Annotated in this window: 84 protein-coding genes (1 of these 84 cut by a window edge); 56 read left to right on the top strand and 28 right to left on the bottom strand. The window is 65.3% G+C overall.

The features are described 5' to 3' along the window. Positions 1 to 67: 67 nt before the first annotated feature. The 6 genes from AC0MRV_RS01160 to AC0MRV_RS01135 all read left to right on the top strand — a co-directional run bounded on the left by AC0MRV_RS01160 (position 68) and on the right by AC0MRV_RS01135 (position 7,478). Positions 68 to 1,441: a hypothetical protein gene (locus AC0MRV_RS01160; RefSeq protein ID WP_472762584.1), complete on the top strand. Its 1,374-nt coding sequence runs from the start codon at positions 68 to 70 to the stop codon at positions 1,439 to 1,441. 146 nt (positions 1,442 to 1,587) lie between these two features. After that, positions 1,588 to 2,943: a hypothetical protein gene (locus tag AC0MRV_RS01155; protein WP_472762583.1), complete on the top strand. Its 1,356-nt coding sequence runs from the start codon at positions 1,588 to 1,590 to the stop codon at positions 2,941 to 2,943. A 90-nt stretch (positions 2,944 to 3,033) separates the two neighbouring features. Beyond that, on the top strand, positions 3,034 to 4,455 hold the full coding sequence (locus AC0MRV_RS01150) for a hypothetical protein (RefSeq protein ID WP_472762582.1): 1,422 nt from the start codon (positions 3,034 to 3,036) through the stop codon (positions 4,453 to 4,455). Further along, positions 4,455 to 5,744 carry a hypothetical protein gene (locus AC0MRV_RS01145; protein ID WP_472762581.1) on the top strand — a complete coding sequence of 430 codons (1,290 nt, stop codon included), beginning with the start codon at positions 4,455 to 4,457 and terminating at the stop codon, positions 5,742 to 5,744. The genes AC0MRV_RS01150 and AC0MRV_RS01145 overlap by 1 nt, the downstream gene beginning before the upstream one ends. Before the next feature lie 80 nt (positions 5,745 to 5,824). Further along, a complete protein-coding gene (locus AC0MRV_RS01140) occupies positions 5,825 to 6,598 on the top strand; it encodes a ThuA domain-containing protein (RefSeq protein WP_472762580.1) in 774 nt (257 codons plus the stop codon). A 64-nt stretch (positions 6,599 to 6,662) separates the two neighbouring features. Beyond that, complete coding sequence (locus AC0MRV_RS01135; protein WP_472762579.1) at positions 6,663 to 7,478, top strand: GNAT family N-acetyltransferase; 816 nt, start codon at positions 6,663 to 6,665, stop codon at positions 7,476 to 7,478. 154 nt (positions 7,479 to 7,632) lie between these two features. On the opposite strand, the gene AC0MRV_RS01130 is transcribed toward AC0MRV_RS01135, so the two are convergent. From AC0MRV_RS01130 to AC0MRV_RS01120, 3 genes are all read right to left on the bottom strand, one after another. Beyond that, positions 7,633 to 8,391, bottom strand: coding sequence for a sugar phosphate isomerase/epimerase family protein (locus AC0MRV_RS01130; protein ID WP_472762578.1), 759 nt, complete (start codon positions 8,389 to 8,391; stop codon positions 7,633 to 7,635). Positions 8,392 to 8,507: 116 nt separating this feature from the next. Beyond that, positions 8,508 to 11,636, bottom strand: a complete 3,129-nt coding sequence (locus tag AC0MRV_RS01125) for a matrixin family metalloprotease (RefSeq protein WP_472762577.1) — start codon at positions 11,634 to 11,636, stop codon at positions 8,508 to 8,510. After that, positions 11,620 to 12,237 (bottom strand): hypothetical protein, encoded by a 618-nt coding sequence (locus tag AC0MRV_RS01120; protein WP_472762576.1) that lies wholly within the window; start codon positions 12,235 to 12,237, stop codon positions 11,620 to 11,622. Before AC0MRV_RS01120 ends, AC0MRV_RS01125 begins: the two co-directional genes overlap by 17 nt. 133 nt (positions 12,238 to 12,370) lie before the next feature. Here AC0MRV_RS01120 and AC0MRV_RS01115 point away from each other — a divergent pair, with 133 nt between their 5' ends. Beyond that, a complete protein-coding gene (locus AC0MRV_RS01115) occupies positions 12,371 to 14,980 on the top strand; it encodes an immunoglobulin domain-containing family protein (RefSeq protein WP_472762575.1) in 2,610 nt (869 codons plus the stop codon). 101 nt (positions 14,981 to 15,081) lie between these two features. Further along, a complete protein-coding gene (locus tag AC0MRV_RS01110; protein WP_472762574.1) occupies positions 15,082 to 15,648 on the top strand; it encodes a hypothetical protein in 567 nt (188 codons plus the stop codon). A 15-nt stretch (positions 15,649 to 15,663) separates the two neighbouring features. Here AC0MRV_RS01110 and AC0MRV_RS01105 read toward each other — a convergent pair whose 3' ends face one another. The 4 genes from AC0MRV_RS01105 to AC0MRV_RS01090 all read right to left on the bottom strand — a co-directional run bounded on the left by AC0MRV_RS01105 (position 15,664) and on the right by AC0MRV_RS01090 (position 20,060). Then, positions 15,664 to 16,335, bottom strand: coding sequence for a 3'-5' exonuclease (locus AC0MRV_RS01105; RefSeq protein ID WP_472762573.1), 672 nt, complete (start codon positions 16,333 to 16,335; stop codon positions 15,664 to 15,666). Beyond that, positions 16,328 to 18,274, bottom strand: coding sequence for a DUF294 nucleotidyltransferase-like domain-containing protein (locus AC0MRV_RS01100; RefSeq protein WP_472762572.1), 1,947 nt, complete (start codon positions 18,272 to 18,274; stop codon positions 16,328 to 16,330). Before AC0MRV_RS01100 ends, AC0MRV_RS01105 begins: the two co-directional genes overlap by 8 nt. A 72-nt stretch (positions 18,275 to 18,346) precedes the next feature. Beyond that, positions 18,347 to 18,970 carry a hypothetical protein gene (locus tag AC0MRV_RS01095; protein ID WP_472762571.1) on the bottom strand — a complete coding sequence of 208 codons (624 nt, stop codon included), beginning with the start codon at positions 18,968 to 18,970 and terminating at the stop codon, positions 18,347 to 18,349. A 52-nt stretch (positions 18,971 to 19,022) separates the two neighbouring features. Then, complete coding sequence (locus tag AC0MRV_RS01090) at positions 19,023 to 20,060, bottom strand: methyltransferase (RefSeq protein WP_472762570.1); 1,038 nt, start codon at positions 20,058 to 20,060, stop codon at positions 19,023 to 19,025. A gap of 89 nt (positions 20,061 to 20,149) precedes the next feature. Here AC0MRV_RS01090 and AC0MRV_RS01085 point away from each other — a divergent pair, with 89 nt between their 5' ends. Further along, positions 20,150 to 21,022 (top strand): MYG1 family protein, encoded by an 873-nt coding sequence (locus AC0MRV_RS01085; protein ID WP_472762569.1) that lies wholly within the window; start codon positions 20,150 to 20,152, stop codon positions 21,020 to 21,022. A 96-nt stretch (positions 21,023 to 21,118) separates the two neighbouring features. Here the strand turns inward: AC0MRV_RS01085 and AC0MRV_RS01080 are convergent, their stop codons facing one another. Together AC0MRV_RS01080 and AC0MRV_RS01075 are read right to left on the bottom strand one after the other, a co-directional pair. Beyond that, positions 21,119 to 21,784: a hypothetical protein gene (locus AC0MRV_RS01080; protein WP_472762568.1), complete on the bottom strand. Its 666-nt coding sequence runs from the start codon at positions 21,782 to 21,784 to the stop codon at positions 21,119 to 21,121. Between the two features lie 203 nt (positions 21,785 to 21,987). Next, on the bottom strand, positions 21,988 to 22,248 hold the full coding sequence (locus tag AC0MRV_RS01075; RefSeq protein WP_472762567.1) for a hypothetical protein: 261 nt from the start codon (positions 22,246 to 22,248) through the stop codon (positions 21,988 to 21,990). Positions 22,249 to 22,387: 139 nt separating this feature from the next. Between AC0MRV_RS01075 and pyk the strand changes: the two genes are divergently transcribed. After that, positions 22,388 to 23,824 (top strand): pyruvate kinase, encoded by a 1,437-nt coding sequence (gene pyk, locus AC0MRV_RS01070; protein ID WP_472762566.1) that lies wholly within the window; start codon positions 22,388 to 22,390, stop codon positions 23,822 to 23,824. A 36-nt stretch (positions 23,825 to 23,860) separates the two neighbouring features. On the opposite strand, the gene AC0MRV_RS01065 is transcribed toward pyk, so the two are convergent. Beyond that, positions 23,861 to 24,298, bottom strand: a complete 438-nt coding sequence (locus AC0MRV_RS01065; RefSeq protein WP_472762565.1) for a type II toxin-antitoxin system VapC family toxin — start codon at positions 24,296 to 24,298, stop codon at positions 23,861 to 23,863. Then, on the bottom strand, positions 24,291 to 24,548 hold the full coding sequence (locus AC0MRV_RS01060; protein ID WP_472762564.1) for a type II toxin-antitoxin system Phd/YefM family antitoxin: 258 nt from the start codon (positions 24,546 to 24,548) through the stop codon (positions 24,291 to 24,293). The genes AC0MRV_RS01065 and AC0MRV_RS01060 overlap by 8 nt, the downstream gene beginning before the upstream one ends. A 148-nt stretch (positions 24,549 to 24,696) precedes the next feature. Between AC0MRV_RS01060 and AC0MRV_RS01055 the strand changes: the two genes are divergently transcribed. The 3 genes from AC0MRV_RS01055 to AC0MRV_RS01045 are packed head-to-tail and all read left to right on the top strand — an operon-like array spanning position 24,697 to position 26,625. Next, positions 24,697 to 25,668, top strand: a complete 972-nt coding sequence (locus AC0MRV_RS01055) for a glycoside hydrolase family 5 protein (protein ID WP_472762563.1) — start codon at positions 24,697 to 24,699, stop codon at positions 25,666 to 25,668. Positions 25,669 to 25,716: 48 nt separating this feature from the next. Next, positions 25,717 to 26,076 (top strand): putative quinol monooxygenase, encoded by a 360-nt coding sequence (locus AC0MRV_RS01050; protein ID WP_472762562.1) that lies wholly within the window; start codon positions 25,717 to 25,719, stop codon positions 26,074 to 26,076. A gap of 3 nt (positions 26,077 to 26,079) precedes the next feature. Then, positions 26,080 to 26,625, top strand: coding sequence for an HD domain-containing protein (locus tag AC0MRV_RS01045; RefSeq protein ID WP_472762561.1), 546 nt, complete (start codon positions 26,080 to 26,082; stop codon positions 26,623 to 26,625). 55 nt (positions 26,626 to 26,680) lie between these two features. Here AC0MRV_RS01045 and AC0MRV_RS01040 read toward each other — a convergent pair whose 3' ends face one another. Continuing rightward, positions 26,681 to 27,112: a hypothetical protein gene (locus tag AC0MRV_RS01040; protein WP_472762560.1), complete on the bottom strand. Its 432-nt coding sequence runs from the start codon at positions 27,110 to 27,112 to the stop codon at positions 26,681 to 26,683. 180 nt (positions 27,113 to 27,292) lie between these two features. Here AC0MRV_RS01040 and AC0MRV_RS01035 point away from each other — a divergent pair, with 180 nt between their 5' ends. Further along, a complete protein-coding gene (locus tag AC0MRV_RS01035) occupies positions 27,293 to 29,395 on the top strand; it encodes a glycoside hydrolase family 3 N-terminal domain-containing protein (protein WP_472762559.1) in 2,103 nt (700 codons plus the stop codon). A gap of 73 nt (positions 29,396 to 29,468) precedes the next feature. Here AC0MRV_RS01035 and AC0MRV_RS01030 read toward each other — a convergent pair whose 3' ends face one another. Continuing rightward, on the bottom strand, positions 29,469 to 30,368 hold the full coding sequence (locus tag AC0MRV_RS01030; protein ID WP_472762558.1) for a LysR family transcriptional regulator: 900 nt from the start codon (positions 30,366 to 30,368) through the stop codon (positions 29,469 to 29,471). A 140-nt stretch (positions 30,369 to 30,508) separates the two neighbouring features. On the opposite strand from AC0MRV_RS01030, the gene AC0MRV_RS01025 reads away from it, so the two are divergent. Further along, a complete protein-coding gene (locus tag AC0MRV_RS01025; protein WP_472762557.1) occupies positions 30,509 to 31,258 on the top strand; it encodes a fatty acid desaturase CarF family protein in 750 nt (249 codons plus the stop codon). Positions 31,259 to 31,356: 98 nt separating this feature from the next. After that, positions 31,357 to 34,245 (top strand): glycosyl hydrolase 115 family protein, encoded by a 2,889-nt coding sequence (locus AC0MRV_RS01020; RefSeq protein ID WP_472762556.1) that lies wholly within the window; start codon positions 31,357 to 31,359, stop codon positions 34,243 to 34,245. A gap of 265 nt (positions 34,246 to 34,510) precedes the next feature. On the opposite strand, the gene AC0MRV_RS01015 is transcribed toward AC0MRV_RS01020, so the two are convergent. After that, on the bottom strand, positions 34,511 to 36,064 hold the full coding sequence (locus AC0MRV_RS01015; protein WP_472762555.1) for a sulfatase family protein: 1,554 nt from the start codon (positions 36,062 to 36,064) through the stop codon (positions 34,511 to 34,513). Positions 36,065 to 36,195: 131 nt separating this feature from the next. Here AC0MRV_RS01015 and AC0MRV_RS01010 point away from each other — a divergent pair, with 131 nt between their 5' ends. The 3 genes from AC0MRV_RS01010 (at position 36,196) to AC0MRV_RS01000 (ending at position 40,450) form a co-directional block, all read left to right on the top strand. After that, positions 36,196 to 37,227, top strand: coding sequence for a LacI family DNA-binding transcriptional regulator (locus AC0MRV_RS01010; RefSeq protein WP_472762554.1), 1,032 nt, complete (start codon positions 36,196 to 36,198; stop codon positions 37,225 to 37,227). 253 nt (positions 37,228 to 37,480) lie between these two features. Further along, positions 37,481 to 39,664 (top strand): beta-glucosidase, encoded by a 2,184-nt coding sequence (locus AC0MRV_RS01005; protein WP_472762553.1) that lies wholly within the window; start codon positions 37,481 to 37,483, stop codon positions 39,662 to 39,664. A gap of 42 nt (positions 39,665 to 39,706) precedes the next feature. After that, positions 39,707 to 40,450: an SIMPL domain-containing protein gene (locus AC0MRV_RS01000; RefSeq protein ID WP_472762552.1), complete on the top strand. Its 744-nt coding sequence runs from the start codon at positions 39,707 to 39,709 to the stop codon at positions 40,448 to 40,450. 95 nt (positions 40,451 to 40,545) lie between these two features. Here AC0MRV_RS01000 and AC0MRV_RS00995 read toward each other — a convergent pair whose 3' ends face one another. Together AC0MRV_RS00995 and AC0MRV_RS00990 are read right to left on the bottom strand one after the other, a co-directional pair. Next, entirely contained in the window at positions 40,546 to 41,934 is a 1,389-nt protein-coding gene (locus AC0MRV_RS00995) for a Gfo/Idh/MocA family protein (protein ID WP_472762551.1), read from the bottom strand. A 44-nt stretch (positions 41,935 to 41,978) separates the two neighbouring features. Continuing rightward, positions 41,979 to 43,043, bottom strand: a complete 1,065-nt coding sequence (locus tag AC0MRV_RS00990; protein WP_472762550.1) for a hypothetical protein — start codon at positions 43,041 to 43,043, stop codon at positions 41,979 to 41,981. 116 nt (positions 43,044 to 43,159) lie between these two features. On the opposite strand from AC0MRV_RS00990, the gene AC0MRV_RS00985 reads away from it, so the two are divergent. The 12 genes from AC0MRV_RS00985 to AC0MRV_RS00930 all read left to right on the top strand — a co-directional run bounded on the left by AC0MRV_RS00985 (position 43,160) and on the right by AC0MRV_RS00930 (position 61,361). Next, positions 43,160 to 45,664, top strand: coding sequence for an MASE1 domain-containing protein (locus tag AC0MRV_RS00985; RefSeq protein ID WP_472762549.1), 2,505 nt, complete (start codon positions 43,160 to 43,162; stop codon positions 45,662 to 45,664). A gap of 153 nt (positions 45,665 to 45,817) precedes the next feature. Then, positions 45,818 to 46,915 carry a mannonate dehydratase gene (locus AC0MRV_RS00980; protein ID WP_472762548.1) on the top strand — a complete coding sequence of 366 codons (1,098 nt, stop codon included), beginning with the start codon at positions 45,818 to 45,820 and terminating at the stop codon, positions 46,913 to 46,915. A 135-nt stretch (positions 46,916 to 47,050) separates the two neighbouring features. After that, positions 47,051 to 48,721: an ASKHA domain-containing protein gene (locus AC0MRV_RS00975; protein ID WP_472762547.1), complete on the top strand. Its 1,671-nt coding sequence runs from the start codon at positions 47,051 to 47,053 to the stop codon at positions 48,719 to 48,721. A gap of 138 nt (positions 48,722 to 48,859) precedes the next feature. Then, on the top strand, positions 48,860 to 50,092 hold the full coding sequence (locus tag AC0MRV_RS00970) for a hypothetical protein (protein WP_472762546.1): 1,233 nt from the start codon (positions 48,860 to 48,862) through the stop codon (positions 50,090 to 50,092). Between the two features lie 121 nt (positions 50,093 to 50,213). Further along, the gene (locus AC0MRV_RS00965) at positions 50,214 to 50,552 is read left to right on the top strand and encodes a hypothetical protein (RefSeq protein WP_472762545.1); all 339 of its coding nucleotides are present in this window, start codon (positions 50,214 to 50,216) and stop codon (positions 50,550 to 50,552) included. Positions 50,553 to 50,678: 126 nt separating this feature from the next. After that, positions 50,679 to 51,734, top strand: coding sequence for a uroporphyrinogen decarboxylase family protein (locus AC0MRV_RS00960; RefSeq protein WP_472762544.1), 1,056 nt, complete (start codon positions 50,679 to 50,681; stop codon positions 51,732 to 51,734). Between the two features lie 177 nt (positions 51,735 to 51,911). Next, positions 51,912 to 52,877 carry a virulence factor gene (locus AC0MRV_RS00955; protein WP_472762543.1) on the top strand — a complete coding sequence of 322 codons (966 nt, stop codon included), beginning with the start codon at positions 51,912 to 51,914 and terminating at the stop codon, positions 52,875 to 52,877. Positions 52,878 to 53,025: 148 nt separating this feature from the next. Next, positions 53,026 to 54,579, top strand: a complete 1,554-nt coding sequence (locus AC0MRV_RS00950) for a methylenetetrahydrofolate reductase C-terminal domain-containing protein (RefSeq protein WP_472762542.1) — start codon at positions 53,026 to 53,028, stop codon at positions 54,577 to 54,579. 139 nt (positions 54,580 to 54,718) lie between these two features. After that, on the top strand, positions 54,719 to 55,666 hold the full coding sequence (locus AC0MRV_RS00945; RefSeq protein WP_472762541.1) for a dihydropteroate synthase: 948 nt from the start codon (positions 54,719 to 54,721) through the stop codon (positions 55,664 to 55,666). Between the two features lie 189 nt (positions 55,667 to 55,855). Continuing rightward, positions 55,856 to 57,136 (top strand): amidohydrolase family protein, encoded by a 1,281-nt coding sequence (locus AC0MRV_RS00940; protein WP_472762540.1) that lies wholly within the window; start codon positions 55,856 to 55,858, stop codon positions 57,134 to 57,136. Positions 57,137 to 57,578: 442 nt separating this feature from the next. Then, on the top strand, positions 57,579 to 60,605 hold the full coding sequence (locus tag AC0MRV_RS00935) for a sensor histidine kinase (protein WP_472762538.1): 3,027 nt from the start codon (positions 57,579 to 57,581) through the stop codon (positions 60,603 to 60,605). A gap of 9 nt (positions 60,606 to 60,614) precedes the next feature. Then, positions 60,615 to 61,361 (top strand): LytR/AlgR family response regulator transcription factor, encoded by a 747-nt coding sequence (locus AC0MRV_RS00930; RefSeq protein WP_472762536.1) that lies wholly within the window; start codon positions 60,615 to 60,617, stop codon positions 61,359 to 61,361. Positions 61,362 to 61,397: 36 nt separating this feature from the next. Here the strand turns inward: AC0MRV_RS00930 and AC0MRV_RS00925 are convergent, their stop codons facing one another. Beyond that, positions 61,398 to 64,127: a TonB-dependent receptor gene (locus AC0MRV_RS00925; RefSeq protein WP_472762535.1), complete on the bottom strand. Its 2,730-nt coding sequence runs from the start codon at positions 64,125 to 64,127 to the stop codon at positions 61,398 to 61,400. A gap of 333 nt (positions 64,128 to 64,460) precedes the next feature. Between AC0MRV_RS00925 and AC0MRV_RS00920 the strand changes: the two genes are divergently transcribed. The 7 genes from AC0MRV_RS00920 to AC0MRV_RS00890 all read left to right on the top strand — a co-directional run bounded on the left by AC0MRV_RS00920 (position 64,461) and on the right by AC0MRV_RS00890 (position 77,005). Further along, positions 64,461 to 68,552: a hypothetical protein gene (locus tag AC0MRV_RS00920; protein WP_472762534.1), complete on the top strand. Its 4,092-nt coding sequence runs from the start codon at positions 64,461 to 64,463 to the stop codon at positions 68,550 to 68,552. Positions 68,553 to 68,637: 85 nt separating this feature from the next. Continuing rightward, positions 68,638 to 69,876 carry an NHLP bacteriocin system secretion protein gene (locus AC0MRV_RS00915; protein ID WP_472762533.1) on the top strand — a complete coding sequence of 413 codons (1,239 nt, stop codon included), beginning with the start codon at positions 68,638 to 68,640 and terminating at the stop codon, positions 69,874 to 69,876. 1 nt (position 69,877) lies between these two features. After that, positions 69,878 to 72,046: an ATP-binding cassette domain-containing protein gene (locus AC0MRV_RS00910; RefSeq protein ID WP_472762532.1), complete on the top strand. Its 2,169-nt coding sequence runs from the start codon at positions 69,878 to 69,880 to the stop codon at positions 72,044 to 72,046. After that, positions 72,043 to 74,976, top strand: a complete 2,934-nt coding sequence (locus tag AC0MRV_RS00905) for an ATP-binding cassette domain-containing protein (protein ID WP_472762531.1) — start codon at positions 72,043 to 72,045, stop codon at positions 74,974 to 74,976. Before AC0MRV_RS00910 ends, AC0MRV_RS00905 begins: the two co-directional genes overlap by 4 nt. Next, entirely contained in the window at positions 74,973 to 76,262 is a 1,290-nt protein-coding gene (locus AC0MRV_RS00900; RefSeq protein WP_472762530.1) for a TolC family protein, read from the top strand. Before AC0MRV_RS00905 ends, AC0MRV_RS00900 begins: the two co-directional genes overlap by 4 nt. 6 nt (positions 76,263 to 76,268) lie before the next feature. Next, positions 76,269 to 76,802: a cyclic nucleotide-binding domain-containing protein gene (locus tag AC0MRV_RS00895; RefSeq protein WP_472762529.1), complete on the top strand. Its 534-nt coding sequence runs from the start codon at positions 76,269 to 76,271 to the stop codon at positions 76,800 to 76,802. A gap of 44 nt (positions 76,803 to 76,846) precedes the next feature. After that, positions 76,847 to 77,005, top strand: coding sequence for a hypothetical protein (locus AC0MRV_RS00890; protein ID WP_472762527.1), 159 nt, complete (start codon positions 76,847 to 76,849; stop codon positions 77,003 to 77,005). Here AC0MRV_RS00890 and AC0MRV_RS00885 read toward each other — a convergent pair whose 3' ends face one another. From AC0MRV_RS00885 to AC0MRV_RS00875, 3 genes are all read right to left on the bottom strand, one after another. Beyond that, positions 77,006 to 77,854, bottom strand: a complete 849-nt coding sequence (locus AC0MRV_RS00885; RefSeq protein WP_472762526.1) for a CvfB family protein — start codon at positions 77,852 to 77,854, stop codon at positions 77,006 to 77,008. It lies immediately after the preceding gene. 523 nt (positions 77,855 to 78,377) lie between these two features. Then, a complete protein-coding gene (locus AC0MRV_RS00880) occupies positions 78,378 to 79,052 on the bottom strand; it encodes a spermidine synthase (RefSeq protein WP_472762525.1) in 675 nt (224 codons plus the stop codon). After that, positions 79,049 to 80,140, bottom strand: a complete 1,092-nt coding sequence (locus AC0MRV_RS00875) for a methyltransferase domain-containing protein (protein ID WP_472762524.1) — start codon at positions 80,138 to 80,140, stop codon at positions 79,049 to 79,051. Before AC0MRV_RS00875 ends, AC0MRV_RS00880 begins: the two co-directional genes overlap by 4 nt. Positions 80,141 to 80,464: 324 nt before the next feature. Here AC0MRV_RS00875 and AC0MRV_RS00870 point away from each other — a divergent pair, with 324 nt between their 5' ends. Beyond that, on the top strand, positions 80,465 to 81,811 hold the full coding sequence (locus AC0MRV_RS00870; RefSeq protein WP_472762523.1) for a hypothetical protein: 1,347 nt from the start codon (positions 80,465 to 80,467) through the stop codon (positions 81,809 to 81,811). Between the two features lie 24 nt (positions 81,812 to 81,835). Here the strand turns inward: AC0MRV_RS00870 and AC0MRV_RS00865 are convergent, their stop codons facing one another. Then, on the bottom strand, positions 81,836 to 82,252 hold the full coding sequence (locus AC0MRV_RS00865) for a hypothetical protein (protein ID WP_472762522.1): 417 nt from the start codon (positions 82,250 to 82,252) through the stop codon (positions 81,836 to 81,838). Here AC0MRV_RS00865 and AC0MRV_RS00860 point away from each other — a divergent pair. The 3 genes from AC0MRV_RS00860 (at position 82,251) to AC0MRV_RS00850 (ending at position 85,063) form a co-directional block, all read left to right on the top strand. Beyond that, the gene (locus tag AC0MRV_RS00860; RefSeq protein ID WP_472762521.1) at positions 82,251 to 83,762 is read left to right on the top strand and encodes a sialate O-acetylesterase; all 1,512 of its coding nucleotides are present in this window, start codon (positions 82,251 to 82,253) and stop codon (positions 83,760 to 83,762) included. The two genes, AC0MRV_RS00865 and AC0MRV_RS00860, sit on opposite strands and share 2 nt — an antisense overlap. Before the next feature lie 511 nt (positions 83,763 to 84,273). Further along, positions 84,274 to 84,564 carry a hypothetical protein gene (locus AC0MRV_RS00855; protein ID WP_472762520.1) on the top strand — a complete coding sequence of 97 codons (291 nt, stop codon included), beginning with the start codon at positions 84,274 to 84,276 and terminating at the stop codon, positions 84,562 to 84,564. Positions 84,565 to 84,634: 70 nt separating this feature from the next. After that, positions 84,635 to 85,063 carry a tetratricopeptide repeat protein gene (locus tag AC0MRV_RS00850; protein ID WP_472762519.1) on the top strand — a complete coding sequence of 143 codons (429 nt, stop codon included), beginning with the start codon at positions 84,635 to 84,637 and terminating at the stop codon, positions 85,061 to 85,063. A 320-nt stretch (positions 85,064 to 85,383) separates the two neighbouring features. Here the strand turns inward: AC0MRV_RS00850 and AC0MRV_RS00845 are convergent, their stop codons facing one another. Further along, the gene (locus tag AC0MRV_RS00845) at positions 85,384 to 85,998 is read right to left on the bottom strand and encodes an IS91 family transposase (RefSeq protein WP_472762518.1); all 615 of its coding nucleotides are present in this window, start codon (positions 85,996 to 85,998) and stop codon (positions 85,384 to 85,386) included. Positions 85,999 to 86,198: 200 nt separating this feature from the next. On the opposite strand from AC0MRV_RS00845, the gene AC0MRV_RS00840 reads away from it, so the two are divergent. Next, the gene (locus AC0MRV_RS00840; RefSeq protein WP_472762517.1) at positions 86,199 to 86,570 is read left to right on the top strand and encodes a VOC family protein; all 372 of its coding nucleotides are present in this window, start codon (positions 86,199 to 86,201) and stop codon (positions 86,568 to 86,570) included. Positions 86,571 to 86,577: 7 nt separating this feature from the next. Here the strand turns inward: AC0MRV_RS00840 and AC0MRV_RS00835 are convergent, their stop codons facing one another. Continuing rightward, positions 86,578 to 87,528: an SMP-30/gluconolactonase/LRE family protein gene (locus AC0MRV_RS00835; RefSeq protein ID WP_472762516.1), complete on the bottom strand. Its 951-nt coding sequence runs from the start codon at positions 87,526 to 87,528 to the stop codon at positions 86,578 to 86,580. A 161-nt stretch (positions 87,529 to 87,689) separates the two neighbouring features. Continuing rightward, positions 87,690 to 88,604, bottom strand: a complete 915-nt coding sequence (locus AC0MRV_RS00830; protein WP_472762515.1) for an alpha/beta hydrolase — start codon at positions 88,602 to 88,604, stop codon at positions 87,690 to 87,692. Between the two features lie 131 nt (positions 88,605 to 88,735). Here AC0MRV_RS00830 and AC0MRV_RS00825 point away from each other — a divergent pair, with 131 nt between their 5' ends. After that, positions 88,736 to 90,280, top strand: coding sequence for a carboxylesterase/lipase family protein (locus AC0MRV_RS00825; RefSeq protein ID WP_472762514.1), 1,545 nt, complete (start codon positions 88,736 to 88,738; stop codon positions 90,278 to 90,280). Here the strand turns inward: AC0MRV_RS00825 and AC0MRV_RS00820 are convergent. Beyond that, positions 90,277 to 91,515, bottom strand: a complete 1,239-nt coding sequence (locus AC0MRV_RS00820) for an amidohydrolase family protein (protein WP_472762513.1) — start codon at positions 91,513 to 91,515, stop codon at positions 90,277 to 90,279. The genes AC0MRV_RS00825 and AC0MRV_RS00820 overlap by 4 nt on opposite strands. Positions 91,516 to 91,636: 121 nt before the next feature. Between AC0MRV_RS00820 and AC0MRV_RS00815 the strand changes: the two genes are divergently transcribed. From AC0MRV_RS00815 to AC0MRV_RS00800, 4 genes are all read left to right on the top strand, one after another. Then, positions 91,637 to 92,386 (top strand): SDR family oxidoreductase, encoded by a 750-nt coding sequence (locus AC0MRV_RS00815; protein WP_472762512.1) that lies wholly within the window; start codon positions 91,637 to 91,639, stop codon positions 92,384 to 92,386. Positions 92,387 to 92,410: 24 nt separating this feature from the next. Further along, a complete protein-coding gene (locus AC0MRV_RS00810) occupies positions 92,411 to 93,832 on the top strand; it encodes a glucuronyl esterase domain-containing protein (RefSeq protein ID WP_472762511.1) in 1,422 nt (473 codons plus the stop codon). 160 nt (positions 93,833 to 93,992) lie between these two features. Beyond that, a complete protein-coding gene (locus AC0MRV_RS00805) occupies positions 93,993 to 94,325 on the top strand; it encodes a PadR family transcriptional regulator (protein WP_472762510.1) in 333 nt (110 codons plus the stop codon). A 13-nt stretch (positions 94,326 to 94,338) separates the two neighbouring features. Further along, on the top strand, positions 94,339 to 97,077 hold the full coding sequence (locus tag AC0MRV_RS00800; protein WP_472762509.1) for an ADOP family duplicated permease: 2,739 nt from the start codon (positions 94,339 to 94,341) through the stop codon (positions 97,075 to 97,077). A 97-nt stretch (positions 97,078 to 97,174) separates the two neighbouring features. Here AC0MRV_RS00800 and AC0MRV_RS00795 read toward each other — a convergent pair whose 3' ends face one another. Together AC0MRV_RS00795 and AC0MRV_RS00790 are read right to left on the bottom strand one after the other, a co-directional pair. Then, positions 97,175 to 99,070 carry a HEAT repeat domain-containing protein gene (locus tag AC0MRV_RS00795; protein WP_472762508.1) on the bottom strand — a complete coding sequence of 632 codons (1,896 nt, stop codon included), beginning with the start codon at positions 99,068 to 99,070 and terminating at the stop codon, positions 97,175 to 97,177. Positions 99,071 to 99,090: 20 nt separating this feature from the next. Then, positions 99,091 to 100,386, bottom strand: a complete 1,296-nt coding sequence (locus tag AC0MRV_RS00790; RefSeq protein ID WP_472762507.1) for a Gfo/Idh/MocA family protein — start codon at positions 100,384 to 100,386, stop codon at positions 99,091 to 99,093. Positions 100,387 to 100,701: 315 nt separating this feature from the next. On the opposite strand from AC0MRV_RS00790, the gene AC0MRV_RS00785 reads away from it, so the two are divergent. The 7 genes from AC0MRV_RS00785 (at position 100,702) to AC0MRV_RS00755 (ending at position 112,027) form a co-directional block, all read left to right on the top strand. Further along, on the top strand, positions 100,702 to 101,139 hold the full coding sequence (locus AC0MRV_RS00785) for a hypothetical protein (RefSeq protein WP_472762506.1): 438 nt from the start codon (positions 100,702 to 100,704) through the stop codon (positions 101,137 to 101,139). A gap of 60 nt (positions 101,140 to 101,199) precedes the next feature. Beyond that, entirely contained in the window at positions 101,200 to 102,114 is a 915-nt protein-coding gene (locus tag AC0MRV_RS00780) for a homocysteine S-methyltransferase family protein (RefSeq protein WP_472762505.1), read from the top strand. Between the two features lie 167 nt (positions 102,115 to 102,281). Next, on the top strand, positions 102,282 to 103,061 hold the full coding sequence (locus AC0MRV_RS00775) for an SDR family NAD(P)-dependent oxidoreductase (protein ID WP_472762504.1): 780 nt from the start codon (positions 102,282 to 102,284) through the stop codon (positions 103,059 to 103,061). A gap of 132 nt (positions 103,062 to 103,193) precedes the next feature. Continuing rightward, positions 103,194 to 104,126, top strand: coding sequence for a DUF6807 family protein (locus AC0MRV_RS00770; protein ID WP_472762503.1), 933 nt, complete (start codon positions 103,194 to 103,196; stop codon positions 104,124 to 104,126). A 152-nt stretch (positions 104,127 to 104,278) separates the two neighbouring features. Further along, complete coding sequence (locus AC0MRV_RS00765) at positions 104,279 to 105,862, top strand: TolB family protein (RefSeq protein WP_472762502.1); 1,584 nt, start codon at positions 104,279 to 104,281, stop codon at positions 105,860 to 105,862. Between the two features lie 169 nt (positions 105,863 to 106,031). Then, positions 106,032 to 109,478, top strand: a complete 3,447-nt coding sequence (locus tag AC0MRV_RS00760; RefSeq protein ID WP_472762501.1) for a TIR domain-containing protein — start codon at positions 106,032 to 106,034, stop codon at positions 109,476 to 109,478. A 173-nt stretch (positions 109,479 to 109,651) separates the two neighbouring features. Beyond that, entirely contained in the window at positions 109,652 to 112,027 is a 2,376-nt protein-coding gene (locus AC0MRV_RS00755; protein ID WP_472762500.1) for a TIR domain-containing protein, read from the top strand. 97 nt (positions 112,028 to 112,124) lie between these two features. Here AC0MRV_RS00755 and AC0MRV_RS00750 read toward each other — a convergent pair whose 3' ends face one another. Then, a complete protein-coding gene (locus tag AC0MRV_RS00750) occupies positions 112,125 to 113,618 on the bottom strand; it encodes a hypothetical protein (protein WP_472762499.1) in 1,494 nt (497 codons plus the stop codon). Positions 113,619 to 113,827: 209 nt separating this feature from the next. Here AC0MRV_RS00750 and AC0MRV_RS00745 point away from each other — a divergent pair, with 209 nt between their 5' ends. Continuing rightward, positions 113,828 to 115,343, top strand: partial view of a cache domain-containing protein gene (locus AC0MRV_RS00745; RefSeq protein WP_472762498.1) — the 5' portion only. 23 nt of this gene lie beyond the right edge of the window; only the first 1,516 of its 1,539 coding nucleotides appear in the window; the start codon lies at positions 113,828 to 113,830; its stop codon lies beyond the right edge, outside the window.

Genomic DNA, 115,343 nt, shown 5'->3' with positions numbered 1-115,343 from the left:
GCGGCCCGGTTCCGGACGCGGCGCGGGGGGTGGTTTTGCGCGCAGCAGACCACCGATCCCTGAATCCATGACACTTCGCCTGCCTTCTCTGCTGTCAGCCGTCCTGTTGACCTCTGCTTGGCTCACCGCCGAAGCAACGAACCCCGCCAAACCCTACCGTCTCTTTGTCGGGGTCGACCTCTCCGTCAAAACCGACGACGGCACCCGCCGCCCCGTCCGCACCATCGAGCCCAGCCACATCGTCCTCGCCGAGCCCGAGCGCCCCACCCTGTCGCTGCGCGAAGCGCCTCCCTTCAGCTGGGAGCACAAGACCAAGGTGAGCCGCGCCCCCATCGCCATCACCGACTTCCAGCAGCATCGCACCTTCACCCTGCGCAACGATCAGAAGCTGCAATACCTGGCCACGCAGAACAACATGGCGATCTACCAGCAGGAAAAGACCGACGCGGCGCGCCTTGCCGCCGCCCAGGCCCGTTTCACCGAACAAATCGCCCGGGCCAGCTACGTGGCCGCGGAACGGGACAAACAATCCCGTGCCGGCCTCGAAGGGGGACCGCCCGAGGGCTACCAGGCCGGTGGCCGCGATGGTCTGGATTTCGCCAACGTGGCCAGCAACGTGCCCGAAGCCGAGGCCGCAATGGCCGACCAGTTCCTTGAGACCCAGATGTCGACCAACGACCCCACCTTCCTCGATCGCGCCCAGGGCGTGGACTCGGCGGCCGGGGCCGATGTCATGGAACTGTCGTTCAACGTTTCCTCCCCCGACCCCATTGCCAACGCCTACGTTGTGATCATGGGCGCCATCGCTCAGGGCGAGGAAGAGGGTGTCGTCGCCTTCCACCAACCCATCGGGGCGATCGGTCCCCAACCGCGTAAAATCAAGGTGCGCAAAACCGGCTTCCAGCCCGGCTTCGTCATCAAAGAGGTGAAACTCCACCTCTACGCCTACGGCAAGGAACTCGCCACCAACCTCTCGGAACGCGCGGTCGGCATGACCCGTGAAGAGGCGCGGGAATTTCTGCTTCTCTCCCATATCGCCGACCACGCGGTCGAGTCCCTGCCGCCCTCCCCGGTCTGGACGCTCGCCCCGACAGCCTTGCTGGCCGCCAAGTCCGCTCAGGACTTCGACTATCCCGTCGTCGCCAACATCGACGCCGACGGCAGCATCATCAGTATCCACAATTCGGACACTGCGGCGCGCGCCTACCTGGCCGACATCCACAACGCCGGCGACCTGCGCGCCAAGGCCACGCCCGGCCAGTCCCTTTCCGCATCGGTGCGCGTCAGCACCGACGGCCAAGAGATCACCTTCAACCACGCCGACCACCTGCCCGAACGCGTGATCGACGCGCTGCGCGACATGGTCTTTCTGCCCGCGCTCGACGTCGGCACCCCCGTTGCGGCCACCACCCGCATCAACCTGGCCGACTTTTTTCACTGATTTCCCGCCCCCTGAGCCATCAGGCGGACACAAACAGGGAACCCGGCCCGGCCCGTCGGAGTCATTGCCCCGCGAGGAAGGTTGCCGCGCGGCCCATCGTCGTTTGAGCTGCGCGCACGCTTTTCCAGTCACCCCGGTTGCCCCCTATGACCGCTTCCCGCCGCCCCCTCGCTCTGCTCGCCTGCCTGCTCGCCGTCGCCTCCGCGACCTTGGCTCAGGCGCCCGCCAAACCCTACCGCCTCTTCATCGGCGTGGACCTGAAGATCAAGGACGGCGAAAACCGCTACCGCCCGGTCGACAGCCTGAAGGCCAACGAAGTCATCCTCGCCGAACCGGACCTGCCGACCGTCCGCCTCCGCGACGCCGGTCCGTTCAGCTGGGAACATCGCACCAAGGTGAGCCGCGCCCCCCTTACCATCACCGATTTCGAACAGCACAAGGTCTTCTCCCTGCGCAACGACAAGGCCATTCAATACATGGCCACGCAGAACAACATGGCCATCTACGCCCAGGAGCGCGCCGACTACCAGCGCATGGAGGCCGGCGAAGCTTCCCGCATGGTCGCCCATGCCGCGGCCAATCGCCACGGGGTTGATGTCGCCATCGCCAACGGTGTCCTCGTCACTCAACTCACCATCGACGCCGCCGATGCCTGGGTCGCGGACGCCAACGCCGTCTACGAAGAAGCCTTCGATGCCATGATCGAGCAACAGGAAGCGTCCAGCGCCATGATCGGCAACACCGCCATGCTGGACGAAGCCCTCGACGCGACCAGCGAGGGCGGCGAAGACATCCTCGCCCTCGCCTTCACCCTCTCTTCCGCCGAACCCATCGCCAACGCCTACGTCGTCGTCATGGGCGCCGTCACTCAGGGTGAAGAGAAGGGCGTCATCACCTTCCACCAAGCCATCGGCGCGATCGGCCCGGAACCCCGCCGCATCAAGATTCGCCAGACTGGTTTTCAGCCCGGCTTCACCATCGAAGAGGTGAAACTCCACGTCTACGCCCACGGCAAGGAGCTCGCCACCAATCTCTCCGAACGCGCCGTGCCCCTCTCGCGTGACGAAGCCCGCGAGTTCCTGCTCCTTTCCCACATCGCCGACCATGCGGTCGATTCCGTCGAACCCACGCCCGTGTGGACGCTCGTCCCGCCCGCCCTGCTCGCCGCCAAGTCGGCCCAAAGCTTCGACTACCCCGTGGTCGCGAACATCGACGCCGACGGCAGCGTGATCAGCCTGCACGAAACCGAGGCCGACGCCCGCGCCTACCTCGCCCAGATTCACGATGCCGCCGACCTGCGGTCCAAGGCCACCCCCGGCAAGTCCCTCGCTTCCTCCGTCCGCATCGCGACCGACGACCATGCCATGCAACTGGACCAAACCGGTCGCATTCCGGCGCCCGTCGTCACCGCGATGCGCGAGATGGTTTTCCTGCCCGCCCTCGATGTCGGCACGCCCGCGCCCGGCACGATCCGCGTCAACCTCGCCGACTTCTTCCGCTAAGCGCAGCGCGGTTGGCCACTCGCCACGCGGCGGACGCACTTGCCAAGTTAAGCCTCGCGGACCGGCCGCCGCTTTTGCTTTTCTGCGGCCATGCCCCGCCCCGTTTCACGCCCGGCTTCGTCCCGCGTGCTGCTCACCTCGTTGCTGCTTGCAGCCGCGTCCACCCTCTGCGCTCAAACCGACACCAAGTCATACCGCCTGTTTGTCGGCGTCGACCTGCTGGTGCCGGAACAAGCCGGGGCCAAGCCGCTTGCCCCCCGACCCGTCGCTTCGCTGCGACCGCACGCGGTCGTGCTCGATGACGCGACCCACTCCGTGCTGCCGCTGCGCGAGGTGCCGACCTTCAGCTGGGAACGCACGCCCAAAGTCAGCCGCGCGCCCATCACCATCAGCAACCTCGAGTCCGAGCGCACCCACACCATCCAAAATGATCCGGCGATGCAGTGGATGGCCTCGCAGAACAACATGACCGCCTACGCGCAGGAACGACACGCCTACCTGCAGATGGAAGCCGCCGTCGCCGAACGCACCAGCGCCGTCACCGGACGCAACAACCAGATCTACGCCGCCAACGAGCGCCTCGCCGGCCGCCAACTCTCCGGCAACGCCTCCGGCCCCCAGGGCCAGGGGCAGGCGGGCATCACCCAGCTCGCCACCTCCGCCGAAGCCGATGAAGCTTGGGCCGCATTCAACGCCAACACCGACGGTCTGGACGCCGCGCTCGACAACACCGTCTTCGCCCACAAAATTCAGGGCGCCACCGCCGAGGACGGCCAGGCCACCGTCCTCGAACTCGCCTTCGACCTCACCTCCGCCGAGCCGGTGGCCGACGCCTATGTGGTCATCATGGGCTTGGTCGAACAACCCTCCGCCGAAGGCGAGGGCACCGTCGTCTTCCACCAAAACATCGGCGCCATCGGCCCCGAAACCCGCCGCATCAAGATCCGCAAAGTGGGTTTCGAACCCGGGTTCAAGATCCGCAACGTCGTTGTGCACGTCTTCACCCACGGCCGCGAGCTCGGCACCAACCTCTCCGAGAAGAGCGTCGCGCTCACTCGCGATGAAGCCCGCGAGTTTCTCCTGCTTTCCCATATCTCCCAGCACGCCATCGACAGCCTCAGCCCCACCCCGGTTTGGGAACTCGCCCCCTCCAACCTGCTCGCCGCCACCAACCCCGCCACCTTTGACCACCCGGTGGTCGTAAGCGTCGACGCCGATGGCTCGGTCATCAGCATCCACCAATCCGAGGCCGACGCCCGCGCCTTTCTGGCCGAAATTCAGGACGCCGCCGATCTGCGCTCCAAATCGACGCCGACCGCCAAATCCGGCAACTCCCTGTCCAACTCCGTGCGCATCGTCGACCAGGACGCCGGCGTTCGCCTCGACCAAACCGGGCGCCTGCCCGCGCCGGTCGTCGCGGCGATGCGCGAATTGATTTTCCTACCCGCGCTCGACCTGGGCACCCCGGTGCCCGGCATCGCCCGCATCAACCTCGCGGACTTCTTCCGCTGATGCGCTGCCCCTTTCCCGGCTCGGCCTTGATCGCGCGGATTCGCCCCCTGATTCCGACGCTCCTGGCCCTCACGACGGCGACCGCATCGCTGCCCGCGCAGCAGGTCAGCAATCATCGCGTCTTTGTCGGCATCGATCTCTTCGTCCCCACGGCGGACGGCCCCCTGCCGGTGCTCGGTTTCGAGGGCGATCGCGCTCGTCTCGCCGGTTCGCCCCCAGACTACCGCGATATCGCCAAGATCCCGGCCTTCGGCTGGACGCACCGCCCCAAGGTGGGACGACTGCCGGTGATCATTCGCGACCTGGAAACGCGCTACGAGAGCACCGTGCAGGCCGACGCCACCCAGCGTCGCCTGCGCGAGATGAATCAGGTTTTTGAATACGCCGCCGAACGCGCCGGCCGCTCCATGCAATCCGGCGTCAACCTCTTCGCCCCCCCCAGCGAGGACGATCTCGACCGCCAGCGCCAACTCACCCATGCGGCCCACGCCGAGTTCGACTCCGCCCTGTCCGCGCCCGCGGCTCGCGTGCACCACGGCCCCTTCCTGACCGCCGAGAACGTGCTCGAGCCCGCCGATGCCGCCGACAACGATGTGCTGACTTTTAGCTTCGACCTGGTCGCGCCGCGACCCGTCACCGACGCCCACCTCATCGTGATGGCGCACCTGAAGACCGCTGGCGAACCGGGCGTCGCGGTGTTCCACCAGGCCATCGGTCCCATCGACGCCGAACCCCGCCGCATCAAGGTGCGCCAGACCGGATTCCGTCCCGGGTTCGAGCTCACCGCGCTGAAACTCCACCTCTTTGCCCACGGCCAGGAGCTGCCCACCAACCTCTCCGAGCGCACGTCCTTCTTCACCGCCGACGAGGCCCACCGCTTTCTCCTGCTCGCTCACATCGCCGATCATCCCCACGGCCAACTCCCGCCCCAGCCGGTTTGGTCGCTGGCTCCCGCCAGCCTCTTCTCCTCCGTCACCCCGGAAATTTTCGATCAGACCCTCGCGGTCAACGTGGATGCCGACGGCCACCTGCTCAGTATCCATCGCTCGGAGACCGATGCGCAGGCGCTCCTCAAGTCGATTCCCGCGGCGGCGGATCTGCGCACAAAATCCGGCGGCGCCCAGCCGGGACAGCCGATCCCGGTTGCCCCCGATGTCTCTGAGTCGGCGGACGAACTGCCCCCCCTGCTCATCGCCGCTCTGCGCGAGCTGGTCTTCCTGCCCGCCCTGCGCGACGGCGAGCCCGTCATCGGCACCACCACGATCAACCTCGCCGATTTTTTCCGTTGAGCCACCTGCCTAACGTATAATGCCGCCCGCCGCGTTCTCGGCTGGGCATGACCGCCGAATCCGCTAAGCCTGAATCCTCCATGAAACTCCGCTCCCTGCTTTCCGCCCTCACCCTTTCCACTGCGCTCGCGGTCTCCGCCGGCGCCGCCCAGTTCAAGGCCCTGCTCATCACCAACACCGACGGCTGGCATCACGACTCCATCGGCGCCGCCGTGCCGGCCATGCAGGACCTCGCCAAGCTCCACGACTTCGAGTTGGTCTGGCCCAACATGCTCGGCATGGTCCTCAACGACCGTTACCTCGCCGACGTCAAGGTCATCATCTTCGCCCTCACCACCGGTGACATCCTCACCGACGAGCAGCAGGCCGCCGTCGAGAAATTCGTCCAGAACGGCGGCGGCATCGTGGGCATTCACGCCGGCGGCGCCGACACCGAGTATGAGTGGGAATGGTGGACGAAGGCCTTCGGCCACATGTTCCACATCCACCCCGCCGTGCAGACTGCCACCGTCGAAGTGCTCGAGCCCAACTTCCCCGGCATGGACCGCTTCGCCAAGCGCTTCCTCTTCACCGAGGAATGGTATGAATTCGACGCCCCTCGCAGCGACGCCCTGCAATACCTGCTCGCCGTCGACGAGGACACCTACGACATCCGCGCCAACTGGGGCGCCAAGCAGTCCAAGGGCATGGGCGACCTCCACCCGCTGTCCTGGTTCCATGAATACGACGGCGGCCGCGTCTTCTACAGCGCCTTCGGCCACCTGCCCGCCACCTGGAACGAGGACCGCTTCCTCCACCACGTCTACGGCGGCATCTACTGGGCCGCCACCGGCAAAGGCTTCCGCGCCGAATAAGCCCACCCACAGCCACCATCCCCAAGCGCCGCCCAACCCGCGGCGCTTTTTCATTTTCACGCGCATGCCCGCCAACTTTCGATCGGCTCAGGAAATCGGACTCCCCGAAACCGCCGCGCTGCTCAACCGCGGTTTCGCCGACTACTTGGTGCCGCTGCAGTTCACCGCCGATTCCCTGTCGGCGATGGCCCGGTCCGACCAGATCGACTTCGCGGCCAGCCGCGTGATCCACGACGGCGACCAGGCCGCAGGTGTCGCCCTCATCGCCCGGCGTGGCTCCACCTGCCGCCTCGCCGGCATGGCTCTGACACCGGAAGCGCGCGGTCACGGACTAGGCCGCGCCCTGCTCGAGCAAACCCTCGTCGATGCCCACAAGCGCGGCGACACCACGATGGTCCTCGAGGTCATCAACCAAAACGAAACCGCGCAAAAACTCTACCGAAGCGCCGGGTTCGAACCCATTCGCCAGCTCCTCAGTTTCGAGCGCGGCGCGACCCACGACAGCGATCCTGGTCCGACGACCAACGTGGACCTCAACGACTTCACTGCGGCCGCCCGGGCGGAAGAGGCAAGCGATCTCCCGTGGCAAATCTCTGCTGCGACACTCACCAACGTCGACCCCGCCCGGCACAGTGTCGTCCAGGTCGACGGCCTGTCGGTGCTGGTCGCTCATGTCGGTGAAGACCTCAACGCCGTGCGCGGTCTCGTCGGCGCCGACCGCGAAGGCGCATCCACCGCCCTGCGACAGGTGCTTTCAATGTGGCCCCAACACCGCTGGCGCGTCCCCGCGCTGTTCCCGGAAACCTGGTCACCCTGTTTCCTCGACGCGGGCTTCACGCCCGGCGACCTCTCGCAAACCCAAATGGTGAAACGCCTCTGACACTTCGCTGGGTCGGCTCGCCACCCTCACCGCTGTAGCCGGGGTCGGTGACCCCGGTCCGGCTGCCTCTTCGCACGCATCGCCCGTGCTACCCCCTCTCCGCTGAACCGGGCTCAGCGAGCCCGGCACCAGCATCCACCACGCACGCTGCCACTTACTCCGCGAAATGCGCGTCGAAGAAGGCCTTTGCGGCCTTCACGAATTCGGTCGGATCGTTGTGAAACTCCGGGCTGTCGGTCTCGATCGCCATCACGCCCGACCAGTTCTTCTCTTTGATCGCGTCGATGAGACCGGCGTAGTTGGCGTTGCCGAGGCCGATGAAGGTGTCCTTCGGGCGACCCGGCGCATCCTCCATATCGAGCCGCTTGTCCTTGAGGTGCATGTCGTAAACCCGGTCGCCATAGTTGCGGAAGATCGTCTCCGCATCAAAGCCCGCGGCGGTCACCCAACCGATGTCCATGCACACGCCGATCCGGTGGTCACGCTCGGCGAGCACATGCTTCACCGTGGCGGGATTGCCGTAGACGGTGCCGGTGCCGTGGTTGTGCACGGCGAGCTTGATGTCGTATTCCTTGACCAGTTCCTCGAGCACGTCCCACTGCGCGGGTTCGCGCGGCTCGACCACGATGACCTTCATGTCGAAGAGCTTGGCGAGTTCGAAGAGCTGCCTATTCTCCTCCTTGTCCATGGAGGTGCCGCTCACACCGATCGAGTAGGCGGTGACGCCGTGCTCGGCCAAAAACGCTTTCTGCTCGAGCAGCTTCTCGCGCGGCGCGGAGGGGTCGAGGTGCGCCCGAAACAGTTCCAACTGCGTGATGCCATGCTCCGCCGCGAAAACCACCGCCTCCTCAAAACTCATGTGCCGACACGTCCACGTCTGCAGCCCCAGCTTGGGCGTGGCGGAAAGTGACACAGCGAGAATCGATAGCGCGAAAAACGACAGAACGGAGCGAAGGGGTTTCATAGAGCGTGCAGTCTGCCAACCCCACCTCACCCGCGGCGAGCCCGATTGCATTCCCGCCGGCCGCGTCAGTTATCGGGTGTAAACCCGTCCTCCGTCGCCGCATCGATATGATACGCCCCCGTGCGCGTCGTGCCACTACGGGTGTTGTAGAGTTCGATCACCCGCAGCAGCTCGCTGAGGCTCAGCGCACCGTCGCGGTCGATGTCGGCACTGTGGAATCCGGCCGGGTTCGTTGCTTCGCTGGTGCCGGGCGCATAACCGTCCTCCGTTTCCACGTTTCGGTGATACACGCCCGTTCGCTCCGTGCCCGCCCGCGTGTTGTAGAGTTCGATCACCCGCAACAATTCGCTGAGATCGATCGTGCGATCACCATCGCGGTCGGCACTGTGGCGGCTCGAGCGCAGCAACAGCGGATCGGGCTCGGCCAGCACTTGCACCGGCTGGCCCGTTCGCGTGACTGACACCAGACTCGCGAGCTCCACCGTGCCGGCAAAGGGCTCCGTCGCGCTCAACCGCATCGCCACTGTCACGGCGACCGCCGGGGCCTCGGTCCAGCTCCACTCCGCCAAGGCATCTTCGCCGACGGTCGGCGCCACCGCGGCCGCCGCGCTTTGCGTGACATCACCGGTGACGGTCCACCCCGCCGGCACCAGCGTCTGCCACTGCACCGCCGTCACACCGTCCAACCACTCGGCCCGGCCCGCCAGCAACCAGGAGTCGTTGGCCACACCCTCCCCGATCATCTGCGTGACACCGTGTTGTGCCCGCTCATTCACGCCCGTGGGCAACACCACCACCTCGACCGGAACCGTGCTCACGCTGTCCATGCCGTTGCTGACCGTCACGTAATAGTCGCCGGCATCGGCGAGCGCACCGCTCAGCGTCAACGTCGCCGCGTCCGCTTCGGCGATTTCGGTGCCGTCATGCCACCATTGATACATCAGCGGCGGCGTGCCTGCGACGTCGACCGTCAACGCGATCGGCGCGCCTTCACTGCCGCCGGTCGCGACCGGACTAGCGAAGATCACCGGCGCCGACAGGTCCCGTAACGCGACACTCGTCGCGCGCCCAGTCTCGATCTGCACCACCCGATCGAGTCCCAACGGCACCGCGGTCTCATCGTCGGCGGAACTGCCCCACGCCCGCACCGTCGCATCGTCGAGCAAGGCCACCGAAAAATCCGCGCCCGCCATCACCGCCACCACTGTCCCGAGATCGCCCGGCGCGTCGAGCTGCCCGCCACTGTTGTCGCCCCAACCACTCACCACCCCGCCGGTCGACACCGCCAACGCGTGGTTGGTGCCGGCACTCAGATCCCGCACATCCGACAACGCCGGCACCACGAGCTTCAAATCGTTCGGGTCACCCCACGCCGTGACGGTCCCATCCGCCAACTCCGCCAGCACAAAGTAGGATCCACTCGCCAGGCGCACCACGTTGCTCACCGCCTCCGGCACCGCCAACTCCTGCCCCGACTCGGTCGCGTATCCCCAAATCACCACCTCGCCATCCGCCCGCAACGCGACCGAATAGAACGCCCCGGCGCCGATCGCAATCACGTCACGCAGATCCCACGGCACCAACAACTGGTTGTATTCATTTGAACCCCACGCCACCACCGTGCCGTCCGCCCGCAGCGCCAACGAGTGTCGCTCACCCGCCGCGATCGCCACCACGTCGGTCAAACCTTCCGGCGGCGTCTCTTGGCCAAAGGCCTCCAAACCCGCCGGGCTGCCCCAGCCCAGCACCGTGCCGTCGCGCTGCAGGGCGAGACCATGCGCTCCGCCCAGCTCCACCTGCAGCACCGCTTGGGCAAAGGTCGGCAACGCCCGCTTGCCGTCCGTCGGCGCGCCACCCCACGTCACCACGTCCGTCCCGTCGTAGTCGGGCAGCACATACACGAGCCCGGTGCCGGTGCCACCGCCCGCTTCGGTCACGGTCACCGCATAGGCCCCCGCGTCGGCGTTGCGAAAATTCGGCAGGATCAGCTCGGCGGATGTCGCACCTCCGATCAGGCGGTTGTTCCGACTCCACTGGTAACTCAGCGCGCCGCCAAACTCCGCCGTCGCGTTCACCGCCAGCGTCACCGGTTCACCGCGCTCGCCGACGATACGCGGAGTCGCCACTTCGATCGTGGGACCGGAGTCGGCCAGCAACTCCAGGTTGAATTGCACACCACCTTCGTAGCCGTCCCAGCCATCGACCAAAAAGTGATAGGCGGTCCCGGGTTCGACCCGGAACGAGAGCGTGCTCGTGCGGATGACGCCGGGATCGACATCGTCGTTCTTCGCCACGAGCTCCAGCGCGTCCACCCGGTCCCCCGTGAACGCGCCCATGAAGGTGTCGAAGCGGCTGCCGAGCGTGTTCGCATGCAACAGCCCGCTCGTCGGCGCCGTCCAGGTCCACCACGCCGAGCGACCGCTGGGATAATCGGGATCCAGCAACGGCTCCCCGGGCTCGGCCCCCGCCTGCACCGTTGTGCCGGTCACACTCGCGGTGCCATTCTCGTCGAGCGTCACCCTGATCGCATTCGCAAAATCGTCGTTCACCGGCGGCGAATCGACCGCGCCGTAAAGGTAACGCCCGCCGTCGATGTCGTCGGTCTGCAACGCGTCCACATTGCTCACCGTGCTGTTCATCAGGGCTGTCACGGCCTGCACCGGCGACGCCTGATCCGGGTGATCCAAGCCCAGCACGTGGCCAAACTCATGCAGCGCCACCCGCAACAGGTCGCTGCGCCCGCTTTGCAGGGGGCCCCGGTAGGCGTCCCACGTAAACGCGCTGTTGAACACCACGTCCGATTCCGTGCGGTAGTTGCCATCCCGATACGACAGGGTCACCGCCAGCGTGCCCGGACCAAACACATAAACATCGATCTCCCCCGCCTCGACGATCTCGTTGACGCCATTGCCCGATTGAAATGATCCGACCGCGCCACTCGTCGAGCTGAACTGCACGTTGCCCAGCAGCGTGTTCCACTCCGCCAGGGCCGCTTCGGCGCTGCCATGCTGAGTCGTGCCATCAGCCAGCACCGTGGTGTCGTCCAGGTTGTTGACCATCGGCACCTCACCCCGCGGCCAGGTCACCACATAGATGCCGCTTTCATCGGTGATGAAGACGTAGGCCGGCGCAACCGCCGCGACCACCAGACCCAGCCACAGGCCGACGGCGCCCCGTTTACTTGAGCTGCTCACGGTCTTGACTGATCGGGTTGACCGGCTTCACCGCCCGGATCTGGCGCGCAAACTCCGCCGGGCTCAGCGCCCGCTCCACCTGCGCGGCCCGCGATAACTCCGTCGCCCCCTCCGCCGCATGCAAGGGCTGCGCTACTTCGGCGGTCGCCGTCAGCGGCTCACCGTTGTCCCGCGCCACAAAGGCGCGGCCGGTCGGATCGGTCTCAATCCGGTAACGCCCGTGCATGATGCGGGTGAGCGGCGACACCATGCGGCCGTTGCCCCGCACGAACAGGATGTCCTCGCTGCCCACCACAAAGCGCGGCGCGCCTTCGAGCACCATCTCCTGTTCCCCCACCTTGCCGCCCAGCATGGTCAGCACCAACGGTTCCGGTGGGGTGCCCGCGATCACCTCGAGCACCTCCACTCGCACCTGCGTCACGATCACCCGTGACTCGCCCCGTTGTTGCCAGGCCGATTCGACCGCGGTCACCCGACCCCGCACCACGTAGTCCGACTCCCGCACCAGCTCCTCAAACGACGGCGGCACCACGGTCGTGGCCCGCAGCGACCCGATTGCCATCAGACCCAACATACCGGCCCAAGTCACCCAACGGAGCATTTGAAAAAAGCGCGACACGGGCCCAGCTTGGATCACCGAACGAGCTTCGACAACTCCGCCGTCGGCCTGCGCCCCTCCGACGAAGGGCCCCGCCCCACGCCGGGTTTACCCTTGTTTCGACCCCGTCCCCGTCGTGATCAGCCTCCTCCGCCCCGCCCTCCTGATCTTCCTGCTCACCGGCCTCGTCGCCCGCGCCGAGCGCACCACGTGGCAGATGTCCGGCACCAATTTCACCGTCGAACCCAACTGGAGTTACGGGGCCCTCATCACGGTGCCGCGCGAATTCCCCACCGCACCGCACCCCTTGCGCGGCATCCTGCTCTGGGGCAACGGCGCCGGATCCGACGAGCGCGCCCGCGCCTACGATCTCGAGCTGGTGGAGTTGGCCGAACAACTCGACTTCGCGCTCATGGCCACCGCCCGCTGGGGCAACCTCAGCGACCCCGTGCAGGTCGACACGCTCGAGGACGTGTTCTCCTACCTCGGCGACGCCAGCGACCAACCTTGGCTCACCCACGCCCCCATCCTCCCTCTCGGCATGTCCAACGGCGGCCAAATGTCCTACGGCATCAACGCCCTTTGGCCCGAGCGCACCCTCGCCTTCGCCGCCAACAAGGGCGGCTTCTACAACAACCCACTCCCCTCTGCCGCCGCCCTCGCCACCCCCGGCCTGCTCATCACCGGCGGCGCCGACGAAGCCTACCGCCGCGACGCCATCCTCGAGCTCTTCAACCAAAACCGCCCGCGCGGCGCCCGCTGGGCCTGGGCCGAGGAGGAAGGCGCCGGCCATGCCCTTGTCGACTCGCTCGAATTGATCCTTCCCTTCGCCGCCGAAATGGCCGGGCTCCGCTACCCCCTCGGCACACCGCTCACCGCCACCACCCCGGCGGCGCTCACCCCGGTCGCCCTCGAGTCCGGCTGGCTCGTCGCCCGCGACGAACACCTCACCGGCCTCGCCACCCTCGCACTCTATGCCGACTACGCCGGCGACCCCGCGCTCGCGAGCTGGTTGCCCAGTCGCCGCCTCGCCTACATCTACCGCGCTTTCGCCAGCCACGACAAAGCTTCGCCCACCGCGGTGCTCACCCCTGATTGGCCGACCGTCGAACGCGGCGTCACCCTCACCTACACCATCGCGCCCACCGACCCGACTTGGACCCGCATCGACTACTTCGAGGGCGACACCCTCCTGCGTTCCGTCACGCCCGCCGACACCGACCCCTTCCACGTCGACCTCACGCCGCAGGACCCCGGCTTCGTCGTCCTGCATGCCCTGGTCACCCTGGCCGACGGTCGCCAACGCACCACCATGCCGCGCCGCAAACTCATCGCGCGCGGCCATCGCGACGACAACCCGCCTTCCCACAACCTGCTCGGCGAACGCCACCTCGACACCGGCTCCACCCTCGACCTTTACGGTCAGATGGTCGGCCTCAACACCCAGCCGCCACCCACGGAGATCACGTGGTTGCGCAACGGTCAGGTGCTCCCGGGGCAAAATACCGCCCGGCTTACCCTCACCGACGTCGGACCCGCCGACGCCGGTATCTACGAACTGCATACGCGCACCTTTGACTTCCGCTCATTCAGCGACCCGTTGCACGTCTACGTGAGCGATCCCGAGGTGCCCAGTCTCGGCGCCCTCAGCGGTCCGGCCACCGTGCCACTCGGCGGCCACGCCACCTTCCGGGTCGCCGAGCCCACCGAACGAACCGATCTCAGCTACGAGTGGTCGCTCAACGGCCGCGTGCTGCCCAACGAAACCGGTCCCACGCTGGACATTCCACTCGTGCAGTCGCGCCACGCCGGGACCTACACCGTGCGCGCCCGTATTCGCCAAACCACTTCACCCGCGGCGACCGCCACGCTCGCCGTCGAAGCCCCGCCGATCAGCGGCGGCCGTCTCCTCAATCTCTCCGTGCGCGGACTCCACCGCGGGGGCAACGAGGCCATGATCGTCGGCTTCGTCACCACCGGCGGTGACAAGACTCTGCTCGCCCGCGCCGTCGGTCCGGCGCTCTTCCGCCTCGATTTCCCGGGCACCCTGACGGACCCGGCGCTGCTGTTGCAGCGCCCCCAGACCCCGCCGACGCCGCCGCTCACCCTCGCCGAAAATGACAACTGGGGCGACGCCCCCGATCCCGCCGCGATCGCCAACGCCGCCGCGCGCGTCGGCGCCTTCGCGCTCGATCCGGCCGACGCCGATGCGAGTCTGCTGCGCACCCTGCCCCCGGGCCGCTACTCCGCCGCCACCAGCGGAGCACACGACGGCACGGGCGTGGTCCTGCTCGAGCTCTACGACGCCGATGAAACGCCCGGCGCCGGCCAACTCGTCAACCTGTCCAACCGCGGCTACGTCGCGGGAGAATCCAACGTGCTCGTCGCCGGCTTCGTCGTTGGCGACGAGGGGCCCGTCGACCTGCTCATCCGCGCCGTCGGTCCCGGCCTCGCCCCGCACGGCGTGACCGACTTTTTGCCCTCGCCGCGTTTCACGCTGCACCATCACGTGCCCGTCGCAACGGGCCCTGCTCCCATCCTGCTCGACGCGCTCGGTTGGACCGGGGGCTCCGACGCCGACGACATTCGCGCCGCCGCCGCCGCGGTCGGTGCTTTCCCGTTGCCCGACCAAGGCTTCGACACCGCGACCCTCGTGCGTCTCCAACCCGGTGTCTACAGTGTCGTCGTGCGTGGTTTGCCTTGGGACCAGGGAATCACCCTGCTCGAACTCTACCAACTCCCCTGATCGTCCGGCCCCGGAACCTATCCCTCCGTCGGGAGTCCCATTGGCTCGCGCCGCGACCCGACGCGTTCCGTTCTGGCCTTCACCTTCTACCCCTCCAACGCATGAAAACCAGACATCCGTTCGCCGTCCTCTGTCTCGTGTCGGCCGCCCTCAGCCTCACCGGTTGCAGCAGCCTTTCCACCTCCGAAGTCGTCGCGATCGACGCCTCCCGCGCCTCCCTTCACACCGTGCAACGCGCCGCCAGCGGCATCGCCCTCACGCCGTTGCATGAACCCGCTTCGGCCGAGGCGCCGTCCACGCCGCAGCCCCTCACCTTCTCGCTCCAACCCGGCAACCATCTGGTCATGGCCACGGTCGACCGCGCCATGGCCGCCATCCCTTTGAACCCCTCGGCCGCGGCCCGGGACTTCGAGCTCGCCGTGCAACGCCAGGGCAAGGACTTCCGTTTCATGGTCTGGAATCTCGACGGCGCCGGCCACCGCGTTTCGCTCGCCGCCGATGTCATAACCAAGGCCGGCTCCGGCCGCATCTTCCGCCCACTCGATGGTGACCCGAGCTCCGTATTTCGCACCGGCGAGCCCACGAGCCGCGGCCTGCCGCCGGAACAACGCGTGCCGGGTTCACTCTTCCCGCAGTTCAAGGAGTTCGAACCGATCCAGCCCAACTGATCGACCGGTCGCAGGCTACATGCGTTCTTCCTGCCAGCGCTCGGCCACCGCTCCCAACGTGGTGCGTCCGTGATGCGCCGCCAGGCGCAGCAGTTTCAGAAAGATCTGCGCCGTGATAAAGGCGTCGCCCGACGCCGTGTGGCGGTCGTGCGGCGGCACGTCAAAACGCCGGCACAACCCGTCGAGGGAAAAGTCCCGGAACGGCGGCGCCGAGACCGACGGCGCGACCGCCTCCCCGAACGCCCCGGCATCCTCGAGGTGCAGGGTGAGTTCCATCGTATCCAACCATCGGTTACGCAGTGGGCGGCCCAGGCTGCGCTGACAGGCGCGGTCAATCACCTCGACGTCGAAGCCGATGTGATGGCCCACGATCACGCCATCGCCCAGATAGGCCAGGAAGCGCCGCATCGCTTCGGCTTCGTCCACCCCGTATTTCGCCGCCTCTTCCGCCGTCACCCCGTGCACCAGCACCGCCGAGGTGTTGTGGGTCACTTGGAGCAAGGCCTCAAATTGATCGTCCAACCGGATCTCCCCTTCCGTCACCACGATCGCGCCCATTGTCACGATGCGGTCTTTTTTGGGGTCGAGGCCGGTGGTCTCGCAATCGAGCACGACAAACCGCACGCCTTCAACCGGCGTCTCATCCGGCGGCAAGCCGCCGGTGGCGGAACCCTTCTCCTCAGCCATCGGAGCGAGCCGCGGGGGCGAGGTTGAAATGTTCCTGCGCCGCTTCCATCAGACGGCCCACCGTGCGAAAGATGGCCTTCACGCGCTGCACCTCAAGCGGGGTGAGTTCATCCGGCCGCACCAAGCGGGCGTTGTCGCCCCGCTTCAAACCCACGCGGGTTTGCAGTTTCAACGAGTGATCAAAGGCCTCCGCCGCCTCCGCCAGGATGCCCGCATACTCCGGCAACTGTTCCGCGGTTTTGCGAAAACGGTCCGGCGTGAACGTCGCGTCCTCCAAGCCGAGCTCGAGCGCGAAGACGCGCGCGATGTCCACCAAGGGCGACAGCATGTTCGTCTTGGTGTTGATCGTGTCCCAGACGTCGCCGTGCGCATCGAGCACCGAGTCGCGAAAGACCGTCACCGGCGGCAGGTTCGCCAACGCGTCGTTGGCCAGCAACGGCACAAAACCCGGACACGCCCCGATCTCATCATTGATGGTCTGCCGCAGCGACCGCACCAGACTCCGGTCCCCCGCAATCGCCCGCAAATCAAAGAAGGGCGTCAGGGCCACGATGTTGTTCTCCGCCGGCTGCCGCACCCAGTCGCGGAAGGTCTGACTCCACTGCGAGACCGAGCGACACCACTTGGGGTTGCTCGCCATGCGCCCCCAGGGATCAAGCGGGAAACGACACATCGAAAGCATCGCGCCGACTTCGTTGGCGAGTTCGCTGAACCACAACTTTGCCGGCACATCGAGCCGTCCGCCCGGCGGGTCGGCGTGCACGATGCCGGTGCGCTGGGCGGAACGCAGCAGGCGCTCCTTGCGGCCCTCGGAGTGCAAGGCGATCCACGCCCACGGCAGGTCGGGCTCGGTCAGTTTTTTCTCCCGCAGTTTCTCCCGCGCCAACTCGATGGCCTGGTCGGTCAACATGCGGTCCACCTGCGCGACAAAGTTGGTCAGCCACTCGATCGGCGCCTCACCTTCGATGAAGCGCAGCAACAACTCGTCCGCGCGGTCGCGCAGCCGACGCAGTTCACCGACATCGCGGGCCAGGGGAAACTCCTTGGAGAGAAAGATCGGCACGTTGCCGTGCACCGCCTGCACCGTTTTCTCGCCCAAAATACCCACGACCGGGCTCTGGGTGGTGCCATCCTCGGTGATCACGACGTGGTGCCGCCGGCCCCGCAACATCGTCATGATGACATCGCCCGCCCGGGTGGACGAGGGCAAGGTCACCACCGGCGAGGTCATGATGCGGCTCACCGGCTCGTCCACCGGCACCTCTCCCGTCGCCACTCGGGACGAGAGATCGGCCTCGGTCACGATCCCGATTGGCCGGGTCTCCTCATCGACCACCACCACCGCCTCCTGTAGTCCCGGCGCAAACCGCGACGCCACATCGCGGATGCGCTCGTCCGGCATCGCGATCAACAGCCGGTTGGCCGCGCGCTCCAGCAGGGCCTCGGCATGGGTGAGCCAGTTGGAGGCGCTCTCGTTCAGCTCCACCTGCTCCGCCTGCGTGACCGGCCGTTGCGCCGCGTCCTTGACCGTAAAGTAGGCCGACAAAAAACCGCTCGCGTCGCCGCTGCCCCGACAGATCGCGTGAAACAAGTCCGCCGGCAGCGCGTAGAGGATGCTTTCCTGCGCCACCCGCGCCGTCGCGCGGTAATCCACCTCGGGCTCCTCCCAGTCGAGCCCGACCAGGTCGCCCTCGACCCGCACGTCGATGAGCTCCTCACCCGTCGGAGTGGGGCGATAGAGGTTCACCATCCCGCGTTGAATGATCCACACGAAGCGCCCGCGCACCTGCCCGGTCTCGAACAGGATCTCGTCCGCCTCGTGAAACTTCACCCGGCCGCCGTGGGCCAGATCCAGCAGCTCCGACTCGCTCAAGTATTCGAACGGCGGATACCTTTTGAGAAAGTCGGCGACGCGCAGGGATATGCTGGAGGTTTTCACGGACGGGGCGAAAAGGGGCGGCGATGCAAGGGGGGCGGACGGGGAGCGAACACCCCCGTCCTGAATCGGACCTTAGAACAAATTCTTCAGCTTCTCCACCGCCTGTTCGACTTTCGCGTCGACGCCGTAGGCCTGCAGCACGCCGTTGAGCAGCGTTTTCTGCTGATCGGTCAAACCGCCCGCGCCCGCGATCTGCGCGGCCTGCGAGGCAAGCGACGCGTAGTCGCGACTCTGCAACGCTCTGAGCACCGGCGCGATCTGCGCGGTGTCGAAACCCTGTTTCAGCGCCCAGGCACTCACCAGCTGTTTGCTCGATTCAATCAAGACATCCGCGCCCGGCACCTGTTTGGCATAGGCGGCCAATTGCTGCAGTTTGGCCAGCGCACCCGGTGCGTCGTCCGCCGCCAGCGCCGACTGTAGCGCCGTGATGTCGGCTGCCATCGCGGGGTGGTCGCTGCCGGCCACCGCCGTGAGTTGGGTCAACGCGGTGGCGCTTGTTTGCGCCAGTTGCGCCGCCGAGGTGGCTGCGAGGTCCGGCACCACGACCGGGCCCGGCTCCGGCGAAGCGGTCGCCGCCACGTCTGCCGCCGGCGTAGCGGTGGCAGGTGCCGCCTCAGTCGGTGCCTTGCCGCAGGCCGTCAAAAGCAGGGTGAGGCCGGCGACGACGCAGGTCCGGGAGAGTGCTGAGAGCATCATACCATTCCTATCTGCCAAGAAGCTGCAAATGGCAACCCTGCAACGAGTTCGGCTATACTTCCCGCCGCGCGACGATCACGCTGCGACCGACCGCAGTCAGGTGCACCCCTTCCCAAACAAAACCCGCGTCGCCCAGGTAACGACGCATCTCGCCGAGCGAGTAACATTTGCCGGCCGTGATCATCATCATGAAGGCCGAGAACTCGGCCACGTGCAGGGGACCGGTCTTTTCGGTGTTGATGAAGGCTTGGTGGATCAGCACCCGTCCGCCCTCCGGCAGCGCGGCATAAGACTTCGCGAGCAGATCACGCACCTGCGGCACATCCCAGTCATGCAACACGTGCGAGAGCAGGTGCACGTCGAAGCCGGTGGGCCACCGTTCGGCCAGCATGTCGCCGGCAATGACCTCGACGCGGTCGGTCGCACCACGTTTGGCGATGGCCTCGCGCGCCACCCGGTCAACCGGCGGTTTTTCCAGCACCGCCGCCCGCAGGTGCGGAAACTTCGCTGCCAGCGCGCACGCATAGATGCCCGAGCCACCCGCCACATCGAGCAGCGCGTTGTGCTCGGTGAGGTCGATGCGTTTCGCCATCGCCGGACCGAGCAGCACGCCGCGGCAATCCATCGCCGCCGTGAAGGCCGCCGCAAATTCCGGCCGCTCCATCGCCTTCGCCCACGCTTCGGGATCGGCGCCGCCGCCGAATTGCGCCGGCTTGCCCGTGCGCAGCACCTCGAGCATCGCGAGCGTCGAGGGCCGATCCTTCACGTTGGCAAAATACGGCCCGAGGTTCCACCGTGAGGAGCCCACGAGGTGCTCGCGCGCCCGCAAGGTGAGCAGAAACATGCCGCCGGCATTCGTGGTGAGGCCAACCGCGTTGCACAGGGTCATGAGCACGTCGGCCGGTCGCGGCTGCAGCTCAAACTTCGCGCAGATCGCGCCCAGCGTCGCGGCATTGTCGGCCAGCCACGTGAACAGATCGAGGTGCACGATGGCTGCGGTCAGCAGGTCCATCGCCGCCATGCCGTCACGGTAACGGTAAAGCGGCAGCGGATCGGTCACGGGGTCATGGAGCAGGTCGTCGAGATGCATGGCGGGACGAAGGCGATCAACGACGCGCGCGAAGCGAGACGCAACCCGTTCTCGCCGCGACCGCGCGAAACACTCACAGTGCGCGGCTCATGTTGAACCTTGCTGCCATCCTCACTCACCCGGGTGGTGCCCACAAAGACGAGTTTCTCGCCTGCTGCGTGCTGCTCGCCTCGACCGAAGCCCGGGTCGCGATCACCCGGCGCGAACCCACGCCGGCGGATCTGACCGACCCCACCTTGGCCGTGGTCGATGTCGGTGACGCACACGACCCGGCGCTGCTCAATTTCGACCATCACCAGTTCCCGGCCGATCATCCGCCGGTCTGCGCACTCTCGCTCGTCCTGCAACACCTCGGGCTCTACGAGGACGCCCGCGCCTTCTGCGACTGGTTGGAACCCGCCGAGTGGTTCGATTGCCGCGGACCCAACGCCACCGCCCGCCACCTCGGCGTCCCGCGCGACGCCATCAACCAACTCTACTCGCCTCTCGACGGCACCCTGCTGCGGCGCTTCGCCGCCGCCACCGAACTGTCGCCCGGTGATCCGCTCTGGGAGGTGATGCGCTGGACCGGCGCCGACCTGCTCGACTACCTGCGCGGCCTGCGGGCACGGCTCGATTTCATCGCGCAACACGCCACTGTCTGGTCGCTCGGCGACGCCGGTCCGGCCGTGTTGTTTCTCCCGCGCACCGAGCCGTTGCCCGACGACCCCTCCGGCGGACTCGACCGCTACATCGAAACCGTGCTCAGCGACCGCGCGATCACCGCCACGGTCTCACCCGACCGCCGCGGCACCGGCTACGGGTTGTCGCGGCACCGCGATCACCCGGCCTTCGACTTCACGCGCATTGCCGACGAGCCTGACGTGCACTTCGCCCACGCCCGGGGCTTCGTCGCCAAAACCAGCACCACGGACGAGGCGCGCCTGCGTGAATTGCTGGAACGCGCTCGATCGCCGCTGTAGCCGGGCTCGGTGAGCCCGGTGCGTTTGACGGGCGAGGCAGGCGCTCAACCGGGCTCACCGAGCTTGTGGCGTTCGACGCCACGACCCCGGATTCAACTACTCCGAGACCCGAAAATACCGCCCGCCAAATTTTGCGGTCAGGACGGCCGCGTATTGAGCGAACGCCGCTCCCGTCGACGGCTCCACGCCGGAAATTGAAATCGGAAACTGCACCACATGCAGCCGGATGCGCAGGCCCGCTGCTGCCGACCCGTCAGCAGCCTGACCCAGCTCCAGATTCATCACCGCACCAAAGAGCGCCGCGTTTTTGATAAACAATTCGTCGCCGAGAATCACGATATCCCACGGCTCGCGAAACGAGCCCGACTCGTCAGCCAGAACCTTCAGCGCCCTCACCAAGGCAACGGTCGGATCGGATCCGCTGAAGCCCACCGTCGGTTGCAGAACCTCCACCAGGTTTTGCGGCTCACGTTCACCGGGATGTTTCGGTCGACCCTCCGCCCCGTAGAGCTCCCGCCCCTGGGCATCAAGCACCCAGACTTCTTCCAAGTCCGGTCGGCGCCGAGTGAGGTGCGCGAACACCTCCTCCACCGCAGGCTTGAACGCATCGTTTTCAAACCTCCGCATGCTTCCGGACGTATCGAGGATGACCACCAAGCGCTTGGGCGTCACCGCTAGAACGAGCTCGGCGGCGGCGCTCACCTTGATCGGATCGGTCGGCGCGATTCCTGAAGCCCTGGCCGCCTCAATCACGGAGACCATCCCCGCCCAGTCACCGACGAGAGCTCGGTCGTCTACCCGTGGCGGCGGCGGCGCGACGGTTTCGCACCCCGTAAACCACAGACAGGCCCAAGCGAGGGCGAACCCCAGTCGCTGGTGACGAAAAGCTTGATCTCGCATCGATCGGGACGGCCGCACCCACGGTGCGACCTTGTGTCGAGACGCAGCGTTGGGCCGCGAAACCCTTACGCCCAGCCGCGCTCGCTCAGCGCCGCGGCCAGCGCCGCCTCGTCGAGCTCGCCCTTCACCGCATGCAGGTGATGCACCACGCCCATGCGGTCGTCGGCACCGGCGGTCGAGATGTCGATCATCCAATCCTGCGTGTTGGGGTCGTTGCAGAGCAACTCGTCGGCCCAGGCGATCACTTCGGCGGGGTCGATGTGGCCGCCGGTGAGGCCCTTGATGTAGAGTTCGGCTTGGGTGCGGTGGTTGAGGGAGGAGGACATGGATCGATAACGGTAAAGGTTGAGAAACGTCGCGGAAATCGGGTTGGAGCGCGACACCTGACATAGATACTGCCCAGCGCCAGCCAAAATCCATCTGGTTCGGCTGGCGTCGTTCATGCTTCCAATCGCCCACCCGGCCATGCCTTCCGCCACGTCCACCACTCGCCCCTACCACCACACCAAGATCATCGCCACCCTCGGGCCCGCCACCGAGTCCAAGGAGATGCTCACCCAGCTCATCCTCGCCGGAGTCGACATCCTGCGCCTCAACATGGCGCACGCCACGCACCAGTGGGTCGACGACGCCATGTGGTTCATCCGCGAGGCCTCCACCGAGGTCGATCGCCATGTCGGTGTCATGATGGACGTCAAGGGCCCCGAGATTCGCACCGGCAAGGTGCAGGCCCCCATCGAGCTCAAGACCGGTGACCTCTTTGAGATTCACATCGAATCGACCACCGCCACCGGCGACATCCCGGCGGTCACCACCAACTATCCCGGACTGCCCGCCGACGTGACCGTCGGCACCACCCTGCTCCTCGACAGCGGCCTCATCCGCATGCAGGTCGAATCCAAGGACGCCGAGCGCATTCGCCTCAAGGTCCTCACCCCCGGCACCGTCGGATCCAAACGCCACATCAACCTGCCCGGCGTCTTCGTCAACCTGCCCTGCCTCACCGCCAAGGACGAGAATGACCTCCGCGCGGGCGTGAAGGCGGGCATCGACTTCGTCGCCCTCTCTTTCGTGCGCCAAGGCTCCGACATCGTGCAACTGCGCGCCTTCCTCGATCAACTCGGCTCCAAGGCCAAGATCATCGCCAAGATCGAGGACCAGGCCGGCGTGCGCAACATGGCCGAAATCGTCGCCGAAGCCGATGGCGTCATGGTCGCCCGCGGCGACCTCGGCATCGAGATCGACTACCACCGCCTGCCCCTCGTGCAGACCCAGATGATCGCCGCCTGCCGCGACGCCGGCAAACCCGTCATCATCGCCACCCACCTGCTCGAGACCATGATCTCCTCGCCCATGCCGACCCGCGCCGAGATCTCCGACGTCTCCAACGCGATTCGCGAGCAGGCCGACGCCGTCATGCTCTCCGGCGAAACCACCGTCGGCCAATACCCGCTCGAATCCGTGCAGGTGATGAAGAACATCATCCGCAGCATCGAACCCTCGGTCGACGCGGAGATCAACCGCTCCCTCGTCCTCCACGACCCGAAACCCAAGATGCTGCGCGCCGCCGCCAAGCTCGCGCAAAACCTCGACGACTCCGCCATCGTCGTCTTCACCCGCAGCGGTTTCCTCGCCTACACCCTCGGCGCCCTGCGTCCGCGCGGCGTGCCCATCTTCGCCTTCACCGACGTCGAACACATCTTCCGGCAAATGCTCCTGCCCTGGGGCGTGGAACCCTTCCTCATCGAGTTTCACGAAGACCCGGAGGAAACCATCCGCCAAGCGCTCGAGTTGCTCAAAACCCGCGACTGGATCCTGCCCGGCCGCACCCTCGTCGTCATCACCAACGCCCTCGCCCGCGGCAAGATCATCGACACCCTGCAACTGCGCACGGTGGAGTGAGTTTTCACCGTGGCCGAGGCTTCCAGCGTCGGCGCTTCACCCCAACGGCACGAGCACCTCGAAACCGATTTCGCGTGCCGCCGCTGCTTGGCGCCGGTCGTTCGTCAACAGCCGCTTCACGCCCAGCTCAGCCATCGACGCCAGATGCAGCCTATCCAGCGTGCGGCACGGTTCCTTCGCCTGCGCAATTTGCTCGGAAGCCAAGGACCAGAGCACGCCCCCCAGTGCCTGCGCCTGAAACGGGTCCATGCCGAGAAGATCGCCCATCGCCTGCTGCACTTTGCGCCGGCGCGCCGCGGTGAAAACGCCCCCCGCTTTCCGCGAGGCGACCTGCTGCTCCGCTTCCACCTGCACCAAACTGGAAACCACGACCGCCGACTCTTTCCCAATCAGCTCCGCCACCGCCGCGGACTCTGGCTCCGGAAAGAACAACTTCAACCAGCAGCTCGTATCGATGTAGATCGCCTTACTCATCGCCGCGGTCCTGCGCCAACGCGGCATCCACCCACGGTAGGGTTTCCGTCGTCCCCCAGATCTTCTTCAACCACTGCACCTGGTCTTTCGCGTGAAACTGAGGGCGGCCCCCTTTGGCCGCGTTTTCCAATGGAAGAAGCCGCGCCACCGGCTTGGAATCACGCGTCACCAACAAACCCTCCGAGCCTTTCAATCCACGCTCGATCGCCGGCCACTTCTGCCGCAAATCGCGTATCGAAACCGTTTTCATGCCCGCGATGTGAAACCTGTTTCACACCGAGGTCAATTCCGACCGTGGGACTGACGGATCATGGGGATTCCAGTCCGGCTCAACACTCACCACCGACCCGAGGCCTCGCTTGCCTCAGCCGCCGCGACGATCGCATGATCGCTCCTTCATGCCCCGCCCCGCCCGCGCCCTTTGTTTGTGCGTCGCCCTTGCCGCACTCTCCATCTCCTCGCTCTCCGCCGCCGATAATGTTGCCCGCCACGGCCGTCTCCAGGTCGAGGGTAACCGCATCGTCGGCTCCGTCCACGGCGAGCCTGTGAGCCTCGCCGGCATGAGCCTCTTCTGGAGCCAGTGGATGGGCCAATACTACAACGCCGAAACACTCGCGTGGCTGAAATCCGACTGGAACATCACCATCGTGCGCGCCCCGCTCGGCGTGCACCACGAGGAGGGTTACCTGCAGGACCCGGCGACCGAACGCGCCCGCATCAAGACCGTCGTCGACGCCGCGATCGCCCAGGACCTCTATGTCGTCATCGATTGGCACGATCACCATGCCGAGGACCACGCCGCCGAGGCCGCCGCCTTTTTCGCCGACATGTCCCAAACCTACGGCGATTCCCCCCACGTCATCTACGAAATCTACAACGAACCCCTGCGCGTCTCCTGGGCCAAGACCGTCAAACCCTACGCCGAGACCGTCATCGCCGCCATCCGCGCTCACGACCCGGACAACCTCATCATCGTCGGCACCCCCTTCTGGTCCCAACGCGTCGACGAGGCCGCCGCCGACCCCCTCGCCGATCCCAACGTCGCCTATGCGCTGCACTTCTACGCCGGATCGCACCAAGGTCGGCTCCGCTCCCGGGCCACCAAGGCGCTCCGGGCCGGCATCGCCCTCTTCGTGACCGAATGGGGCACCGTCAACGCCAACGGCGACGGTGCCGTCGATCGCAAGTCCGTCGCCGCCTGGATGAAGTTCCTGCGCCGACACCACATCAGCCACCTCAACTGGTCCGTGTCCAACAAAGCCGAGGGCGCCGCCATCCTGAAACCCGACGTCGCAACCCTCGCGGGTTGGACCGACAACGACCTCACCGACTCCGGTCGCTTCGTCCGCGACCTCATCCGCACCTGGTAGTCGCGCCTTCCCCGCATTCGACAATCAAAACTCAACCATCAAAATCCCATGACCTCCGACACCTGCGTCACCATCGTTCCCTACTTCAAAATCAAGTCCGGCCAACTCGACGCCTTCAAAGCCCACTGCCAGAAATTCGTGGCCCGCACCGAGACCGAGCCCAAGGCGCTCTACTACGGCTTCAGCTTCAACGGCGACGAGGCCCATTGCCGCGAAGGCTACGTCGACGCCGAGGGCCTGCTGCACCATCTGCAAAACGTCGGTGACCTCATCGCGGAAAACGACGCCTTCGCCGACACCGTCCGCCTCGAAGTGCACGGCCCCGCCGCCGAGCTCGCCAAGGTCCGCGCCGCCCTGCCCGATCTCCCGGCCCAGTGGTTCACGCTGGAAGTCGGCTTCCGGAAGTAAGCCATGCCGCTCCCCACCCGCACCGACGCCCAGACCCTGCTCGAACGTCACGTGCAGGACGACTACCAGCGGCACCACGCGCTCATGGTCGCCACCGCGCTCGAGGGCTACGCCGGCCACTTCGACGAGGATGCCGACCTCTGGTATCTCACTGGCCTGCTGCACGATCTCGACTACGAGCTGCACCCCGACGCCCACCCCGGCCCCTCGCTCGCCTGGTTCGCCGAGTGGGACTACCCGGAGGAACTGATCCACGCGGTCGAGGCCCATGCGTATGGCTACAATGGATACTCCACCGAACCCCGCACCCGGCTCGCCGCCGCGCTCCTCGCCTGCGACGAACTCTGCGGCATCTTCTACGCCTACCGGAAACTGAACCCGGTGCCTTACGGCGAGATGAAGGCCAAGTCGCTGCGCAAAAAATTCAAAGAGCCCAGCTTCGCCGCCAAAGTGGATCGTAGCGTCATCGAACGCGGCTGCGCCGCCCTCGGCATCCCCGTCGCCGACCACATCGCGCACGTCGTTACCTTCCTCGCCCCGCTCGGCTGAGACGCACCACCCACCGTGGCGCAAAGCGGGCGCAAGCGCCTCGCCAACACCTCGCTCAGCCCAACAACCGACCCAACGCGTCCTCCCATCCGGCAAAGCGCACCCACTCGCCCGGAAACCCGCGCGCCTCCCGCGCCAACAAACGCTCCCCGCGCAGCAGCGACCAGTCGTTGAGCAGCACCAGCCGCGTGGCCGCCTCAGCGCCCAAGTGCCGCGCCACCCAATCCATGATGCCGGCCGCTGCCAGCGGACTCTCCGCCGGCACCGCCGCAACAAAGCGCACGTCGTGCTTGCCCGCCGCCAGCAGCGCCCGACACGCGTCCAACGCCCCTTCCACCGCATCGCGTTTCGCGTGAATTCCGGGAATCAGTTCCTCCCGGTCCGCATACGCCTCAACCACCTCTTTGGCCACGTAACGCAGCCCCGAAGCCACATCGACCACCACGTCATCCAAACTCACAAATAGCACCGGCGTTACCGAAGTCATACGGTGCGCACTGACAGATTCGCACCTCCGCGACAACTCCCCAGCCGCGCCGTCGGTCAGCTACAACTGTTAGACAGCGTTTCCGATCGCACCTCCGAACGCGTCGATTAGGGTCGCGCTCACCCCGCACCGTCCAACCCCTCCCGCCAACTCCACGGACGGCGAACCTACCCCACCCCCATGCACCCCTTCCAGGATCCCAGCCTGCCCGTCGCCGAACGGATCGAAGACCTGCTCTCGCGCCTCACCCTTGAGGAAAAGGTCAACCAACTCCTCCACGAGAACCGCGCCGTCGAGCGCCTCGGCGTCCCCGAATACAACTGGTGGAACGAGGCCTGTCACGGCATCGGTCGCAACGGCCGCGCCACCATTTTCCCGCAACCCATCGGCATGGGCGCCACCTTCAACCGCGACCTCGTGCGCCACGTCGCCAGCGTCATCTCCGACGAAGCCCAGGCCAAGCACCAGGCCGCCATCGCCGCCGGCCGTCGCGGGCAGTATCAGGGGCTCACGTTCTGGACGCCCAACATCAACATCTTCCGCGATCCGCGTTGGGGCCGCGGCATGGAGACCTTCGGCGAGGATCCCTACCTCATGGGCGAACTCGGCACCGCCGTCGTCGAGGGCCTGCAGGGCGACGATCCGCGTTATCTGAAGGCCGCCGCCTGCGCCAAACACTACGCCGTGCACAGCGGCCCCGAACAGGACCGCCACCACTTCGACGCCCGCCCGTCGCGCAAGGACCTGCGCGAAACCTACCTGCCCGCCTTCAAACGCCTGGTCGAAGCCCAGGTCGAAGCCGTCATGGGCGCCTACAACCGCGTCGACGGCGAACCCGCCTGCGGCTCGCGCCAACTGCTCGGCGACATCCTGCGCGACGAGTGGGGCTTCGCGGGGCACGTCGTCTCCGACTGCTGGGCCATCCGCGATTTCCACGAGCACCACCAGGTCACGAAATCATCGGCCGAATCCGCCGCGCTTGCCCTGAAGGAGGGCTGCGACCTCAACTGCGGCTGCACCTACAACGACCTGCTCACCGCCGTCCACGAGGGCCTCGTCACCGAAGCGGACGTCGACGTATCCGTCCGCCGACTACTGAGCACCAAGTTCCGCCTCGGTCTGCTCGACCCCGTTGGCTCCACCCCGTGGTCCGGCACCTCCATCGACATCGTGGAGAGTCCCGAGCACCGCGACCTCTCCCGTCGCGCCGCCATCGAGTCGATGGTGTTGCTCAAAAACACCGACAACCTGCTGCCGCTGCGGGACGACCCCGACGGCCTCATGGTCTGCGGCCCGCTGGCCGGCGGCATCGGCGCCATCCTCGGCAACTACTACGGCGTGAGCGGCCACCTCGTCACCCTCGCCGAAGGCATCATCGGCCGCGTCGCCGAAGGCGTGCGGGTCGAATATCGCCACGGTTGCCCCATCCAGGGCGACAAGGCCCCGGGCGTGAACTACACCTTCGACACCGCCAAGGGCTGCGAGGTCGTCATCGCCGTGCTCGGCACCGACCACACCCTCGAAGGCGAGGAAGGCGACGCCGTCGCCTCGGCCTCCGGCGGCGACCGCGCCTTCATCGAACTGCCCTCGGCCCAGATCGACTTCGTCAAAGAACTCCGCGCCTCGAGCCGGAAACTGGTCGTCGTGCTCGTCGGCGGCGGCGCCCTCGCCGTGCCCGAGGTGCACGACCTCGCCGACGCCGTGCTCCAAGTCTGGTATCCCGGTTGCGAAGGCGGCACCGCGCTGGCCAACGTGCTCTTCGGCGACGCCGCGCCATCCGGCAAACTCCCCGTCACCGTGCCCCACCGCACCGCCGACCTGCCGCCGTTCGACGACTACCGTATGGCCGGTCGCACCTACCGCTTCGCGCAGACGGAACCGCTCTACCCCTTCGGCTTCGGCCTTTCGTATTCGCTACTTCGTTACAGCGAGTTGGCCGTCACCACCGGTCCCGACGGCAGCGTCACCGCCTCGACCACGCTCACCAACGACGGCGCACGCGAAGCGACCGAAGCGGTGCAATGCTACGTCCAACCGCCACGCGACTGGCCCGACGCCCCGTTGGCCACCCTCGTCGATTTCGCCAAGGTCACCGTCCCGGCTGGCGCCACCTCCACCGTCACCTTCACGCTGCCCCCCGCCGCCTTCCTGCAGGTCGACGCCGAGGGCCGTCACGTGCCGGTCCCCGGCGACTACGGTCTCGTGATCGGTTCCGCCAGCCCCGGCGACCGTGCGGTCGTCCTCGGTGCCCCCATGCCCGCCACGGGCCAGGTCACCCGCTGAGCCCCCACTGTAGCCGGGGTCGCCGACCCCGGTCGTGGCCGCGAGCGTGAACGGGGGAGCCTCCCGCCTCCGCTCACTCGCGATCGTGCACCGCGTCCGGCCATTGCCGGCGCGCGTGTTCCCGCATCTGCTCGACCACCGCCCGCACCAGATCGGTCGCCGGCTTCCGCCACAGGGCGCCCATCGTCAGCGGTGCAAAACCGTCCAACGCAAGTTCGCGCACGCCTTTCACCGCCGGTCGTTGGCCGAGACTCACGTTGAGGCCGATGCCGTCACCGTCCGCCACATAGCGCGAAACCAAGTCGAGCGTGGTCGCTTCGGTCACGTGTTCCCAGGTGACGCCCCGCTGCTTGGACTCCCGCAAGAATCGCTTCACCACCGCCGACTCCGCATCGAGGCAGACCAGGGGCTCTTCGATCCTTTTGCGTTTGAACAGCTCCCGCGCGGTCTTCCACGAACTCCCTTTCGGGACCTGCAGCACCAGCGGCAGCGACGCGAGCCGGGTCATGCCGAGCCCCGCCGGAGCCCGCCCGTGCACCGGGGCGAAGGCGAGATCGGCCTCGCCCGCCCGCAACCACTCCTGCACCTGCGACTGGTAACCCGTCGTGCGCAGGCTGTAACGAGTCTTCGGATACTGTGTCTTCACCACCTTCAACACCGTCGGCAAGTGATCGCGCAACACGATCTCCGCCCCGCATATCCTCACTTCCTGATGCACCAGGCCCGGCAACGCCGCCGCGAGTCCCGGCAGGCCAGCGAAGAAGGGCTGCACGTGCGCATAAACCTTCTCGCCGGCTGGCGTTAGCCGAAAGGGCTGACGCTCAAACAACCGCACCCCCAGCGCCACCTCCAGCTTCGCCACCTGCCCGCTGATCGCGGGTTGCTGCACCCCGTAGGGCATCTGCCGCGACGCCGCGCTGATCCCGCCGTAGGTCGCCACGTAATAGAACAACTCGAGGTGATGCACGTTCATGCGAGGGCCGACGCTGGATGCGGGTATCGATTTTGTCGATAGGCGGCATCAGATTTATCAACTCACGCCCCCAGTCGTATCCGGATATGCTGGGGAGGTCACACCGCCAACCGCGGTTTCACCCAACCTCCCCCGTTCCCATGCACTTGCTTCTCACGCTCACCAGCATCGCTGCTCAGGTCGTGCTCATCGCCATGGTCGCTGATTTTATCGCCGGCCTCGTTCACTGGGCCGAGGATGCCTATTTCACCGCCGACACGCCCGTCATCGGCCCGCTCGTCATCCGTCCCAACATCGTTCACCACCACTTCCCGCGCTATTTCACCACCCTCAGTTGGTGGGAAAGTTCGTGGCTCCTCCTTTCCATCGGTGCCCTTACCCTCGGACTCGCCGCCTGGCTCGGCCTCCTTTCGTGGCAGCTCACGGTCTTCGTGGCCATCAGCGTCAACGCCAACCACGTCCACAAACTCTCGCACCGCACGCGCGCCGAAAACGGCTGGTTGATTTCCAAGCTGCAGGACTGGCGCATCCTCCAGACCCCGCGCCAACACGGCCTGCACCACACGGACCCCAAGAACACCTACTACTGCCCCATCACCAACCTCGTGAACCCCCTGCTCGAGCGCATCGACTTCTGGACCCGCGCCGAAGCGGTCGTCGAACGCCTCACCGGCGCCACCCATCGCCACGACACCGCCGTTCGCGGACAGGGGCCCGGCCCGGACTGGCTGGAAGCCTTTCGCCCGGTGCCCAACCCTCCCGCGAAAACCGCCGCCCCCACTGCCTGCGCCTGCGCCCGTTGCCAGCACGCCGGTTCCGCCACGGCCTGTCCACGCCGCCGTTCTCGTCGCACGCCTCAAGCCCGGGCCACCGCTTCCGCCCAAAATTAGACCGGCAGTCCTTTTTGACTCCGCGACGGCCTTGCGGCTGGATGGAACCTTCGCGCCCCTGCGCGTTCTTCGCGGTATCCCCCCCTTCCCCTCTTCCCATGCGTAAACTCCTCCCCGTTCTAGCTGCGCTGATCGCGCTGAGCGCCGCCCCCGTCGCCTCCGCGCTCAACCACGACAATATCGTTTCGCACGCCGCCGGCACCGATACCTTCCCGCTCGTTGCCAAGGGCAAGGCTGCGACGCTCGTCATCGACGCCGGCGACTTCAAGGGCGTGCGCCATGCCGTGGAGAACTTCCGCGCCGACGTCGAACGTGTCACCGGCCTCGCCCCCACCATCTCCGACAACCCGCTCGCCGGCGGCTGGCGCGTCGTCATCGGCACGCTCGGCCGAAGCAAGATGATCACCCACCTCATCGAGTCCAAACAGCTCGACGCCTCCGCCATCGAGGGCCTGTGGGAGGGCTTCATGATCAAGCGCGTGGGCAACGATCTCGTGGTCGTCGGCTCCGACATGCGCGGCACCATCTACGGCGTCTACGAACTCTCCGAGCAGATCGGCGTCTCGCCGTGGTATTGGTGGGCCGACGTGCCGACCGCCCCGGCCGAGGAACTCCACATCGCCGCCAACCCCGGCATCACCGACGAAGGCCCCGGCGTGCAATACCGCGGCATCTTCCTCAACGACGAGGCCCCCGCCCTCACCGGCTGGGTCTACGAAAAATTCGGCGACTTCGATCATACCTTCTACGTCCACGTCTTCGAGCTGCTGCTGCGCCTCCGCGCCAACTACATCTGGCCCGCCATGTGGCAGCCGCGCGCCTTCTCCGACGACGACCCGCTCAACCCCCAGCTCGCCAACGAATACGGCATCGTCGTCGGCACTTCCCATCACGAGCCCCTCATGCGCGCCCACGCCGAATGGGAAACCTACGGCGACGGCCCCTGGGACTACTCCAAGAACGACGCCATGCTGCGCGAGTTCTGGCGCGGCTCGGTCGAACGCGCCAAACCCTACGAGAGCCTCTACACCATCGGCATGCGCGGCGACGGCGACTCCGCCATGAGCGCCGAGACCAACACCGCCCTGCTCGAACGCATCGTCGCCGACCAACGCCAGATCCTCACCGAGGTGCTCGGTCGCCCCGCCGACCAGGTGCCGCAACTCTGGGCGCTCTACAAGGAAGTGCAGGACTACTACGAGGCCGGCATGCGCGTGCCGGACGACGTCATCCTGCTCTGGTGCGACGACAACTGGGGCAACATTCGCCGCCTGCCCACGCCCGAAGAGATGAACCGCAGCGGCGGCGCCGGCGTGTATTACCATTTCGACTACGTCGGCGGTCCGCGGAACTACAAATGGATGAACGTCACCCCCATCTCGAAAGTGTGGGAGCAGATGCACCTCGCCCACCAGCACCAGGCCAACCGCATCTGGATCGTCAACGTCGGCGACCTCAAGCCGATGGAGTTCCCCATCGAGTTCTTCATGACCATGGCCTGGGACCCCGCCGGCATGACCTACGACGCCATGCGCGATTACACCGCCAAGTGGGCCGCTCGCGAGTTCGGTGCCGAGCACGCCGAGGCCATCGCCACCCTCATCGACGGCTACACCAAACTCAACCGCCACCGCTCGCCCGAAATGTTCACCGGCGACACTTACAGCCTCACGAACTACGACGAAGCCGAGCGCATCCTCACCCGATGGCGCGAGCTCGTCGCCCTCGCCGAAGAGGTCGACGCGGCGCTGCCCGAGTCCGCCCGCGCCGCCTTTTTCCAACTCGTGCTCTACCCGGTCAAAGCCAGCGCCACCGTGCGCGAGGCCCACATTGCCGCCGGTAAGAACAAACTCTACGCCGAGCAGGGCCGCGCCCTCGCCGCCAACGCCGCCGCCGATCACGCCCGCGCCATGTTCGCCCAGGACACCGCGCTCAAGGAGCGCTACCACACCCAGCTCGACGGCAAGTGGAACCACATGATGGCCGAGAAGAAGTTCGGCTACACCTATTGGCAGACGCCGCCCGTCGAGGTCCTGCCCGCCCTCGTCGAAGCCCGCCCGGAATCTGGCGCCCAACCCGGCCTTGCCTGGGACGGCTCACGCTTCGCCACCGGTCGCTGGGGCGTGCCGCCGCCTTCCACCCCCACCCTCGATGTCTACCGCGCCAACACCTCGTGGGTGGAGCTCTTCAACCGCGGCGACACCGCCTTCACCTACACGGTGAAACCCGCCGACCCTTGGCTCCAAGTCAACCCGGCCAGCGGCTCGGTCGAGGCCATGCAGCGTCTCACCGTGAGCGCCGACTGGACCAAGGTTCCGCTCGACGCCCTCGCCACGACCTTCGAGATCGAAACCAGCGCCGGCCCCAAGTTCACCGTCGCGGTGCCACTGCTCAACCCGTCCGACCTGCGCCCCGGTGACTTCAAGGGTCACATCGAGACCAATGGCCACATCGCCATCGAGGCCCCGCACACCAGTCGCATCGTGAATGGCGACAAGGTTTATTGGGACGTGCTCGAAGGCTACGGCCGCACCGTCGGCGCCATCTCCTCCTACCCGGTGCGGGCCGCCAACTCCACCCCCGGCGGCAAGAATCCACATCTTGAATACGACGTGCTCACCACCACGGCCAGCGGCGAGGTGAACCTCGAGCTGCACTTCGCGCCTTCGCTCGACTACCAGAGCGGTGACGGCCTGCAGTTTGCGGTGTCCGTCGACGACGGCGAACCGCAGCTGCTGAAGCTTGGCACTTGGGAAACCATGCAGGCTTGGGAGCAATCCGTCGGCGACGGCGTCCGCAAGGTCATCACCAAGGTCAACCTCGGCGAACCCGGCCGCCACACGCTCAAGTTCTGGCGCGTCACCCCGGGCGTGGTGCTGCAACGCCTCATCCTCGGCAACTCCGCCAGCCCCCGCACCCGCGGTCAGGGCGTGCACCCCAGCTACCTCGGCCCGCCCGAAAGCCCCCGCGGCAACGCGACCAAGTAAGGCCCGGTTCTTATTTTTACAGGAGGAAAGGGAGGGGAACGGAGCCGAGAGGCAGATCGGTTTCTTCACCGAAGGCAACGAAGGGAAACCACGCCGCTCCACCGCACCGGGCTCAACGAGCCCGGCTACAGCAGGCTGAACTGTAGCCGGGGTCGTCGACCTCGGTCCTTCGTTCTCTTCGTTACCTTCTGTAAAACCGTCAGGCTGACGGCTCTCCGTTCCCCTCCGTTCCCTCCTGTAAAACAAAACCGTCCAATCGTGTCGCTCAGTGCGCGTTCGTATTGATCGGTTCGTCGACCACCAGCGGCTTCGGGAAATCGGCCGCCTCTTCGCCGCCGCGTGAGCGGTAGCGTTTGTTCTGGAAGTTGCCGCGCGGGGCGTTGAGCGGGATCTCCATGCCGCCCTTCTCTTCCATCATGGCGTAGAGCTGGGCCTGCATCTGCTTCGCCAGCTCCGCGTATTCAGGATCGTAGCACAGGTTGTGCATCTCGTCCGGATCCGCCTGCAGGTCGTAGAGTTCGTCGGCATCCCACAGGCCGTAGTAGCTGATGAACTTGTAGCGGTCGCCGCGCAGCGCGAACACCGTCGGTGACTGCGGGAAATTGCGCTCCCAGTAGTAGACGTAGAGGAAGTAGTCGCGCCAATCAGGATGCTCGCCGCGCAGCAACGGCACCACACTCGCTCCGTCAAAATGCGCCGGCGGCTTGAGCCCCATCACCTCCATCACGGTCGGCGCGATGTCGATGTTGGCCACCACTTCGTCGACCACCGTGCCGGGCTGAATCAGGCTCGGGCACCACATCAACATCGGCACGCGAATCGAGGCCTCGTAGGCGACGCGCTTGTCGATGAGACCGTGCTCGCCGAACATGAAGCCGTTGTCGCCCATGTAGACGACAAGCGTGTTGTCGGCGACCCCCATGGCTTCAAGCTGATCCATCACGCGGCCGATGCTGTCGTCGACCGAGGTGAGCGTCTCGCCGTAGGCGCGGTAATATTGATCGATGTCGAGTTCGCTGTGGTAGGGGAAGTCGACGCCATGCCAGGAGTTGCGTTGATCGCGCAGCCAGCGTGGCCGCTCCCGGGCCATCTCTGCGGTCAAACGCATCGACGCCGGTCGCTCCCACTCGCGGTCGGCCATCGAGCCGGCATACTTCTCCTCCGGCGTGAAGTTGGCGTGCACGGCCTTGTGCGAGAGGTAGAGGAAGAAGGGTTTCTCGGCCGCGTTCTGTTGTTTCAGCCAGTCGATCGCGTAGTCGGTCAGCTCGCCGGTGATGTAGCCCTGCTGCGGCACGTGTTCGCCGTCGACATTGAGCATGTTGCCATTGGGCAGATATTGACCCTGCCCACGGAAACTCACCCAGCGGTCAAAGCCCGGTTGCGGCTGGTCGCCTTCGCTGCCCATGTGCCACTTGCCAAAGAAGCCCGTCGCGTAACCCGCCTTCTGCAAATACTGCGGAAAGTAGAGCGTGCCGTCCGGAATCGCCCGCTGGTTGTCGATCACGCGATGGCGGAAGGTGTAGAGTCCGGTGAGAATCGACGCCCGGCTCGGCGAACACAGCGAGGTCGTGACCAACGCGTTCTTCAGGTGCGCGCCCTCCGCCGCCAGCCGATCCATGTTCGGAGTTTGCGCCAATGGATGACCCATAAAACTCATCGCATCCCAGCGATGGTCGTCGGACAAAATGAACACGACGTTCATCGGTTTCGCGCCGGGCACCGCTTCGGGTTCCACCGTCGCTGGCACGGGCACCGGCCGGGCCGCCAGCGACAACGCGCCCAACAGGCCACACAAAATCAGGGATCGAGTCTGCATCATCAGGGTAAGGGGTTGCCCCACCTTGCCGCCGACCTGCCTCCGCCGTCCAGCCCCGACCGACGTTCAACTGTTTACTTCCGTGTGGTCTGATTTCAGTTTTCAGCTTTTCAGCTTTCAGCGTTTCCCCCGCCATGACCCTGCGCGACCTTGCCAAACTCGCCGACCTCTCGCCCTCCGCCATCTCCCTGGCGTTGCGCGACAGCCCGCGCATTTCGACCGCGACCAAGGAACGCGTCCGCGCTCTCGCCGCCGAACACGGTTATCAACCCGACGCGCGCATCGTCGACATGATGCGTCACCTGCGCAAACCGCGCACCCAGCGCGAGCACGCCTGCTTCGGCATCATCTCGCTCTACGACCACCAGCGCCCCTGGGAGAAGTCCGTCCACCTCACGCGTATCCATGAAGGCATGACGAAGCGCGCCGCCGAAATTGGCTACCGCCTGGAACCGCTCTGGTTGCGGGCGCCCGGACTCACCGTCCGCCGTTTTGACGAAATTCTCCGCGCCCGCGGCATCGAGGGCCTGCTCTGTTTTGGCGGCCCCAAGGTCGACGAGGACTTCCCCGCCACCCTCGATCGCTACGCCGTGGTGACGGTTGGCTTCAGCATCCGCACCAAACTCCACCGCGTCACCAGCCGCCCCTATCGTGACACCTTCAACGCCTGCGAGCGTCTGCGCGCCCTCGGTTACCGGCGGATCGGACTCGTGCTGAGCGACTACGAGGACCGCCGCACGGAACACTCCCATACCTCCGCCTACCTTGGTTGGTGCGACGCGGTCCAAGGCGGGGCCTCGGCTTTGCCCATCCTGCGCCTCGACGAGATTGAGGCCGGACCCTTTCTGCGTTGGCGCGCCGACCACGAACCCGATGCGGTCGTGGTGGTGCATTCCCCGGCCGCCATCGCCCAATTCAAACTGGTGCTTGATGTGCACGAAATCCGGCGCCCGCAGGACCTCGGCGTCGCCGTGCTCAGTCACATGGTCGAGGGGAGTGGCTTCGCCGGCCTGCAGCAGAATCAGTTTCTCATGGGCGCTTGGGCGGTCGAACTCCTCGCCGCCCGCATCGCCAACCGCGACTTCGGCATCCCCGCCATCCCCCGCGTCGAGATGGTCGAAAGCCAATGGATCGACGGCCCGTCGCTGCAGACTGGAACGGACTAGCTAACCCAGCCCCGTTGGAACGCTCATCCGCGCTCATCCGCGCTCATTTTCGCTGATCTCAATAGCGCCGATCAGCGAGGATTGGCGTTCTGTCCAAAACCAAGTTTCCGCGCAAGTTTCGCAAAACCTGAGGGGTCTTTTCTCTGCCCACCGACCCTCGACCGGACTAGGCTGCAGCCCCTCAGCCTTCGTTCCCTTCTGTAAAAACACCCGGTGCCCCCCGGCTCTGTTCACCTCCGTTCCCTTCTGAAAAATGAAACCCCTGCCCCTCGCCCTGCTTGTCGTCGTGGGCCTCACCGCTCCCCTCGCGACCGCCGCCGAAACCGACTACCCTTTCCGCGATCCCGATCTGCCCACCGAAGCACGCATCGACGACCTTATCGGCCGCCTGACCCTCGACGAAAAGATCGGCATCCTCGGCTTCGCCCGCGGCAACGAACGCCTCGGTATCACCTACACCTCCATCGCCGAGGGTTACCACGGCGTCGCGCAGGGCGGTCCGTCCAACTGGGGCAAACGCAACCCGACGCCCACCACCCAGTTCCCGCAAGCCTACGGCCTCGCCGCCACCTGGGACCCGGCGATCATCGAGCGTGTCGCCGCCAACCAGGCCGAGGAAGCGCGCTACCTTTTTCAAAGCCCCAAATACCATCGCTCCGGCCTTATCGTGATGGCGCCCAACGCCGACCTCGCCCGTGATCCGCGCTGGGGCCGCACTGAGGAGGTCTACGGCGAAGACCCGTTCCTCGCCGGCACCCTCGCCGCCGGTTTTGCCCGCGGTCTGCGCGGTGACGACCCGCGTTACTTCAAGGCCACCAGCCTGCTGAAACACTTCCTCGCCAACAGCAATGAGGACGGTCGCTTTCACACCTCGTCCGATTTCGACGAACGCCTCTGGCGCGAGTATTACGCCAGACCCTTCGAGATCGCCATTCGCGACGGCGGCGCCCGTTCCATGATGCTGGCCTACAACGCCCACAACGGCATCCCCTGCCACGTGCACCCCATGATCCGCGACATCGTCATCGGCGAATGGGGCCTCGACGGCACCATCTGCTCCGATGGCGGCGGCGTCACCCATCTCGTCGACGAACACCACGCCTACCCCGACATGACCGCCGCCTCCGCCGCCGTCATCAACGCCGGCGTCAACCTCTTCCTCGATCGCACCGACTCGATCAAACCCGCCGTCGAACAGGGCCTCGTGACCGAAGCCACCATCGACGAGGTCATCCGCGGCCGCCTGCGCCTCTTCATCGATCTCGGCCTGCTCGATCCGCCGGAGCGCGTGCCGTATTCAGAAATCGGACACGAGACCGACGGCACGCCGGAGCCGTGGGACCGCCCCGCCACGCGCGCCCTCGTGCGCGAGGTCACCGCCAAATCCATCGTGCTCCTGCGCAACGAGGATGACCTGCTCCCGCTCGACCACACCCAGATCAAAACCGTCGCCGTGGTCGGGCCCCGCGCCAACACCACCCTGCTTGACTGGTATTCCGGCACCCCGCCCTACCAGGTTTCCATCCGCGACGGCATCGAAGCCTACGCCCAGCCCACCTCGTTCTTCGAGTCCGCCAAATATGGCGTCACCTGGGCCGGCGACATGAGCGACACCGCGGTCGAGGTCGCCGCCGCCGGCGACGTGGCCGTTGTCTGCCTTGGCAACCACCCCGAGGGCAACGCCGGCTGGGCCGTCGCCACCTCGCCCAGCGACGGCAAAGAGGGCCTCGACCGCCAGTCGATCAACCTCGATCCCGCCCAACTCGCCTTCCTCCAGCGCGTGCGCGCGGTCAACCCCCGCACCATCCTCGTGCTCGTCGCCAACTTCCCCTACGCCATGCCGTGGGCCAGCAAAAATATTCCCGCCATCGTGCAGCTCACCCACGCCTCGCAGGAACAGGGCAACGCGCTCGCCGACGTGCTCTTCGGCGACGTGAACCCCGGCGGCAAAACCGTGCAGACCTGGCCCGCCTCGATCGACGACCTGCCGCCGATGATGGACTACAACATCCGCCATGGCCGCACCTACCAATACGCCACCGCCGAGCCCCTCTACCCCTTCGGCTACGGCCTCAGCTACACCACCTTCGCCCTTTCCGATCTCAAGACCACCGTCGCCAGTGATCACGTCACCGTTACCGTGCAAGTGACCAACACGGGCGACCGCGACGGCGACGAGGTGGTGCAAGTTTACGCCAGCTACCCGGAGTCCGCCGTCGAGCGCCCCAACAAGCAACTCGTCGGCTACGCCCGCACCACCGCTACCGCCGGCGCGACCGTCCCGGTCACGATCGACATCCCCACCCGCGAATTCGCCACCTGGAACGTCGACGCCCATGCCTGGATCCTTGAATCGGCCCCCATTGAGCTCCACGTCGGCACCTCCTCGGCCGAGACTGACCTCGGCCTTCGCGCGAGCGTGACACTGACAAATTGAGCGCGAAACCAAGCGACCCGACCGCTGTCCATGGTCGACACCATGAACGCCCTCCGTCGCTTTTCCACCTTCCTCGCCCTCGCTCTCGTTGTGGGCGGTTCCACCGTCCTGCGCGCGCAGATGGCGCCGGTTGACCCCAACGCGCCGCGCCTCCTCACCGTGAGCGGCCAGGAAACCGTGCGTATTCCCGCCACGCTCGCCGAGCTCTCGATCATCATCGAAGCCCGCGAAAAAACCTCCGCCGCAGCGACTCAAGCCGTGATCGAGCCGTCCAAGGCGGTGCTCGCCTTCCTGCAGCAAAAAGGCGCCGAACGCGTCCAGGCCGGCGCCCTCACCCTCAACCCGATCTACAGCCGCAGCAAAGTCAGCTCGATGTCGGCCAACGGCGAACCGGAGATCACCGGCTACCTCGCGCAATGGAACGCCACCTTCACCGTGCCGGCCGAGCGCGCCGGGGAGTTCGCCGCCGGTGTCGTCGATTCGGGTGCCAACCGCGTGACCCGCTTCGAGTTCACCGCCGATGACGCGGCCATCACCACCGCCCGCCGCGAAGCCCTGCAGGCCGCCACCCGCGAAGCCCGCGACACCGCCGTCGCCGTGCTCTCCACCCTCAACTACGAGCTACGCGAAGTCGTCCGCATCCACGTCAACAGCAATGGCCCCATCCGCCCCATGCAGCGCGGTATGATGATGAGTGCGATGGCCGCCGATAGCAGCGGTCCCGCCGCCACCGAACCCGGCTTCATCGACGTCGACGGCAACGTCACGCTTGAGGTGCGTTACTAAGCGGAACCGGGGTCACCGACCCCGGCTACAGGTTGTTCTGACGCGCCGCGCTGGTGCCGGGGTCGGTGACCCCGGTGCGGTCTGCATCGCGTCGCTCAGTCCGGCAATTTCGCCAGCACCTTGGCCAGCTCGCCCGACGGCCGCCACGCGCCATCGCGCCGCTCCGGTCGGGCAAACGCCGTCGCCCGCGGCGCGTCGATCGCCGCCATCGTGGCGGCGTCCCAGCGGATCTTTTCGCCCGAACGTTCTGCCAGCGCGCCCAACAACACCTGCTCGGTGAGCGCGGCGCCGTATTGGAAATCCGCGCCGCCACTGCGGCCGGCGCGGATGGCGTCGAACCAGTTCTGGAAGTGCCCGCCCTTCACCCGCGGCAACCACTTCGCCGGGCGGTTCGTCATCACCTCCTGCGCCCGCGCCTCGGGGTAAATCTTCGGGCTGCGGCTCACCCGCATGTCGGGAATGAACATCGTCCCCTCCGGCCCGGCGAAAGCCATGCCGTTCTTGGCCCCGGCGATCACCTCGTCCGGCACCTGAGGGATCCCGCTCGGGTGATTCTGCACGTCGCCTTTCCAGCCGTTGCGCCAGTGCACGGTGAGCGGCGGATGGGAGCCGCGGGCGGGAAACTCAAAGCGCACATTGGCCCACTGCGGAATGGTGTATTCAGAAACGCCCGACACCTCCGGCACCACCAGCGACGGAAAGCCGGTGTCCAGCGCGAAGCGCACCGCGTCGAACATGTGCATGCCGATGTCGCAGATCGCCCCGCTGCCGAAGCCCCACCAGTTGCGCCACAGTTGAGGCGCATAGCGGGAACTGTAGGGACGGAACGGGCGGTCCATCAGCCAACGGTCCCAGTCAAGTGTGTCGCGCTCTGGTTCGGGTTCGGCGAGCGTCTCCGACCAGATCGAGATGTTGCGCTGCGTGCGGTCGGTCCAGAGCCACACGTCGGTCACCGGCCCCACCACGCCGCTCTCGATCCACTCGCGCAGCAGCCGCGTGCCTTCCATCGAGTGACCCTGGGTGCCGAGCTGGGTGGACACGCCGGTGTGGGCCGACGCCGCGGCGATGCGCCGGCATTCCCACGGTGTCGTCGCCATGGGTTTTTCCAAATACACATTCAGCCCCGCCTCCATCGCCATCATCGCCAGCGGGTAGTGCGCGTGGTCCGGCACCGTGATGACAACGCCATCCATCTCGCCGGCATGCCGGTCGAGAAACTCTCGCGCATCGCGATAGTGCGGCACGCCGGGATGCGCCGCGTAGGTCTTCGCCGCCCGCTCATCGTCGACGTCGCAGAACGCCACGTAGTGCTGCTCCACCTGCCCCTGAATCGCCGCCTGGGCCCAACCGCCGCAGCCGATGAAGCCCAGCCGCAGTTGATCGGACGGAGCAGCCCGCAGACCACGGGGAAGAAAGACCGTGCCGGCCGCGCCGACTGCCATCGTTTTCAACCAATCACGACGCGAGAAGGGGGTAGTGCTCATCGGTCCGCCACCTTGCGGACCGCGCTCGACCCACGCAACGGCGATCAATCCTCGACGTTCACATCTGGACCACGCAACCGCACCAACAACCACGGCAGCACCCGGTTCAGTCGCAGGTTAAAAAACAACCACACCGCACCGAGAGCCCACAGGCACTGTTGGCCGAGCAGGGTGTAGGACGCGACGATGCGCTGCCGACTCCAGCCCCAGCCGTCGTGCAGCTGATTCATGTCACCGCCTTCTTCCCCCTCCCCGTGGATCATCGATCCCCACGGCACATCCTCGTGGCCGCGCGCAACGTCGTGCCAAAAGCCGAGGGTGTCGAGAAAACCGACCGCGCCCCAGAACAGGAACAGCCAGCGCAGGCCGCCCCAGCGGAACTTCTCCGGCAGATCCAGAAAGAACGCGGCGATCATCAGGGCGTTGAGGTAAAACTCCCCGCCCACCCCCGACCAAGCCTGCCACTGTTCGATCTGCCACTCCTCCACCCGCCAGGTCATCCACCATTGCAACGCGGCCAACGGCGGCGCCAAGAGGACCGGCCAGATGCGCCGCTCGCGCCAGCCCGCGACGAAGAACACGCCCAGCAGGAACAGCACGCCCCCATACACGAAAGGCTCGCGGGTCTCGGAGTAACTGGTCCAACCGAGCGGCAGCGGCAGCGCTTTGTAGCCCGCCATCCAGCTCACCGTGGCGTGGCCGAACTCGTGTATCCAGATTTTGAATGCCTGGAGAAAGAAAGCCAACGGACTGTGGTTGATCCCCAGCGCCAGCAGGGCGACGAGCGGCAAGGCCAGCGCGTTGACCCATGGGTTGTCCCGCCGCGTGAGGTCCCAGGGCGAGGCGGCGGCGTCCGCGCTCCCCGGCTCGGCCCGCCGGGGTGCCCGGACCGCCTCTGTCCGCCGCGTCGCGGCCGCCGCCAACTCGCGCGTCGCCGCATGGGCCTTGAGCGCCTCAAAGGCCGCGCGCGCCGCCGCCTTGGCCGCTTCGTCGTGCGCCTGGGTGGCCGCAAACGAGGCGCGCATCCACGCTCGTTCCAAATCGTGCGCACTCACCTCGGGGGTGACCCCGAGGCGCTGGCAGTGGGCTTGCAGGACGTGCGGATCCATGGCGACGCGGCTTTCAAACACACCAATAGGCGCCCGCACGCAAGCGAGGCGGCACGGCATCGGCATTCGACAGCGAGCCGGAGCCCTCCCATCTTTTCCTCAGCACACCACTGCCTGTGACTGACTCGACGCTCTCTTCGCCGCCGCGCCCCGCTTCGCCGCCGTGGCACGCCACGGCCTGGGCCAGCGGACTGTTTTTCGGTTTCGCCTATTTTCTCGGCGAATCGTTCTCGGGCTACTTCGCGACCTGGAACACCGCGCAAATCTTCTTCTGGTTGCCCGCCGGCGTTTACCTCGGCGCGCTGCTCTGCCGCCCGCCGCGTCACTGGCCCGCGATCATCATCGGCACCTGGCTGGGCGACATGACCTTCAATTTTTTCGGCGACCCGTGGAGCTTCGCCGAAATGTTCATCGCCCATACCGGCAACACCCTGTCCGCCGTGCTCGGGGCGTGGGCGGTGCGACGATGGGTCGGTGTTCGGGTGCGCCTGGAATCGGTGCGAGAGCTCTTCCTCATCATTCTCTTTGGCGGAATTCTCGCGCTGCCGATCTGCGCCACCATCGGCATGTTGATGATGGAGGCGCACGCTCCCTCGGACGATCCGCTGGCGCGCTGGCTCAACTGGTATTGCACCGACCTGCTGGGAATCATCCTGCTGGTCCCCGGCCTGATCGTGTGGCTCAACCGCTCCCACGTTCAGGCCATCGCTTCCCGACCCTCGCGCAAACTGGAGGCGGCACTGCTGGTGAGCAGCCAGGCGGTGGCCCTGATGCTGTCCTTCGCCTTCCGTTGGCCAGTGCAAACCGAGGCGCTCTACGTGGCGTTTCCCTTCGTGATCTGGAGCGCGGTGCGTTTCGGACCACGCGGCGCGACCCTCACCATCTTCGTGACCGCGGTGATGGCGCATTGGTTCAACGCCTTTGGTCTGGGCGCCATCGGCTCCAGCAACCTGAGCTCGACCCAAAAGATCATCGAGATGCTCTTCAGCATCGGCGTCTTCAGCCTCGCCGGTCTCGTGCCCGCGATCACCTTCGAGGCACTCGGTCGCGCCGAGCGCCGCGCCCGCGACAGTGAACAACGCCGCGATGTCGCCGTGCAGGCCTCCTCGGCGGCCCTCTGGGAATGGGATCTGGACCATAACCTCGTCTGGATCTCACCACGCTTTCGGGAGTTGCTCGGTCATCCACCCGAGGAGCTGCGCGAGCCCCCCGACATCATCTGGAGTCAGGTTCACGCCGATGATCGAGCCACGCTCGATCAGGCCTTCGCCAGCCAGGAACAACCCGACGCGGACCCGCTGGATTTTGACCTGCGTTACCCCAGTGCGAATGGCGAATACCACTGGTTCAACCTCCGGGGTTCGGCCCTGCGCAACGTCGCGGGCCGCCACCGGCTCCTCGCCGGGTCGCTCGTCGACGTCAACGACCGCAAGCAACTGGAGGCCCGCGTGCAACAGGCCGACAAGCTCGCGGTCATCGGCCAACTCGCCGGCGGCGTGGCCCACGATTTCAACAACATCCTCGCCGCCATGATCATGAACATCGAGCTGCTCCAGCTCGAGCATCACAGTGGCGAAACCAACCAGTCGCTCACGGAGCTCCACCGCCTTTCCAAACGCGCCGCCCGCCTCACCGAGCAGTTGCTCATGTTTGCCCGCCGCCGTCCGGTCAAACTCACGCCTCTGCACGTGCCCGCCGCCCTCGAGGAACTGGCCCAAATCCTCCGCCGCCTCCTGCCCGAGAACATCGACTTTTCATGGCAAGCCGACGACCAGCTCTGGGTGCAGGCCGACCACGCCATGATCGACCAGGTGGTGCTCAACCTGTGCTTCAACGCCCGGGACGCCATGCCGGAAGGAGGTCGCCTGCAACTCATCGCCGCGGCCGTGAAATTGCCGGCCTCCGGCCCCGCTTCCCCCGCGACCGGCACCGCTGCCAGCACCGCCGGCGGCGAGCGCTCAGGACGCTTTGCCCAACTCCGCATCATCGACAGCGGACTCGGCATGAGCCGCGAGGTGCTCGCCCACGTCTTCGAGCCGTTTTACACCACCAAGGCTCCCGGCAAGGGCACTGGTCTCGGCCTCGCCTCCTCCGACGGCATCGTGCACCAGCACCACGGTTGGATCGATGTCGACAGCACCGAGGGCCAGGGCACGACCTTCTCCGTCTACCTGCCCCTCATCGACGCGCCCACCCAACGCAGCTCCAGCTCAACCAGTCCCTTCAATCCGCCCCCCGGCCGCGAGACCATCCTCTACGTCGAGGACGAAGCCGCCGTTCGCGACGCCACCTGCAACGTCCTGCGCACGCTCGGCTACCAGGTGCTCAGCGCCGAAAACGCCGAAGCCGCGCGCCGCTGTGTCGCCCAACACGACGGCCCCATCGACCTGCTCTTCACCGACACCGTCATGCCGGGCGACACCGACGGACTCGCCCTCGGCCGCGAGCTGCGTCGCGCCGATCCCGCCCTGCGGGTCGTGCTCACCAGCGGCTACAGCCGCCAGGTCGCCGCCGGCTCCCACCTCGAAGACGAGGGCTTCACCTTCCTGGCCAAACCCTTCGACCGCAAGGTGCTGGCCGAGACCTTGCGCCAGGCACTCGACCGCCGGCTCGGCAACTGATCCTGATCCCTCGGCCACCGGACCGGCCATCGGAACCACCCGACGCCCCTTGATCAACAGTTGAGCGCAACAAGCCTAGCTGCCCCGGGCGCTCGGTCTAGGATCCGGTCTCCTCTCCACCCCGAGAGTCCGCCCCTATTCCTCCACCGCACCATGAAACTCGGTCTCGGCCTCTATCGGCATATGCTGACGCGCGAAAACTTTGCCTTCGCGCGGCAAGCCGGCGCGACCCACATCGTCGCGCACCTGGTCGACTATTTCCGGGGCGGCCAGCATGCCCATGCCGAGGACCAACCCACCGGCACCGATAGCGGCTGGGGCCTGGCCGGTGATCCGGATGAGCTCTGGACCGTCGACGAGTTGATTGCCATCCGCCGCGACGTCGAAGCCGCCGGGCTCACGCTCGAGGCGATTGAAAACTTCGACCCCGCGCACTGGCACGACATTCTGCTCGATGGCCCGCTCCGCGACCGTCACGTCGAAAACGTGCGCACCACGATCCGCCGCCTCGGCGAGGCCGGCATCCCGATCATGGGCTACAACTTTTCCCTCGCCGGCGTCGCCGGCCGCACCACCGGCGCCTATGCCCGCGGCGGTGCGCCTTCGGTCGGCATGGAGGGTCCCTACGATCTGCCCATGACCCGCGGTATGGCTTGGAACATGATCGTCGACCCGGCCGCCGACCTGGATGAACCCCTACCCCCCGTCACCCACGAGCAATTGTGGGACCGCCTCCACCGCTTCCTGGACGACGTCCTGCCGGTCGCGGAAGAGGCCGGGGTTAAACTTGCCGCCCACCCCGACGACCCGCCCACCCCCACCGTGCGCGGCACGCCGCGATTGGTCTATCAGCCGTCGATGTATCAGCGCCTCATCGACCTGAACCCCAGCCCCGCCAACACCCTCGAGTTCTGCGTCGGTTCCCTCGCTGAGATGACGGAGGGCGACATCTACGAGGTGGTCGAAACCTACGCCCGCCAACACCGCCTCGGCTACGTTCACCTGCGCAACGTCGTCGGCAAGGTCCCGACCTACAAGGAGTCCTTCATTGACGACGGCGACGTCGATGTCCTCCGCGTCATGCGCATCCTCCACGACTGCGGTTTCGAGGGCGTCGTCATCCCCGACCACGCTCCGCAGATGTCCTGCGCCGCCCCCTGGCACGCCGGCATGGCCTACGCCCTCGGCTTCATGGCCGCCGGCCTCAAAACCCTCACCGGCGCCAACGCCGCCGGAAATCCCAAATCCTAAAACCCCAAATCCCAACCACCACGTTCCAGTGCGTAGCCGGTAGGCGAAGCCATCCGTGTCCATCCGTGGTTAAAAAAACCTCCCTGCCCCACGGCTCCGCTCCCCTCCGTTTCCTCCTGTAGAAAAAAGTTCCCCGTGCCCCGCCTCCTCCTCAACGCCCAGCCCGTCGATGTCGCGCCCGGTTCCGCCGCGACGCTCTTCGACCATGCCGAACAACTCGGCATCCGCGTGCCGACGTCCTGCCGCAAGCAGGGCAAGTGCAAGGAGTGTATCATGGAGATCACTACGGGCGCCGAACACCTCAGCGCCCCCGGTCCCGCCGAGGCTCACCTGACCGCGGGTTTCCGCCTGTCCTGCTGCACCGCGATCAACGCCGACACCCCTGCCGACGCCGAGATCCACGCCCACACCATGCGGCGCGGGACCCTGCGCGTGGAGAACGAGGCCTACGAACTACCCGTCCCTGCCACCGGCTTCTCGCTCGATCCCTGCGTCACGCGCGACGGCGAACGCGTGCTGCTCGACGGCGTGGAGATCGACCGCCGTCCCGTCACCGAACCCGCCCACGGCCTCGCCCTCGACATCGGCACCACCACCGTCGTCCTGCGCCTGCTCAACCTTGAGACCGGCGAACGCGTGGCCACCACCTCTTTCGAAAACCCGCAGCGCTTCGGCGGCTCCGACGTCATGGCGCGCATCGCCTACGACACCGAGGACAAGACCCGCTCCCTCCAGCGCACCCTGCTCGGTTACCTCAACCACGCCATCGCCGAACTGCCCGTGCCCGCCGACTCCATCTACGAGGTCGTCATTGCCGGCAACTCGACCATGCGGGATATGTTCTTCCGGCTCTCCGTCTACACCATCGGCCAGAGCCCCTACCAGTCACTCACCGAGCACGAGATGGCCGCGGGCAAACGTGACTCGACCGTCCTCACCACCACGGCCAAGAAGCTCGGTCTCGACGTCCACCCCGCCGCCCGTCTCTACGGCATGCCCATCATGAGCGGCCACGTCGGCGCCGACACCGCCGCCTGCATGCTCGCGGCCGACATCCAGCACGAGGACCGCCTCGTCGCCATCATGGACATCGGCACCAACACCGAGCTGGTGCTAGGCAACAAGGACCGCGTCGTCGCCGCCTCCTGCCCGGCTGGTCCGGCCTTCGAGGGTGGCCAGATCAGCTGCGGCATGCCCGGCCTGCCTGGCGCCATCGAAAAGGTGGTCATGGACGACGACGAGGACTTCGAGGTCTCCGTCATCGGCGGCGAAACCGAAACCCCGGTCGGCCTCTGCGGCTCCGGCCTCGTCTCCCTCCTCAGCGAACTCGTCCGCGGCGACCGCATGAACCGCCTCGGCCGTTTTGAGTTCGACGAAGAGCCGATCGAGGTCGCGCCCGGCGTCACCTTCTCCGAAGCCGACGTCAACAACCTCGCCCAAGCCAAGGGCGCCAACGTCGCCGGCCTGCAGATCATCTTCGAACACTTCGGCATCAACGCCGACCAACTGGACGTGTTCTACCTCGCCGGCGGCTTTGGCCGGCACCTCGACCTCGAAGCGTCCAAGCGCATCGGTCTCATCCCCGACATCCCCGACGAAAAAATCCGCCGCGTCGGCAACGCCGCCGTCGAAGGCGCCTGCATCGCCCTGCTCTCCAAGACCAAACGCCACGAGCTCGAGCAACTCGTCCGCCGTGTCGAACACTGCCGCCTCGAAACCCACCCCCACTTCTTCGACGTCTTCGTCGAAGGCTGCCAATTCGCCCCCTTCCAATCACCGAACACCAACCCTTCCAACGTCGTTTAACACGGAGGCAACGAAGGAGAGAACCAAGGCAACAGAGCCCCTCCGCCACCTTCGTTCTCTTCGTTCCCTTCCGTAAAAACAGCGTCTGCCTCTCTGCTCCGTTTCCCTCCGTTCCCTCCTGTAGAAAACTCCGTCGCTTTGCCCGCCCTCTCCACAGTTCAGGAGCTCCTGCTCACCGATCTGACCGTCGCCGTGCCGCGCGCCGAATACCACCGGCTGCTCGGTTACCCGCCGGGCCATGAGCCCGACGAGCGTATCCACGCGCTCGCGACGGCGACCGAGGCTTGGTATGCCCAGCACGGTCGCCCCTGGATCTACCTGCGCGAGGCGTCCCTCGACCTGAGCCAAGACCGCCTCGTCATCGACGGCGTCGCCTTCAACTCGCCCAAACTCCGCGCCCACCTCCGCGACAACGGCGCGATGCGTGTCATGCTCGCCGCCGTCGGCGCCGGCGCCGGCATCGCCGACCGTTCGGCCGAACTCTGGCGCGACAGCAAACCCGACGAATATTTCTTCACCGAGGTCTACGGCTCCGCCGTCGTCGAGCACCTCACCGCCACGCTGCACGGCCGCATCTGTGATCTGGCCGAACCGTCCGGCCTCATGGCCATCCCCCACTACAGCCCGGGTTACGCCGGCTGGGACATCAGCGAGCAGAACCGCCTCTTCGACGTGCTCACCGCCCGCCTCGGCACCGCGTTGCCCGAGACCGTGGAGGTTTTGAGCAGCGGTATGATCCGTCCGAAGAAAACCCTGCTCGGCGTCTTCGGCCTCATCGAGCGCACGCCCGCCGCGCTCGCCAATCCCACCCTCACGCCCTGCGAGCGCTGCGCCTTCGAGCCCTGCTCATACCGCCGCGCGCCCTATCTCCACGCCGCCGTCGCCATCGAGGAACCCAAACCCGTCTCGCCGGCCCCGCAATACACCGTGGCCCGCCGCGCCCTCGGCAAGTGGGCTCAGCAACGTCTGCGGCTCGACCACCGCGCCGACGGCACCATCGCCGCCACCTTCCGCTTCGAAGGCAGCACCTGTTCCAACATGGGCCACCCCCTCGCCTTCGACTACCGCGTCACCCTCGCCCCGGCCGCCGACGGTCACCGTATTCTGGATACGACCTGCGAGCCCGCCCCCGGCGACACCGGCCACACCCAGCAGTGCGCTTACCTGCGCGACGCCGAAGGCACCATGGCCCGCATCGCCGAACCGCCGCCCGTCGTCGGCCAGCCCCTCGACGCCATTCTCTCCTGGCAACGCGAAACCCGCCAAAGCGGCTGCTACTGCGACGCCACCTCCCGCGCCCACAAATGGGGCCTCGCGCTCGAAACCCTCCACTACGCGCTGAGCGAGACTCAGCGAAATCCCAAATCCTAATTCCTAAATCCTAACCACCTGGGAGAGCCGATCCCGCGCCTGCGGGATGTCCGCCACCCCTGCCTCTCGGCTCCGTTTCCCTCTGCTCCCTCCTGTAAATCCATTCTTCCCCCCCCCTCTCATGATCAAACTCTGCGATATCGATCCGGCCACTGACGAAAAGTTGCCCGCCAACTTCTCCGACAAATCCGGCGTCGGCGTGCACTACGCCAGCGCCTTCATCAAGCAACTCACCGTCAAGCTCGACGACGGCACCAAGGTCATGTGCAAGCGCAAGGGCCTCAAAATCATGCTGCGCATCAACAAGGCGCAGGGCAGCGGACTCCTCCGCCGCCTCGAGCACGGCCCCGACGTGAAGAACATGCTGCACAAGGCCCTCGAGGAAGCCGCCTCCGAAGCCGGCGCCAGAATCGAGATCCGCGGCAACGAGGTCTACCTCGAGCCCCCCGCCGCAGCCTGACCCTCCAAACCACCTTTGCCACGATTCCGTGCGTAGCCGGTAGGCGAAGCCATCCGTGTCCATCCGTGGTTAAAAACAGTCCCTGCCTCTCCGCCTCCCAACCTCCCTCCCAACCCCTTCCAACCTATGCGCCCTGAACAATGGGAAATCTTTAAGAAAGCCGCCCGCGGCGAACGCCTCGACAACATCCCGATGGCCATGATCATCGATAGCCCGTGGATCCCCGGCTATTGCGGTGTGAAACACATGGACTTCTTCCTCAATCCGCAGGTCTGGTTTGATTGCCACCTGAAGATTCATCAGGAGTTCCCCGACGTCATCTTCATCCCCGGTTGGTGGATGGAATACGGCATGGCCGCCGAACCCTCCGCCCTCGGCGCGAAGATCAAGTTCTGGCAGGACAACACGCCGTCCGAATACCACGGCCTCTTCCGCATCGAGGACGTCGACAAGCTGCACGAATACGAGGTCGAGGCCGACGCCTTCATGGCCCTCACCCTGCACCGCATCCGCATGCAGAAGCAGCAGGTCTTCGACGCCGGTTACATCATGCCGATCGTCACCGCCCGCGGCCCCATGTGCACGGCCGGTTTCGTCCGCAACACCGCCGACTTCATGCTCGATCTGGTCGATAAGCCCGAGCACGCCCACAAGCTCCTCGATCTCTCCACCCGCCTCATCATCGACTGGCTCAAGGCCCAGGCCAAGGCCATCGGCGACGGCGTCGAGGGCATCTTCATCCTCGATGACATCGTCGGCTTCGTGAACGAGGAACATTACCAGGAGTTCTGCCACCCCTACCTCAAGCGCATCTGCGATGCCTTCCCCAAGGACTGGGTGAAGATCTACCACAACGACGCCTCCATCGAGGCCTGCATGGATCACCTGCCCGACGTCGGCTTCAACGTGCTCAACTGGGGCAAACAGACCGACATCGAGGAAGTGAAATTCCGCATCGGCGACGACATGACGCTCATGGGAAACGTGAACCCGCTCGAGGTCGGCGTTCGCGGCACCCCCGAGGAATGCTACGCCGCCACCATGGACGTCCTCAACAAGTCCGAGGGCGAGCGCATCATCCTCTCCGTCGGCGGTGGCACCTCCCCCGGCATGCCCAAGGCCAACATCGAGGCCATGCTCTCCGCCCTCAACGCCTACAACAAAGCCCGCCGCGGCGAGTAAGCCGACAAACCACTCCAACGCAGTCTGACACGGAGGAAACGAAGGAGAAAAACAAAGACAACCAAGCCACTCCACCGCCTTCGTTCTCTTCGTTTCCTTCTGTAAAAATCCTGCCTCGCGGCTCCGTTTCCCTCCGTTCCCTCCTGTAAGAACAAATTCACTACACCGTTTTTCAAAATGCCTGATTACGCACTCATGAACCAACTCCTCTACGAGGGCAACGGACCCGAGGTCGCCAAGATGACCCAGGCCGCCATCGACGAGGGGATCACCGCCCAGGAAGTTCTTTCCGAAGGCCTCATCGCCGGCATGGCCGTCGTCGGCGAAGACTTTAAGCACAACATCCTCTACGTGCCCGAGGTCCTCATCGCCGCCCGCGCCATGAAGGCCGGCATGGCCGTGCTCAAGCCCCTGCTCGCCGGCGACGAGAGCGGTGGCAACTCCTCCAAGGTCGGCACCCTCATGATGGGCACCGTCCGCGGCGACCTGCACGACATCGGCAAAAACCTCGTCTGCATGATGGCCGAAGGCGCGGGTTTCGAGGTCGTCGACATCGGCGTCGACCAGAGTGTCGAAAAATTCATGGCCGCGGCCGACCAGTGCAAACCCGACATCATCGGCATGTCCGCGCTGCTCACCACCACCATGACCTACATGAAGACCGTCATCGACGGCTTCGAGGCCGACGGCCGCGACGTGAAGTTCGCCGTCGGCGGCGCGCCCATCAGCCAGATGTTCGCCGATGAAATCGGCGCCGACGGTTACGGGGCCGATGCCTCCAGCGCGGTCGACCTCTTCCTCCACTTCATGGGCAAGGGCGACGCCCCCACCAACAAATCCGCCGCCGCCGCGCCCGCCGCTCCGGCCACCGATGCCCCCAAGGGCACGCACACCACCTACCAGATCCTCTATTGGCAGGACTTGCCCGCGCAGATCAAAGCCAGCGACGAAGTGACCGAGGTGAAACTTGAGCTCCCGACGCCCTTCATCGAGCGCATCGACGCCGCCGCCCAACGCCTCGGCCTCACCGCCGAGGTCGACTACACCGCCCAGTTCAAATGGGGCGACGAACAGGAACGCGACGGCGACGCCGCGACCGTCGCCGCCGCCGTCCAAGCCGAACTCGAATCCACCGCCGGCTAGGGAATTTTACACAGAGGAAACGAAGGAGAGAACAAAGGTAACAGAGCCCGTCCCCGGGAGCGCCGACCTCCGCGTCGGCCGCCGCCCGCCCCTCGGCTCCGTTTTTCTCCGTTCCCTCCTGTAAAAACCAGCCCTGCCTCTCGGCCCCATGCTGACTCTCCGCCAACGCCTCGCGCAGACCGACCGCTTCCTTCTCGGATGCGAGCTCGTCTCCGTGCGCGGTTCCATGGCCGAGCGCAACGCGGTCAAGACGCGCGGTTTCGCCAACGAGCTCGCCGCGCACGACGGCATCGACTGGGTCAGCATCACCGACAACGCCGGCGGCAACCCGCAGCTCGCGCCCACCGCCCTCGGCAAACCGCTGCTCTACGCCGGCAAGGAGGTCGTCATCCACCTCACCTGCAAGGACCTCAACCGCAACGGCCTCGAGAGCGAGGCCTGGCTGCTGCACAGCGAGGGGTTCAACAACATCCTCGCCATGACCGGCGACTACCCGATCTCGGGCAACGCCGGCACCGCCAAACCCGTCTTCGACATCGATTCGGTCGGCCTCATCACCCTGCTCAGCAAGATGAACGAAGGCCTCGATCCGCATCCGGATCGCAGCGGCAAGGCCCGCCCCAAGTTCGAGCCCACCGCCTTCCTCATCGGCGCCGTCACCAGCAACTTCAAGCTGCGCGAGGGCGAGCTCATGCCGCAATACGCCAAGCTCGCGGCCAAGGTCCGCGCCGGCGCCCACTTTATCATCAACCAGATCGGCTTCGACGCCCGCAAGATGAGCGAGCAGCTCGCCTGGATGCAGCGTAACAGTCTGGCGGATACGCCGATCATCGGCAACGTCTACCTGCTCAACCGCACCGTTGCGCGCATGTTCAACGAAGAGCTCATTCCCGGCGTGGTCGTCTCCGATGAGCTCCGCGAAGTCTGCGAGCGCCAGGGCGCCTCCCCCGACAAGGGCCGCGCCTTCTTCCGCGAACTCGCCGCCAAGCAACTGGCCATTTACCGCGGCCTCGGCTACCGCGGCGGCTACCTCGGCGGCGTGCACAACATGGTCGCCGTGCAGGAGATCCTCGACCTCGAAAAATCCTTCGCGCCCGACGACTGGAAACAGTTCGCCCGCGAGTTCCAATACTCGCGCCCCGGCGAGTTCTTCGCCTACGGCCGCACCGCCGACGGGCTCAGCGACCCGACCACCGCCGGCGAACCCGACCCCCACCCGGTGAAACACGTGACACTGAACTATCACCTGTCGAAGTTCACCCACGCCACGATGTTCACGCCGGGCAAGTTGCTCAACGACCTCGGCACAAAGCTCTGCGCGAAGTCGGCCAACCCGCGCCAGGGCCCCGCCATCATGCGCTGGGCGGAGCACCTCTCCAAAGCCGTCCTGTTCTCCTGCAAAGACTGCGGCGACTGCTCCTTGCCTGAGATCGGCTACCTCTGCCCCGAATCGCAGTGCGCGAAGAACCAGCGCAACGGCCCCTGCGGCGGCACGCGCGGCGGCCGCTGCGAAGTCGACGGTTACGGCGACTGCATCTGGCTGCGCGCCTACGAACGCGCCAAAGCAGACGGCACCGCGGCCGACCTCCTCGCCCACACCCCGGTCATCCAGGACCAATCCCTCCGCGGCACCTCCGCCTGGGCCAACAACTGGCTCCGCCGCGACCACACCTTCACGAAACCACCACCAACCCCTTCATAACGAGTTTTACACAGAGGTAACGAAGGCTGGAACGAAGGAAACAGAGCCACTCCTTCGCTTCGTTCTCTTCGTTTCCTTCTGTGAAGAACAGCCCCTGCCTCCCGGCTCCGTTCACCTCCGTTCCCTCCTGTAAAAGAAAATGCCTGTTCCCCCCCTCAATATCATCGGCGAACTCATCAACAATTCCTACGCCCGGGCCCGCCGCGCGTTCACTGATCGCGACGTCAGCAAATACCAGGAACTCGCCAAGATTCAGTCCGAGCTCGGCGCCGCCTACCTCACGGTCAACCTCGACGGCACCCAGCGCATCTCGGTCCGTGCCGAGGAGATGCTCGAGTTCCTGCCCGAGGTCGTGCCCGCCCTGCAGGAAGCCACCACCACCCCGCTCGCCTTCGACAATCCGTCCGTCGACTACCACCGCGTCGCGCTCGCCCACTACGACGCGAGCAAGAGCGGCCGCCCCATCCTCAATTCCCTCGCCGCCTCCCGCACCCACCTCGACGAGATGATCGGCCTCGTGAAGGACCACGACACCCGCGTCGTCGTCATGGCCTCGGAAACCTTCACCGACGAAGGCGGTTCACAATGCCTCGACCCGCGCGACTCGCACTCCGCCGCCAAACGCTTCGTCGATATGCTCGTCACCCGGGCCGACCGCCAACCGGATGACATCATCATCGATGTCGGCCTCGCCCCCGTCGGCGCCGACACCTACGGCCTCATCAACATCGGCCTCGACGCGATGAAGCTTATCACCGCCGACCCCGACCTCAAGGGTGTCCACTTCATCGTCGGCCTCTCCAACTTCGCCTGGGGCACCCCGAAGGGCGTCCGCGAACAACTCGAAAACGCCTACCTCACCATCGCCGGCGAACTCGGCCTCGACTACGCCCTGGCCAACGTCGAAAAACAGCCCGCCGCCCTTCCGTCCGACGACCCGCTCGTCGCCCAACTCCGCGAAGCCCTCGAACAGGGGCGCCGCCAAGGCGACGAGTCGCAGGAAACCGCCGGCTTCCGCCAAGCCGAGGCCATCATGGCCATCTGCGCCGCCAACAAACCCGCCGAAGACGACGACTGGGACGACTGAGACGCCCCTCCGACGCAATTTCACACAGAGGCAACGAAGGATCGAACGAAGGAAACAGAGCCAATCCACCGCCTTCGTTCTCTTCGTTACCTTCTGTAAAAACTCAATCCTGCCCCTCGGCTCTGTTCCCCTCTGTTCCCTCCTGTAAAAAACACGTGCTGACGGCATCTGTGCTCCTCTGTGAAATCTGTGGTTAATATACCTTCCGCTTCCCCCTCCCGCCGCGTCTGGCTGCATGTCGGCACGCTGCTCGACGGCACGTCGACCACGCCCGCTCGCGACGCGCACGTCGTCTACGACAGCGATCGTATCCATTTCTTGGGCACGAACGGCGACACCCCGTCGGCCGAGCTGATCAACCCTGGTCAGACCGCCCCTGACCACGTTGCGCCGGACGCCACGCTCCTGCCCGGCCTTATCGAAGCTCACGCCCACCTCTTTCTCGAAGGTGGTGAACTCGATGTAGAAAAACGCGCCGCCTACCTCACCCAATCTTCAAACGAGCTCCTCACCGCCGCGCAGCCGCGCCTCGCCCAGCTCGTCACCCTCGGCGTTTGCGGCGTGCGCGACGCCGGCGACAAGGACGGCGTCGGCCTTGCGCTGAGCCGCCAATACAAGTCGGCCGACCGGCCGCTCATGCCCTATTACGATTCGCCCGGCGCCGCGCTACACCATGCGGGTCGCTACGGCAAATTCATGGGCGAAGCGATCGAAGCCCACGGCTCGATCGACGCCGCCGTCGATGCCCGCGTCGCCGCCGGCGCCGACCGGATCAAGCTGCTCCCGACCGGCATCATCAACTTCAAGAAGGGCCTGGTCACCGCGGCCCCGCAGATGGACACCGCTGAAGTCGCCGCCATCGTCGCCGCGGCGCAGCGCCACGGCCGCCAAACCTTTGCCCACTCCAGCGGCGACCTTGGCATTGACCACGCCATCGACGGGGGGGTCGACACCATCGAGCACGGTTTCTTCCTGCGCGACGATCAGCTGGCCAAACTCCGCGATCGCGAGATCGGCTGGGTGCCGACCTTTGCCCCCGTGCAAAAGCAGGTCGACCACGCCGAGCTCTTTGGCTGGGACGCGGAGATCGTCGGCAACCTGCAACGCATCCTCGACAACCACGCGCGCTCCCTGGTGAAAGCCCACGAGATGGGCGTGCTCATCATCGCCGGTTCCGACGCCGGCAGTGTCGGAGTCGCACATGGCCTCGGTTTCTTTGACGAACTGGAGTGCATGGAGAACGCGGGCCTGCCTACCCTCGCCATCCTCAACGCCGCCACCGGCGTGAGCGCGGGTCGCCTCGCCTACGCCGACCCCATCGGTCGCATCGCCCCCGACCACAAACCGCGCATGATCCTCACCAGCGCGCCGATCCTCGAGAGCGTCACCCACCTCCGCGCCCCCAAAACCGTCATCTTCGACGACCAGGTGCTGAGTCATGGCAACGATTTCGACGCGGCCGGCTTGTAAGCGAGATTCGCTCATACGCAGGCCAATTGGCCGCAGCGGGATGCCATCGCGCAATCGGCTCTGGTCACTGAGACGATCGTCGTTTCCGGGACGGATCCAGTTTCCAGTCAGCCACCAGAGCGAACGAAGCCTTGGCGACGGTGGGCGGTGCTTGAGCGAAGGTGGAAGCCCTCGACTTTCCCAGACACACCCTCACCTAGCCGTTTGAGCCGACGCATTTCATCTCGCCGCTCGCCAGCGCATGAGGCTCAATCCCGTTATCGTTCGTTGCACCTCAGTTACCGAGGCTCTCGCGCTAGCCTGTTTCGCCGCTTCCGCTTTCTGCCTCACCGGAGAGGATGCTCCCATCGAGGCTCCCAACCCACGCGTTACGGGTTCACCTTCCATACAGACCTGGCGCACCGAGGATATCACGGGCCACCCCGTCAATCGGCAGGTAGTGGTGCATCCGGTAACCGGCTATGTGTTCGTCGCCAATTCCGGAGGCGTGTTGGTGTTCGACGGCGTGCGTTGGCAGCTGATTCCGTTGCCCAACTCCCAACGGGCCGAGCTGGAGGGCTTCGGGCGAGCCCGGGAACTGGCCATCGACGGGTCCGGACGAGTATGGGCTGCAACGCCCAACGACGTGGCCGTTCTCGTCCGCCCGGATCTCGATGCCGGCGAAGCCCCCGCCGGACTCATCGCCCGCAGCATCAATGTGCTTTTTGCTTCTGACTCCACCGGGGCCCACGGCCCACCGACGAGCCGTTACATCGCCCGCAACGCTTTCCCCCAGGTCATGAACACGCCGCAAGGCATGGTCGTTCGCTCGAACAAGCGAATCCTGCTGTTTGGACCCAACGAAATGAAGCAGTCCTGGAACATTCCCGACCTGGCCGCCGAACCCTGGTGGAGTGAGGGCGCATTGCATATTCTTCGGGAAAACGATGGAATTCACCGCCTCGAGCGGGGGCAGACGGTGAAACTGAACCTTCCCGATGTTCCGGACGTATTGGCTGCCTTTCCCCGACCGGGCGGGGGCACGCTGTGGCTGACCACTGAGGGCCCCTGGCTCGCGCAGGGGGACGCCGTCACTCCGATTGCCTCTGCCGAATCTCAGGAACTGCTACGCCACGCCATCGCCACCAGCGCCGTCGTTTTGGCGGACGGCGGCGCTGCCTTCGCCACCCAGGGCCGCGGGGTCGTCGTCCTCGATGCTTCCGGCGATCTGCGCGAAATCATCGATTCGAACCGGGGGCTGCCAACCGATCGCATCAACGATCTGTCGGTGGACCACAAGGGCGGTCTCTGGCTGGGCACTCATGTAGGTATTTTTAGGATACAGCTCGACACGCCGTTTGCCACCCATGGCCTCACTCAGGGGTTTCGTGGTCGTCCCCGCGATCTTCAACGCGTCGGCGAACGACTCTACGTCGCCCACACGGAGGGACTCGCCTGGCGCGATACGACCACGGGCAGATTTCACGACATCACGGGAGCTTTCGGCGACATCCATCAAATCGCCCGAGTGGGGGATACGCTGCTGGTCGCCGCCGCCAGTCTGTTTTCGGTGAAATCCCCCGACTCCTTCGCCGTGGCCAACCTTGATGCTGGAACCCGGGCGTTCAAAGCCGTCTCCGCCAGTCGAAGCTTTCCCGGATCCGCCTTGGTGGGCGACTCCCACGGCACCTGGTTGGCTGAACCAAATCCCGACTCGGCCACGACGCCATGGTCGATCCGGACGCAGTTCGCGCAGACGACGACCCGGGCCTCGGGGTATTTTGACGATGGAGCGGGCAAGGTATGGATATCGCCCCGATTCAACGAGGTCTTTCAGCGGTTGGATCTACGCGACGGTATATCCCCGGGCGCCGCGGCCGCCTCCTTCGGAAAGGCGGCGGGTTTACCGGCCATGGAGACCACGCACCGGATCGGTATCCTTGATACGGGCAACCGGTTTTGGGCGGTGAGTCGACTCGGCGTCTGGCGATGGGATGCCGCCGATTCACGTTTCGTTCTCGAGCCTCAGTTCATGGAGGCAGGGGCGGGCCCCGAGGCCGCAGGATCGGCGGACGGCCACGGCTGGATGTATTTCGCTTCTCCTCATCCCCTGCTGCGCAAAATCGAGATCGATGACCGGGGGGCGATCGAGGTGACGGATCACGTGGTGCCCGAACTCACCGGGGTCGACGTCAACAATCTCTATTTCGATGAAGCTCTGCAGACGCTGTGGGTGGACTGCCAGATCGAGCTGCTGTCCTTCGACCCGAACTGGGAAACCTCAAGTCCGTCCTCGTCCTGGTCGACCCGCATCGCTCGGGTAACCGCCAACGAAGGCGCGAGGACGCTCTGGGCGACTTCTCCCTATCGAGCCGCCGCGGCCGCGTCGAACCTCACGCTCGAGCCCACTCAGCGCGCGGTCCGTGTCGAATTCGCCGCCCCGTCGTTCTTCACCAACATTCAAACGCGCAGCCCCCTGCGCTTTCGATCATACATCGACCCGATCGACCACGAATGGTCTTCGTGGTCCGAAGAAACCTACCGCGACCTCACCAACCTCCCCGACGGAGCGGTCACCATTACGGTGGAAGCCCGCAACGTCGCCACCCAAGCGACCTCAACCCACCAGCTCACTCTCCAAGTGCTGCCGCCGTGGTGGCGCACTCCGGTCGCCTATGGTTGCTGGAGCCTGCTCGGTCTCGCCGCGATTGCCGGTTTGGTGCGCGCTCGCACCCAAGTCCTCCGACGTCGCAACGAGGCGCTTGAGTCCGTCGTCACCGAACGCACCGCCGAACTCACCCGCCTGCGCCAAATCGATCGTGATGAATCCGCCGCCGCCAAACTGGCCGAGGAAAAGACGCGCCTCGAGATGCTGCGCTATCAGCTCAATCCCCACTTCCTCTACAACGCCCTCAACTCGATCCGCGCCCTCACCTTCTCGCGGCCGCCCGCTGCCGGTGAAATGGTGCAGCAACTCGCCGACCTCTGCCGCGTCACCCTCACGCGCAACGAAGACCTCGCGCCCGTGGCCGATGAATTGGCCATGCTCCGACTCTACCTCGATATGGAGAAAACCCGCTGGCGCGAAAAGCTGCAGATCACCCTCCACACCACGCCCGCCGCCAATGCCTGCAGAATCCCCCCCTTCCTGCTGTTGCCGCTCGTCGAAAATGCCCTCAAGCACGGCGGCCGCGATGCGACCGGTGTGATGAACCTTGGGATCCATGCGCGATTGGAAGCCGCGGCGCGTTCGGATCGATCCGCCCTCATCTTTGAAATCACCAACCACGGCAAGTGGCGTGCTTCCGGCGAGTCGGTCGCGCCTTCGACCGGCATCGGTTTGGAGAATCTCCGCCAACGCCTGAAGCGCTACTACCCCGACGCCCACGAGTTGCGGACCCAACAGATCGACGATCAAGTGGTTGTCACCATCCGGCTCGACCTCTCCACTACCGACTCGGCCCTCGCGGTCCGACCTGACAGCGTCTGATTCCCCACCGTGTTCCGCACCCTCATCATCGACGACGAACCGCTCGCGCGGGAAGAGATGCACCGCCTGCTGGGCGAGCAGGCGGCGATCAACGTCGTGGGCGAGGCCGACGATGTTGCCAGCGCCCAAAAACGCCTCGCGACCCACGACTACGACCTGGTGTTTCTCGATATTGATCTTGGTGGCGGCAACGGTTTCGACCTGGTCCGTCATGTGCACCCGGCGGCGCGGATCATCTTCGCCACCGCGCACAATGAATTCGCCGTGCGCGCCTTCGAGATCAACGCCCTCGATTACCTGCTCAAGCCGGTCCTGGCCAAACGCCTGACGACGAGTCTCGACCGCCTCAAACAAACCGCCCCCGCTCCCGCCGTCGACGTATCCGAACCTTCCCTACCCGCGCTCGATGACAACGACCGCGTGTTGCTGAAGAACGATCGCGGCGTGCGCTTCGTGATGCTGGCCCACATCGCCGCCATCACCGCATCGGACAACTACACGGACGTGTCCATCGTCGATGGTTCGCACTTTCTGGTGCGCCGCCCGCTCAGCGCCTGGGAGGCTGCGCTTCCCGCCGCGGCCTTCCTTCGCGTGCATCGCCAAACGATCATCAATCTCGGGCAAATCGAACGCATGGACGCACCCTCCGGCGGCCAACCCACCCTGCGCATGCGAGGCATGAGCGCACCCGTGCAGTGCAGTCATCGTCGCGCCCCCGAACTGCGGCGGCACCTGGACAGCGGCAACGCAAAGTAACCCGCTGACCGGGCGCGGCGGCCGGTTGCCCGTCCCTTAGAACCGGTAGTTGACCCCGGTGAACACCGTCGTGCCGGAGCTGGTGGTATTGTAGTGGCGACGGGCGATGAGATCGGAAAACTGCTCCTCCCGTTCGTTGGTCAGGTTAATCGCGTCGACGGTAAATTTCAGCTTCTCGTTGAGCTGGTAAAAGGCCGAGAAATCGACGTAGAGCGTGGAGTTGAATCCGTTTCCATCTTCATCGTCGGCAATGGGGATGGGATTGGCGACATAGTCCTGACGGTGGTTGGCCGAGATCCTCGCACCCCACTTCTTGGTTTCGTAATAGAGGGTCACGTTGGCCAACACATCGGAGAGTCCGGCGAGGGGTTTGACGTTCGAAATACCCGCCGCTTGCTGCGCCGGGCTCGCATAATCGAGTTCGCCGTCGATGAGGGTAAGGTTGCCGACAAAGCCGAACTGATCAAACGGAGCGGGTAGGAACCCGAGGTCCGATTGGAGCGACAGCTCAAGGCCTTGCAGCGTGGTGTCTTCGTAATTCACCGGCGTGGTGAACGTCGCCACGTTGGTGTCCGCGGTCAGCCCCGGCAGCAGATCGAGCGGCAGGCCGGTTTCGCGGTAAGGCACTTCGCTGCGAATCAGACTCCCGATGAATCCGGAGATGTCCTTGTGGTAATAACCGATGGCGAAGGTGCCGACGTCTCCGAAATACCACTCGAGTGAAACATCGACGCTGTCGGAATCATAGGGCTGCAGACCCGGATTGCCGACGCTTACGGTATACTCCCCGGCGTTTTCGCGGACGCTGCCATTCACCGCCATGGAGCCGATCGAGGGACGGTTGATGTTCTGCGAGACCCCCATCCGGAGCAGAAGATTTTCCTGAATCATCAAAGTCGTGTTCAGGGCGGGCAGCATGCCGTCGTAACGATCCTTCACGGTGATCGGACCAACATTCGCGATCCCCCGCGAGGTGACCGTGGTGTCGAAGGCCCGCAGGCCCACGTTGCCGAGGAAGCGCATGCCCCCGAGACGGGATTCCCAATCGTAGCTCACGTAGACCGCGTGGGTCGTCTCTTCCACATCGTAGACGCTGCGAATACTGCCAGGGTCGCGCGTCACGCCGAGCGTGTCCAGGGCCGCATCGAAATCGACGATGGCCCAATCCGCAGCACGGTGGTCACGAAAGATGCGGGCATAGCCGGTCGAGTCATCGTCGACCGCGCCGGACTGGAATTCCTCCCGCAGGACGTTGTTGTTCGTCTGCCGGTGACCGGAGTTGAAAAAAACCTGCCGGGCGGCCCCAAACTTGAGGGTCGCGGCGGAGTGCAGAAAGTAGTCGAAGTCCATCTTCAGATTATCGAAGGAGCTCTCCTGATAATGCGCGGCAAAGTCGATCTCGTGCGCCCGCCAGTTGGCGGGGTCCGCTTGATCAAAACCGTGGGAGTTGTGCAGGAAGTAGCGGTCTTGGGTGTAGTCGGAGATCACATCCCCAAACGTCTCGAGGTAGAATTTGTCACTGATCGGCACATCGAAATTTGACGTTTCGGTGCCGATGAGAAACTGCGCCTTGAGATCGTCGTCGATGCGCCATCCGGCCGTGAGGAGAAACTGGTCGAAAACATTCTCGGCCAGCTGCCGGCGCGTTTCGGTGGCGTGGTTGCCGCCCGAGACATCGAGAAAGAGCACGTCGCCACCCGCATCGTAGCGAATCTCGTTGATCGTCGAATCGGGATAGACCACGCCATCGACGGTGGTGCCGCCGCCAAGCCACGAGGACGCGTTGTCCCCCCGCGAAGCGAGGTGCAACTCGTCGCGCTCACCGGTGAATTCCCCGTGCATGACATCCAAGGTGAACTCGAGATCTTCGTGTGGCCTCCACTGCAACGCGGACGTGATCCCGAGGCGCTCCTGATGACTTTGCCAGGAGGACAGACGATTACCGCGAGGGAAACGCAGCTGACCCGTGCTGATGGCAACTTGGTCCGCCATCGAAAGCTTGGAAATATCGCTGCCGCGCGCATTGGGCGCCGGACGAAAACGGTAGGTGTTGGTGCCCTGTTCGTCGGTATCCCGCGTCGAGTAGGCCACCGAAAGCAACACCCCGAAGGTATCATCCCACGTCCGGGATATCTGAAAGGCGGTGCGAGGCTGGAGGTCCTCGGTGTAACTGTTGGAACCGATTTGGGCGGAGATCGCAGCGTTCACGCCCTCGCCGTAGTCAAAGGGTTTGGCCGTCACTAAGCCGATGGTGCCCGCCAAACCTCCCTCGTTCTGGGACGCATCAAAACTTTTTCGGATCTCCAACCGATTGAAGAGTTCAGCCGCGAAAATATTGAAATCGAAGGCCCGGTCGCGACTCCGCTGCCCGCGGCTGTCCTGGGGCGAGTCGACGTTGCCCAACACCTCCATGCCATTGAGCTGCACGCGGGTAAAATCAGGGCCGAGCCCCCGCAAGGAAACGCGGCGGCCTTCGCCCGCTTCCCGATTGATCGCCACTCCCGGCAGGCGCTGCAAAGCCTCGGCCAGATTCAGATCGGGGAACTTGGCGATGTCTTCGGCGATGATGGAATCGCTGATGATCCGGGAGGCCTTCTTGAAATCCCGCGACTTCGCCAACGTCGCCCGTGTGCCAGCGACTTCAACGACGTCGAGCGTCACCCCTTCATCTTGAAACAGCTCCGTCTCCTGCCCGGCCAAGGACCCCACCCCAAGCAATACACCGACGACGAGAGGGCGCGCGGTGAGTTCGATATTATGTTTCATGGGGGACCTTCACGAGCCGGGGCTCGCTGATAAGGGATCACCCATCAACCCAGATCAAGCTGCTTGGCGGCGGAGCATCGGAGCCTGTCGACAAAAGTGCTGACGCCAGCAGTGGGGCACGGAGGCAACCCAGCCGGTCTCGATTGAATCGATCAAATCGCTCGCGCCCGGCGGAGCACAGGACGGTCGCCACAAATGTCGGCACGCTCGCCACTGAGCCATTGCAGCCAAATGGCGGGGGGCGGTCCATGCAGAAACCGCCGGCGAGGCCTTCACTCCGGGCTGTCCCAGCCGGCAGTCCACGCCAATCCAACCGATCTCGTTGACCACTCCATGTCCACCTCCGCCCCCGATCCGCCGGACAAAAGCGATAGCGTCTTCGATGACTTCCTCATCATCCGCGCGCTGCGCCGCGTCTCACTCCTGCCTTCTTCAAAGCAAAAAAACCCTCTCCACCACTCCTTCGAAATGAAACAGAAATCCTCCGATCCTAAGTCCTCCGCGCACCAAAATGAGCTCGATGAGCTTACCCTCGAAGCCGTCAGCGGCGGCGCTGGCGTCAACCTGACCGGCACCGATCAAGACGATAGCCTCACCGGCACCAGCGCGGCCGATGTGCTCGCAGGAGAAGCTGGCAACGACGATATCAATGCGGGAGCTGGTGCCGACACGATCGACGGTGGGGACGGCGACGACACGATTTTAGGCGGCAAAGGAGCCGACACGATTTTGGGCGGCGACGGCGACGACTTCATTGGCGGTGGCACCGGCCACGACACGATCGACGGCGGCGATGGCAATGACGTCATCAAGGGCAGTTGGGGCGAGGACCATATTCGCGGGGGCCATGGCGACGACGTAATTGACGGAGGAGAACATGACGACACCATCGACGCAGGCTCGGGCAACGACACCGTCAAGGGCGGTAGTGGTGACGACTTCATCAAAGGCAACGCCGGCCACGACACGATTTTAGGCGGTTCCGGCGATGATCATATCACCGGAGCATGGGGCCGAGACGTCATCAGCGGAGGCGATGGCGACGACCTCCTCGACGGCGGATTCAACCGGGACACCATCGACGGCGGCGCGGGCAATGACACGATTATCATTCGTCCGGGCGACGGGCAGGATACGATCAATGGCGGCGCCGACCGCGACACCCTTTGGCTGCAAGAGGTCTCCATCGCAGATGCGGGCAATTGGACCCTCCGCACCTCCGATGGAGCCACTCAGCCGCTGACTCACTTCATGGCTGGCCAATCCGCTGACCTTTCCGCCATCGGCGGCGAAGGTGAACTCATCAGTCCAGACGGAAAAGTAACAACATTTTCCGAAATGGAGACGCTGCAGCTCGATACCCCCACGGTCCAATCCGGCGATATCGCTCCGTTGCAAGTTATCCCTCCCCACGTTGAAGGCACTCCTGTCGCCACCATCATCAGTGGGCTACCGGCCGGGGTTTATGTAGCCGGAGCCGCTGAGCCTCCTCGCGCGGCCGGAGATGGTTCCTTCTTCCAAATCGTGGATCGCACCGCTCTGACCGAGGGCGACCTCCAATTGGTATTCGGCAAAGGCATTCTCCATGATCTGGAACTCACCGTGGCCACAGTCGCTCGCGAAGGTGAGGAACTGGAAACGGTTGCCGGTTCATTCGTCTATGAAATCGAACCCAAAGACTCCGATTTCTTCGCCCTTTCCCATGGCGAAACAGGATTCGATAGACCTACCGCAGCTGACGCCGACGGCACGGCTTGGGTGCCGTTGGACATCGTGATCAATCCCGAAATCCGAGAAGGTGCATCCATCACCATCGGTGGCTTGTCCGACGGCATGATTTTGCGCAATGCGCACGGCGAAACCTTTAGCCCCACCGCCGACGGCAATGGCGGCTGGGAGCTCACCGGACTGAGTGCAACCCAAGTCGCCGCCCTCCATATTTCGAGTGCCGGAGGCAATACGCCCGCGCTGCCTGCATCCGCCGCCATTACCGTAAATATTGAAACCACCTTCGAGGGCGAAGCGCTCAGTTTATCCGACGAAGTCACCGTCGAATTCCCGAACGTGAGCGTCAGCGGCGAGAACAATAATGTCATCGGCACGCTCTCCGGCAGCCGGGACGCCTTCGACCTGGTTCGCCAGGGCAACTCGATCAGCGTCAACCCCAAGGATGGCGGAGAATCAACCGTCTTCAGCTTAATCGATTTTGATCTCCTGCGATTCGACGACGGTTTGGTGGCGTTGAGTGACTACACCCAATCCGTCGATGTTTCCGCAAAGCTCACCGAGTTGGGCGCCGAGGCTATCGAAACCGCCGTGATATTGGTCAGCAACATTCCTGAGGGTGCGATTCTCGATCTCGGCGTTCCTCTCGGCAACGGAATCTGGGGCATCCCCGCGAGTGAAATCGCCAAGGGTATCGTAAACTTGGACTTCCCGACGCAAGCCGGGGCGGAGACCGAAGTCAGTGTGAGCGCTGCGGTGATGACGGAAGGCGAAGCGGAACTCTTTGGCGGACTCATGAGAGTCGCCGGTTCTGCTAGCGCGGCGGTCGGAGCCAGTGCCGGAGCCGACGCCCGATTTGCCATCTCCAGCAACGGTATCCGTGTCTCAGCCGGGGCCAATGTCGAAGTTTCTGCCGTGGCGTCTGCGGGTGGCACCTTCGGTCCCTACACGGTCAACGTCGAAGTCGGTGCATTGCAGAGTGCAGAGGTCACGATCGGCGCAGATTTCAATTCCAGCTCTGCTGAAGTCGAAGCCTACGTCGGGGTGCGAGCCGAGATCGCCGCGGAGGTTGAGGTCCAACAGGAAACCGGTATTCCCGGCGTGAGATCGACCACCTCTGGTGGCGTGGGTGTCGCAGTCTATGCTGAGGCAGGTGGTGAAGGCGGCGCCCAATTTGGCAAAGGATCCTACGGGGCGGGCGGATCAGGCGGGGCCGAATACGGCGTCGCAGCTACCGCGGATGGTTATCACGAACAACAAATGGGAGACGTAACTGCTGGTGGTGGCGGAGCCGTTTCCGCCGGATTCACCGCTGGTGCCAGCGGTGGCGGCCATGCTGGAGTTGACGGCGAGACCGTTCACTTCGGCTTCCAAGGAGAATTGAAGGCCTTGGTCGGGGTTGATCTGAAAGTCGACATCGCCATCGACATGGGCGGAGTGATCGACGCCGCTGATGCGGTCGGTAAAGGCATCATTGATGCCACCTATGCGATCGAAGGCGGCCTGATGAACGCCACCGATGCGGTGAACGCTGGCTTCATCGAAGCAGGTGATGCCATCGAGGGTGGTCTCCTCGACGCTTCTGATGCGGTCGGTGACGGTCTCATCGATGCCGGTGCCGCGATCGAAAAGGGGTATTTGGACGCTGCTGATGCCGCGACGGCGGCCATTCAAGGCGGCTTTATGACCGCCCGCGAAGCGGTCCGCGATCTCGGCTATTTGACCGCCAAGCAAGCCGTCGATGCCGGTTTGGTGACCGCCGAAAAAGCGATCGGTTCATTGATCGGAGCCTCCGATGCGATCGCCACCGGCATCATTTCGGCATCGGACGCCGTAGCAACGGGTGTGCTCGATGCCACGAATGTCGTGGTCGACGGGTTGGCCACGGGAGCTGAACTGGTCGAAGCAGGCGTCTTGGAGGTTGGGAATGCGATGACCGGAGGCCTCGTTATGGCGGAAGACGCCATCCGTGCGGGATTCATTGATGCCTCCTCCGCAATTGAAGGGGGATTTATCACCGCGAGTGATGCGGTGCGCCAAGGAGTCATGACGGGCGCCGAAGCCGTCGGGGGAGGTTTCATGTCCGCGACCGATGCATTACGAGGTGGGTTCATGACCATCGCGGAGTCGGTCAATTTCCAAGACATCTCCAAAACGCTATCGGAATATGGCGGCAGTGTGGTGAATGCGGTGTCCCAAGGACTCATCTCAGCGCAAGACGCGGTAACCAACGGCCTCTCCACCGGCCTACTGCTCGTTCAAGGCGGTGCCGTTGAAGCAGCGACAGCTGTGGCTGACGGTTTGTTAAACGTGAATTCTGCCATCAGGAACGGAGTGATGTCCGCCGCCGACGCGGTGCAGGACAATTTCTTGACCATTCAACAGGCGCTGGATCGGCGCTTCTTCTCCAACGCCGCAGAGGCGGTCGCAGAGGGCGCTCTGACCGCGTTCGAAGCAATCGATGAAGGAGTCCTCGGCACCGGCACAGCAATCCAAGCTGGCCTGATCGATGCCACCGAGGCGATCAATCGTGGACTGGTGGATGCTGAAGACGCCTTCAAAAAAGGCTGGATGAGCACTGAAGAGGAAATCTCCAACGGCTTCCGTCATGCCTCCGGAGCACTGACTTCCGTGGGCAACGAAACGCTGAACGGGGTCAAGAGCGGCTACAACTGGTTCAAGAATGGCCTCGGGCTTTAATGAACGGCTCTTCCTTTGGGTATAGCAGACTCTTCGGCTAGGATCTCTAGAGGCGTGTCTCTCCCTTCCGCCCCACCTTCCCACTGTGCCACCATCCCCCTTTCGTAACGACGCAGCGGATACGCTTGTCAGCACCCAGGAGCTCGACCAGGCCTCGCGCATGATCCGGCTGCAGGCGCGGACGCTTCTGGCCCTGGTGGGCTTTCTGATCGTCGCCGCGGGGATCGCTGGCGTTGTCATCAAGGTTCCGGTCAAGGTGGCGGGACCCGGCGTGTTGTGGACCAACGCGAGTGTGCACCAGGTCAGTGCCACCACCCCCGGGCGCGTGCAATCGATTCACGTCACGGCCGGTGCGCTCGTCGAAAGCGGTAGCGTCATCGCCCGGCTCGACCAAAGTGCCCTCGCCGAGCAGCTGCGCTCCGCTCAAGCCAACCTGCAGGCTCTCCAGGATCACCTCGCGGCCAGCACCCGTCTGCAAGACGCCGACGCCGCCACGCGCGCCGAACTCAGTGAGCGGATCGACCAACTTATCGCCACTTCGGGGGAATTGAATCGCGCGCGTTTGGCCCGGCTCAAAGGCCGCCGCACCGAGCTCGAAGACTTGCGCCAACGGGGCCTCATCGAGGCCGATCGTTTTGATCAACTCATCAGCCAGATCGAGGAATCCGAGACCCGGCTGGTGGCGCTTGAGCGCGAGACCATCAACGAGCTCAAACAAACCCAATCGGCCAACTACCAACAGGAGCGCGAACAGCTGCAGCTGCAGCTGCAAGCCAACCAACTGCGCACCGAGGTTGCTCTGCTCCAACATCAACTCGAGCAAAAGGGTGAACTGCGCACCCCCGTCGGCGGCCAGGTCGTGGAAGTCACCATGGCGGTCGGCGACTACCTCACCCCCGGTCTCCCCACCATCGTGGTGCAACCCGACGCCGGCGTCGAAGACATCGGCGCAGTCATCTTCGTGCCAGGCACGCTCGCCAAGCCCATCACTCCCGGAATGCCGGTGGAGCTCGAGATGGCGGCCTTCGCCAAAAACATGCACGGGCTCGTGCTGGGCGAGGTCGAGAGCGCCTCTCCTCTCCCCCTCTCGTCTTCGGCCCTGCTGCACGAACTGCGCAACGACCAACTCGTCAAATCCATCACCGAACAAGGCAGCCCGTTTATGGTGCGGGTGAAACTGCTGCGCACCGAGTCGGGCGATGATTTTAAGTGGAGTTCCGCTTCGGAAATCGGACGACCGCTGCAACGCGGTATGATGGCTCAAGGCGGCATCGTGGTCCGCCGCGAACGGCTCATCGACTTACTGCTCCCGCGCACCCGTTAAGATGGCGTTTTGGAACACCGCTTCATTGCCGCGTTCCTCGCGCACGCCTTCGCTACTCCAAGTCGAGAACAGCGAGTGCGGCGTCGTCTGTCTCGCAATGGTCCTCGGTCACTACGGACGGTGGAAATCCATCGAATCCCTCCGCGAAACCTGTGGCGTTTCGCGCGATGGCAGCAATGCCGCCAACCTCCTGAAGGCTGCCCGCATCGAGGGACTCAGGGCCAAAGGTTTCAGTTTCGATAAACCCGATTTCGATGACATCCCCAAACCGGCCATCCTGCACTGGCGCTTCAATCACTTCGTCGTCTTGGAGGGCGTCGTCGGCGACCGTTTCTGGATCAACGACCCCGCCAACGGCCACCAAATCTTGGATCGTCGCGAAGTAGAGGAAGCCTTCACCGGGGTCGTGCTCACCCTTGAACCAGGCGATGATTTTGAGCGCGACGGGAAGCCCCCCAACTGGTGGCAGGCCCTGCGCGGCTACGCGAGTGAAGTAAAAGGCGGCGTCGCCCTCGCCGCCGCGCTGGGTCTCGCCATGGTCGTGCCCGGCGCGTTGATGCCGATGTTTTCAATCATCTTCGTCGACCACATTCTGGTGCAGGGTTTCCGCGATTGGTTGCCCTACTTGCTCACCGCCATCGGAGCCGTCGCGCTGCTGCAAGCGGGGCTGATTTATCTCCAGCAAAATCTGGTGCTCACCTTGCAGACGCGACTCTCCGTCGCTCTCAACGACCGGCTGCTGCAAAAATCATTGTCGCTGCCGCTCTCGTTTTACGCGCAGCGCTCTGCCCCCGAAATCGCCGGTCGCGCGCTCATGGTCGATCAATTGGCGGGCCTGATCTCCGGCCCTTTGGGCCAGGCGGTGATCGGTCTTGGCACCGCCTTGATCTATCTCGCCATCATGGTGTTTTTCGATCCGTTGCTCAGCGGCGTCATCGCGGTCGTAGGGGTCTTGAATCTGCTCTACTTCTGGTGGCAAGTCCGACGCGTGCGAGAGCTCAACCAGATCGTAGTGCGCGAATCCGCGATCTACACGGGTGCCCAGATGCAGGCGCTACAGCTCCTACCCGAGGTCAAGTCGAGCGGCCTGGAGGATCAATTGTTCAGCCAACTCGTGGGGCGCAAAGCCAAATGGCTCAACGAAAACGACAAGCTCACGATTCAACGCACGTTGATCGAATCGCTGCCGGTTTTTCTGCAGGTCGGCACCTTCGCCATCGTGCTTTTTGTCGGTGGCCATCAGGTCATCAACGGCGCCATGACGCTGGGCGTATTGATCGCGTTTCAAGGCCTCGTGACCCAGTTCATGCGGCCGATCCAGCAGATGCTCACGAACTTCACCAGCCTGCAACAAACGCAGGGAAATCTCGACCGCATCGAAGACATCTTTCGCCAGCCCTCCGCGGCGACCGCACCGTCCACCGCCGAGACCAAACCGCTCGATCGTCCCGTCTTCAAACTGGAGAACGTCACCTTCGGCTATCAAGGTTTGGAGAAACCGTTCTTGGAGGACTTCAACCTCACCGTGGAGCCGGGCAAATGGATCGCGCTGGTCGGCCCATCCGGTTCCGGCAAGTCCACCGTAGCCCGCCTGCTTTGCCGTCTCTACGAGCCGTGGTCGGGTCAGATCACCTTGGGTGGTCGCCCTCTCGCCGAGATCCCAGCGACGGAGCTGCGCGATACCATCGCCGTCGTCGATCAAGACATCGTGCTCTTCAACGCCACCGTCGCGGAGAACCTTTCGCTGTGGGGTGGGCATATCCGGTTCGAACAACTCGTGAAGGCTGCTCAGGCGGCCCAGATCCACGATTGGATCATCAACCGTCCCTCCGGTTACGACCACAGGATCGCCGAGAATGGCAGCAACCTAAGTGGCGGCGAAAAGGCCCGCCTCGAAATCGCCCGCGCGCTCGCGAGCCAACCCACGCTCATCATCCTCGATGAAGCCACCGCCGCCCTCGATCCCGCCATGGAAAATCAGGTCATGCGCGCCGTGCGCCAATCCTGTGCCGGCGGCATCATCATCAGTCATCGCATCGAGCCCATCGCCGACTGTGACGAAATCATCGTCTTCAAAGACGGCAAGCCGACCCAGCGCGGCACCCACCATGAGCTCATGGCCGAACCCCGCAGCCTCTATGCGAAACTACTCGCCGCCGAAAAATCATGAGCTCGGCCCCACCTATTTCGCCACCCCTCCCCTGGACGGTCGCTTTCGCGAACGAGGCCAAACTCAGCGCGCAAACCTGGCAGGCCTACGCTCCGCTCGAAGCGGCGCAGGGCGGCACCGATGAAGCCACACTCTTCATGGTCACCGCCGGTCAATGGTGGATCGACGCCGAGCTCCACGAAGACAACCGCTACGTCCAACGTCGCACGCTGCTACTGCTGAAGCCCGGTCAGGTTTTGGTCCTGCCTTCGAGCAATACTCCGGGCGTAAATCTGTTTGGACGCGGCGATCCCCAAGCCGAAGTGGTGGGGCTGCCACTCAAGAACGCCATCGCGCACGCGTCCGGCACGCCGCTGATCAAACCCTTGCGCGAGTCGATCATGGTTGCCGCGATGCGCATGGCCCATCTCGAACCTCGCAACGCCACGGCTCCACTCGGTCGGGCCCTGCGTATAAAACCGGGTGAGACCCGTCGGGCCCGCACGGGTCAGTCCGTGGTCGCTGCGGGCATGCCGCTATGGATCGCTTCCTCCGATCTCGCCGTCTCGCCGCCCCCTCTTTCCGATGCCGCGAACAAACCGCGCTGGTGGCTGCTGCATCGCGGCATGAGACTCATCCACGAGTCCGAGCAAGCCGCCCAGATCGAGTCCGTGCCGGATTTGAAGTTCTTCAAGCGGCCGGAAGCTGCCGCCGATGTCGCCAACCTGTTCTCTTTCCAGTGGCGGGAAATGGCCGCGGCTTGGCAAGACCGGCTCCACCGCACCGCCCGATCGGAGACCTCGGAAATGTCGCGCCAGGAATTGCAGGCCCAGTCCACTCGGGGACGTCTGTTGGGTCTGCTCTCGGGCAAAAAAGTCCACCTGCCCAAAACCAACAACCTTCCGCTCCGCGCGGCATTTTATTTAATCGGCCGACAGGGCTGGCTACCCGCGCTGCCGCGCATCGTCGATGACCAGAATGCGCCCGAACTGTTTAAGCGCATCGCGGCCAGTTCCCAGCTCATCACCCGGGAAGTCCGACTGCGCGGGAACTGGTGGCAACACGACAACGGTGCGTTCATCGCCTTCACCGCCGGTCAGGAACCGCGGGTCCTGCAGCGTCAGGCCTCCGGCTATCGCATTTGGGATCCGGCAACCGATGAGACGCGCCCACTCACGCCTGATCTCGCGGAGGATTTGCAACCGCAGGTCGTCATGTTCTTTCGCCAGCTCCCGGCCAAAAAGATCACCCTCTTCGAGCTCGCCACCTTCGAATTCCAACAAGTGCGCACCGAGCTGGTGATGTTGTTGGCCCTGGCTCTCGGTCTCAGCGGTTTCACCGCGCTGCTTCCCGTGGTTTCGGCCTTCGTGGTGAACGCCATCCTGCCGAGCGCCCTCACCTCCCTCCTTGCCCTGGTCTGCGGCGGACTGGCCCTCCTCGGCCTGTTTCAAGTCGGGTTTCGCTGGATCGAAACCCTCATGATGTCCCGGCTCAAATACCGGCTCAATCTCGCCGGCAACGCCGCGCTGTGGCACCGCGTGCTGCACTTCCCCAGCCAGGTGCTGAAACGGTTTTCGTCCGGCGATCTCGCCGTGCGCATGAATGCCCTGCTCGATATCCAACAGTTTTTCCGCACGCTGGCCCAGGCGGGCACGAGCATGTCCCTCCAGATCGCCAGCAGCATCGGGGTGATCATCTGGGTGAGCTTCCCTCTCGGCCTGGCCGTGCTGGGATTCGGCGCGGCCGCGACCCTGAGTGCCGCGGGTTTCGCCTGGTGGCAGATTCGCGCCTTCCTGGGCGGCGAAAAATCATTGGGCCTCGTCAACGCGTTCGTCCTCGAGATCTACAGCGGGGTCCACAAAATCAAAGGCGCCGGCGCCGAAAGTGCCGCCGTGCAGCAATGGGCCGATCGCTACAGTCGCCTGCGCCAGAAACTTCTCACCACCCAGCGTATCGGAATCTTAAATACGGCCTGGCAGACCAGTTGGGTCAGCCTCACCACCGGCCTGGTCTACTTCCTGATTGCGGGCCTGCCGGCGCAGCAACTGGATCCCGCCAAGTTCATGGCGTTTCTCGGGGCGTTTGCGGTGTTGAGTATGAACCTGAGCGGTATCTGCGGCCTTATCCTGGCCACCGGCATGCAGCTCCCCATGCTCAAATTTGTCGAGCCTCTGCTCAACCACCTGCCGGACCTCCGCCCCGACCGCATGCAGCCGGATCACCTCATCGGCAACCTGCGGGTCGAGGCGGCCTCCTTCGCCTACGCCGGCCAAAACCAACTCGCGCTCCAGCGGATCAACCTCGATCTCCCGGCGGGGATCATGCTCGCGATCACGGGCGAATCCGGTGCGGGCAAAACCACGCTCGGACTGCTTCTGAGCGGGCTCGAACGCCCTCGCAGCGGCCACGTGTTTCTCGACGACTACGAACTCGATACCCTCGACCCCGCCGTGCTGCGACGCTCCATCGCAGTGGTCCCGCAGGACTATCGGCTCATTCCCGGTTCATTGTTTGAAAACATCCGCGGGGCTTCGGACGCCAACCGCGAGGAGGTCATCGCCGCCGCCAAACTCGCCGCAATCTGGGAGGATATCGACCGCATGCCGATGGGACTGCACACCGTCGCGGGAAGTCAGTTCGGCACGTTCTCCGGCGGCCAGATCCAACGCATCGCCATCGCCCGCGCGCTCATTCGCAAACCGCGCATCCTCGTCATGGACGAAGCGACCAGCGCGCTCGATCAGGGATTGCAGGCCCGGGTGATCGCGAACCTGAAGTCCATCCATTGCACGGTCATTTTCATCGCCCATCGGCTCAACGTCGCCCGTCTCGCCGACCAAATTATCGTCGTGCATCAGGGTCAGATCGCAGAGCGCGGCACGGATGCCGAACTGCGCGCCCAAAACGGTCACTACGTCCGCCTGCACCCCGCCTCCCCACCGACGCCATGAGGAAACAACTACAGGTCTTACTGGCGAGTATCGCCGGGCTGAGCGCCACGACCGCGGGGGCTCAGGAACCCGCCTGGTCCCTGCCGGCACTGCAACAGTTGCTGGTGCATCAATCCCCGCAGCTCACGGCGGAGCGAGCCCGGATCGAGGGCGGTGCAGCCGCCATCAGCATGGCCCGCGTCGGCTATCTCCCGCGGATCGATGCGCAGGCGAGCTACGATGACTACCTTAAAATAGCCCGGGTGCTCCAGTTCGACGAACCCTATCCCTATTCACTGGCGTCCTACCGCCTGACGGCCCGGCAAACCCTCTATGACGGAGGTCGAACCCGGCGAAAGGTGGCCATCGCCAAGGAAGAGCTCCGCCAAATCCAACTCATGCTCCTGCGACAGGAATACGAGCTGCGCAGCGAATTGGTGGATCACTTCTTCGATGCCGCCTCGGCCGAAATCGACGGCCACTATTTGCCCCGGATGCAGGCGCTGGCCACGGAACGCCTGACCATCGTGGAGGAGCAGTTCGAGACCGGTATGATTGACCGTCTCGTCCGGCTGCAAGCGACGACCAGTGCACAGACCATCCGGGAACAGATGCTGGTGAGCGACCTGCATCGGAATCTCGCCGTCAATGAGATGTCTCGGTTGATCAATGTGGATCCGGAATTCTGGCAGCAGCGCGCGCACTTCGATATTCCCCCTGCCATTGCCGCCCCCCCGCCTGAAGCGCTCAACGGGCGTAGCATCGAGGAACAACTCGCCACCACATCCGTCTCCATTGCGCGGGAGAAGTATGCCGGGATTGGCGCGCCCCGCGCCCCGCAGATCTCGGCCTACGCCAACATCGGTCACCGGGCTTTGGATACTTTTCGCACCAGTGACGTGGGATTGGAAAAAAGCGTCGGTGTGGCGGTGACCTGGGGATTGACTGATGCCCTGACCAACCGGCACGAACGCCGACAGGCGAAATCCGCCATCTCTCAGGCCGAAGCCGATCTTCAAACCGCGCTGCGACGCCACCAGCACCGGGTGCAATCCATCATTCGCCGCCGGGCACATGAGCAAGGTCTGCTGGAGCTTCAGACTGAACTCCTGTCCCTGCAGCAAGAACGACTGGCGGGAGCCCGGCTCACCGCCGCCCGCGGAATTATCGGACGTGCCGCCCTCCTGGTGGAGGAGCAGCAGACCCTGTCCGCCAAACTAGACCTGGAAAAGGCCCGCCTCAAAGTGCGCCGACAGGAATACCTTTTGGACCTGATAATCAGGTTCACCGATCGAAGCCTGGAGTAAATCATCATGCGCAAAGTTCTCTATATCCTGGGTCACTTTAACGACGACGACATCTCCTGGATGACCGAAGTGGGTCAGGAGAAGATCGTGCCGACCGGCGAAACCCTCATCGAGGTCGGTGTCGAGATGGATACGCTCTATTTCGTCACCGGCGGCACGTTCGATGTGGTCCTGCCCGACTACGGTTCCATCGCCCACCTGCAAACCGGTGAAATTCTCGGCGAAATGTCGTTCCTCGATTCATGGACGCCCGAGGTGGCCGTGAAGGCCTTGGAAGACGGCCGCGTATTTGCCATCGAATTTGCGGACCTCCGCGAACGGTTCATCGAAGAGCCCTCTTTCGAAACCCGGCTGTTCAAAGCCATCGCCCAATTCCTTTCCCTGCGTTTGCGTCTCACCGCCCGCCGCATGGCGCATCAAAAAAATGCCCCCGATGATGCCCCCGCGCTTCTGGAAGAGCTGAACGAACCCACCCTCGAACGCGTGCAAATCGCCGGCGAGCGTTTCAATCGTCTCCTTCAGAATATCAGAGCGGAGTAGCTGACGCTTCCTCCACCCCAGCCATCTGTCGCACCGCCACCGGCGTGAGCGCGGGTCGCATCGCCCCCGACCACAAACCGCGCATGATCCTCACCACCGCGCCGATCCTCGAGAGCGTCACCCACCTCCACGCCCCCAAGACCGTCATCTTCGACGACCAAGTCGTCCACCAAACCGCGGACTTCGATCCTACCGGGCTCTGATTACTCCTCCGCACGCACGCGGCGGATGCCGCCGTCCTCGATCACGATACGCTTCTCTTTGTAGAGCGCGCCGATCGCCTGTTTGAAGGCCTTCTTGCTCACACCAAAGGTCGCCTGAATCTCCGCCGGGCTGCTGCCGTCGTGGTAAGGCAGGAAGCCGCCGTTCTCCACCAACAGATCGATGATATCCGCCGTGAGTCGGCGCACGCGCTGATAACCCGAGCGGTGCACGGTGAGGTCGATCTTTCCGTCCTCCCGCACCTGCTTCACATAAACCTCCAAGGTGCGACCGACCGCGAGCGGCTCGGCCACGTCGTTGCGATAAATCAGCCCGCGGTGCTCGTGGTTGATGATCGCCCGCCAACCCATGTCCGTCTCGGCCTCGATCAAGGCATCCACCGCCGTGCCCGGTTCATAGTCGGCCGGCTCCAGGCTGAGCCACCGCCCCAACCGCGCACTCGCCACGATGCGATTGGAACGCTCGTCGACATGCACGTGCACCACCAGCCAGTCTCCCTCCACCACGTCGTGCTTGGGCCACTCCCGCTTCGGCAGCAACAGGTCCTTCTCCAGGCCCCAGTCGAGAAACGCACCAAAGGCCGGGTTCACCTGCATGACGCGCAGGTAGGCAAACTCGCCCGCCACCGCGTGCGGTTCATCGGTCGTCGCGATGACTCTGTCCTCGGAATCTCGATACACGAACACATCGATGTCCAACCCCGGCACCATCGAGGGAGTCACATACTTTCGCGGCAACAGGATCTCCCCCAGCGCCTCACCGTCCACCAACAGCCCGTGCGGCGTCTCCCGCAGCACCGTCACCCGATTCCGTTTGCCCAAAAATGCCATGCGCCGAGCACCCTGACCGAACCACCATCCGATGGGCAGCTCAATATGACGGCGATCCGACGTGATTTTACCCGGAGGCAACAGAGGAGAACTGAGCCAATCCAATGCTGTATTTCTTAACCGCAGATGCTCCAAAGGAGCACAAGCTACACAGAGGCGACGGCGCGAAGGGGAACGCTAATCTGCGCTGATCTTCACTGATCAAGATGAGCGAAGATTAGCGTCTATCAGCATTCTAAGGCGCAGATGGCTGACGCACCACTCCACCTTCGATCTCTTCGTTTCCTTCTGTAGAAACCAACCCCATTCAGGGTTCCAGTGCGTAGTCCCGCGCCTGCGGGACGAAGCCATTCGTGTCCATTAGTGGTTAAAAAAACCTACCCTGCCTCTCCGCTCCGTTTCCCTCCCTTCCCTCCTGTAAAAAATTCCAACGCGTGCTGACGGTATCTGTGCCCATCAGTGTAATCCGTGGTTAATCCCATTCTTAGATCAGCGGTATCCGCGTGATCTGTGGTTCAAACCATCACCCACGCTTCACCGAGGCATAGAGCATATATGCCGCGCGTTTGGCGTTCGCATGCACCTTCGCCGGGACCGCTTCGACCACAAACCCCGCCTGTCGTAAACGCGTCGCAAAGGTCTCGTCCGGTCCGGCCGACCAAAACACCGCGCACCCGCCCGGTCGCAGCGCCGTCTTCACCGCGCGCAGGCCGCCTGCCGCGTAGAGGCCTGCGTTGCCCGCTGCCACCATTGCCACCGGTCCGTTGTCCACATCGAGCAACATCACGTCGTAGCTCCCGGCCTGCGCCGCCCGGATCATCGTCGCCACGTCCCCTGCGCGGACCCGCACCCGCGGGTCGTCGAGACACCCGCCGTTGAGCCCGCGCAGGTGTTCGCGGTTCCACGTCACCACCTCCGGCACGAGTTCCGCCACCTCCACGATCGCGTCGTCCGCCACCCGCTCCAGCACCCGCCGCAGTGTGAAACCCAAACCCAGCCCGCCGATCAGCACCCGACCCGACGAGGCCGTCACCCGGTCGAGTCCGACGTCGGCCAACAACAGCTCCGACGCGTGCGCCCGCGAGTGCATCAACTCCTGCCCATTCAGGCTGATCGCCCACGCGCCATCCTGCTCGCTCAGCACCAGCCGTCGCCCCTCCGCCGTCCGGGCCTCCGCCCGCGTCACCCGCGGCTTCATGAGGCCGTATCCTCCTCCGCCTCCTCGATGTAGACTGACCACTCCCACGAGTCCGGGTTCTCCCAGCGGCCGACCTCCAGCTCAACCACCAGCACGTCGCCCACCGCCACGAGGATCGTATCCGTGCGCAGAATACGGTAGGCCCAATGCGGCGCCCGCCCCGCGTCACGCGGACTCGAGCTGAGCCGCCGTCCCGCCGGACCCTCCACTTCAAAATACACCGCCAGGCCGTCCACGCGGCCGGCCTCGGTCACGTCCCGCCGCAGCACCAGCGAACGCGGCAGCGCGGCCACGCCCGCGATGGTTTCGAGGTCCACCCGCAGGGCCGGTTCGGGCGCCCCGACGAAGCGTTCCACCACGCCGAGGTCGCAACTCGCCCAGCGATAATATTCCGCTTCGTCCGGCCGCTCCGCCTCCATGCAACCATAGTCGTAACCGTGCGAATGGATCTCCCACAGGAAAGGCACGCGCCGCTCTTCCCGCAGCATCACCGGTTCGCAAAACCACCCGAAGCGGCTCGGCAATATCCGGCCGCCCGGGCGCAGCAACCGGTCCCGCAGATCACACACGTTGGCCACCATGCTCTCGTCGAAGAGGAAGTCGCCCATCTGCTCGTGCACGATCACATCGACCGGCGCGTCCAACTTAAAATCCGTGCTGTGCGTCGCGACAAACTCGACGCCACTCACCCCATTGGCCGCGGCCACGGTCTTGGCCGTCTCCAGGATCGCCGAGTGATCCAACGCCCAGACCTGCCCGGCCCCCGCGCGCGCCGCCCACGCCGCCAGCACCCCCGTGCCCGTGCCCAGGTCGATCACCCGGTCCCCGGCCCGCACACCGTCGGCGATCAGCGTGTGATAAAAATCCATCCGCGGCCGGTCGCCCAACATGCGCTCCTGTTGATCCATCAGACCAAAGAGCCAGCCGTTGTAGTCACGATAGTCCGCGTCCGGATTGCGCTCCGGCACCGGCGCATACACCCAGCCGCTCAAAGCCGGCCGCGACTGCACCCATCGCCCCAGCCGATGCAGGCCTCGCCGCGAGGCGGACCAAAATGAAACGCTGAGACCCTGGAGAGTGGAGAACATGATGGAGCCGGACAGCACCCATCGCAGCCGGACCGCCATCTGGGTGCCGCCCGTCGTCGGCTGCAATCCACAAACCCATGCACGGCCCACGTAAAAAGGGACGTGGATACGCCCGCCTCGGGGTTCCTCATCTCCCATCCCGCCAATTCGCCTCCCCAAGCTCCGCCACTTGATTCCCCCTTTTACTCCGCAGTGAAAGCAGCCCCTGCGACGCGCGTGCCTTTCAAGTCGCCCACGGGCTACCACGGCTTCGTGTTCTTTGTGACCTTGGTGTGATGAACTCGGCCCGTAAGGATCGCTCGGTTCCGTCCCTCCTTTCCCCCCGTGAAATCCCACCCCCTTCACTCCTTCGCTGCCATCGCCGCCTTGGCGATCTCGACGCTCGCCTCCACCGCGTCCGCCGAGCCCACCCCCATCCGCCTCTTCAGCGGCGTCGAACTCACCGTCAAACCCGGCGACACGCCCCTCCCCATCCTCAGCATCGAGGACAACCGCTTCGTCCTCGGCGACGAAACCCATTCCCGCGTCTACCCGGTCGACGCCGGCTCCTTCAGCGCCCAGCACGCCATCAAGCTCAGCCGCACCCCGCTCATCATCGAACGCCTGCGCGCCATCCGCACCTATACGCCCGACACCGACCCCGTCATGCAGGGCATGATCATCCAAAACGAGGTCGCCGCCCAGGCGCAGATCAAACAGGCCGTCGCCGAGCAACAACGCATGGACGGCGAGGGCAAACGGGCCGTGCAATACCCCTACGCCAAGGCCAACTCCGACGCTGCCGCCCGCGGCGAACGCATGCCCTACGAGTTCATGCCGACGGTCGCGGAACTTGAGGCCGACTCCGCCGCCGACCTGGCCGCCCTCACGGAGGTCTACGAAAATCTGGCCAGCACCGCCAACTCCACCGTCTTCGACGACCTCCGCTCGCGCGCCGGCGACGACGAGGCCTTCGACGCCCTCGACATGCTCTTCTACATCGCGTCCCCCACGCCCGTGCGCGATGCCTACGTGGTCATCGTCGCCCATATCGCCGAGGAGGGCGAAAAACGCCTGCGCACCTTCTACGAAGCCATCGGTGACCTCGACCCCAAACCCCGCCGCGTTTACCTGCGCCGCGCCGGCTTCAAGCCCGGCTTTGAAGTCACGGACATCACCGTCCACGTCTACGCCCGCGGTCAGGAACTCGTGAGCAACCTCTCCGCCAAAAACACGCCGCTCACTGCCGAGCAAACCCGCGATTTCCTCCTCCTCACCTACCTCGGCGAAAACGCCACCGAGTCCCTGGCCGCCCAACCCGTCTGGTCGCTCGTGCCCCCCGCCCTGCTCGCCGCCAAATCCGCCGCCCCGTTCGACCGCACCGTCGCCGTCAACATCGATGCCGACGGTCGCCTCATCAGCATCCACGACTCCCTCGCCGACGCGCGGGCCTTTGTCGCCAGCATCCAGGACGCCAAAGCCCTGCGCACCCGCGACACCCCCAAAGATGCGCCCGCCTCCTTCGCGGCTTCCGTGCGGCTCGGCGACGACACCATCCAGCCCAACCAAAGCCAACACGTTCCCGCCCCCATCGTCGCCGCCCTGCAGGACATGTTCTTCCTCCCCGCCCTCGACGTCGGCCAACCCGTGGTGAGCACCACCGAGCTCAACCTCGCCGCGTTCTTCCCGTAACGCCGACCAGCGATCCGCCACCGGTCATCGAGCCAATCCGCCGCCCTTATTTTGACCACTTTCGAGCGAAGCGACACCCGAGAGACTACACGCCGAGGCAATTACCCAGCTGAGCACGGATAGCTGACGCACCGAAACCGACTGCATGGTCTTCGTGCTCTTCGCTACCTTCGGTAAATACAACGCCTGCCCCTCGGCTCCGTTTCCCCCCCTTACCTCCTGTAATAACAACACCATGTTTGGTTTCAGTGTGTAGTCCCGCGCCTGCGGGACGAAGCCATCCGTGTCCATCCGTGGTAAAAAAAGCCCTGCCCCTCGGTCTTCGTTCTCTTCGTTTCCTTCTGTAGGAAAACAATCCAGTTCCGGCCAACCCGCTTCCGCGTATTCCGCGGCAACTTCCCCATTTGAGCTTTCGCGAAATGCGCCGTAGTCAAAAGCCATGCCGTTTTGCCGCTCCCGACTGCACGCACGCCTCGCATTGGCCCTGACCTTCGCGTCGGTCCTGCTTGCGTCGATCGGCCGCGCCGAGCTCGCGCTACCGCCGGTTTTCAGCGACCACATGGTCCTGCAACGACACCGAGCCGTGCCAATCTGGGGCACGGCCGATCCCGGCCAACTCATCGTCGTGCGCTTCGACGCTCAGGTCGTGCACGCCACCGCCAATCCCACCGGCGCCTGGCGCCTCACCCTCGCCTCCCTCGACGCCAACACCACCCCCCAAACCCTCACCGTCGAAGCGCACCCGGCCGACCCCACCACTCCCAATTCCCCCATCGACATTCGAAACTTCGCCGACGTCCTCGTCGGCGAAGTCTGGCTCTGCTCCGGCCAGTCCAACATGGAGATGGCCCTCGGCGTGCCCGCCGCCGGCGCCCAGGCCGAGACCGCCCACGACGACGCCCTCGCCCGCGACTTGCCCACGATGGACTACCCCACCATCCGCCTGCTCAAGGTCGACCAAACCAGCCGCGAAGCCGGTGCCTTGCGCGTCACCGGCGACGGCTGGGCCCAGGCCCACGGCGACGCCCTGGAAAAATTTTCCGCCGCCGGCTTCTTCTTCGGCCAAAAGCTGCAGGCGGAGCTCAACGTCCCCGTCGGCCTCATCCTCTCCGCCTGGGGCGGCAGTTGTCTGGAGGAGTGGATCTCCGACGCCGCCTACGCTCCGCTCGAATCGGCTCTCGGCGACCACGCCGCGCGCGGTTTCGAGCGCCGCGCCGACTTCGTGGGCCGCAACCACGACGTCATGCTCGCTCCCCTCGCGCCCTACGTCCTGCGTGGCGTGCTCTGGTATCAGGGCGAATCCAACCACCTGCGCTACCGGGACGGTCCGCACTACGCGGCCAAATTCGCCGCCCTCGTGGCGCACTGGCGCGCGCTCTGGTCGGCACCCGAGTTACCCTTCTACGCCGTGCAAATCGCGCCCTTCAACTACAGCACCTTCCGTCGCGGACTCGACATCGCCCCCACCGCCCTGCCCGCCTTCTGGCGCGGTCAGCAACTCGCCGCGGAGACCGTGCCCCATACCGGCCTCGTGCCCATTGCCGATACGGTGGAAGACGCCCGCGAACTTCACCCCGGCGGCAAACGCACCATCGGCCAACGCCTCGCCGCCCTCGCTCTCAACCGCACCTACGGCCGCACCCAGGTGCCCGCCACCGGCCCTCTCTTCGACCACGCCACCTTCACCGCCCGCGGCGCCATCGTGCACTTCACCGGCGCCCCCCATGGCCTCACCACCACCAACGGCCAAGCGCCCGCCCACTTCGAACTCGCCGGCGACGACGGCCAGTTCCTGCCCGCCGACGCCACGATTGCCGGCAACACCGTCATCCTCACCTGCCCCGACATCCCCTCCCCCGTTGCAGTCCGCTTCGGCTGGCACGAGACCGCCGTCCCCAACCTCGCCAACACCGCCGGCTGGCCCGCGTATCCCTTCTCCACGGAAAAGTAGGCCATTCAAGGTGGACGCGGCCGCCCGGACCGCGTCGCGTCCTGCTGGCCCTGCGCCTCAATCCGCCTCGGCTCTTTTCACCAACCAGCGGCGAAGTCGGTGAAAGATTTGGGTCAGCGTGACCGTTTCAACCTTCGTGGAGAGCCGACCATTGACCCGCACAAAGAACCGACGCTCCTCCCACATCCTTTCACAGGGAACCAGCTCCAGCCGTATCGTTTCGCCTCGCTCAAAATCCTTTATCGAAATCCGAAATCGTGCTTTTTTCCGAGGCATACCACTGGAACGCGAAAATCGCCCCCGATCTTTCACTTCCTACTTATTTTGATGCATTTAGTGACCAAGCTTATGAAAAGAAGGATCCCACCGTATTTTCATCAGTTCGCCGACATGCCAGGTTGCACGAAGCTCAGAAATTTACCCCTGAATATTCAGAAGTTAGCTGTGCTCATTTTCTTAGGGAAAATCACTGTAAACTGAAGAGTGCCTAAACAACGTTAGGCAGTTCGACATGAGCATTCGCTACAAGAGCACCTCTACTACGCGCTACATGTGGGGTATCGGCGTTGTGTGCGCACTCCTGGTTCTGACGATTACCGGCTCGTGGGTAGTCGAAGGAAGATTGCCGTATCGAGTTCGGTCGTTCGGCGCGGAATCTAAAGGTGCCATCACCAAACAGGAGAGCCCCTTCCTCTTTTGGGCGATTGGTGGGTTGGCGCTCGCCGCAGGAGGCTCCGCACTCATTATCACCAGTCTCGGCCTTCGCCGTATCCAGCGCGATGAAACTGAACAGAGAGCCTAACAAATCGGTGCAGACAATTCGGGCCAGCTGCGCTGTCCCTCTTTTCTGACCTCAGGCGTTAGGCTGATCCATGAGGGAAACACTTCCTGCCGACATTGATACCCGCATTAAATCTCTTTGCGCAGCCGGAGATGCACTAGCGGCAAAGGGAGAACCGCGCGAGGCCTTCCAAAACTACAGGGAAGCACTTTCTATCTTACCCGACCCCGTTGAAGACTGGGAAGCCGCGACTTGGATATTAGCAGCTATCGGCGATCTATATTTTGGCATCCTGAGGTTCGAGAAAGCCAGAACCGCATTTGCCGATGCGGTTACCTGTCCTGGTGGATTGGGAAATCCGTTCATCCACCTCCGACTTGGACAGTGTCAGTTTGAGTTGGGCGAAATGCATCGAGCAGCAGATGAGCTGACTCGAGCTTACATGGGCGCGGGAAAGGATCTGTTTCGATCCGAGGACCCGAAGTATTTCGATTTCCTGAAACAGCAGATCAAACTATGAAAAGCCTAACCCTGAGCGTTTGGATGGTGCGCAGCCACCATCCTGACGCTGGTTGAACAAGCCCGAGGCACCGTTGGGCGCGGGTGCCTACGCTTTATGCGTTTTGTGTTTTGGGGTGGGAGCGGGTGACAACGCCCGGATGGTTGCGTGCGGCGACGAGGGTTGGCTTTTGCCAACATTTTCCGGCGCTCGCGTCCGGCGGCAGGGGCGCCCGGGGGAGTCATTTGCGGGCGTATCTGGATAAGCGATACGCGGGCGCGCAGGCTCCGCCGGATCCGCGCGCTCGGCGCGGGTCTTTCGGCTGCTGGACTGGCGTTTCATCAGGCGCATCGCAGGAGCGGCGGGGAACGTTCGCGGGGCAGCGGGCCGACGCAGCGCAGCGTTTCGCACCGGCAGTGCGGGCAGACCAGGTGCCAGCGCACGACCGGCTCGGGTGCGCGCACGGTGATGACGACCTCCAGCAGGCACTCGACCTGTCGGCGCCGGCGCCACGCGGCGGGGTGTTCCCAACCAAAATACCGCACGCGGTGGACACCCGCGGGCAGGACGTGCTGGAGGTAGCGTCGCATGAACTCATCGGCCTCAAGCCGGCACTCGCGGCGTTCACCGGAGGCCGAATCGACATAACCGAAGCGCACGTGACCGTCGGCCAACTCGACGATCCGCTCGTCACTGATGGCGCTCTTCTGCACGTAGCGGGCGAGGTATTTGATCGCGGCCTCGCCGGTGCCGACGGGCTGGATGTCGACGACCCAGGGCTGACGCCAGCACGAGGTCGGCAAGGTGGCGTGCCAGGCGGGCAAGGCGGCGCGCAGCGCCGCCTCCATGCCTCGCCGGAAAGCCGCCGCGACCGGCTGGGCGGGCAGCAGCCAGTCGGGTTTGCGGGTCTTGCGCCACTTGGTCCGGTCGCCGACCCGCAGGCCGCCGCCGGGCACGATGGGCCGTAAAAGGGGTCAGGCCTTGGGGTTTGTGCCAGGGAGCCGCAAAAAGGGTCAGGCCAAGGGGATTGGGATCGAACGCGAGAACCGAGGGCGGTTCGTTGGTGTAATCCTGCAATCTCGGCTTCTCGGCGGGACGATCCGTGTCTTGGGTTCACGTCGCTTGAAGCCGCACCAGCAATCCCAATGCTGGCACCATGCGACTTGATCACATCCAGTTGGCGATGCCTGTCGGCGCAGAGGAGGCCGCCCGGGGGTTTTTTGGCGGTCTGCTCGGCATGAGCGAAGAGTCCAAACCCGCGCCTTTGGCGAGTCGCGGTGGCTGTTGGTTTCGCTCCGGTTCCGTCATTGTCCATCTGGGGGTTGAGGCGGATTTTAGACCGCAACGCAAAGCCCACCCCGCCTTCTGCAGGGGCGACTTGGATGCCCTCGCAACCCGCTTGATCGCCGCGGGGTATCCGGTGAGCTGGGACAAGGCCCTGCCCGATCGACGGCGTTTTTACACCGCCGATCCTTTTGGCAACCGGATCGAGTTCCTGCGCGACGGCGACGGGTTCGGGCAGCGTTGATCCGTGGTCAATTGGCCGCCGCGGCCGCGCGGCGTTCGCGTTCGCGGGCCTCGCGCCACTGGCGGATGCGCTCGGCGCGCTCGCGGTCCATCGCGGCGTAGTCGCGCAGCCCATACGGCACGCCCGTCGTCTGCGTCTTGATGCGATAAACCTTGTCCTGTTGGGCGACATAGAGCCACGAGAAGTCGGGGCCGCCGAAGGTCAGGTTGGCCGGCCGCTTGCCGCGCTCCGGCATGGGGATCACCCCACTGAAGCGATCCTCTGTATCAAAGACCTGAATACCCGCGCGCGTCGCCACAAAGACCCGGTCCCACGTGTCGACGGTGAGCCCGTCGGAGTCGGGCCGCAGGTGACCGAAGGCGAGTTCCAGCGGACCATACACCGGCGCGCCCGCGGTGAGGGAACCGTCGAGTTCGGCCCGGAAGGCCCACAGGGCCGCGCGCCCGGCATCGGTGGTGACGACGGTGCCTTCGCGATGCGCCAGGATGATGCCGTTGGGCCGCAGGTTTTCCGCCACCGGTTTGATGACCGCGCGGTCCGGGCTCACATACCAGATGCGACCGGCGGGCGGATCGGTGAACCAGATCGAGCCATCACCGGCGACGACGAGATCGTTCACGTCCATGCCCTCGGCCACCACGGTGAAGGACGCATCCGCCGGGTCGTAGGCGACGATGCGTTTGGCCTCGGCCTGGGCGGCGTAGAGCAGGCCGTCGGGGCCGACCATGAGTCCGCCGGTCTTGTGCGCGTTGTCGGCAAAGCGCGTCACGGCCTTGGTCGCGTGATCGATGTGGAAGATCTGGCTGGTCGGGTAGTCGACAAAGTAGACGTTGCCGTCGCGGTCGGCCGCCGGACCTTCGGTGAACTGGTGGCCCGAGGAGATGAGCTCCCACTGCTCCGTGCCGTCGAGGATCTGCCGCAAGGGCAGGTCCTGCGCCAGCACCCCGGTTCCAAACACCGCCAGGACCAGGAGATATTTACCACAGATAGCACAGAGATCACGGAAGAGAAAAAGCGGGGTATCTCGCGCCCACCCCCAGCTGGATCTTTTCCTCGGTGTCCTCTGTGTCCTCTGTGGTTCAAAACCTACGTTGGAGCGGAATCTCACAAGGTTCGCGCTCATTGCCCCACCTCCTGCCAATCCCGCCACAGCCAGCGCATGGCTTCGGGGAAGACGCTCGCGCCGTGTTGGGCGTTGTGGCTGCCGTCACCCATCTCGAGGTGATGGTCGTAACCGGCGTAGGCCAGCGCGGCCGCCATGGCGCGGTTGGCCAGCGGCCAGTTGCCGTGGTTGTTGTCGAGGTCGTTGGTGCCGTCCTGCATATAGACCCGCAGGCCGCGATGGCCGTTGGTGGCGGTCTTGCGCACGATGCCCGGGTAGGTGTCACCGTGGCGGATGTCCACAAAGGTGCCGATGTAGGTCACGACTTTCAAAAACGAGTCCGGCCGCTCCCACGCCGCGGTGAAGGCCGCGATGCCGCCGGTGCTCAAGCCCGCCACGCCCCGCAGCAAGGGATTGTTCGTCAGTTGAACCTCGTGCTCCGCCTCGACCATCGGGAGGAACTCCTCGAGGAGGAAGCGCGCATAGGTGTCGCTCATCGTGTCGTATTCGTAGGAGCGATTGCGGCGCGCGACCGCGTTGGGCCGGGCTGGCGGGACTTTGCCGGGATCGAGAAACACGGCCACGGTCACCGGCATCTCGCCGCGGTGGATGAGGTTGTCGAACACGGTCGGCACGCGGGTGTGGCCATCGGGCCGGGCGTAGCCGCCGCCATCGTTGAAGACCATGAGCGCGGCGGGCGCGGTGCCGTCGTATTGGGCCGGCACATACACCCAGTAGGTGCGCTCGGTGCCGGGGTAAAACGGACTGGTTTCCGGGCACACATAAGTGGCCTCGATGAGTCGGCCGGCGGGCGCGCCGACTTGCGGCAGCGAATCGGGACCGAGTTCGTAGGCGGTGTTCTGCGCCCACAAGAGGCAGGGCAGCGAGGCCAGGGTAAACGCCGACATACGGCGTAGAAACAATCCAATCATAACGAAGGGGTGAGGGGTAAGGCCTCCATGCAATCCGGTCATCGCTCGAGGGGAAGCCCGTTGTGCGATTAACGATAAGGCAGGATCGTTCTGTTCTCGATGCAGCCCGCCATATAGCGTCCTCCCACCCCATGAAAGCCCCGCGCCTGCTCCTCGTTGTCTCGTCGTTGTTCGCGGTCTCCACCGCGATCGCGGAACCCGTCACTCCCGGCACTCCCGTCGTCGTCGAATCCGGTCAGGTCGCCGGCATCGCCACCGACACCAAGGGCGTCACCGCCTTCCTCGGCATCCCCTATGCCGCCCCGCCGACGGGCGAGTTGCGCTGGAAGCCACCCGCCCCGCGCGCGCCCTGGGACGGTGTGCTGCAGGCCGATAAACCTTTCCCCAGCGCCATGCAGGAACTCCGCCGCGAGTTCATGCCGTGGACCTGGGAGTTTATGCTCCAGAACGACGTCGCCGAGGACAGCCTCGCGCTCAACATCTGGACCCCCGCGATCGACTCGACCGAGAAGCGCCCGGTCTTCGTGTGGATCCACGGCGGCGCCTTCTTCAGCGGTTCCGGTGAGGTCGCGCTCTACGACGGCCAAGGCCTCGCCCAAAAGGGCGTCATCGTCGTCACCATCAACTACCGCCTCGGCGTCTTCGGTTTCCTCGCCCACCCCGAGTTGAGCGCCGAGTCGCCGCACGGCGCCTCCGGCAACTACGCGCTCATGGACTGCGTCGCCGCCCTCCAGTGGGTGCGCCGCAACATCGCCGCCTTTGGCGGTGACCCGGCCAACATCACCGTCGGTGGCCAATCCGCCGGCGCCGCCGCCGTGCATGCCCTCACCGCCGCGCCCTCCGCCCGCGGCAGCTTCGACCGCATCATCGCGCAGAGCGGACCGTGGCGCACGGGCGCGTCCCTGCCTGACCTCGCCGCCGGGGAGAAGCAGGGCACCGAGTTCGCCGCCGCCATCGGGGCGCCCACGCTCGCCGAACTCCGTGCCCTGCCCGCCCAGGAGCTCTACGACCGCTACGCCGCGCACAATTTCCGTTTCCGCCCCATCATCGACGGTTGGTTCCTGCCGCAGGATGTCGCCGCCGCCTTCGCCGACGGATCTGCCATCGATGTGCCCGCCCTCTCCGGCTGGACAGCCGACGAGGGCAGCTCGCGCGCCGGCTACGGCACCAGCACGGTGGACGAATTCACCGCCATGGCCCGTGAACGTTACGGCGAACACGCCGAAGCCTTTCTTGCGCTGTATCCGGCCAAAGATGACGCCGAAGCCGGTGAGTCGTCCAAGCAGGCCCAGCGCGATGCCGCTCTCTACTCGCTGTGGGCCTGGCGGCAGGCGCGTGGTGAGGCCCCCGACTTCGGCTACCTCTTCGTGCGCGGCATTCCCTGGCCCGAGCACCCAAACTACGGCGCCTTCCACTCGGCAGACATGCCCTACACCTTCAACAACCTCGACGTGATGGACCGGCCATGGACGCCCTTTGACCGCCAATTGGCCGACGTCGTGTCCGACTACTGGGTGAACTTCATCACGAACGGCGACCCCAACGGCCCGCGACTCCCGCATTGGCCGGCCCGCGACGACCGCATCATGCGCTTCGATACGATCATCGGTTCAGCCCCGGTCCTGCCGCCCGCCAAGCTCCAGTTCTGGCAGGAGATGTCCACCGCCGTCGACTAGGCCACGATCTGCCCGCCGCGAATCACGCCCGCCGCGCGCAGGTGCCGCTCGCCCGTGCGGCGCTTGCCGGTGGTGTCCACAAACTCCGTCGGTGTCTCCACCAGCTCGAGCAGGGTCACGTCGGCCGGCGCGCCGGCGCCGAGTGTGCCCAATTTTTCGATACGGCCGATCACGCCTGCCGGGCGCGCCGTCGCCATCGCGACCACCTCCCCGAGAGAGAAACCCAGCCCGAGAATCTTGCTCATCACCCACGGCAACCGCGGGTTGCCCGGCGTGCCGATGCTGGCGCGGTGCAGGTCGCTGCTGATGGTGTGCGGGCGCAGCCCCTGCTCGAGCGCGGCCTCGGCCACCGCGTAGTCGAAGCTGCCGCCGCCGTGGCCGACGTCAAAAATCACGCCCCGCGCCTGCGCCTCACGCACCGCCGGCAGCAGCTTGCCCTGTTGCACGATGTTGTTGCCGAGTCCGCTGAAACAATGCGTCACGATGTCGCCGGGCCGCAGCAGAGCGAACAGATCGGCCAGGTCACCCGGCACATCGCCGATGTGGCACATGACCCGCGCGCCGCCACCGGCTCGCTCCGCCGCTGTGATCGCCCGCCGCAGCGGCTCGAGGCCGTTCTCGCCGACCACCTGACTGCTCTCGCGCACCTTGATGCCGAGCACGTTCTCCGGATTCGCCGCCACGGTCTCGGCCACCCGGTCGATCGCAATGTCCCGCAGGTCGAGCATCTCCGGCGCGGGAAAGGACTGCAGCCCGAGGTTGGAGATATGGATAAACGAAAAAACGCGCGTGTGCGTCCGGCGAAGCACGTCGTCCTGAAACCGCGACCAATCCGGCGCGCCCACATCGCCGGCACTCACGCAGGTCGTGACGCCGGTCTCGCCCACCAGCTCATCGACCGGCAATCCCAGCGAACTTTCCGCCGTGCCCACATGCGCATGCAGGTCCACCAAGCCCGGCACCACCAGGCGACCGCGGGCTTCGAGGACCAGCGGATCACGCAAGCCGGCCACGTCGACCGCTCCCACGTGTTGAATGACGTCACCGCGAATCAACACGTCGTGAATACCATCGAGCCCGTTGGCCGGATCGATCACCCGCCCGCCGGTGATCACCACGTCCGGCGTCGGCAGCTCCATCGTCGCGTCTTGGCCGGCTAGCCAGGATCGACTCGCCGCCCATCCCGCTCCGACCGCACAACACTCCACAAAACGACGACGCGACAGGGGCTTCATCTCCGCACCGTGGCGGGCTCGCGCGCCCGGCTCAATCCACAAGCCCGGGACGCCGCCGGGACGTTCAGCATCCGCGACCTCGGCACCGACCGACCTGCACCTTTGGCTCCCCGACTACCCCATGAAGATCGCCCTTGTTACCGGCGCCGGTTCCGGCATTGGCCGCGCCACCGCGCTCACCTTGGCCCGCCACGGTTGGACCCTCGTGCTGGCCGGCCGCCGAGCCGCTCCGCTGGAAGAAACCGCCGTCGCCATCGCCGCGGCGGGAGGTCCCGCCGCCACCTGCGTGCCGACCGATGTCACCGATCCCGAATCGGTCGCCGCGCTGTTCGCCCATGTCGCGCAAACGCATGGCCGCCTCGATCTGTTATTCAACAACGCCGGCGTCAGCGCCCCGGCCGTGCCGTTTGAGGACCTCTCCCCCGAGCAGTGGCAACGCGTGGTGAACACCAACCTCACCGGCGTGTTTCTCTGCGCCCAGCAAGCCGTTCGCCTCATGAAGCAGCAGTCCCCCCGCGGCGGGCGCATCATCAACAACGGCTCCATCTCCGCCCAGGTGCCGCGCCCCCACGCCGCCGCCTACAACGCGACCAAGAGCGCCGTCACCGGCCTCACCCGCTCCATCGCCCTCGACGGCCGCGCCTTCGACATCGCCTGCGGGCAGATCGACATCGGCAACGCCGCGACCGACATGTCCGCCGGCATGGACACCGGCATGCCCCAAGCCGACGGCTCCACCCGCACCGAACCGCGCTTTGACGTGCAGCACGTGGCCGACACCATCGCGCACGTCGCCAGTTTGCCGCCCACGGTCAACGTCCCCTTCCTCACCATCATCGCCAACGGCATGCCCTACATCGGCCGCGGCTGAAGCGTCCCCCGCACCCTACCCCTTATGAAATCGATCCGCGCCCTCGCCGCCTGTCTTTGCCTCCCTCTTTCCCTTCACGCCGCCGAGCCCATCGACACCTCCGCCTGGACCACACCGGACGACCACGCCCACATGATGGCGCAGCTCGGCATCACCGAACTGCGACGGGGTCCGAACGGTCGCCCGGAGCCTGGCGACCCCAACGCCGCCAACACCGACGAAGCCAAGGTCAACCCCTTCACTTTGCCGCCCCTGCTGACACTCGCTGGCGGCACGCCCGTCACCACCGCCGCCCAATGGTGGATCGAACGCCGCCCCCAGATCGCCGACGTCTTTGAACGCGAGATCGTTGGGCGCGTCCCGGCCAAGGTCCCCGGCGTAACCTGGGAAGTCGTCGAGTCCGCCGCCGACGACGCCCAGGTGGGCGGCATTCCGGTGGTCGCCCAAAAGCTCATCGGCCGCGTCGATAATTCCGCTTACCCGGCCCTTGAGGTGAACATCGAGATGACGGTCGTGACTCCCGCCGACGCACCTGGATCCGTGCCGCTGCTCATGATGTTCACCTGGCGCGATCCCGGCCTGCCCGGCCCCGCCGATCCCGCCGCCGAACCCAAGGCGGGTTGGCGCAACAACCACGCCCCATCCTATCAACAGCTCATCGCCTCGGGATGGGGTTACGCCACGATCAACCCCGCCAGCATCCAAGCCGACAATGGCGCCGGTCTCACCAAGGGCATCATCGGCCTCACCAACCACGGCCAACCCCGCACCCCGGAACAATGGGGCGCCCTGCGCGCCTGGGCCTGGGGAGCCGCCCGCGGACTCGACTACCTCGAGACCTACGCCCCGGTCGACGCTGCCCGCGTCGGCATCGAAGGTGTCTCGCGCTACGGCAAGGCCGCCCTTGTCACCATGGCCTTCGAACCGCGCTTTGCGGTCGTGCTCGTGGGCTCCTCTGGCGAAGGCGGCGCCAGCCTCTACCGCCGCAACTTCGGCGAGACCTTGGAGAACATCACCGGCAGCGGCGAATACCACTGGATGGCGGGCAACTTCCTCAAATACGGCGCCGCCGCGGCGAGCTTCGGCAGTCTGACCGCCCATGACCTGCCCATCGACGCGCATTCGCTCATCGCGCTCTGCGCGCCGCGCCCGACCTTCATCAGCTACGGCATCCCCGAACAGGGCGACGCCCTCTGGCTCGACCAACGCGGCAGCTATCAGGCCACGGTTGCGGCGGGCGCGGTGTGGCGCCTGCTCGGCGCCCGCGACCTCGGCGACACCACCGATCCCCTCGACGCCTTCCCGCCGCCGGTGAACGTGGGCCTGCTCAGCGGTGAACTCGCGTGGCGCCAACACGACGGCGGCCACGAGGACCAAAGCAACATGACGCACTTCATCCCGTGGGCGAACCGCCTCCTGCACCACGTGCCACCGGGCCGGCAGTGAACATCCTCAGGTGGACGCGGACCTCCGGACCGCGTCGTTCCATCCAACCCGCACGCGAATATTCTCCGACGCTGGTCGCTCCCAGAACGTGAGTCGCCTTTCCTCTTGACCATCTAGAAGAGCGGCGACTTGTTCTAGTTTAACTAGAGAACGACGCGCCATGACTCCTTCGCCCAACGACCTCCTGCAAGGCACCCTCGGCCTGCTCGCCCTCCGCGCCCTGCGCGACGAGAGCCGCCACGGCTGGGGCATCCAGCAACGCATCAATCAGATCGCCGACAATGTGCTGAGCGTGAATCAGGGGTCGCTGTATCCGGCGCTCATCCGCCTCGAAAAACAGGGGCTGATCAAATCCGAGTGGGGCACCTCGGAGGCCGGGCGCCGCGCGAAATATTACGCGCTCACCGCCAAGGGCCGGAAACAGATGGAAGCCGAGGCCGCCAACTGGCACCGCTTCTCCTCGGTTGTGAACCTCATCCTCGAAACCGCCTGAGCGCGCGCCCGCCATGAGTTGGTTCAAAAGCATCGGCATCGCCCTCCGCTCACTCTTCGGCCGCCGCGCCGAGTCCGAACTCGACGAAGAGTTGCGCATCCACCTCGAGATGGAGATCGAGCACAACGTGTCCCAAGGCATGCCGCGCCGCGAAGCCGAGCGTGCCGCCCGCGTCGCTCTTGGCGGACTCGAACAGACCAAGGAGGCCAGCCGCGACGCGTGGGGTTGGCGCATCCTACCCGACTTCTGGCGAGACTCACTCTACGCCCTCAAGTCCCTGCGCCGCACCCCCGGCTTCACCGCCATCGCCGTGCTCACGCTCGGCCTGGGCATTGGCGTCAACGCCGTGATGTTCTCCTTTGTGCGCGACACGGTCCTGCGCCCGCTGCTGCGCGACCAATCGCTCAACCTGGTTTCGCTCTACAACAGTCGCGCCGGCGCCGACCGCGACTTCCGCCATTTCACCTACGCCGAGTTCGAGGCGCTGCGCGCGTCGACCGATGCGTTCGCCGATGTCGCCGCCACGATCTACTCCACCGCCGCCGTCGGCGTGCCGGATCACCAACAGCGCCGCTTCGTCGGTTTCGCTTCAGAGAACTTCTTCGATCTCGTCGGCACGCAGCCCTTGCAGGGGCGGTTTTTCAACGCCGCCGAAGCCGCGCCCGACGCCGCCATCCCGGTCGCCGTGGCCAACCACGCGTTTTGGGCGCGACTTGGTTATCCGGCCAACTTTGTCGGCAGCACGATCCGGGTGAATCAACACGACTACACCGTCATCGGCATCACGCCGCCGGGTTTTGTCGGGCTGCACGTCTCCGTCGGACCCGAGGTCTGGCTCCCGCTCGGCGAACACCATCGCTACACCGGCGAGAGCCTGCGCGTGCGCACGCACCACCCGCTCGGGGTGATCGCCCGTTTCGCGCCGGAGATCTCCCTCGCCAACGCCGCCGCGCGACTGCCGATCCTCGACGCGCGGCTCAATGCCCTGGCGATTGACGACGGGCCGCGGCAACTGGTGGCATCGCCGCCGCCCCGCACCGACCTCGGCAGCTCGCGCCCGCCCAACGACAGTTTCCTCAACCTGTTCGCGGTGCTGTCGCTGAGCCTCTCCACCGCCGTGCTCGTGATCGCCTGCCTCAATCTCGCCAACATGGTGCTCGCCCGCGGGGCCGCCCGGCGCAAGGAGATCGCCATCCGGCTCTCGCTCGGCGCGTCGCGCGGTCGGATCGTGCGCCAGCTCACCACCGAGGGCCTGATGCTCGCGTTGCTCGGCGGCGCCTTCGGCCTCTTTCTCAGCGTCTGGGCCGACAGCGGTATCCAGGAAATCGCGACAAAGGCCTTTGCCACCAGCAGCCTGACCCAGAGCATCACCCCGTTTTTCGATCCCCTGCTGGTCGCGGCGACGTTCGGTTTCTGTCTCGTCGCCACCCTTGCCTCAAGTCTGGGCCCGGCCCTGCGCCTCACCCGCCCGGACCTGACCCACGACCTCAAGCAAGGCGGCGTCCGCACCGGTCGCGGCGCCGGTTGGATGCGCTTCTTCTCGCTCGGCAACAACCTCGTGGTCCTGCAGATCGGCCTTTCCCTGACCTTGCTGTTCAGTGCATCGCTGTTTGTCCGCAGCTCGCTCGAGGCGCGTAAAATGGAACTCGGTTTTAAGAAGGAGAACCAACTCGTGGCCAACCTCGACTACGGCATGGCCAATGTCCCGGAAGCCGCCGTCGGTTCGCGGCAACGCGCGATGCTCGATCACCTCGCCCCGTTGGTCGGTGAGGGCCAAGTCGCACTCGCCTCGGTCGTGCCCTACAACTTTGAGCTCGGCTACCCACCGGTGTTTCCGGTGCGGGACGCCGCGCCGATCACGCTCGATCGGCAAACCGATGGTCGCGCCCCGGCCGGCTACACGGCTGTGAGCGAGAACTACTTTTCCCTCCTCGGCATCCCCGTGCTGCACGGTCGCGCTTTCACCCGCGCCGAAGCCATGCAGGCCGACGGTCCCGGCGTCGCCATCATCGACGAGGGCCTCGCCCGCACGCTCTTTGGCCAAACCAGCGCCCTCGGCCAACGCGTCTATCTCGGCGAGGACGCTGCCGCCAGCGGGGATCCGGCGCAGGCGCTCGAGATCGTCGGCGTGGTGCGCAGTCCGCGGGACGACGTGTTCTCGGACGCCGAGCCGCCGCGCATCTATCGACCGCTCGGCCAAGCGCCGGCGAGCAACATCTACCTGCATCTCGGCACCGCCACGACCCTGGAACGGATCGACACCATCCGCGCGACCTTGCGCGACTTCGACCCCGGCACGCCGGTGCTCACGATCCGATCGTTGGCCAGCTTCGTCGACGACAACGTCAACGGCCTGCTCATCGAGCTCGCCGCGATGATCTTTGGTTTCTTCGGCGCGGTCGCCCTGCTGCTCGCGGTCGTCGGGGTCTACGGCGTGAAGTCTCACGCCGTGGCGCGCCGCACCCGCGAGATCGGGATTCGCATGGCCCTCGGCGCGCGGCCCGGCGAAGTGATGAGCCTGATCCTGCGCCAAGGCGCGATGCAGACCGCGGTCGGCCTCCTGCTCGGCGGCGTGGTGGCCGTCGTCGCCGGCCAACTGCTGGCGAGCATGATCTACCAGGCGAAACCCAGCGACCCGCTCGCGCTGATCGGCAGCGGCCTCATCCTTGCCGCCGCCGTCATGACGGCGTGCTACCTCCCCGCCCGCCGCGCCACGCGCGTCGACCCGGCGACGACGCTGCGCAGCGAATGAGCCAAAAGCAAAGTGGCCGCGAGCGTGAGCGAGTGGTCGCGGTTCGACTCCACTCGCTCACGCTCGCGGCCACAGGGCCGACGCCCGCTGGGCGCGCTCAGTTGAACGCGGCGCGGTCGAGCAGTTCCTGCACTTCGGGCTGCACGCGCTCGTCGGCCAGGAACTCCGGAAAGAGTCGGCTGATGGTCATGCGGGTCTGCCAGTGCATCGGGCGGTCGTAGGTCTTGACCACGCCTTTTACGAAGTCGGGATCGTCCACAAAGGCCTGCAACGCGGCCGCGGCCTTTTCGACCTTGATCGGGAAAAAGCCCGTGGTGCGGGTCGAGCTGAGCAGGCGGATGATACCCTGCTTGGCCATGGCGACGGTTTCCTCGGTCGCGTTGGCCGCGGTGCCGATTGCCACCCAGGCGTCGACGCCCGAGATATCCGTCCAACGGCGCAGCGCGTTGAGCGCATCGGGCGCGAGCGGGCTGCCGTCGATCACGAGCTGTTGCAGGTATTCGGCCGAGGCGGCGCCGGCGTTGCCATCGACGATGACGAGCACGTCACGACGGGAGTCGTCGCTCGCGGCGGCCGCGAGCGCGGGCGCATAATATTCGGTCCAAAGGAAGTCCGGCACCGCGAGGTTGGCGGAGAGTTTTTTGAGGCTGCCCTGTGCGTCGCGTTTGAGGTCGTCGCCATTGAGGACGAGCTCGAGCAGCAGGCGCACGCTCTCCGGTCCGCCCACGATTTCCATGCCCTTGAACGCCGCTTCGCGCAGCTCGGCCGGATGGTCGGATCCACTGAGGCGGTTGACCAGATCGGACACGCCGTCGGTGTTGCGCAGCACGAGCAGGCGCAAGGCGGCGACGCGAGCGGCGACTTCACCGTCGCCCTCAACGGTGGTGATCAGCGTGCGGTCGGTGGACTCGGCTTGGAGACGGGCCAAAGCGGCGGTCACATCGCGGTCACGTTCATTGGCGAGGTAAAGCGCGAGCAAGGGATCGAAGCTGGCATCACTGCCGATGTGACCGAGCGTGCGGACGACGGCCGGCTGCAGGGTCGGCGAAGCACCAGCGAGGAGCGCGAGCACCGCCGGCTCGTAGGCGGAGAGGCCGGCATCGGCGATCTTGTCGAGCACCACGATTTGGTCGGCCTCGGGCAAGGTCGCGAGGCGGCCCACCACGGTGTCTTGGAGCGGGGAACCCATGGCGATCCGGAGGAACGCCCCGCGCAGCGATGCGTCGGTCTCGATCGCCAACAGCGACGCCAAGGCGGCGGCCGCACCGGCCTCATCGATTTCGACCAAGCGGGCGAAGGCGGCGGTCTTAATGGCCTCGTTTTGTCCGTCGTTGACGAGACCGAGCACGAGGGCGGCGTCATCGACGCCGGCGTCCAGCAATGCCAGTTCCAGGTCGCGCTTGAACGGACCATCGGATTTGGCGCCGGCATAGGCCGCGCTGAGCGCGGAGCGGGCGGCGGAGCCACCGATCTTGCCGAGCGCGAGGGCCGCGGCGGCGGACCCGGATTTCAGTTCGGCCGCAAGTTCGCGCACCGCGCCGTCATCGTGACGGTAAGCCAGGGCATCGGCGAAGACCGCGGGCTGCGAGGGCAAGGCTCGCTCCAGCGCGGCGGCGGCGCGACGGTCGGGGATGGCCGAGAGGGCGCGGCGGGCGAGATCCTGGATGCGCGGATCAGCGTCGTTGAGCAGACGGGTGAGCGGTTTGACCGCGGCCGACGTGCCGACGAGTTCGAGCATGCGAATCGACCAGTCGCGCGTGGCCCAGTCCTGGTCGGGACCAATGGCGCGCAACAGCTCGCGTTCGAGCGACTTCAACTCCTGCGGTGAGGCGCTGACGAGGGCGGCGCGCAAATCGAGGCGGGCGGACTGGCGCAGCGCGTAATCGTCGGCGTTGAGGTCGTCGATGAATTGGGTGATGCCGCTGGCCTGGGCGGAGATCGAGGCGCTGAGCGCGACGGAACAGGCGGCGAGAAAAGCAAAGGGTTTTTTCATGGGACGGGGCGGCAAAGGGTTTAGGCGGGCAGTTCGTAACCGGCGCGGCGAGGGCGGTCCTCCCAGCGGCTGGCGCCGGCGTCGTCGACGATGTGCTCGGCGACCGGGTCCCATTTGATCGGGCGGTTGAGCCGCTCGGCGATGCCGGCGACCTGGCAGATTGTGGCGGTGCGATGACCGATCGTGGCCGGGCAGATCGGGCGACGGCGGGAGCGGATGCTTTGCAGCCAGTTCTGCTGGTGATTGTTGGAATCGTAGAGCCGCACGTCGTTGGGGCCGAGCGGACGCTTGGCGAGCTCGGGCCGGGAGGTCTCGAGGCGACCCTCGCGGCTCACCCAGATGTCACCCTCGGTGCCGACGAACTTCATCATGTGGTTCCGCTCAATGGGATGATCGCGGATGACCTTGATGCCGTCGTCGTATTGGTGATATTGATACTCCTCGCCCTCGTAACCCTTCGGCACGAAGAGCGTGGGGCCGGAGTCGTCGCGGCCCAGCGCCCATTGCGCGATGTCGAAGTGGTGCGCGCCCCAGTCGCCGTTCTTGCGGGAACCGTATTCCCAGAAGCAGCGCCAACCGCCGCTGTAGTCGGCCTTCACGCGCTGCGCGGTGAAAGGCTCATAGGGGGTGGGTCCAAGCCACTTGTCGTAGTTGAAGCCGGCGGGAATCGGCTCTTCCGGTCCGAGGGCGGCCGGCGCGAAGGAACCGAGGCGGGCGTAAACTTCCTTGATCTCACCGATCCAGCCGCTGCGCACCATCTCGGCGGCCTTGCGGAAGGCGTGTTCGGAACGCTGCTGGGAGCCGACCTGCAGGATGCGGCCATAGCGGCGTTCGGCCTCCACCATCGCTTTGCCCTCGGCGATGGTGAGGGTCATCGGCTTCTCCACGTAGACGTCCTTGCCGGCCCGCATGGCGGCGATGGCGATGGCGGCATGCCAGTGGTCGGGCGTCACCACGAACACGGCGTCGACCGAGGGGTCGTTGATCACGTCCTCAAAGTCCTCGGTCGGTTTCACGCCTTGGTAGCCGCGGGAGATCATCTCGTTCATGGCGCGGCCCCGGTTGGTGGCCTGAACATCGCACACCCAGATGGGCTCGACGCCCGGATCTTCCACGATCGCGAGGTGGCCGCCCATCTGCAGGCCCATGCCAATGAAGCCGATGTTGATGCGGCTGTTCGCACCGGGGACACCGCCGCTGCCCAAAACCTGGGAGCGAACAATTTGTGGGGCGGCAAAAAGGGCCGCGCCCAACGCGGCACCCTGCTTGAGAAACGACCGCCGCGAGGCGTGACGGGAGGAGGGAGGGGTTTTCATTGCAAAATCGGGGACCTACGGACCTGAAAGGGGAGTCCGGGCACAGGGGATTTAAGGGGGTGAAGGTTGCCGCCGGATTCGCCCCACTCCCAACCAAATCGACGCGGAAGCCAAGAATTGCGGGTCAATCGGCAGAGGGTGCGAACCGAAGAACGGTCCCATTCTATTGGTCAGCACTCACCGAGCCGCAAGCTCGCGCAACACTTGTCCCGATAACTCGGCTCAGCGTCGGGGTCGCACCCAATGTTCGACCGGGTTCGCGCCAGCACACAAAATCTTTGCCCCGAGCCTTCCGGCTGCTGCTTGGTTGAGCGCATGAATTCGAACCGTCGATTCGTCCTCCCCCTGCCGCTTGCCCTCGCGCTGGCCTTTCTCGCCGGCTGCGCTGCGCCCCCTGAAGCCATGCGCGACGCGTGGGGGGCCAAGGTCGTCCAGCTCAAGGTTGGGATGTCGCAGGATGCGGTCCGCGAGATCTTCGGCGAGCCCACCGAGCAACGCCCCGGGGCCGAGGGCGACCCCATCACCGCGGTTTGGCTCTACCAGGACCGCGTGCGCGTGAACTCCACGATGAAGATCACCGGCACCGAGGACCGAATCTATATCGATCCCATCACCAATCAGGAACGCCGCGTGCCGGAACCCGTTTACACGCAGGTCAACGACTACGCCGACGTCGAGCTGCGGCTCGAATGGACCCAGGACTTCCTCATTCGCTGGCGGGAACGCCGCAACGTGCAGTCGGACTTCCAGTAAGCGATCGCCGGCCACACCGGCTTTACCTTCGCCCGTCATCACCCCAACGTCGTCCTTTTCATGAGCTCCTCGTCCCGCCTCCTCGCCGCCCTCGCCACCCGCCGCCTCGTCTGTGACGGCGGCATGGGCACCCAACTCATGCTCGCCGGCCTCGAACAGGGCGCTTCCGGCGAAGCCTGGAACCTCAGCCATCCCGAGCGCGTGCTGGAGATCCAAAAGCGCTACGTCGCCGCCGGCGCCGATTGCATCATCACCAACACCTTCGGCGGCTCCCGTCTCATGCTGCAACGTCACGGTGTGGCCGACGATGTCGTGGCCATCAACCAAGCCGCCGTGCGCATCGCCCGCGAAGCCTTTGGTGACAAGGAGGGATTTGTGCTCGGCGACATCGGTCCTCTCGGCGCCATCCTCGAACCCTACGGCGACCTGCCCTACGCCACCGCGGTCGAGGTCATCACCGAGCAGGCCAAGGCCCTCGTCGAGGCCGGCGTCGATGCCATCATCCTCGAAACCCAAACCGGCAAGGAGGAGATCCAGGCCGGCCTCGAAGGCGCCAAGGCCGCGGGCGCCCCCTGCATCATCGCCTCCTTCGCCTACGACCTCTCGGCCGACCAGACCTTCTACAAAACGATGATGGGCTTTGGACCCGAGGATGCCGCTGAGTTCTGCGAGGAACACGGCGCCGACATCATCGCCCTCAACTGCGGCACGGGCATGGACATGCCGGGCGCCGCCAGCGTCGCCGAGATCTACGATTTTAACTGCGACCTCCCGATCATGATTCAGCCCAATGCCGGCCTGCCCGTGCTGGAGAACATGAAGGCCGTCTACAAACAGCCCCCCGAGGAAACCGCCGCCAAGGTGCCCGAGGCCCTCGCCGCCGGCGCCAGCATCATCGGCTCCTGCTGCGGCTCCACGCCCGAGCACACCGCCGCCATCCGCGCCCAGGTCGACGCCTGGAACGCCGCACACTGAGGGCGGCCCCGTCCGGCCTCACCGAGGCCGGCTACAACTTCAGGTCTTGCTGTAGCCAGGGTCGCCGACCCCGGTGTGGCACGTCGCCCCGACTCAACAGTTGAACACTACACCGGTGTTCAGTCTGGATGAAATTTCTTCTATTGGTCGTCCCCCTCTCGACGACCATGAGCCCATCCGCCCAGACCTTCCCGTCCATCTTCTCGCTCGCGGGCGAGACCGCCCTCATCACCGGCGGCGGCACCGGCATCGGCCGCGCCATCGCCGAGTGCATGCATGCCGCCGGCGCCACCATCGTGCTCGCCGGTCGCCGCGAAAACCTGCTCCAAGCCGAAGTCGAACGCCTGGGCGAGCGTGCCCACTACGTGGTGCACGACATCACCAAACTGCACGACGCGCACCTCCTGCGCGAGAAGACCGAGGCGCTCGTCGGCCCCGTGACCTCCTTGGTCAACAACGCCGGCATCCACATCAAGAAGGAGGCGGTCAAAACCACGACCGAGGAGTTCCAGCTCGTGCTCGACACCCACGTGCTGGGCTCGCACGCCCTCACCGTCGAATTCGCCCCCGGCATGATGGAGCGCAAGCACGGCAGCATCCTCTTCACCGCCTCGATGGCCTCGCTCTTCGGCATCCCCAAAGTCATCGCCTACACGGCGGCCAAGTCGGCCTACGTCGGCATGGTCAAGGGCCTCGCCACCGAATTCTCGCCGCACGGCCTTCGCGTCAATGCGATCGCCCCGGGGTGGATCGACACCGACATGTCGCGCCAAGCCTTCGCCGGCGACCCCGACCGCCTCAGCAAGATCCTCAACCGCACGCCCACCGGCGAACTCGGCACCCCGCAGGACGTCGGCTGGGCCGCCGTCTACCTCGCCTCCCCCGCCGCCCACTTTGTCACTGGCACCATCGTCCCCGTCGACGGCGGCGTGAGCATCGGGTTCTGAGGCAATTTTTAACCACAGATTTCACACATAGACACAGCGCCATTCCAAACACTCCTTTTTCGGTAATCTGCGGTTAACAATCGGATCCATTCTGCTCGGCCTGTCCCGTCCATCCGTGGTTAACCCTTCCGCGTGAAACGCCTTACCCCGGTCCTTGTTCTCGCGTTCCTCGCCTCCCTCGCCCGCGCAGAGTTTGTGCGCACCGAACACTCGATCGGCTGGGAACAAGGCGGCGAACTCATCTGGCAGTTCCACTACTCGCCCGACGACGGCAAACCCTACTTCCATCCCCTGCGCGTGCCCGGTGGACCCGAGCTCACCAAACTCAAACCGGAGGACCACGTCTGGCACTACGGCCTGTGGTTTTCCTGGAAATACATCAACGAGGCCAACTACTGGGAACAGTCCCGCGAAACCGGCCGCTCGGAAGGCAAGACCACCTGGAGCCCGCCCCACATCCGCACCTTCCCCGACGGCGGCGCCGAGATCACGCTCGAGCTCGACTACGTGCACCCGACCGGCCGCGTCGACCTCACTGAAGTCCGTCAGATCATCGTGTCACCGGTTGCCGCCGACGGCAGCACCACCATCGATTGGAACGCCACCTTCACCGCCGGTCGCGACGGCGCCTTCCTCGACCGCACGCCTCTGCCGCACGAACCCAACGGTGTCGTTTACGGTGGTTACGCCGGCCTGAGCATGCGCCTCGGCCACGGCCCCGACCCGGTGGCCATGGTCAACACCGCGGGACCCATGACTGACTGGGTCGACAACCGCATGCGCCCGCGCACCAGCGCCCTCGGCGTGACGGTGTATCCAAAAATACCCGACAGCGGTAGCCTGGCCATCCTCACCGGCGCGGACAACATGCCCGGCGCTGGCGACGACCCCTGGTATTGCATCAACGGCCAGCCCAGCCGCTTCTGGTGCTCGGCCGTCCTCGTGCCCAAGCCCCTCCAACTCGAGCCCGGCCAAGTCTGGCCCCTCCGCTACCGCCTCCAGCTCCGCAAACAGCCCTGGACCGCCGAGGATCTGAACGCCGCACTGGGCGCCTGGCAGGAGTAAGCCGACCGGGCCCGCCGGACGGGGGCGATCGCACTTAACGTCCAACGGGGGCGCCGTCGCGGGCGGGCGGTTCTCGCGCTGAAGTGCGCCTTTCTCTCGCGTGCGAAATCCTCCCGGGTTGCCGCCACGTCTTCCCCGTCCGCCCCCCACCCATGAACGCCTCCCTGCTTCGCCCCCGCTCGCTGCTTATGTGCGCCTTCCTCTCGTCCAGCGCTCTCTTCGCCGGTTCGCCGTCCGCCATCAATGTGCGCGCCCACGGCCCGGCCGTCGGTGACTTCGCCCACTCCGGCGACGTCGGCGACCCCGCCATTCCCGGCAGCACCCGCTACGACCCCATCACGCAGACCTATCACATGGCCGCCGCCGGCACCAACCTGTGGGGACCGCGCGATGAGTTCCAATTCGCCTGGAACCAGGTCGAGGGCGACTTCATCCTGCGCGCCCGCGTGAAATTCAAGGGCGAGGGCGTCGATCCGCACCGCAAGCTCGGCTGGATGGTGCGCTCCGATCTCGACAGCGGTTCCGTCTACGTCGACGGCACGGTGCACGGCTCCGGCCTCACTTCGCTGCAGTTCCGCGCCGCCAAGAATGGTGAAACCGACCAGATCATTCACGAGGCCTTCGCCGAGGGTGAAGCCTACCCCGACGTCATTCAACTCGAGCGTCGCGGCAACACCTTCACCTTCTCCGCCGCCCATTTCGGCGAACCGCTCCAGGCCATCGCCACCTCCGACGTGGCCGTCGACAATGTCGCCTACGCCGGGCTCTTCCTTTGCTCCCACAATCCCGAGGTCGTCGAGCAGGCCATGTTCACCGACGTGCGCCTGATCAAACCCGCGCCGCTCGATTTCCGCCCCTACCGCGACTACCTCGGCTCCCGCCTCGAAATCCTCGATGTGCACAGCGGCGAACGCACTCAGATTTTTGAAAGCGCCGAGGCCTTCGAAGCGCCCAACTGGACGACCGATGGCCTCAAGCTGATCGTCAACGTCTCCGGCAACAGCCCCGACCGCGGCAAGCTCCGCACCTTCGACCTCGCGACCCGCCGTATCGAAACGCTCAATACCGGCCCGCGCATCGACAACAACAACGACCACGTGCTCTCCCACGACGGCTCCATGCTCGCCATTTCCAACTACGACGGCGACCACAAGAGCACCGTCTTTATCCTGCCGACCACCGGCTCCGACAACCCCGAGCGCATCACCGACCCGGCCTGGGGCCACTCCTACCTGCATGGCTGGTCACTCGACAAGAAATGGATCGTCTACACCGCCGAGCGCGGCGGCCAGTGGGACATCTGGAAGGTCAATGTCGACACCAAGCAGGAAACCCAGCTCACCAACCTGTCCACCCTCGACGACGGCGCCGAGTTCAGCCCCGACGGCGAGTGGATCTACTTCAACTCCACCCGCACCGGCCTCATGCAAATCTGGAAAATGCGCCCCGACGGCTCGGAGCAGCAGCAGGTTTTTAACGACGGCTGGCAAAACTGGTTCCCGCACATCTCGCCCGACGGCAAATGGATGACCATCATATCCTACGACCCGGCGGTGGTCGAAGCCGGCGACCACCCCTACTACAAACACGTCATGCTGCGCCTCGCTCCCGTCGATGGCAGCGCCCCGCCCAAGGTCATCGCCTACGTCTACGGTGGCCAGGGCACCATCAACGTGCCGTCCTGGTCCCCCGACAGCTCCAAGATCGCCTTCGTCAGCAACAGTGACGTGAAGTAAACGCAGCCTGTCCCTTTCTGGCCCAACTCGACTCGGCCCGGTCGCGCCTCGCGCGGCCGGGCTTTCGTTTGCGCCGGCGAACCGACCACACCGATCCGGCCGGGCTAAGCATGCTTGCTTCAACCGCTTCAGGTTTCAGCCTTGCCGCGTTCCCCCTCCCCCTCGATCGGTGCCTTCCTCCACCCCAGCCGTCTTCCTCAGCTACGCGTCCCAGGACGCAACGGCTGCCCGGCGCATCGCCGCAGCCCTGCGTGACGCCGGTATCGAGGTCTGGTTCGACGAAGCCGAGCTGGCCGGGGGCGACGCCTGGGATCGCAAAATCAAACAACAGATCCGCGAGTGCGCGCTCTTCCTCCCCATCATCTCCGCCAACACCCAGGCGCGCACCGAGGGCTACTTTCGCCTCGAATGGCGCCTGGCCGAGCAGCGCACTTTCCTGATGGCGAAGGGGAGACCCTTCCTGCTGCCCATCGTGGTGGATGACACGCCCGATGTCGGCGCTCACGTCCCCGACAGTTTTCTCGAGGTGCAGTGGTCACGCTTCCCGGATGGCCGCTGCGATGCCACGTTTGCCGAACGCGTGAATCAGTTGCTGGCCTGGGATGGTGCCAGCACATCGCCAGGTCCAGCGGCCCCGGCCGAGCGCCCAACCACCGCAGCCAAAGCGGCCGGCAGGAGATCCCTATGGTGGCTGTGGTTCGCCATTCCGGGGGCGATCAGCGGATTGATCTATCCCTTGCGCGGCATCCTCAGCGACCTGCGGCCCAACGATCCGCCAGCCGCGGCCGCGACCTCCGTTCAGGATGAAGCCGACGAGTTGGCTGCGCGCGGTTTTGCGCTGGTGAACGAGGACCCGCTGCTCACCCGGCGTAATTTGGAACTGGCGGAACAGTTGGCCCAACGTGCGCTCGCCGCTGATCCGTCCAACGCTGAAGCCAACGCCCTCGCGGCCTGGATCAATTACACCTTTGTCGACATCAACTACGAGGACACCCCGCAGCGTCGCGCGGACCTGCGCCGCTACGCTGAGACCGCCCAATTGCTCGATCCCACTTCGGTCAACGTGCGGCTGGCTCTGGCCGGGCTGACCGATCTCACCGGACAACGTGAAGCCGCCTTGGCGCAGTTGGAAGCGTTGGCCAACGATTTCCCTCAGAACGAAACCGTGCTGAGAAACTGGGCCTGGCGGGCCGTGTGGGGCAGTGCCGACAATTGGCGCACTTCGGCGACCAGCTCTTTGGAACCCGTGCGGCGTTTACGAGCGTTGTCCGAGTCCGCTCGCACTGAGGCACTCGCGATGGAGGCAAGTCTGTATTGGGATCAGGGACGCTATGCCGAGGCCGACTCCTTGCTGGATTCGGTCTTCGCCGACGGCGCGCCCAACCGTAACGCCTACCTCAACCGCATTCTGATTCTGAATTACGGATGGGGTGATCTCGATGCCGCCGCCGCCTTCGCCGAAACCATTCCACCCAAACTTCTGCTGGAGGATGTGTTCATTCGGCACCTCAGCGCGCTATGGACTTGGCGGAGAGACTACGACCGGGCCTTGGCGACGCTCGACCGCACCCAGCGGCCCGTCTTGCAGGAGGCCCTGATATCCGATCCGACCGATCTGGTGCGCGGCAATATTCTGGCCGCAGCCGGAAAATCCCGCGCCGCCCGGGAAGCCTGGATGAAGGCCCGATCCGTGATCGAAGCCCGGGTCGAAGCGAACCCGCGGAACCTGCAGGCCCGCATGCATATGGTCAGCGTGTTGAATCAGTTGGGAGAGGAACGCGCCGCGGAGGAGGCCTTTGCCTACCTGCAGGAAGTCGTCGACATGCGACCGGGCACCTGGGCCTGGCAAGAATCCGCCGGCTACTTTCTGTTGCGGGGCAATTTCGAAGAGGCCCTGGATCGGCTGGACGCCAGTCTGGATCGCTCATTCGGTCGCTGGCCGAACGTCTTCAACGGACTGCGTTTTGATCCCCTCTACGATCCGCTGCGCCCCGACCCCCGTTTTCAAGCCCTGCTGCAGCGGGGTGCCGGCTGGATGAACGAACTGCGGGCCGAGGCGGGCAAGCCGCCGATCCAGCTCAACCTGCCCGAAGCCACCGGCGAGGTGCACCGAGAAACGCCCGCCCCTCCGCCCAGGGCGGTGGACGCCGCCCCGTCCGATGCCGACGCCCGCTCCCTCGCCGTGCTGGCCTTCGCGAACATGAGCGCCGACGCGGAGAACGCGTATTTTTCCGACGGGATCAGCGAAGAGCTGCTCAACGTGCTGGCCAAAGTCACCGGCCTGAAGGTCACCGCTCGAACCTCGGCGTTCCACTTCAAGGGCAAGGATACGCCCATCCCCGAGATCGCCCGCCAGCTCGGCGTCGCCTACGTGGTCGAAGGCAGCGTGCGCAAGGCGGGCGACCGCGTGCGCATCACCGCCCAGTTGATCAAGGCTGACGACGGATTTCATGTCTGGAGCGACACCTTTGATCGCGATTTGAAGGATATCTTTGCGGTGCAGGACGAGATCGCGGGGCTCATTGCCCAACAACTCCAGTTGAAGCTCGGCGTGACCAAACCCGACCGCGTGGTGGATCCGGAGGCTTACGAACTCGTGCTCAAGGGTCGCCACTTCTGGTCCTTGCGCGGCGAGGCCAACCTCGCGATCGCCGAGGAGGCGTTTCGACGGGCCCTGGAAATCGACCCGAACTTCGCGGAGGCGCACGCGGGCATGGCCGACGTGTGGATGATCCGCGCTTGGTATCGGACGATGGACGAGGGGCAAGGGCCGGCGGTGGCGGAGGACCTGGAACGGGCCACGGCCGCAGTCCAACGCGCGACCGAGCTGGATCCGGGTCTGGCGGAGCCCTACGCGACCCTGGGTGCCGCCCGCTTCATCCAAGGCCGGTTTGACGAGGTCGAGGCACCCTTTGCCAAAGCGTTTGAACTGAATCCCAACTACGCCGTAGCGCACCACTGGTATGCCGTATATTGCCAGGCCGTTGGGCGTTACGACGTGAGCATGGACGAAATTACTCTGGCCGTCCGCCTCGATCCGCTCGCGCCGATCCCGCTGTGGACCCTCGCGTCGAACCTTAACATCCGCGCGTCGAACTTTAACGACATCGGAGCGGCGAACGAAGCCGTCGACGTCGCGGACCGAGGATTGCAATTGAGGCCAGGATTCCTGCCCTTGCTGGCGGAAAAGGCCTCGGCGGCTTGGAATTCGGGCCGCCGCGATGAGGCGATTGCCGCAGCACGGGCTATCGCAGCCGACCATTCGGATGCGCCGCGGTGGACGGCCGATGCGGATGCCGTCTTCGTCCTGCGCCAAAGCGGCCACCTCGACGAGGCGCAACAGCTCGCTGAACGCGTCTTCACGACCGTGCCAGACAAAGACTACCGACGAGCCATGACCTTGGCAGTCCTGGGTCGCATGGACGAGGCCCTCGATCTGGGTGCCGATTTCCCCAGCACCAGCCTTTCGTTTATACTCACCCGGCCCGTTTGGGATCCAGTCCGGGAAGATCCGCGCTTTCGTTCCATGTTAGAGGAGCAGGGCATTTACGAGATCTACCGCAAGGGTCGTGCGACGCTGGAGCGGATGCGCCGACAACACAACGCAGGATCATGAACGAGCCCAATCATGTTGCCTTCCTTCCCGCTAACTTCCCCTTCCGGCGCTGCCGGAGAACTCGATGTAGTGGGTTTTATCTTACATAAGGCAACGAAGAGAACTAAGCCGATTCACTGATTAACTCCTCCACCTTCCTTTGTTTCCTTCGTTTCCTGCTGTAAAACCACCCCATGCCCGAGTCCACCCCAGCCGTTTTTCTCAGCTACGCGTCCCAGGACGCGGAGGCGGCGCGGCGCATCGCCGAAGCCTTGCGTGCGGCCGACATCGAGGTGTGGTTCGATGAAGCCGAGCTCGGCGGCGGCGACGCCTGGGATCGGAAGATCAAACAACAGATCCGTGAATGTGCCCTCTTCATCCCGGTGGTGTCCGCCAACACGGAGGCTCGGCTTGAAGGCTACTTTCGGCGCGAGTGGCGCATCGCCGTCGACCGCATGGCCGACATGGATGACGCCCTGCCCTTCTTGGTGCCCATCGTCATCGACGACACCGACGATGCCACCGCCCGCGTGCCCGATCGTTTCCGCGAACGCCAGTGGACCCACCTCCCCGGCGGCGAAACCACCCCCGCTTTTGTCGAACGCCTCGCCACGCTGCTGGCAGCCGACACGGCCACACCACCTCCCCCGCCGGAGCGCACCGCCGGCGCCGCCCGAATCCGCCGCGACAAACCGGGCGCGCTCCCCACGTGGTTGATGGCCTGCATCGTGGTCGTCGGCGTCGGCACCGGCCTCTACTACGCGGTGGGCCTCCCGCTGCTGCACCGGAGCGGCGACGACGCCCCCACCCCACCGCTCGCGCCCGCGCTTGCCACTCCACCCATCTCCGATGAGCGGCCCTACATCATCGGCACGCTCGCCGTCCTGCCGCCGCAGGTCATCGTTCGCACGCCGGAAAGCACGGCCTTCGCCGAGAGCTTGCAGGAGGAACTTTTGACCGAGCTCAACCGCTTGCGCTCGTTTGAACTTGTTGCCCAGTCCGCCGCCTCGCCGCCGAACGCCGACTTCATGGTCGAGACCAGTCTGCAACTCGACGGCGCCGAACGCCGCGTGACCCTGCGCATCATCGAAGCGGCGACCAACCGCCATATCGCCGCGGAGACCTTCAGCCGCACGCCCGACGCCACCGTGAACGCCGCTCTCCTCCGCAAGGAGTTGGCCTGGGACATGGCCATCCGCATCTATCGCGACCTCCGCGAAGAACGCCCGCCCTCACCCGCCAGTCAGGCCCGGCTCGACCAAGTCGTCGCGAAACTGACCGCGGAAGCCGACGCGTTGCGCGTTCGCTTCTGGGGCGACGACGGCGACCCGCCCGACCCCTCGCTCTACGAACGACTGATGGAGTTGACGCGTGAGACCCTCGCCATCGTGCCCGACCATCCGCAGGCGCTCACTGACCATGGCTCCTTCCTCGGTCACGCCGCCTTCGTCGGGCGCGCCAACTTCTTCGACGACAACTGGCGCCAATCGACGCTGCTTTCCTTGCGCCGGGCCGCAGCCAACAACCCCACCAGCGTCGCCGCGCAGCGCAACCTCGGCAACTACTACCTCACCACCGAAGGTCAGCCGAGCCTCAGCCTACCCTACCTGCAGGATGCCGTCCGCCTCGCCGACGCCGACGCGCCCTACGCCAACAACTGGCCCTACTACCAACTTGCCAGCGCCCTCCACCAGACCGGCCAGTCCGTCGCCGCCCTGCGCGTGCTCGAGCGCGCGCCGCACGACCCCGCGATCGACCAACTTAGTTACTGGACCGATCCCTTCATCGCCACCCGCCGCTTCGGCGACGCGCTCGATTTTCTGCGCCACCACGCCCCCCGACTCTCCGCGGCCGACGCTGGTGGCAGTGCGCTCACCATCGACCACCTCATCACCGACATGGAGGTGCGCTGGAGCGGCGACCGCGAAGCCCTCCGGCCCTTCGTCGCGCGCCTCGACAACGACCCCTTTGCCACCGCCGGTATGCGCTGCCGCTACCACCTCGCCATCGGGGACTACGCTGGCGTGCTGCAGGAAATGGCCGCGGTCGAACCGGGCCGCGATCCCTATGCCCCCAACCCGATCGAGATGGCGCTCTACCGCGGACTCGCCCTCGCGCGCACCGGCAACGAAACCCTCGCCCACTCCTTCTTTCGCAGCGTGCTGAGCCGCTTCACCACCGGACCCGAAGCAGAGATGATGCTGCAACGCGTGCCCGGGATCGTGCACAGCTCCTCGGCGTTCATGCACGCCGGACTCGGTCAAATCGACGAGATGCACACGTCCATCGAGGCCGCTCGGGCCTCCACCGACCCCGGCCGCAACCTCCAGGGTTACCTGCAGGCCGAATACCTCATCGCCCTCGCCTACGCCGAGGCCGGCGCCGTCACCGAAGCCTGCGCCACGATCAACCAACTCCTCTCCACCCCATCGACCGAGTCCACCGGCTCGGTCCTCGCCAACGTGTCCTTCGACCAACTGCACGACACCCCGGAGTTTCAAACCCTCATCGGCCGGCACCAGGACCAACTCCAGGACCCGGCCATCCTCGACCGCCTCTTCGCCGAATAGACGGGAAACTGAAGCCGGGGTCGCTGACCCCGGTCTTGTCTGTTTCAGGCCTTCCAATCCACCGGGGTCACCGACCCCGGCTACAGCGCCCCGCGCCTCAGTGCGACTCGAGATGGCTCATCAGGGTGTGCCACTCCAGGACTTCCTGCAGCAGCGTGCGTTCGGTCTGGCGCACCACCTGTTCCACGCTGTGCCAGGTTTGTGAATACGCCAGCCGGCGTCGCGCCGCTTCCAGGGTGTGGATCATCTCCCGGTAGCGCGCCACGCGGCGGTGCAGGTCGTTGATCGAGACGAAAGCCATGAACGCCGCCGCGATCACCGGCAGCACGATGGGCAGGAAATAGAACACGATCTCATCGGTCATGCCCGGCAGCGGCGCGAGGTGCAGGGTGTGATGGATCGCATAAAACGCGGTCGCCGCGATCGCCGCGATCGTGCTGGCGTTGAAGCCCAGCCGCAGGCGCTTGAGCAGCGGCTGCGCCCGCCCGAGCTGCCGACGGTAGTAGGCGAGTTGGTCGTCAATCCGCCGCCGACCGTAGCGCTCCCGAAAGGTCTTGAGGTCCGTCTCCCGCCCGACGGCGGAGCGTCGGTTCAAGATGTGCAGGGAACGCAGGAGCTGGCGGACCTCCGGCAGGTCCAGCTCCGCAAACAGCGGCGTGCGCCGCGGCAGATTCCAAGTGGCGATCGCCGCGCGGGCGATCTCCGCCGCCAGGCGGCAGCGCACCCAGTTGTGCTGCGCGCGGTAGTGGTGAATCACCACCGCCACCGCCAGCGCGCCGACCAGACACGCCAGCTTCAACCACGGCAGCACAATCCAGTGCAGGTGAAAGGCCAGCGCCGCCGCCGCCACGATGGTGGCGATCACGTGTAACAAGACCGTCGATACGATCAGGCGGCGAAAGTGGGGCGCATTGGCCGTCGCGGCGGCGTCGGTCTTGGCTTGGAAACGCTGGACCTGCTCCGGCACCCCCGCCGTCACCAGGTCCTCGTCCAGCGGCCCGTCCAACGGCGCCTGCGCGTTGAGGAAATCCAATTCCGCATCGCTCTGGGCAAAGCGTTCGAAGTGCCGCCGCGTCGCCGCGCCCGTCTTCGCGTCGATGATGATGGTCGGCGTCTTGAGCTCGTCGGCGTAGCTCACCACGTCGGCCGTGCCGCCAAGGCCACGCGCCTCCTTACCATCCCACACCGCGATGAGCACGTCACAGGCATTCACAGTCTCCAGCCCGCAGTCCATGTAAGCCTCGTCCCGGGTGCCGTTGGAGTCGATCACCCGCACCGCCTGCGCCTCAGCCAACAGCGCCTCGACTTCGCGCCACTTGGCCTCGGTGAAATCGCGGCGAAACTCCGCCGGATCCAGCGGCAGCACCGCCGACCACGTGATGCCCTGCCGCAGGGCCGCCCGCGCGAACAGCTGGTCGGTGCCCTCGGCCGCGGACGAGATGGCGTTCCAATCGCCGTCACTCAGGTCACTCAGAGCCCGGAGCTCCCGGGTGATGGCATCGCGGATCAGCGCCAGGTCATCGACGAATCGGTGACCGGTGAAACCGACCATGTGGAAGAGCGGCAGGGAACTGGCGGCGAGTTCGGACACGGTGGATTTCAGGTCGGCGGAAACAGGAGCCAACGGGGTGCCAGCCCCCCCGGCTGAACGCAAGACGTAAGCCCCTGAACCACCGACCCGAGGACCCGTCGACTCAAGTGTTCGCCCCGCCGTGCCGATGAGACCTGCGGACCTCCGTCCCCGCACTGCTTTCTTTTTTACCCTCCGTTTCGACCGGAGGGGAGCCTTCCTCTGTCTCCATGCTCAAACGTTTTCGACTCAGCGTTCGCATCATCGCCCTCGGCGTCGGGCTCATGGTCGCGTTTTCGATCGTCACCGCCCTGCTGTATCCGCAGCTCAAGCAAAGCTTCTACGCGGAGAAACAGGCCAAGACGCGCAACCTCGTCGAAGCCGCCGCCGGCATCATCACGCACTTCAGCCAACTCGAGGCCGAAGGCGCCCTCTCGCGCGACGCCGCCCAAGCCGAGGCCAAGCGCCTCATCGCGGCCATGCATTACGACGGGAACAACTATTTTTGGATCAATGACCTCCACCCCACGATGGTCATGCACCCGGTGAAACCCGAGCTCGACGGCAAGGACCTCACCGCCAATGCCGACCCCAACGGCAAGCACCTCTTCGTCGAAATGGTCAAAGTGGCCAAGGCCGAGGGCGAGGGCTTCGTCGACTACTACTGGCCCAAACCCGGCCAGGAGGAACCCGCCGCCAAGATCTCCTACGTGAAGCTCGAACCGCGCTGGGGTTGGATCGTCGGTTCCGGTATCTATGTGGACAATGTCGAAGCGCAGCTCCGCTCCGTGTTTCTGGTGGTTTTCGGCACCCTCGGCGTGCTCAGCCTCATCGGCATCGCCACCTTCGTCGGCCTGTCGCGCAGCATCACCGGCCCCCTTGAGCGCTCCATCGCCGACCTCAAGGCCGGCTCAGGTCGCATCCACACCACCATCGATCAAATCACCCACGGTGCGGTGCGCCTGGCTCATGAATCGTCGCAGCAGGCCCAGTCCCTCATGCACACCACCGGCGCGCTCGAGCACATGAGCTCGACCACCAAACAAAACGCCGAACATTCCACCGAGGCCAACACCCTCATGCGGGAAACCAATCGCATCGCCGTCGAAGCCAGTGGTTCCATGCAGAAACTCACCCAGGCCATGCAGGAGGTCTCCCGCTCCAGCGAGGAAACCTCCAAGGTCGTGAAGACCATCGACGAGATCGCCTTCCAAACCAACATCCTCGCCCTCAACGCCGCCGTCGAAGCCGCCCGCGCCGGGGAGGCCGGAGCCGGTTTCGCGGTCGTGGCCGATGAAGTGCGCGCCCTCGCGCAACGAGCCGCCCAAGCCGCGCAAAACACCGGCAAGCTCATCGACGACACCGTCACCAAGATCCAGGCCGGCTCCAACCTCGTCACCGAAACCTCCACCTCCTTCGACGGCGTCACCGGTCGCAGTGAGCGGCTCCAACACCTGGTGGATCAGATCAACACCGCCACCCGCGAACAGGCCGAGGGCATTGAACGGATCAACGCCACCATCGCCGACATCGATCGCATCACCCAGCAGAACGCGCACAACGCCGAGGACTCCGCCCATGCCGCCGAGGGCTTGAAGGCCGAGGCCGCCGGCATGAACGCCCTCACCGCGGAGCTCACGCAGATCGTGCACGGCTCCGGTGAAGGGCCCCAAGTGCGGGGTGAAACCATGCCGCCTCCGCCCAAACCCACCCCCAAGGCCAAAGCGCCCAAGAAGGTCCGTTCGG

Source organism: Actomonas spartinae, from assembly GCF_051209155.1.
Classification (GTDB): Bacteria; Verrucomicrobiota; Verrucomicrobiia; order Opitutales; family Opitutaceae; genus Actomonas.
This window is presented reverse-complemented; position numbering and strand designations above follow the sequence as displayed.

What these genes read in the sequence shown, in the direction of transcription:
- AC0MRV_RS01105 (WP_472762573.1), bottom strand. Translation starts at nt 16,335, where the DNA reads ATGGCTGAGGAGAAGGGTTCCGCCACCGGCGGCTTGCCGCCGGATGAG.
- pyk (WP_472762566.1), top strand. Translation starts at nt 22,388, where the DNA reads ATGCCTTCCGCCACGTCCACCACTCGCCCCTACCACCACACCAAGATC.
- AC0MRV_RS00990 (WP_472762550.1), bottom strand. Translation starts at nt 43,043, where the DNA reads ATGGATCCGCACGTCCTGCAAGCCCACTGCCAGCGCCTCGGGGTCACC.
- AC0MRV_RS01020 (WP_472762556.1), top strand. Translation starts at nt 31,357, where the DNA reads ATGCGTAAACTCCTCCCCGTTCTAGCTGCGCTGATCGCGCTGAGCGCC.
- AC0MRV_RS01150 (WP_472762582.1), top strand. Translation starts at nt 3,034, where the DNA reads ATGCCCCGCCCCGTTTCACGCCCGGCTTCGTCCCGCGTGCTGCTCACC.
- AC0MRV_RS00775 (WP_472762504.1), top strand. Translation starts at nt 102,282, where the DNA reads ATGAGCCCATCCGCCCAGACCTTCCCGTCCATCTTCTCGCTCGCGGGC.
- AC0MRV_RS00815 (WP_472762512.1), top strand. Translation starts at nt 91,637, where the DNA reads ATGAAGATCGCCCTTGTTACCGGCGCCGGTTCCGGCATTGGCCGCGCC.
- AC0MRV_RS00945 (WP_472762541.1), top strand. Translation starts at nt 54,719, where the DNA reads ATGCCTGTTCCCCCCCTCAATATCATCGGCGAACTCATCAACAATTCC.
- AC0MRV_RS01030 (WP_472762558.1), bottom strand. Translation starts at nt 30,368, where the DNA reads ATGAACGTGCATCACCTCGAGTTGTTCTATTACGTGGCGACCTACGGC.
- AC0MRV_RS01050 (WP_472762562.1), top strand. Translation starts at nt 25,717, where the DNA reads ATGACCTCCGACACCTGCGTCACCATCGTTCCCTACTTCAAAATCAAG.
- AC0MRV_RS01110 (WP_472762574.1), top strand. Translation starts at nt 15,082, where the DNA reads ATGAAAACCAGACATCCGTTCGCCGTCCTCTGTCTCGTGTCGGCCGCC.
- AC0MRV_RS00925 (WP_472762535.1), bottom strand. Translation starts at nt 64,127, where the DNA reads ATGAAACATAATATCGAACTCACCGCGCGCCCTCTCGTCGTCGGTGTA.
- AC0MRV_RS01095 (WP_472762571.1), bottom strand. Translation starts at nt 18,970, where the DNA reads ATGATGCTCTCAGCACTCTCCCGGACCTGCGTCGTCGCCGGCCTCACC.
- AC0MRV_RS00980 (WP_472762548.1), top strand. Translation starts at nt 45,818, where the DNA reads ATGAAACTCGGTCTCGGCCTCTATCGGCATATGCTGACGCGCGAAAAC.
- AC0MRV_RS01075 (WP_472762567.1), bottom strand. Translation starts at nt 22,248, where the DNA reads ATGTCCTCCTCCCTCAACCACCGCACCCAAGCCGAACTCTACATCAAG.
- AC0MRV_RS00920 (WP_472762534.1), top strand. Translation starts at nt 64,461, where the DNA reads ATGTCCACCTCCGCCCCCGATCCGCCGGACAAAAGCGATAGCGTCTTC.
- AC0MRV_RS00830 (WP_472762515.1), bottom strand. Translation starts at nt 88,604, where the DNA reads ATGATTGGATTGTTTCTACGCCGTATGTCGGCGTTTACCCTGGCCTCG.
- AC0MRV_RS01065 (WP_472762565.1), bottom strand. Translation starts at nt 24,298, where the DNA reads ATGAGTAAGGCGATCTACATCGATACGAGCTGCTGGTTGAAGTTGTTC.
- AC0MRV_RS00900 (WP_472762530.1), top strand. Translation starts at nt 74,973, where the DNA reads ATGAGGAAACAACTACAGGTCTTACTGGCGAGTATCGCCGGGCTGAGC.
- AC0MRV_RS00805 (WP_472762510.1), top strand. Translation starts at nt 93,993, where the DNA reads ATGACTCCTTCGCCCAACGACCTCCTGCAAGGCACCCTCGGCCTGCTC.
- AC0MRV_RS00995 (WP_472762551.1), bottom strand. Translation starts at nt 41,934, where the DNA reads ATGAGCACTACCCCCTTCTCGCGTCGTGATTGGTTGAAAACGATGGCA.
- AC0MRV_RS00785 (WP_472762506.1), top strand. Translation starts at nt 100,702, where the DNA reads ATGAATTCGAACCGTCGATTCGTCCTCCCCCTGCCGCTTGCCCTCGCG.
- AC0MRV_RS01060 (WP_472762564.1), bottom strand. Translation starts at nt 24,548, where the DNA reads ATGAAAACGGTTTCGATACGCGATTTGCGGCAGAAGTGGCCGGCGATC.
- AC0MRV_RS00825 (WP_472762514.1), top strand. Translation starts at nt 88,736, where the DNA reads ATGAAAGCCCCGCGCCTGCTCCTCGTTGTCTCGTCGTTGTTCGCGGTC.
- AC0MRV_RS00860 (WP_472762521.1), top strand. Translation starts at nt 82,251, where the DNA reads ATGCCGTTTTGCCGCTCCCGACTGCACGCACGCCTCGCATTGGCCCTG.
- AC0MRV_RS00950 (WP_472762542.1), top strand. Translation starts at nt 53,026, where the DNA reads ATGCTGACTCTCCGCCAACGCCTCGCGCAGACCGACCGCTTCCTTCTC.
- AC0MRV_RS00960 (WP_472762544.1), top strand. Translation starts at nt 50,679, where the DNA reads ATGCGCCCTGAACAATGGGAAATCTTTAAGAAAGCCGCCCGCGGCGAA.
- AC0MRV_RS01055 (WP_472762563.1), top strand. Translation starts at nt 24,697, where the DNA reads ATGCCCCGCCCCGCCCGCGCCCTTTGTTTGTGCGTCGCCCTTGCCGCA.
- AC0MRV_RS01155 (WP_472762583.1), top strand. Translation starts at nt 1,588, where the DNA reads ATGACCGCTTCCCGCCGCCCCCTCGCTCTGCTCGCCTGCCTGCTCGCC.
- AC0MRV_RS01135 (WP_472762579.1), top strand. Translation starts at nt 6,663, where the DNA reads ATGCCCGCCAACTTTCGATCGGCTCAGGAAATCGGACTCCCCGAAACC.
- AC0MRV_RS01010 (WP_472762554.1), top strand. Translation starts at nt 36,196, where the DNA reads ATGACCCTGCGCGACCTTGCCAAACTCGCCGACCTCTCGCCCTCCGCC.
- AC0MRV_RS01120 (WP_472762576.1), bottom strand. Translation starts at nt 12,237, where the DNA reads ATGCTCCGTTGGGTGACTTGGGCCGGTATGTTGGGTCTGATGGCAATC.
- AC0MRV_RS00895 (WP_472762529.1), top strand. Translation starts at nt 76,269, where the DNA reads ATGCGCAAAGTTCTCTATATCCTGGGTCACTTTAACGACGACGACATC.
- AC0MRV_RS01160 (WP_472762584.1), top strand. Translation starts at nt 68, where the DNA reads ATGACACTTCGCCTGCCTTCTCTGCTGTCAGCCGTCCTGTTGACCTCT.
- AC0MRV_RS00780 (WP_472762505.1), top strand. Translation starts at nt 101,200, where the DNA reads ATGAGCTCCTCGTCCCGCCTCCTCGCCGCCCTCGCCACCCGCCGCCTC.
- AC0MRV_RS00955 (WP_472762543.1), top strand. Translation starts at nt 51,912, where the DNA reads ATGCCTGATTACGCACTCATGAACCAACTCCTCTACGAGGGCAACGGA.
- AC0MRV_RS01090 (WP_472762570.1), bottom strand. Translation starts at nt 20,060, where the DNA reads ATGCATCTCGACGACCTGCTCCATGACCCCGTGACCGATCCGCTGCCG.
- AC0MRV_RS01035 (WP_472762559.1), top strand. Translation starts at nt 27,293, where the DNA reads ATGCACCCCTTCCAGGATCCCAGCCTGCCCGTCGCCGAACGGATCGAA.
- AC0MRV_RS01015 (WP_472762555.1), bottom strand. Translation starts at nt 36,064, where the DNA reads ATGATGCAGACTCGATCCCTGATTTTGTGTGGCCTGTTGGGCGCGTTG.
- AC0MRV_RS01045 (WP_472762561.1), top strand. Translation starts at nt 26,080, where the DNA reads ATGCCGCTCCCCACCCGCACCGACGCCCAGACCCTGCTCGAACGTCAC.
- AC0MRV_RS00865 (WP_472762522.1), bottom strand. Translation starts at nt 82,252, where the DNA reads ATGGCTTTTGACTACGGCGCATTTCGCGAAAGCTCAAATGGGGAAGTT.
- AC0MRV_RS00795 (WP_472762508.1), bottom strand. Translation starts at nt 99,070, where the DNA reads ATGAAAAAACCCTTTGCTTTTCTCGCCGCCTGTTCCGTCGCGCTCAGC.
- AC0MRV_RS00800 (WP_472762509.1), top strand. Translation starts at nt 94,339, where the DNA reads ATGAGTTGGTTCAAAAGCATCGGCATCGCCCTCCGCTCACTCTTCGGC.
- AC0MRV_RS01025 (WP_472762557.1), top strand. Translation starts at nt 30,509, where the DNA reads ATGCACTTGCTTCTCACGCTCACCAGCATCGCTGCTCAGGTCGTGCTC.
- AC0MRV_RS01145 (WP_472762581.1), top strand. Translation starts at nt 4,455, where the DNA reads ATGCGCTGCCCCTTTCCCGGCTCGGCCTTGATCGCGCGGATTCGCCCC.
- AC0MRV_RS00905 (WP_472762531.1), top strand. Translation starts at nt 72,043, where the DNA reads ATGAGCTCGGCCCCACCTATTTCGCCACCCCTCCCCTGGACGGTCGCT.
- AC0MRV_RS00855 (WP_472762520.1), top strand. Translation starts at nt 84,274, where the DNA reads ATGAGCATTCGCTACAAGAGCACCTCTACTACGCGCTACATGTGGGGT.
- AC0MRV_RS00810 (WP_472762511.1), top strand. Translation starts at nt 92,411, where the DNA reads ATGAAATCGATCCGCGCCCTCGCCGCCTGTCTTTGCCTCCCTCTTTCC.
- AC0MRV_RS00910 (WP_472762532.1), top strand. Translation starts at nt 69,878, where the DNA reads ATGGCGTTTTGGAACACCGCTTCATTGCCGCGTTCCTCGCGCACGCCT.
- AC0MRV_RS01140 (WP_472762580.1), top strand. Translation starts at nt 5,825, where the DNA reads ATGAAACTCCGCTCCCTGCTTTCCGCCCTCACCCTTTCCACTGCGCTC.
- AC0MRV_RS00755 (WP_472762500.1), top strand. Translation starts at nt 109,652, where the DNA reads ATGCCCGAGTCCACCCCAGCCGTTTTTCTCAGCTACGCGTCCCAGGAC.
- AC0MRV_RS00885 (WP_472762526.1), bottom strand. Translation starts at nt 77,854, where the DNA reads ATGGCATTTTTGGGCAAACGGAATCGGGTGACGGTGCTGCGGGAGACG.
- AC0MRV_RS00840 (WP_472762517.1), top strand. Translation starts at nt 86,199, where the DNA reads ATGCGACTTGATCACATCCAGTTGGCGATGCCTGTCGGCGCAGAGGAG.
- AC0MRV_RS00875 (WP_472762524.1), bottom strand. Translation starts at nt 80,140, where the DNA reads ATGTTCTCCACTCTCCAGGGTCTCAGCGTTTCATTTTGGTCCGCCTCG.
- AC0MRV_RS01080 (WP_472762568.1), bottom strand. Translation starts at nt 21,784, where the DNA reads ATGGTCTCCGTGATTGAGGCGGCCAGGGCTTCAGGAATCGCGCCGACC.
- AC0MRV_RS00850 (WP_472762519.1), top strand. Translation starts at nt 84,635, where the DNA reads ATGAGGGAAACACTTCCTGCCGACATTGATACCCGCATTAAATCTCTT.
- AC0MRV_RS01085 (WP_472762569.1), top strand. Translation starts at nt 20,150, where the DNA reads ATGTTGAACCTTGCTGCCATCCTCACTCACCCGGGTGGTGCCCACAAA.
- AC0MRV_RS00965 (WP_472762545.1), top strand. Translation starts at nt 50,214, where the DNA reads ATGATCAAACTCTGCGATATCGATCCGGCCACTGACGAAAAGTTGCCC.
- AC0MRV_RS01000 (WP_472762552.1), top strand. Translation starts at nt 39,707, where the DNA reads ATGAACGCCCTCCGTCGCTTTTCCACCTTCCTCGCCCTCGCTCTCGTT.
- AC0MRV_RS00790 (WP_472762507.1), bottom strand. Translation starts at nt 100,386, where the DNA reads ATGAAAACCCCTCCCTCCTCCCGTCACGCCTCGCGGCGGTCGTTTCTC.
- AC0MRV_RS01040 (WP_472762560.1), bottom strand. Translation starts at nt 27,112, where the DNA reads ATGACTTCGGTAACGCCGGTGCTATTTGTGAGTTTGGATGACGTGGTG.
- AC0MRV_RS00880 (WP_472762525.1), bottom strand. Translation starts at nt 79,052, where the DNA reads ATGAAGCCGCGGGTGACGCGGGCGGAGGCCCGGACGGCGGAGGGGCGA.
- AC0MRV_RS01005 (WP_472762553.1), top strand. Translation starts at nt 37,481, where the DNA reads ATGAAACCCCTGCCCCTCGCCCTGCTTGTCGTCGTGGGCCTCACCGCT.
- AC0MRV_RS00820 (WP_472762513.1), bottom strand. Translation starts at nt 91,515, where the DNA reads ATGAAGCCCCTGTCGCGTCGTCGTTTTGTGGAGTGTTGTGCGGTCGGA.
- AC0MRV_RS00765 (WP_472762502.1), top strand. Translation starts at nt 104,279, where the DNA reads ATGAACGCCTCCCTGCTTCGCCCCCGCTCGCTGCTTATGTGCGCCTTC.